The organism is Paraburkholderia sprentiae WSM5005 (assembly GCF_001865575.2).
In the GTDB taxonomy this organism is placed as follows: domain Bacteria; phylum Pseudomonadota; class Gammaproteobacteria; order Burkholderiales; family Burkholderiaceae; genus Paraburkholderia; species Paraburkholderia sprentiae.
In genome coordinates this window covers 517,030-632,372 of record NZ_CP017563.2, presented here as the reverse complement: position 1 = coordinate 632,372, position 115,343 = coordinate 517,030, and the positions used below count along the sequence as shown (strand labels likewise).

At 62.0% G+C, this 115,343-nt stretch carries 107 protein-coding genes and 1 pseudogene (2 of these 108 only partly in view); 75 read left to right on the top strand and 33 right to left on the bottom strand.

The window, feature by feature from the left end:
* The 6 genes from BJG93_RS31460 to BJG93_RS31435 form a co-directional block, all read left to right on the top strand.
* Positions 1–513, top strand: partial view of an AMP-binding protein gene (locus BJG93_RS31460; RefSeq protein WP_082194471.1) — the end only. The gene continues 1,422 nt to the left of window position 1, outside the view; the window shows 513 of its 1,935 coding nt (coding positions 1,423–1,935); its start codon lies beyond the left edge, outside the window; the stop codon is at positions 511–513.
* A gap of 3 nt (positions 514–516) precedes the next feature.
* Positions 517–1,728: an acyl-CoA dehydrogenase family protein gene (locus BJG93_RS31455; protein WP_027194375.1), complete on the top strand. Its 1,212-nt coding sequence runs from the start codon at positions 517–519 to the stop codon at positions 1,726–1,728.
* Positions 1,729–1,806: 78 nt separating this feature from the next.
* The gene (locus BJG93_RS31450) at positions 1,807–2,958 is read left to right on the top strand and encodes an acyl-CoA dehydrogenase family protein (protein ID WP_027194374.1); all 1,152 of its coding nucleotides are present in this window, start codon (positions 1,807–1,809) and stop codon (positions 2,956–2,958) included.
* On the top strand, positions 2,955–3,692 hold the full coding sequence (locus BJG93_RS31445; protein WP_027194373.1) for an enoyl-CoA hydratase: 738 nt from the start codon (positions 2,955–2,957) through the stop codon (positions 3,690–3,692). The genes BJG93_RS31450 and BJG93_RS31445 overlap by 4 nt, the downstream gene beginning before the upstream one ends.
* A gap of 90 nt (positions 3,693–3,782) precedes the next feature.
* Positions 3,783–3,938: an SDR family oxidoreductase gene (locus tag BJG93_RS31440; protein ID WP_238325720.1), complete on the top strand. Its 156-nt coding sequence runs from the start codon at positions 3,783–3,785 to the stop codon at positions 3,936–3,938.
* A gap of 21 nt (positions 3,939–3,959) precedes the next feature.
* Positions 3,960–4,973 (top strand): NAD(P)H-dependent flavin oxidoreductase, encoded by a 1,014-nt coding sequence (locus tag BJG93_RS31435; protein ID WP_027194372.1) that lies wholly within the window; start codon positions 3,960–3,962, stop codon positions 4,971–4,973.
* Here BJG93_RS31435 and BJG93_RS31430 read toward each other — a convergent pair.
* On the bottom strand, positions 4,965–5,900 hold the full coding sequence (locus tag BJG93_RS31430) for a FadR/GntR family transcriptional regulator (protein WP_027194371.1): 936 nt from the start codon (positions 5,898–5,900) through the stop codon (positions 4,965–4,967). The genes BJG93_RS31435 and BJG93_RS31430 overlap by 9 nt on opposite strands.
* Positions 5,901–6,170: 270 nt before the next feature.
* On the opposite strand from BJG93_RS31430, the gene BJG93_RS31425 reads away from it, so the two are divergent.
* Entirely contained in the window at positions 6,171–7,235 is a 1,065-nt protein-coding gene (locus BJG93_RS31425) for a hypothetical protein (RefSeq protein WP_231337623.1), read from the top strand.
* Positions 7,236–7,303: 68 nt separating this feature from the next.
* Here the strand turns inward: BJG93_RS31425 and BJG93_RS31420 are convergent, their stop codons facing one another.
* The 5 genes from BJG93_RS31420 to BJG93_RS31400 are packed head-to-tail and all read right to left on the bottom strand — an operon-like array spanning position 7,304 to position 11,872.
* Entirely contained in the window at positions 7,304–8,080 is a 777-nt protein-coding gene (locus BJG93_RS31420) for an enoyl-CoA hydratase-related protein (RefSeq protein ID WP_027194369.1), read from the bottom strand.
* A gap of 43 nt (positions 8,081–8,123) precedes the next feature.
* The gene (locus BJG93_RS31415; RefSeq protein WP_027194368.1) at positions 8,124–8,888 is read right to left on the bottom strand and encodes a glucose 1-dehydrogenase; all 765 of its coding nucleotides are present in this window, start codon (positions 8,886–8,888) and stop codon (positions 8,124–8,126) included.
* 38 nt (positions 8,889–8,926) lie between these two features.
* Positions 8,927–10,180 carry a CaiB/BaiF CoA transferase family protein gene (locus BJG93_RS31410; RefSeq protein ID WP_027194367.1) on the bottom strand — a complete coding sequence of 418 codons (1,254 nt, stop codon included), beginning with the start codon at positions 10,178–10,180 and terminating at the stop codon, positions 8,927–8,929.
* A 2-nt stretch (positions 10,181–10,182) separates the two neighbouring features.
* Positions 10,183–10,659, bottom strand: coding sequence for a MaoC family dehydratase (locus BJG93_RS31405; RefSeq protein WP_027194366.1), 477 nt, complete (start codon positions 10,657–10,659; stop codon positions 10,183–10,185).
* A 49-nt stretch (positions 10,660–10,708) separates the two neighbouring features.
* Positions 10,709–11,872, bottom strand: coding sequence for an acyl-CoA dehydrogenase family protein (locus BJG93_RS31400; RefSeq protein ID WP_027194365.1), 1,164 nt, complete (start codon positions 11,870–11,872; stop codon positions 10,709–10,711).
* 346 nt (positions 11,873–12,218) lie between these two features.
* Between BJG93_RS31400 and BJG93_RS31395 the strand changes: the two genes are divergently transcribed.
* The 15 genes from BJG93_RS31395 (at position 12,219) to BJG93_RS31325 (ending at position 27,370) form a co-directional block, all read left to right on the top strand.
* Entirely contained in the window at positions 12,219–12,584 is a 366-nt protein-coding gene (locus tag BJG93_RS31395) for a Zn-ribbon domain-containing OB-fold protein (protein WP_027194364.1), read from the top strand.
* 59 nt (positions 12,585–12,643) lie between these two features.
* The gene (locus BJG93_RS31390; protein WP_027194363.1) at positions 12,644–13,795 is read left to right on the top strand and encodes a thiolase; all 1,152 of its coding nucleotides are present in this window, start codon (positions 12,644–12,646) and stop codon (positions 13,793–13,795) included.
* A gap of 32 nt (positions 13,796–13,827) precedes the next feature.
* On the top strand, positions 13,828–14,628 hold the full coding sequence (locus BJG93_RS31385) for an enoyl-CoA hydratase/isomerase family protein (protein ID WP_027194362.1): 801 nt from the start codon (positions 13,828–13,830) through the stop codon (positions 14,626–14,628).
* A gap of 11 nt (positions 14,629–14,639) precedes the next feature.
* Positions 14,640–15,446 carry an enoyl-CoA hydratase/isomerase family protein gene (locus BJG93_RS31380; protein ID WP_027194361.1) on the top strand — a complete coding sequence of 269 codons (807 nt, stop codon included), beginning with the start codon at positions 14,640–14,642 and terminating at the stop codon, positions 15,444–15,446.
* A 17-nt stretch (positions 15,447–15,463) separates the two neighbouring features.
* Positions 15,464–16,276, top strand: coding sequence for an enoyl-CoA hydratase/isomerase family protein (locus BJG93_RS31375; protein WP_027194360.1), 813 nt, complete (start codon positions 15,464–15,466; stop codon positions 16,274–16,276).
* A 44-nt stretch (positions 16,277–16,320) separates the two neighbouring features.
* The gene (locus tag BJG93_RS31370; protein ID WP_027194359.1) at positions 16,321–17,175 is read left to right on the top strand and encodes an SDR family oxidoreductase; all 855 of its coding nucleotides are present in this window, start codon (positions 16,321–16,323) and stop codon (positions 17,173–17,175) included.
* 3 nt (positions 17,176–17,178) lie between these two features.
* Complete coding sequence (locus BJG93_RS31365) at positions 17,179–18,321, top strand: CaiB/BaiF CoA transferase family protein (RefSeq protein WP_027194358.1); 1,143 nt, start codon at positions 17,179–17,181, stop codon at positions 18,319–18,321.
* A 43-nt stretch (positions 18,322–18,364) separates the two neighbouring features.
* Entirely contained in the window at positions 18,365–19,564 is a 1,200-nt protein-coding gene (locus BJG93_RS31360) for an acyl-CoA dehydrogenase family protein (RefSeq protein WP_027194357.1), read from the top strand.
* 31 nt (positions 19,565–19,595) lie between these two features.
* Positions 19,596–20,750 carry an acyl-CoA dehydrogenase family protein gene (locus BJG93_RS31355; protein WP_027194356.1) on the top strand — a complete coding sequence of 385 codons (1,155 nt, stop codon included), beginning with the start codon at positions 19,596–19,598 and terminating at the stop codon, positions 20,748–20,750.
* Between the two features lie 34 nt (positions 20,751–20,784).
* Complete coding sequence (locus tag BJG93_RS31350; protein ID WP_027194355.1) at positions 20,785–21,951, top strand: acyl-CoA dehydrogenase family protein; 1,167 nt, start codon at positions 20,785–20,787, stop codon at positions 21,949–21,951.
* 16 nt (positions 21,952–21,967) lie between these two features.
* The gene (locus BJG93_RS31345) at positions 21,968–22,774 is read left to right on the top strand and encodes an enoyl-CoA hydratase (protein WP_027194354.1); all 807 of its coding nucleotides are present in this window, start codon (positions 21,968–21,970) and stop codon (positions 22,772–22,774) included.
* A 19-nt stretch (positions 22,775–22,793) separates the two neighbouring features.
* Positions 22,794–23,663: a MaoC/PaaZ C-terminal domain-containing protein gene (locus tag BJG93_RS31340; protein ID WP_027194353.1), complete on the top strand. Its 870-nt coding sequence runs from the start codon at positions 22,794–22,796 to the stop codon at positions 23,661–23,663.
* Between the two features lie 54 nt (positions 23,664–23,717).
* Positions 23,718–24,926: an acyl-CoA dehydrogenase family protein gene (locus BJG93_RS31335; protein ID WP_027194352.1), complete on the top strand. Its 1,209-nt coding sequence runs from the start codon at positions 23,718–23,720 to the stop codon at positions 24,924–24,926.
* 9 nt (positions 24,927–24,935) lie between these two features.
* Positions 24,936–26,069, top strand: coding sequence for an acyl-CoA dehydrogenase family protein (locus BJG93_RS31330; protein ID WP_027194351.1), 1,134 nt, complete (start codon positions 24,936–24,938; stop codon positions 26,067–26,069).
* A 71-nt stretch (positions 26,070–26,140) separates the two neighbouring features.
* Positions 26,141–27,370, top strand: a complete 1,230-nt coding sequence (locus BJG93_RS31325) for a cytochrome P450 (RefSeq protein WP_034477421.1) — start codon at positions 26,141–26,143, stop codon at positions 27,368–27,370.
* Between the two features lie 83 nt (positions 27,371–27,453).
* Here BJG93_RS31325 and BJG93_RS31320 read toward each other — a convergent pair whose 3' ends face one another.
* On the bottom strand, positions 27,454–28,113 hold the full coding sequence (locus tag BJG93_RS31320; protein WP_027194349.1) for a TetR/AcrR family transcriptional regulator: 660 nt from the start codon (positions 28,111–28,113) through the stop codon (positions 27,454–27,456).
* A gap of 1,047 nt (positions 28,114–29,160) precedes the next feature.
* On the opposite strand from BJG93_RS31320, the gene BJG93_RS31315 reads away from it, so the two are divergent.
* The 4 genes from BJG93_RS31315 to BJG93_RS31300 all read left to right on the top strand — a co-directional run bounded on the left by BJG93_RS31315 (position 29,161) and on the right by BJG93_RS31300 (position 36,021).
* Complete coding sequence (locus BJG93_RS31315; protein WP_231337622.1) at positions 29,161–30,858, top strand: DUF1302 domain-containing protein; 1,698 nt, start codon at positions 29,161–29,163, stop codon at positions 30,856–30,858.
* Positions 30,859–30,872: 14 nt separating this feature from the next.
* Positions 30,873–32,222 carry a DUF1329 domain-containing protein gene (locus tag BJG93_RS31310; RefSeq protein ID WP_027194346.1) on the top strand — a complete coding sequence of 450 codons (1,350 nt, stop codon included), beginning with the start codon at positions 30,873–30,875 and terminating at the stop codon, positions 32,220–32,222.
* 241 nt (positions 32,223–32,463) lie between these two features.
* A complete protein-coding gene (locus tag BJG93_RS31305; RefSeq protein WP_027194345.1) occupies positions 32,464–33,528 on the top strand; it encodes a WD40/YVTN/BNR-like repeat-containing protein in 1,065 nt (354 codons plus the stop codon).
* 12 nt (positions 33,529–33,540) lie between these two features.
* Complete coding sequence (locus tag BJG93_RS31300; RefSeq protein ID WP_027194344.1) at positions 33,541–36,021, top strand: efflux RND transporter permease subunit; 2,481 nt, start codon at positions 33,541–33,543, stop codon at positions 36,019–36,021.
* A gap of 134 nt (positions 36,022–36,155) precedes the next feature.
* On the opposite strand, the gene BJG93_RS31295 is transcribed toward BJG93_RS31300, so the two are convergent.
* Complete coding sequence (locus tag BJG93_RS31295; protein WP_027194343.1) at positions 36,156–36,938, bottom strand: SDR family oxidoreductase; 783 nt, start codon at positions 36,936–36,938, stop codon at positions 36,156–36,158.
* A 17-nt stretch (positions 36,939–36,955) separates the two neighbouring features.
* Positions 36,956–37,981 (bottom strand): zinc-dependent alcohol dehydrogenase family protein, encoded by a 1,026-nt coding sequence (locus tag BJG93_RS31290; protein ID WP_027194342.1) that lies wholly within the window; start codon positions 37,979–37,981, stop codon positions 36,956–36,958.
* Between the two features lie 136 nt (positions 37,982–38,117).
* Here BJG93_RS31290 and BJG93_RS31285 point away from each other — a divergent pair, with 136 nt between their 5' ends.
* The 15 genes from BJG93_RS31285 to BJG93_RS31215 all read left to right on the top strand — a co-directional run bounded on the left by BJG93_RS31285 (position 38,118) and on the right by BJG93_RS31215 (position 53,333).
* On the top strand, positions 38,118–38,867 hold the full coding sequence (locus BJG93_RS31285; RefSeq protein ID WP_027194341.1) for an electron transfer flavoprotein subunit beta/FixA family protein: 750 nt from the start codon (positions 38,118–38,120) through the stop codon (positions 38,865–38,867).
* 2 nt (positions 38,868–38,869) lie between these two features.
* Entirely contained in the window at positions 38,870–39,802 is a 933-nt protein-coding gene (locus BJG93_RS31280; RefSeq protein WP_027194340.1) for an electron transfer flavoprotein subunit alpha/FixB family protein, read from the top strand.
* A 159-nt stretch (positions 39,803–39,961) separates the two neighbouring features.
* Complete coding sequence (locus BJG93_RS31275; protein ID WP_027194339.1) at positions 39,962–41,320, top strand: aromatic ring-hydroxylating oxygenase subunit alpha; 1,359 nt, start codon at positions 39,962–39,964, stop codon at positions 41,318–41,320.
* Complete coding sequence (locus BJG93_RS31270; RefSeq protein ID WP_027194338.1) at positions 41,320–43,029, top strand: FAD-binding protein; 1,710 nt, start codon at positions 41,320–41,322, stop codon at positions 43,027–43,029. Before BJG93_RS31275 ends, BJG93_RS31270 begins: the two co-directional genes overlap by 1 nt.
* A 16-nt stretch (positions 43,030–43,045) precedes the next feature.
* A complete protein-coding gene (locus BJG93_RS31265; RefSeq protein ID WP_027194337.1) occupies positions 43,046–44,032 on the top strand; it encodes a thiamine pyrophosphate-dependent dehydrogenase E1 component subunit alpha in 987 nt (328 codons plus the stop codon).
* On the top strand, positions 44,029–45,021 hold the full coding sequence (locus tag BJG93_RS31260; RefSeq protein ID WP_027194336.1) for an alpha-ketoacid dehydrogenase subunit beta: 993 nt from the start codon (positions 44,029–44,031) through the stop codon (positions 45,019–45,021). The genes BJG93_RS31265 and BJG93_RS31260 overlap by 4 nt, the downstream gene beginning before the upstream one ends.
* 43 nt (positions 45,022–45,064) lie before the next feature.
* Positions 45,065–45,295: a biotin/lipoyl-containing protein gene (locus tag BJG93_RS31255; protein ID WP_018425497.1), complete on the top strand. Its 231-nt coding sequence runs from the start codon at positions 45,065–45,067 to the stop codon at positions 45,293–45,295.
* 51 nt (positions 45,296–45,346) lie between these two features.
* Complete coding sequence (locus BJG93_RS31250; RefSeq protein ID WP_071336691.1) at positions 45,347–46,174, top strand: 2-oxo acid dehydrogenase subunit E2; 828 nt, start codon at positions 45,347–45,349, stop codon at positions 46,172–46,174.
* A 21-nt stretch (positions 46,175–46,195) separates the two neighbouring features.
* Positions 46,196–47,728, top strand: coding sequence for a class I adenylate-forming enzyme family protein (locus tag BJG93_RS31245; protein WP_027194335.1), 1,533 nt, complete (start codon positions 46,196–46,198; stop codon positions 47,726–47,728).
* Positions 47,729–47,760: 32 nt separating this feature from the next.
* Positions 47,761–48,654: a crotonase/enoyl-CoA hydratase family protein gene (locus BJG93_RS31240; protein WP_027194334.1), complete on the top strand. Its 894-nt coding sequence runs from the start codon at positions 47,761–47,763 to the stop codon at positions 48,652–48,654.
* 49 nt (positions 48,655–48,703) lie between these two features.
* Complete coding sequence (locus BJG93_RS31235; RefSeq protein ID WP_027194333.1) at positions 48,704–49,483, top strand: enoyl-CoA hydratase/isomerase family protein; 780 nt, start codon at positions 48,704–48,706, stop codon at positions 49,481–49,483.
* Between the two features lie 78 nt (positions 49,484–49,561).
* Positions 49,562–50,764 (top strand): acyl-CoA dehydrogenase family protein, encoded by a 1,203-nt coding sequence (locus BJG93_RS31230; RefSeq protein ID WP_027194332.1) that lies wholly within the window; start codon positions 49,562–49,564, stop codon positions 50,762–50,764.
* Positions 50,765–50,766: 2 nt separating this feature from the next.
* The gene (locus tag BJG93_RS31225) at positions 50,767–51,909 is read left to right on the top strand and encodes an acyl-CoA dehydrogenase family protein (protein ID WP_027194331.1); all 1,143 of its coding nucleotides are present in this window, start codon (positions 50,767–50,769) and stop codon (positions 51,907–51,909) included.
* 15 nt (positions 51,910–51,924) lie between these two features.
* Positions 51,925–52,758: an SDR family oxidoreductase gene (locus tag BJG93_RS31220; protein ID WP_027194330.1), complete on the top strand. Its 834-nt coding sequence runs from the start codon at positions 51,925–51,927 to the stop codon at positions 52,756–52,758.
* Positions 52,755–53,333, top strand: a complete 579-nt coding sequence (locus tag BJG93_RS31215; RefSeq protein WP_027194329.1) for a nuclear transport factor 2 family protein — start codon at positions 52,755–52,757, stop codon at positions 53,331–53,333. Before BJG93_RS31220 ends, BJG93_RS31215 begins: the two co-directional genes overlap by 4 nt.
* 28 nt (positions 53,334–53,361) lie before the next feature.
* Here BJG93_RS31215 and BJG93_RS31210 read toward each other — a convergent pair whose 3' ends face one another.
* The 4 genes from BJG93_RS31210 to BJG93_RS31195 form a co-directional block, all read right to left on the bottom strand.
* Entirely contained in the window at positions 53,362–54,138 is a 777-nt protein-coding gene (locus BJG93_RS31210; protein ID WP_027194328.1) for an SDR family oxidoreductase, read from the bottom strand.
* Between the two features lie 5 nt (positions 54,139–54,143).
* Positions 54,144–54,464: a 2Fe-2S iron-sulfur cluster-binding protein gene (locus BJG93_RS31205; protein ID WP_027194327.1), complete on the bottom strand. Its 321-nt coding sequence runs from the start codon at positions 54,462–54,464 to the stop codon at positions 54,144–54,146.
* 21 nt (positions 54,465–54,485) lie between these two features.
* Positions 54,486–55,748: an NAD(P)/FAD-dependent oxidoreductase gene (locus tag BJG93_RS31200; RefSeq protein ID WP_027194326.1), complete on the bottom strand. Its 1,263-nt coding sequence runs from the start codon at positions 55,746–55,748 to the stop codon at positions 54,486–54,488.
* 100 nt (positions 55,749–55,848) lie between these two features.
* Positions 55,849–56,718, bottom strand: a complete 870-nt coding sequence (locus BJG93_RS31195; RefSeq protein WP_231337621.1) for a TetR/AcrR family transcriptional regulator — start codon at positions 56,716–56,718, stop codon at positions 55,849–55,851.
* Between the two features lie 26 nt (positions 56,719–56,744).
* Between BJG93_RS31195 and BJG93_RS31190 the strand changes: the two genes are divergently transcribed.
* The 6 genes from BJG93_RS31190 to BJG93_RS31165 all read left to right on the top strand — a co-directional run bounded on the left by BJG93_RS31190 (position 56,745) and on the right by BJG93_RS31165 (position 63,352).
* Positions 56,745–57,989, top strand: a complete 1,245-nt coding sequence (locus BJG93_RS31190) for a cytochrome P450 (RefSeq protein ID WP_027194324.1) — start codon at positions 56,745–56,747, stop codon at positions 57,987–57,989.
* 41 nt (positions 57,990–58,030) lie between these two features.
* On the top strand, positions 58,031–59,632 hold the full coding sequence (locus BJG93_RS31185) for a GMC family oxidoreductase (protein WP_027194323.1): 1,602 nt from the start codon (positions 58,031–58,033) through the stop codon (positions 59,630–59,632).
* Positions 59,629–60,399: an enoyl-CoA hydratase/isomerase family protein gene (locus BJG93_RS31180; RefSeq protein ID WP_027194322.1), complete on the top strand. Its 771-nt coding sequence runs from the start codon at positions 59,629–59,631 to the stop codon at positions 60,397–60,399. Before BJG93_RS31185 ends, BJG93_RS31180 begins: the two co-directional genes overlap by 4 nt.
* 37 nt (positions 60,400–60,436) lie before the next feature.
* Complete coding sequence (locus BJG93_RS31175; RefSeq protein WP_027194321.1) at positions 60,437–61,603, top strand: EstA family serine hydrolase; 1,167 nt, start codon at positions 60,437–60,439, stop codon at positions 61,601–61,603.
* An 8-nt stretch (positions 61,604–61,611) separates the two neighbouring features.
* Positions 61,612–62,469, top strand: coding sequence for an FAS1-like dehydratase domain-containing protein (locus tag BJG93_RS31170; protein ID WP_027194320.1), 858 nt, complete (start codon positions 61,612–61,614; stop codon positions 62,467–62,469).
* 61 nt (positions 62,470–62,530) lie between these two features.
* Positions 62,531–63,352, top strand: a complete 822-nt coding sequence (locus tag BJG93_RS31165) for an HpcH/HpaI aldolase/citrate lyase family protein (protein ID WP_027194319.1) — start codon at positions 62,531–62,533, stop codon at positions 63,350–63,352.
* Between the two features lie 80 nt (positions 63,353–63,432).
* Here the strand turns inward: BJG93_RS31165 and BJG93_RS31160 are convergent, their stop codons facing one another.
* Positions 63,433–64,338, bottom strand: a complete 906-nt coding sequence (locus BJG93_RS31160; RefSeq protein ID WP_027194318.1) for an SDR family NAD(P)-dependent oxidoreductase — start codon at positions 64,336–64,338, stop codon at positions 63,433–63,435.
* 154 nt (positions 64,339–64,492) lie between these two features.
* Between BJG93_RS31160 and BJG93_RS31155 the strand changes: the two genes are divergently transcribed.
* Positions 64,493–65,695 carry a cytochrome P450 gene (locus BJG93_RS31155; RefSeq protein ID WP_027194317.1) on the top strand — a complete coding sequence of 401 codons (1,203 nt, stop codon included), beginning with the start codon at positions 64,493–64,495 and terminating at the stop codon, positions 65,693–65,695.
* 33 nt (positions 65,696–65,728) lie between these two features.
* A complete protein-coding gene (locus tag BJG93_RS31150; protein ID WP_027194316.1) occupies positions 65,729–65,899 on the top strand; it encodes a rubredoxin in 171 nt (56 codons plus the stop codon).
* Between the two features lie 45 nt (positions 65,900–65,944).
* Here BJG93_RS31150 and BJG93_RS31145 read toward each other — a convergent pair whose 3' ends face one another.
* The 5 genes from BJG93_RS31145 to BJG93_RS31125 form a co-directional block, all read right to left on the bottom strand.
* Positions 65,945–67,141: an acetyl-CoA C-acetyltransferase gene (locus BJG93_RS31145; protein ID WP_027194315.1), complete on the bottom strand. Its 1,197-nt coding sequence runs from the start codon at positions 67,139–67,141 to the stop codon at positions 65,945–65,947.
* A 49-nt stretch (positions 67,142–67,190) separates the two neighbouring features.
* Positions 67,191–68,483, bottom strand: a complete 1,293-nt coding sequence (locus tag BJG93_RS31140; protein ID WP_027194314.1) for an acetyl-CoA hydrolase/transferase family protein — start codon at positions 68,481–68,483, stop codon at positions 67,191–67,193.
* A 14-nt stretch (positions 68,484–68,497) separates the two neighbouring features.
* Positions 68,498–69,685, bottom strand: a complete 1,188-nt coding sequence (locus tag BJG93_RS31135; RefSeq protein WP_027194313.1) for a CaiB/BaiF CoA transferase family protein — start codon at positions 69,683–69,685, stop codon at positions 68,498–68,500.
* Positions 69,682–70,668 (bottom strand): NAD(P)H-dependent flavin oxidoreductase, encoded by a 987-nt coding sequence (locus tag BJG93_RS31130; RefSeq protein ID WP_027194312.1) that lies wholly within the window; start codon positions 70,666–70,668, stop codon positions 69,682–69,684. Before BJG93_RS31130 ends, BJG93_RS31135 begins: the two co-directional genes overlap by 4 nt.
* 108 nt (positions 70,669–70,776) lie before the next feature.
* Positions 70,777–71,553 (bottom strand): enoyl-CoA hydratase, encoded by a 777-nt coding sequence (locus BJG93_RS31125; RefSeq protein ID WP_027194311.1) that lies wholly within the window; start codon positions 71,551–71,553, stop codon positions 70,777–70,779.
* 216 nt (positions 71,554–71,769) lie between these two features.
* Here BJG93_RS31125 and BJG93_RS31120 point away from each other — a divergent pair, with 216 nt between their 5' ends.
* The 5 genes from BJG93_RS31120 (at position 71,770) to BJG93_RS31100 (ending at position 76,910) form a co-directional block, all read left to right on the top strand.
* Positions 71,770–72,564, top strand: coding sequence for a crotonase/enoyl-CoA hydratase family protein (locus BJG93_RS31120; RefSeq protein WP_027194310.1), 795 nt, complete (start codon positions 71,770–71,772; stop codon positions 72,562–72,564).
* Positions 72,565–72,612: 48 nt separating this feature from the next.
* On the top strand, positions 72,613–73,854 hold the full coding sequence (locus BJG93_RS31115) for a CaiB/BaiF CoA transferase family protein (protein WP_027194309.1): 1,242 nt from the start codon (positions 72,613–72,615) through the stop codon (positions 73,852–73,854).
* A 119-nt stretch (positions 73,855–73,973) separates the two neighbouring features.
* Positions 73,974–75,116 (top strand): Re/Si-specific NAD(P)(+) transhydrogenase subunit alpha, encoded by a 1,143-nt coding sequence (locus BJG93_RS31110; RefSeq protein WP_071336692.1) that lies wholly within the window; start codon positions 73,974–73,976, stop codon positions 75,114–75,116.
* A gap of 12 nt (positions 75,117–75,128) precedes the next feature.
* On the top strand, positions 75,129–75,455 hold the full coding sequence (locus tag BJG93_RS31105) for an NAD(P) transhydrogenase subunit alpha (protein ID WP_071336693.1): 327 nt from the start codon (positions 75,129–75,131) through the stop codon (positions 75,453–75,455).
* On the top strand, positions 75,456–76,910 hold the full coding sequence (locus BJG93_RS31100) for an NAD(P)(+) transhydrogenase (Re/Si-specific) subunit beta (RefSeq protein ID WP_071336694.1): 1,455 nt from the start codon (positions 75,456–75,458) through the stop codon (positions 76,908–76,910).
* 604 nt (positions 76,911–77,514) lie between these two features.
* Here BJG93_RS31100 and BJG93_RS31095 read toward each other — a convergent pair.
* Positions 77,515–78,279: an SDR family NAD(P)-dependent oxidoreductase gene (locus BJG93_RS31095; RefSeq protein WP_027194306.1), complete on the bottom strand. Its 765-nt coding sequence runs from the start codon at positions 78,277–78,279 to the stop codon at positions 77,515–77,517.
* Positions 78,280–78,526: 247 nt separating this feature from the next.
* On the opposite strand from BJG93_RS31095, the gene BJG93_RS31090 reads away from it, so the two are divergent.
* Positions 78,527–79,321: an IclR family transcriptional regulator gene (locus tag BJG93_RS31090; RefSeq protein ID WP_027194305.1), complete on the top strand. Its 795-nt coding sequence runs from the start codon at positions 78,527–78,529 to the stop codon at positions 79,319–79,321.
* 114 nt (positions 79,322–79,435) lie between these two features.
* On the opposite strand, the gene BJG93_RS36600 is transcribed toward BJG93_RS31090, so the two are convergent.
* Positions 79,436–79,993, bottom strand: a complete 558-nt coding sequence (locus BJG93_RS36600; protein ID WP_407675362.1) for an MFS transporter — start codon at positions 79,991–79,993, stop codon at positions 79,436–79,438.
* Between the two features lie 36 nt (positions 79,994–80,029).
* A pseudogene (locus tag BJG93_RS36595) lies at positions 80,030–80,784 on the bottom strand (MFS transporter); the annotation flags it as partial.
* Positions 80,785–81,095: 311 nt separating this feature from the next.
* On the opposite strand from BJG93_RS36595, the gene BJG93_RS31075 reads away from it, so the two are divergent.
* The 3 genes from BJG93_RS31075 (at position 81,096) to BJG93_RS31065 (ending at position 83,981) form a co-directional block, all read left to right on the top strand.
* Positions 81,096–82,292, top strand: coding sequence for an amidohydrolase family protein (locus BJG93_RS31075; protein WP_027194304.1), 1,197 nt, complete (start codon positions 81,096–81,098; stop codon positions 82,290–82,292).
* Positions 82,293–82,426: 134 nt separating this feature from the next.
* Positions 82,427–83,221: an enoyl-CoA hydratase/isomerase family protein gene (locus BJG93_RS31070; RefSeq protein ID WP_027194303.1), complete on the top strand. Its 795-nt coding sequence runs from the start codon at positions 82,427–82,429 to the stop codon at positions 83,219–83,221.
* A gap of 64 nt (positions 83,222–83,285) precedes the next feature.
* Positions 83,286–83,981, top strand: coding sequence for an SDR family NAD(P)-dependent oxidoreductase (locus tag BJG93_RS31065; protein WP_027194302.1), 696 nt, complete (start codon positions 83,286–83,288; stop codon positions 83,979–83,981).
* A 62-nt stretch (positions 83,982–84,043) separates the two neighbouring features.
* Here BJG93_RS31065 and BJG93_RS31060 read toward each other — a convergent pair whose 3' ends face one another.
* Positions 84,044–85,195, bottom strand: coding sequence for an NADH:flavin oxidoreductase (locus tag BJG93_RS31060; RefSeq protein ID WP_154671689.1), 1,152 nt, complete (start codon positions 85,193–85,195; stop codon positions 84,044–84,046).
* Between the two features lie 108 nt (positions 85,196–85,303).
* Between BJG93_RS31060 and BJG93_RS31055 the strand changes: the two genes are divergently transcribed.
* The gene (locus BJG93_RS31055; RefSeq protein WP_027194300.1) at positions 85,304–85,768 is read left to right on the top strand and encodes a PaaI family thioesterase; all 465 of its coding nucleotides are present in this window, start codon (positions 85,304–85,306) and stop codon (positions 85,766–85,768) included.
* A 33-nt stretch (positions 85,769–85,801) separates the two neighbouring features.
* On the opposite strand, the gene BJG93_RS31050 is transcribed toward BJG93_RS31055, so the two are convergent.
* The 6 genes from BJG93_RS31050 to BJG93_RS31025 all read right to left on the bottom strand — a co-directional run bounded on the left by BJG93_RS31050 (position 85,802) and on the right by BJG93_RS31025 (position 92,317).
* Positions 85,802–86,500, bottom strand: a complete 699-nt coding sequence (locus BJG93_RS31050; protein WP_231337619.1) for a TetR/AcrR family transcriptional regulator — start codon at positions 86,498–86,500, stop codon at positions 85,802–85,804.
* A gap of 112 nt (positions 86,501–86,612) precedes the next feature.
* On the bottom strand, positions 86,613–87,977 hold the full coding sequence (locus BJG93_RS31045; RefSeq protein ID WP_027194298.1) for a hypothetical protein: 1,365 nt from the start codon (positions 87,975–87,977) through the stop codon (positions 86,613–86,615).
* 30 nt (positions 87,978–88,007) lie between these two features.
* Complete coding sequence (locus BJG93_RS31040; RefSeq protein ID WP_027194297.1) at positions 88,008–88,859, bottom strand: oxidoreductase; 852 nt, start codon at positions 88,857–88,859, stop codon at positions 88,008–88,010.
* Positions 88,860–88,896: 37 nt separating this feature from the next.
* The gene (locus BJG93_RS31035; RefSeq protein WP_027194296.1) at positions 88,897–90,282 is read right to left on the bottom strand and encodes a hypothetical protein; all 1,386 of its coding nucleotides are present in this window, start codon (positions 90,280–90,282) and stop codon (positions 88,897–88,899) included.
* Positions 90,282–91,742, bottom strand: a complete 1,461-nt coding sequence (locus tag BJG93_RS31030) for an acyl-CoA reductase (RefSeq protein WP_027194295.1) — start codon at positions 91,740–91,742, stop codon at positions 90,282–90,284. Before BJG93_RS31030 ends, BJG93_RS31035 begins: the two co-directional genes overlap by 1 nt.
* Before the next feature lie 77 nt (positions 91,743–91,819).
* The gene (locus BJG93_RS31025) at positions 91,820–92,317 is read right to left on the bottom strand and encodes a MarR family winged helix-turn-helix transcriptional regulator (protein WP_027194294.1); all 498 of its coding nucleotides are present in this window, start codon (positions 92,315–92,317) and stop codon (positions 91,820–91,822) included.
* A gap of 112 nt (positions 92,318–92,429) precedes the next feature.
* On the opposite strand from BJG93_RS31025, the gene BJG93_RS31020 reads away from it, so the two are divergent.
* From BJG93_RS31020 to BJG93_RS30960, 13 genes are all read left to right on the top strand, one after another.
* Positions 92,430–93,569 (top strand): ecdysteroid 22-kinase family protein, encoded by a 1,140-nt coding sequence (locus tag BJG93_RS31020; protein ID WP_231337618.1) that lies wholly within the window; start codon positions 92,430–92,432, stop codon positions 93,567–93,569.
* Positions 93,570–93,726: 157 nt separating this feature from the next.
* Entirely contained in the window at positions 93,727–94,545 is an 819-nt protein-coding gene (locus BJG93_RS31015) for an SDR family NAD(P)-dependent oxidoreductase (protein WP_027194292.1), read from the top strand.
* Between the two features lie 152 nt (positions 94,546–94,697).
* A complete protein-coding gene (locus BJG93_RS31010; RefSeq protein ID WP_027194291.1) occupies positions 94,698–95,507 on the top strand; it encodes a MarR family transcriptional regulator in 810 nt (269 codons plus the stop codon).
* 334 nt (positions 95,508–95,841) lie between these two features.
* A complete protein-coding gene (locus BJG93_RS31005) occupies positions 95,842–96,864 on the top strand; it encodes an alcohol dehydrogenase catalytic domain-containing protein (RefSeq protein WP_027194290.1) in 1,023 nt (340 codons plus the stop codon).
* Positions 96,831–98,018 carry a DUF1214 domain-containing protein gene (locus BJG93_RS31000; protein WP_231337617.1) on the top strand — a complete coding sequence of 396 codons (1,188 nt, stop codon included), beginning with the start codon at positions 96,831–96,833 and terminating at the stop codon, positions 98,016–98,018. The genes BJG93_RS31005 and BJG93_RS31000 overlap by 34 nt, the downstream gene beginning before the upstream one ends.
* A 28-nt stretch (positions 98,019–98,046) precedes the next feature.
* A complete protein-coding gene (locus BJG93_RS30995) occupies positions 98,047–99,216 on the top strand; it encodes a sulfotransferase family protein (RefSeq protein WP_027194288.1) in 1,170 nt (389 codons plus the stop codon).
* Positions 99,216–99,725, top strand: coding sequence for a VOC family protein (locus tag BJG93_RS30990; protein WP_034477395.1), 510 nt, complete (start codon positions 99,216–99,218; stop codon positions 99,723–99,725). The genes BJG93_RS30995 and BJG93_RS30990 overlap by 1 nt, the downstream gene beginning before the upstream one ends.
* The gene (locus BJG93_RS30985) at positions 99,722–100,495 is read left to right on the top strand and encodes a 3'(2'),5'-bisphosphate nucleotidase CysQ (protein WP_027194286.1); all 774 of its coding nucleotides are present in this window, start codon (positions 99,722–99,724) and stop codon (positions 100,493–100,495) included. The genes BJG93_RS30990 and BJG93_RS30985 overlap by 4 nt, the downstream gene beginning before the upstream one ends.
* A gap of 24 nt (positions 100,496–100,519) precedes the next feature.
* Positions 100,520–101,422 carry a sulfate adenylyltransferase subunit CysD gene (gene cysD, locus BJG93_RS30980; RefSeq protein WP_027194285.1) on the top strand — a complete coding sequence of 301 codons (903 nt, stop codon included), beginning with the start codon at positions 100,520–100,522 and terminating at the stop codon, positions 101,420–101,422.
* The gene (gene cysN / locus BJG93_RS30975; protein WP_027194284.1) at positions 101,422–103,347 is read left to right on the top strand and encodes a sulfate adenylyltransferase subunit CysN; all 1,926 of its coding nucleotides are present in this window, start codon (positions 101,422–101,424) and stop codon (positions 103,345–103,347) included. Before cysD ends, cysN begins: the two co-directional genes overlap by 1 nt.
* A 206-nt stretch (positions 103,348–103,553) precedes the next feature.
* Positions 103,554–105,224, top strand: a complete 1,671-nt coding sequence (locus BJG93_RS30970) for an electron transfer flavoprotein-ubiquinone oxidoreductase (protein ID WP_027194283.1) — start codon at positions 103,554–103,556, stop codon at positions 105,222–105,224.
* A 37-nt stretch (positions 105,225–105,261) separates the two neighbouring features.
* Complete coding sequence (gene panC, locus BJG93_RS30965; RefSeq protein WP_027194282.1) at positions 105,262–106,098, top strand: pantoate--beta-alanine ligase; 837 nt, start codon at positions 105,262–105,264, stop codon at positions 106,096–106,098.
* 154 nt (positions 106,099–106,252) lie between these two features.
* Positions 106,253–106,798 carry an SRPBCC family protein gene (locus BJG93_RS30960; RefSeq protein ID WP_027194281.1) on the top strand — a complete coding sequence of 182 codons (546 nt, stop codon included), beginning with the start codon at positions 106,253–106,255 and terminating at the stop codon, positions 106,796–106,798.
* Positions 106,799–106,903: 105 nt separating this feature from the next.
* Here BJG93_RS30960 and BJG93_RS30955 read toward each other — a convergent pair whose 3' ends face one another.
* Both BJG93_RS30955 and BJG93_RS36590 read right to left on the bottom strand, forming a co-directional pair.
* Entirely contained in the window at positions 106,904–108,262 is a 1,359-nt protein-coding gene (locus BJG93_RS30955) for a 2-hydroxycarboxylate transporter family protein (RefSeq protein ID WP_407675361.1), read from the bottom strand.
* A gap of 130 nt (positions 108,263–108,392) precedes the next feature.
* Entirely contained in the window at positions 108,393–108,533 is a 141-nt protein-coding gene (locus BJG93_RS36590) for a hypothetical protein (RefSeq protein WP_154671688.1), read from the bottom strand.
* A 772-nt stretch (positions 108,534–109,305) separates the two neighbouring features.
* Here BJG93_RS36590 and BJG93_RS30945 point away from each other — a divergent pair.
* From BJG93_RS30945 to BJG93_RS30935, 3 genes are all read left to right on the top strand, one after another.
* Entirely contained in the window at positions 109,306–110,319 is a 1,014-nt protein-coding gene (locus tag BJG93_RS30945; protein ID WP_027194279.1) for an ABC transporter substrate-binding protein, read from the top strand.
* Positions 110,320–110,639: 320 nt separating this feature from the next.
* Positions 110,640–111,767, top strand: a complete 1,128-nt coding sequence (locus tag BJG93_RS30940; RefSeq protein ID WP_027194278.1) for a porin — start codon at positions 110,640–110,642, stop codon at positions 111,765–111,767.
* A gap of 105 nt (positions 111,768–111,872) precedes the next feature.
* Entirely contained in the window at positions 111,873–113,498 is a 1,626-nt protein-coding gene (locus BJG93_RS30935) for a methyl-accepting chemotaxis protein (protein ID WP_027194277.1), read from the top strand.
* 324 nt (positions 113,499–113,822) lie between these two features.
* Here the strand turns inward: BJG93_RS30935 and BJG93_RS30930 are convergent, their stop codons facing one another.
* Entirely contained in the window at positions 113,823–115,067 is a 1,245-nt protein-coding gene (locus tag BJG93_RS30930) for a D-amino acid dehydrogenase (RefSeq protein WP_027194276.1), read from the bottom strand.
* Between the two features lie 30 nt (positions 115,068–115,097).
* Positions 115,098–115,343: the 3' end of an elongation factor G gene (gene fusA / locus BJG93_RS30925; RefSeq protein WP_027194275.1), read on the bottom strand. 1,809 nt of this gene lie beyond the right edge of the window; the window shows 246 of its 2,055 coding nt (coding positions 1,810–2,055); the start codon falls outside the window, past its right edge — the gene reads right to left on this strand; it ends in the stop codon at positions 115,098–115,100.

Genomic DNA, 115,343 nt, shown 5'->3' with positions numbered 1-115,343 from the left:
CGCATTGCGGAAAATTTCAAGCTGTCCTCGGGCACGTGGGTCAACGTCGCCGAGTTGCGACTGTCCGCGTTGAACGTGTTTGGCCCCTATGCGCGCGATATCGTGATTGCGGGGCACGACCGCGACTACCTGACCGCGCTCGTCTTCCCCGACATCGAAGCGTGCCGTGCGCTTTGCGACGACCTTCACGAGCCGATGCCGGACGTTGACCAGATCATCACCAGCCGCGGCGTGCGCGCGTTCTTCCAGGCCGGACTCGACCAGCTCGCCGCGCGTCCTGGCGGCAGCTCTACGCGCATTGCGCGCATCGTGCTCGAAAGCGAGCAGCCAACGCTTGACAACGGCGAATTGAGTGCAAAGAGCGCAATCAGCCAACGCAACGTGCTCGAGCGGCGGCGCGGTGTCGTGGATGAACTTTATTGCGTGCCGCCCACGCCGCGCACACTGGTCGGCAACGCTGGCGCAGCAGCCGATGCAGATCGAGTTGAACGTACACAAAACGCTGGAAGCTAAACCATGGATTTTCGCGTAGATCCCGCGGACATCGCGTTCCGTGAAGAAGTTCGGGCGTACCTGAACGAACATTTACCGGCGGAGCTGGCCTTTCGCGGGCAGCAGGGCTTTCTGGCAGGTAACGACGATTCGCAGCGCTGGGCTCGCATCCTGCACGACACGCGCGGCTGGTCAGTGCCGCATTGGCCGGTTGCCGACGGCGGCACGGGGTGGACCGCGATGCAGCGCTACATCTTCGAGGAAGAGTGCTATCTGGCAGGCGCACCGACACAGAATCAGGCGGGCGTGTCGCTCGTCGGACCCGTGATTTGCGAGTTCGGCAACGAAGAGCAGAAGTGGCGCTTTCTTCCCCCCATTCAGCGTGGCGAAGTGTTCTGGGTACAGGGTTTTTCCGAGCCGGGCTCGGGTTCCGATCTTGCGTCGCTACGTACGACGGCGGTTCGCGATGGCGACGACTACATCGTCAATGGACAGAAGATCTGGACCAGCTTCGGCGCCTACGGCCAATGGAACTTCGTGCTGGTCCGCACGGATAGCGAAGCGAAGCCGCAAAAGGGCATTTCTTTCCTGCTGCTCGACATGTCGTCGCCGGGCGTTACCGTACGGCCGATCGCGTCGCTCGATGGCTGCCATCACCTGGCGGAAGTCTTCTATGACAACGTGCGTGTGCCCGCTGAAAACCTGATCGGCGAGGTGAACAAGGGGTGGGGATACACGAAGTTTCTGCTCTTTAACGAGCGGGCGTTTCTTGGCGCTGAAGCGCCTGCGCTCAAGCGCTATCTGCGCAAGATCCGGCACTACGCTGCGCGCGAACGCGTGGCCGGCAAGCCATTGATCCAGGATCCGACGTTTGCGGCACGTTTCGCGCAGCATGAGCTGGAGGTTCGCGCGATTGACATGGCGGTGCAGAAGATCCTGCATCAAGGGATCGACGAGCGCAGCGGCGGGATGGCGATCGGCTCCATGCTCAAAGTGCGCGGATCGGAACTCCATCAGAAGCTCACGGAGATGCTGCTGGAGGTGATCGGCGATTACGGCGCCGTGTTCTATCCCGATCCGAATGAAGAGCGAGCGCTGCGCGAGGCCTCCTTCATCGGACCCGAGTACGCGCCGGGTCTGGCGGCAGAGGTCTTTTATCGGCGGGCTTGCTCGATCTATGGCGGGACGGCCGAAATTCAGCGAAACATCATCGCCAAAGCATTGTTCGATCTTTGACGCGGTATCGAGCTACGAACCGTCTGCGATCCCCGAGCCGTGGGATCGCATCAATTGCCGGAAGAAAGAGGGTGCAGCATGGACTTTGAGTTGAGCGACGAACAGCGCATGTTGCAGGAAAGCGCGCAACGCTTCTTGCAAAAGAGTTATACGTTCGAACATCGTCGCAACCTTGCTTCGCAGGGAGGGGGATTTTCGCGCGAGACGTGGCGGACATTCGGCGAAATGGGATGGCTCGGTGTCGCGGTGCCGGACGAATTGGGCGGGCTCGGTTTCTCGCCGGTCGAAACTGCCATCGTGGCCGAGCAGATCGGGCGCGCGCTGGTGCTGGAGCCATACGTGATGTGCGGTGTGTTTCCTGCGTCGCTTGTCGCGCGCTGCGGGCGAGAAGGGCAGCGCGAGACGATACTTGGTGAGATCGTTTCGGGTGAGACTGTCTATGCGGTCGCGCAAAGTGAGCGCGAGGCGCGGGGTCACGTGCATTACGTGACGGCCACCGCGACGATGACAGACCACGGGGCGTGGCGGCTGGACGGCTATAAGACGCTCGTGGTTGGAGCGACCGTTGCAGACCGTCTGCTCGTCGTCGCTCGCACGGCGGGTGCCGCCGATGCCAGGGAGGGCGTCGGGATTTTCGTCGTCGATCCGAAGCAGGCAGGCGTGACGCTGAAGACTTGCGCGTTGCTCGACGGCACACCATCTGCCGACTTGCTGCTCGATGGTGTGATCGTTGCGGGATCGAATGTTCTGGGTGAGGCTGGCCGAGCGTTCGAAGGACTGCAGGCCGCCGTCGACGAAGCGGTCGTTGCGATCTGTGCCGAACTGGTGGGCGATATAGAGAACGCTATCGAGCTCGCGTCGGACTACTTGAAGACGCGCAAACAATTCGGCGTGGCGATCGGCAGCTTCCAGGCGCTGCAACACCGGATGGCAGACATGGCGATCGAAGCGATGCAGGCGCGTGCAACCCTGCACCGCGCGTTGCTCGCGATCAGCGAGAACAGGGAAAACCGGAGCGTCGAAATCTCCGGCTGCAAGGCACAGACCACCCGTAGCGCGAAGTTCGTTACGCAACAGGGTATCCAGTTGCACGGTGGCTACGGCATCACGGATGAATACAAGGTGGGCCATCACTATCGCCGTCATCTGGTGCTCGACGCATTGTTCGGCAACGCGGACTACCACCTGAACCGCTACGCGCGCCAGATTCAGCACGAGGCATTGACATGACTGCGACAGCAACTGATCTGCTCGGCGTGCAGAGCGACGGAGCGGTTCTCACGTTGACACTGAACCGGCCCGAGGCCCGCAACGCACTGAACCTCGCATTGACCGACGCGCTGGTCGACGCGTTGCATCGTTTCGAAGCAGACGAAAGCTTGCGCGTCCTTATCGTGACGGGCGCCGATCCGGCCTTTTGCGCCGGGCTCGACCTGAATGACTTTTCCGCGCCCGATGCGCCCCGCGCGCGGGTCACGGCAATGATCGATATGTGGCCGCGCATCACCAAGCCGGTCATCGCGGCGGTCAATGGCGCTGCCGTTACCGGCGGCCTCGAACTTGCAATGGGGTGCGATTTCATCATCGCATCCGAGCGTGCGCGCTTTGCCGACACGCACACGAAAATCGGCGCGCTCGCGGGGGGCGGCATGACCGCGAGGTTGCCGTATATCGTGGGTGCGCGCTGGGCGAAGCAGATCAGCTTGACGAGCGATCCGTTTGACGCGGCCACGGCGTTGCGCATCGGCCTCGTGAACGAGGTGGTCAGCCACGATCAACTGATGCAGCGGGCAGCGTCACTGGCGAAGACGATTGCGAGCCGCCGGCTCGATCTGGTCGCGACGGTCAAGCGGGTGATCGATCAGGGTGCACTGGCTTCGCTGGAAGAGGCGTTGCGAATCGAGAAGGCGGCATTGGCGCAAGGAAAGCAAAGCGGCGGCATGGCGTGGCAGGCGGGGAAATAATCGAGCCCGATCCATCCCGGCGAACCTTTCATCGGCAAGGCTCCTTGTTGGTGGAGTAAGTATGCGCTCATCGCTTTTCGAGCCGAGGCGATGGTCGAATGGTACCGTGGTCGCAATCCATCACAGCGCTTTGGCGAGGTCGACGAGATCGCCGGGCTCGCCGTGATGCTCGCATCGCGTTCGGGCGGCTATATCAACGGCCAGACGATCGCGGTGGATGGCGGCCACACGATCTCGTTTCGCTGATTTTCACGAGGAAACCGCATCGTGCGCCCCCCAATGTTCAGGACGCGAATCACCGAGCTGCTCGGCATTCGCCACCCGATTCTTTGCGGCGGTCTCGGGCCGCGTGTGTCCGACGCAAGATATGTCGCGGCCGTCGTCAACGCGGGCGGCATGGGCTTCATCGTCGGCGCGGGCTTTCCCGATTCCGATGAATTCCGCAACGAGCTGCGCACCTGTCGTGAACTCACCGGTGCAAAGAATTTCGGCGTCAATCTCTACATATCGCGGCAAGCGGGCGGGGTGGAGCGAGTCAAGCACCAGATCCGCGTTCTGATCGAAGAGAACGTTGCCTGCGTGGAGACCGCCGGTGCGAGCCCCGAAGCGGTCGTGCCGTTGCTCAAGGAAGCGGGCATCAAGGTTTTGCACAAGGTGCCCGCTGTGCGCTATGCACATACGGCGGCGCGGATGGGCGTCGACGGTGTGATCGTCGTCGGCAATGAGTGTGGTGGCCATCCAGGCATCTACCAGATCGGTAGCATCGTGCAGGCCGCGCAGGCGCCGCGCGAAATCGGCTTGCCGGTCGTGATCGGCGGCGGCATCGGCATCGGGCGGCAGTTGGCGGGCGTGCTGGCGATGGGCGCCGACGCGGTCATCATGGGTACGCGCATGATGGTTGCCGAGGAGCTGTGGATTCATCCTGAAGTCAAGGCGAAGGTGGTGGCGGGCGACGGCAGCGAAAGCGTCGTGGTCAAGTCTGCGATTCGCGATCACCACCGCGTGCTGCGCAACGAGAGCGCCGAGGCGGTCATGGAACTGGATCGCGCGCAAGTGAGCGAGTTCGAGCAGTTCCGCCCTCATGTGACGGGCGCACTCGCGCACCAGGCTTACCTGACTGGCGACACGCGCAAGGGCATGATCGACTACGGCCACGCCGCGGTCTTTGCGGACGCAGTCCGAAAGGTCGAGACGATATTCGACGAGATGATCGACGACGCGGTGGCGGCGTCGAACCGGCTGAGTACGCTGATGACAGGCGCAGCGCGGCCGCTACGCTAGCCACGTCCAGATACCCGCGATGTAGTCGGCCATCTGCGCGCGGGCCCGCTCTCTATCGCGGGCAATGATCGCGCGCGCGATCTCGCGATGGTATTCCTTGATCCTCGCCACGACGCGGTCGCGGTCCGTTCGGTTTCGCCGATGAAACGTGGAATGCGCATCGGCAAGTTGCAGGACGATGCCGTCGAAGAGACGCAGTGCGGGATCGCCGCAAAGATCAGCGAGCAGGAAATGAAATCGCAGCCACTCTTCGGCGCCGGCACGGCCGTCGAGTCGCGCCTCGGCCTGAATCTGGTCGTGCACGCATCGCTCACCTTCATGGTCGAGCCGTTCGATCACGAGATCCAGGGCGGCCAGTTCGAGCGTGCGGCGCGTCGCGAGAATATCGCGCGGCGCGATGCCCGCATATTCCAGATAGACGCTGACTGCCTGCATCGTCGCGCTCAGGTCCGGCTGGGCGACGATCACGCCGCCTCCGGTGCCGCGCTGCACCCTCACGATGGAGTGGTGCTCGAGCAAGCGGATCGCTCCGCGCAATGCGGCGCGGCTTACTCCATGCACCTTCATCAATTCCTGCTCGGAGCCGAGCGGCAGTCCTGCCGGCCATCCCAGATCGATGACGTGCTTCAGTAGCGCCATGAAAAGCGTCTGCGCGCGTGTGATCGGTGCGCCGAGCGCATTGCGCTTGCGGCGCGACTCGGCAGTTGGGGGCAGCGCAGGCGTCATCGCGGCCAGCATCGAGAGCCACTGCTGGGGTGGAGCTTGGAAAGGATGTCTGGCCTCGCGCAGCTTTTCGCGGCGTTGCGCGGCGAACTGGCTGAAGAGGGCGACGTCGGCTGACGGGACGACCAGTGTCAGGCTCACCATGCCTTCGGCTTTCTTGCGCGTGCGATAAGCGGCGACACGTTCGGCAGACGACTTTGGCATGTCCGAGTTCAGTATTAGATGCGAACGTCGTTCAATATATCGCACACAAATCGTTACGTGTAACGAAGCTTTCGTGCGCGACGGCAGCGCGCGTTTGCCGACCGGAGAGAAAGCCGGTAAATCAAGACGTTAGCTCCTGTGCCCCTGTGCTGATCCCGCGCGGGGCGTGGTCGTGGCCAGACGCGCGAATCAACCGGTTTTCAGCCACGCGCGAGGCTACCTATAGTGAGCCGCTCCAACCACTTCACCATCGTGACAGGCGTAACGACCATGAGCGACACCAAACTATTCATGCCGCGCCGCGGCGACTTTGGCTGGCAGCCTCTTGTCAGCGCCTTCGAGCCCACCATCGAGGACATGCTGTCCAACCGCGCCTACTTCGGCATGCCGCCCGAGGCGCTCTACCTGTGGGGAACGCTGCGCGACGAGGATGGCGAGATCTATTGCCCGATGCGGCGGATTCCCGCTGGTCTGCAGACCGACGCGAAGGACACGCGGCGGCGTTTCTACCTGTGCACGACACTGGGCCACGACGACGGCATGCATATGCATCCGGTAGGCAAGGAATCGGTGCCGAACGATGGATTCGTAAGAACGCTCGAAGAGGGGCGCATCCACTGGCGAAGCGACCCGCAGGCGCGCGGCAATCGCTTTCACGTCACCTGGACGCCCGAGGATTGCAGCTGGTACGAAGAGAACGGCATGGATATCAAGGGCAAGCTCGTCAAGCCCGGCATGCACTGGTATCTGCCGGGCCGCGACGCGGGGATGTACTACGTCGCCAACATCTTCGAAATGGAAGGGACGATACTCGGAAAGAAGGTGCGCGGCATGATCGGCTTCGATCCGATCCATATGTACGAGGGCGGCGAGATCTACAAGACGAAAGATGCGCTGGTGCAGGAAAAGCTGGAACTCGTCTGGTACACGTGGGCGACGCGTTATAAGGACGGCAGCATCGACTTCGGGCACTTCACGCTCGGTCACGACATGTTCGGCTTCGCGATTCTCGGCAACGAGAAGGGTGAGGTGCGCTTTACCTATGACGTGACGGGCACCATCGATTTCGGCGCGAACGGGTATTGGCAGGAAGGCATCCGTTACTCGGCATTCGGCGACGAGTGGGAGTTCATGCCCGATCCGCGCGGGCGTCTGGTCGGTCTCGGGACGCTCAAGAATCCGCAGGTGGACGGCCGCTGGCGGCGCGTGGGCGATGCGCGCGAGCCTGACGTGTGGTTCGCATGGGGCGAAGCCGCCCCGGCGCATGGCAGCCGTCCCACGAACCGGCTCCCGGGGCTTGGCACGCGTGTCGGCGTGAACTTCCGCAAATACTGAACTTCGGCGCGCGTATGCGCAAAGGGCGACGCCGATGCTGAGCGTCGCCCCGCCGGCACTTGCGCCGGTCACTTCACGTACTTGCGAAACTCAGGCTTGCGCTTTTCGCGGAACGCATTGCCGCCTTCCTTCGATTCGTCCGTGTCGTAGTACATCGCGAGCGCCTGCATCGCGAAGGCGCCGATGCCGCGGATGTTCTCGGTATCGATATTGAATGAGCGCTTGGCGAGTGCAATAGCGGTGGGACTCATCTGCAGAATCTCGTCGCACCATTTCTTCGTTTCGGCGTCGAGTTGTTCCGCGGGCACCACGGCGTTGATGAGACCCCAGTCGAGCGCCTGTTTCGCGCTGTATTTGCGGCACAGGTACCAGATTTCCCGTGCGCGCTTCTCGCCGACGATGCGCGCGAGGTAGGCGGTGCCGAAGCCCGGATCGACCGACCCGACCTTCGGGCCCACCTGGCCGAAGACCGCGGTCTCGGCAGCGATGGCGAGATCGCAGAGCGTCACCAGCACGTTGCCGCCGCCGATTGCGTAGCCGTTCACGCGTGCGATCACCGGCTTCGGAATGTCGCGGATGATGCTTTGCAGTTCCTCGATCGGCAGACCGACGGTGCCGCGCCCGTTGTAACCGTCGCCGGACTGGTCGCCGCCGGTGCAGAACGCTTTGTCGCCGGCACCCGTGAGTACCACCACGCCGATATCCTTGTTCCATCCCGCGAGGCCGAAGGCCTTGATGAGCTCCTCGACGGTGTTGGCGCTGAATGCGTTGTAGACCTTCGGGCGATTGATGGTGATCGTCGCGATCCCATCCGCCTCCTGATAGCTAATGTCGTTGAATTCCATGTCGTATTCCAGTGTGGTGGGTTGATTGCGTTCGCGGCGCCGTTTATCCAACCATCGTCAGCCCGCCCGACACGCTGATGACCTGACCGCTGATGAACGCGGCGTCGTCACTCGCGAGGAAGGCAACCATGCCCGGGATGTCGCCAGGTTCGCCCATGCGGCCGAACGGCACGGCCTTCACGAGCGCCGCCTTGATGCGCTCGCCTTTCTCGCCCTGCGCGAGGTTGTCGAGAAGAGGTGTCGCCGTGGGACCGGGGCAAACGACGTTGACGGGAATCATCTGGCGGGCCATTTCGCGTGCCATCGTCTTCGTGAATGCGATGAGGCCGCCCTTGCAGAACGAGTACACCGCTTCCATCGACGAACCCACGCGTCCCGCATCCGACGAGATGTTGACGACGCGCCCGCGGCCACGTTCGGCCATCCGTCGCAACACGGCATGGTGCATGTTCAGCGGTCCGTACAGATTGATCGCCACCACCTTGTCCCAGAAGGGTTTCTCGGTTTGTAGAAAGAACGCGCCCATATCCCAGCCGGCGTTGTTCACGAGAACCTCGATCGGTCCCAGTTCTTCCTCGACTCTCGCCACCGCAGCGTGCACCCCTTCGTGATCCGTGATGTCGACCCGGTAGGCGCGCGCCTTGCCGCCCGCCGCTTCGATTTGCGCCGCGACATGTGCGGCGCCTTCTTCGTTCAGGTCGAACAGCGCGACGGTCGAACCTTCGTCGCCGAATCGTCTGCTAATGGCGCTCCCGATCCCACCTGCCGCGCCCGTGACGACGACGACCTTCTCCTTGAGCCCCTTCATTGATTCCCTCCGTAGTGTGCGAGGCGCTCTCGCGCCAGTTAATCTTTGCTCAGCGCTTCCGATACGGCTTCGCCCTTTCCTGTGGCCCGGGCGACGAGCGCGCTTGCTTCGTCTTCGCTGTAACCCGCTTCGAGCAGAACCTGGATGCTGTGCTCGCCGAGATTGGGCGGCAGATAGCGAACATTGCCGGGCGACTCGGAGAAGTGCACCGGTATCGAGGTCATGACCATGTCGCCTTCGGTTGGGTGCTCGAAGCGCTGGAAGAACCCGGTCTCCTTGATGTACGCGTCGTGCATCAGGTCTTTCAGGTCGCGAACGGGACCGTGCGGCACGTCCGCCGAGGCGAAGATCGCATTCCATTCCGCAGTCGTCTTGTTGCGGATGGCATCGCCGACGATGCGATACAGCTCGTTGATGTTGCGCATACGCTCGGCCATGTGGCGAAAGCGCGGGTCCTCGAGCAGATGGGCTGCATCGATCGCGCACAGCACGCGGCGCCATTGCTCGTTATTCACCGCGAGCAGGCAGATATGCCCGTCTTTTGTCGCGTAAGGCCGGCGGTGCGGCGAGAACATGCGCGGATAGCCGAGACCGGCTCCGTCATTGGAGCCCAACGCACCTTCCCAAAGATGCTCGAACAGATTGAATTGCAGCATCGTTTCGAACATCGGCACATGCACGAGCTGGCCGACACCGGTACGTTCGCGGTGATAGAGCGCCATGCCGATCGATGACGCCAGCACGTAGCCGCAGAACTTGTCGACGATCACGGTCGGGAAATACCGCGGCGAGCCGTCCGCGTCACGGTTCATCGCGGCAATGCCGGTTTCGCCCTGAATCACGTCGTCGAAAGCGGGGCGGTCCTTGTAGGGACCGTCGATTCGATAGCCGGCACCCGACGCATAGACGATGCGCGGGTTGCGTGCGCGCACGGTTTCATAGTCGATGCCGAGGCGCTCGGCGGCACTCGGGCGCATGCTGTGGACGATGACGTCGGCGGTCTCGACGAGCTTGAGCAGCGCTTCGCGGCATTCGGCCTGCTTGAGGTTCAGGACCACGCTGCGCTTGTTGCGGTTCATGATCGTATAGAACACGGCCATGTCCGGATTGCGGCCGGGACCGTTTTTGCGGTTCTGGTCGCCTTCGGGCGGTTCGATCTTGATGACGTCCGCGCCCATGTCGCCGAGCAGCTGCGTGGCGACCGGACCCAGCACGTTGATGGTCAGGTCGATCACGCGAACACCGGCTAACGGGCCGGTCGCCCGTTCGAGGGGTTGTTGGGGATTTTCCATGCTCAGGCCTTGTATTCCTTGCCTTTGACGAGCCTGAGCGGCGTGTACACCATCACTTCGGTGCCGTCCTGCTTGATCACGCGGTTACGGGTGCGCACCAGGCCAAGTCCCGGGCGCCCGTTGCTAGGCCGGCATTCGATCACTTCGCATGCCACGTGAATCGTGTCACCCACATAAGTCGGGCCTTTGATGTCGAGTTCCATGTTCAGAAACGCGAAGCCGACACCCTGCATGGTGGCCTGCGTGAGCAGCCCTTCCATGAGCGTAAACACCAGCGCGCCCGGCGCGACGCGCCCCTTGATGGCCGACTGCTCGCGAAGAAATTCGGTGTTGGTGAACAGGACTTCCAGCATGCCGGTCACCGAAACGAAATTCACGACGTCCGTTTCTGTCACCGTCCGGCCCACGGTCTTGAACTTGCGTCCGACTGGCAGGTCCTCCCAGTGAATTCCCAGACCAACCGTTTCGATGTCTTCCATTGCCTGTCCTCTGTCGTTGTCGGCTCGCTGGTTAGCTGAGCTGTCGTTGTCAGTTCTTCTTGATGCGGCCCAGCACGTTGTCCGCGACGATGTTGCGCTGGATCTGGTTGGTGCCTTCGATGATCTGCACCACCTTCGCGTCGCGGAAATAACGGTTGATCGGATACTCGTTGGAGATGCCCGCGGCGCCGAAAAGCTGTACGGCGTCGGTCGCGACTTTCATCGCGACATCCGATGCGAACATTTTCGCCATCGCCGCCATTGGGGCGAGTTCACGGCCGCTAACACCCGCATCGACGAGCGACGCCGTGCGATAGACGAGCTGGCGCGCGGCCTCGGTCTGGGTGACCATGTCAGCGATCATCCAGCGCACACCCTGAAAGTTGCTGATGTTCTGGCCGAATGCGACGCGCTCCTGAATGAATTTGACGGTGTGATCGATCGCGCCCTGCGCGATGCCAACCGCGCGCGCGGCCACGATGGGACGGCTCGTGTTGAGCGCCTCCATGGCCACCTTGAACCCCTGACCGCCTTCCGGCCCGAGACGGTCTTGCGCGCGGATGAAGGCGTCGTCGAAATAGAGGGGGCACGACGCCACGCCGCGCGCGCCCATCTTGTCTTCTTCGTTGCCGATCGTCAGACCCGGCGTGCGGCGATCGACGATGAAAAGATTGATGCCTAGAGCCTGTCCTTCCTCGTCGAGCGTCCTGGCGGCGACGAGAATGAAGTCGGCGATATGCGAATTCGTGCACCAGATCTTCGAGCCGTTGAGCACATAGCCGCCGTCCTTGCGGCGCGCTGTCGTGCGAATGCCCGAGACGTCCGAGCCGCTTTGAGCCTCGGTAATCGACAGCGCGCCGCGCAACTCACCGCTGGCGAGACCCGGCAGAAGGCGGGCCTTCTGCTCTTCGGTCCCGCCTTCGAGAATCGCGCCGAAGGGCGTCCATTGCACGACCAGCAGATAACCGGTGTTGTAGCAAACCCGCCCGAACTCCTCGACGGCGATGCAGGCCGACATCACGCTGCCGGCGCCGCCATACGCTTCAGGAAACGGCAACGTGAAAAGGCCAAGTTCCTTGAGCAATGCGTACATGTCGTGCGGATACTCGGCTGTACGATCGATCTGGTCTGCCCGCGGCGCCACGCGCTCCCTTGCGACGCGACGGATGAGATCGCGGATCTGAACCTGGTCGTCTGTTAGTTCGTATGTCACTTCGAAGCTCTCTTGCTAACGGTTTTTCTGGGTCGAGACCGGGATTCATCTCCGGAGTGGGGATGCGGTTTTATGAACAATGTTCGATAAATTAAACGAATGGCCTCCTGGTCGTCAAGCGCTGAAACCGGCGCCCGCGGGTTTGTCCGAGGTGCGTGACGAATTTGGTCGGGATGTAGTGTCAGCCTTGCGCGGCGGGGCGTGGCAGGGCTTTCCCGCCATTGACAGCGCACTCGCAGTGCGTTTAAGATTTGGAACAGTGTTCGGTTATTCGTTCCATTTTTGACCCGACAGAGCGGCTCAATCCGGCGCGAGCCCATGGCAAAACGATTTGGAGGAGCGGTGAATGGACTCTCTTTGTCCTGAAGTCGATTATCAGAAGTTCCTGGCCGAGGGCCGCTTGATGATCCAGCGTAGCCGCGGCAGCGGCCGTTATGTGTTCTACCCGCGGGTGGCTGAGCCGGTCACCGGGATGCGCGATCTCGAGTGGGTGGAAGCCTGCGGGAAGGGCACGGTTTATTCCACTACCGTGGTGCGGCAAAAATCGCCCACGCCAAGCTACAACGTCGCCGTGATCGATCTGGAAGAAGGTGTGCGCATGCTCAGTTGTGTGGAGGGCGTCGAGCCGGAGGCCGTGCGCATCGGCATGCCCGTGCAGGCGAAGATCGTGTACCGGGGGGAGGCGGCATTGCTTGTGTTCGAACCGGCCTGACGCCCGCTAACCCGCAGCCGGCCGTCACGAGCCGGTCACACCGATGAAAGGTAGATCGAATGGAATTCAACTTGCGCGGGCGTACCGCACTGGTGGCAGGCGCCACCTATGGGATGGGGGAAGCACCTGGCTTGTCGTCGCTGGACCTTGCCGCGCGTGCGTCCGTCGACGCGCTCGCTCAAGTGGGACTGACGCCTGGCGATGTAGACGGGCTTTTCGTGTGTACGCCGGACGACATGCTGTCGGGTCTGACATTTGCCGAATACCTCGGTATTAACCCGAAGTTAACGGACAACAACCGAAGCGGCGGATCGGCGTTTGAAATCTACGCGCACACCGCGGCCATGGCGTTGTGTACGGGACAGATCGACGTTGCGTTGATTGCATACGGGAGCAATCAGCGCAGCGCGGCGGGCAAGCTCGTGCAGTCGTCGCGTCCCTCGCCGTGGGAGAGCCCCTATAAGCCGATGAATCCGGTGTCCTCGTATGCGCTTGCGGCGGCGCGTCATATGCATCAGTACGGCACCAGGCGCGAGCATCTGGCCGAGGTGGCCGTCGCCGCGCGCAAGTGGGCGCAACTGAATCCGGATGCCTACATGCGCACGCCCATGTCGATCGAAGACGTGATGGGCGCGCGCCTCGTGTCGGACCCGCTTTCCGTGCGCGATTGCTGCCTGGTGACGGATGGCGCCGCAGCGATTGTCATGGTGCGCGCCGAGCGAGCGCGTGATCTCACCGATAAGCCGGTGTATCTGCTCGGCGCGGCATCGGCCACGTCGCACCGCGAAATAGCCAGCATGCCGGATCTCACGGTGACTGCCGCCGCGGAATCGGGCAGGCGTGCGTATGAAATGGCGGGCGTGAACGCGAACGATATCGACGTCGCGATGCTCTACGACGCCTTCACGATCAACACCATTCTGTTTCTCGAAGATCTCGGCTTTTGCCCTAAAGGCGAAGGCGGCCACTTCGTAGCGGACGGCGGCATCGCGCCGGGCGGCCGGCTTGCGGTCAATACGAACGGCGGCGGTTTGTCCTGCGTGCACCCCGGCATGTATGGGCTCTTCCTGATGGAAGAAGCCATGCGGCAACTGACGGGCCGCGCCGGTGAGCGCCAGATACCCGGTGCGAAGCTGGCGATCGCGCACGGCAACGGTGGCGTGCTCTCGAGTCAGGCTACGGTGATTCTCGGGACCCGGGAAACGCTCTAAAGCGCTAACTCTGATCGACAGGAGACGGACAGATGAGCGAAGAGACCGGCAACGATGCAGCAGAGATCGTACAGGTCCGGCAAGACGGCGCGATCGCGATCGTCACACTGAACTATCCGCAGCGGCGCAACGCGTTTTCGCTGAAGATGCGCGAGACGTTGTACGCGCGGCTCTATCGGCTGATGCATCACGAGGAAGCCTGCCGTGCGATCGTACTGACCGGCGCAGGCAATACGTTTTGCGCGGGTGGGGACATCTCGGAGATGCAGACGCGCAAGGTGCTCGAGTATCGACAGCGCAATGAACTGCCGCTCGATATTTTCAGACTGATGGTCGAGGGCCCGAAAGCGATCGTCGCCGCCGTCGAAGGGTTTGCGTTTGGCGCAGGTCTGTCGCTCGCTGCCGCTTGCGATTACGTCGTCACATCGTCGGCCGCGCGATACGCGAGCGCGTTCGTCAAGGTCGGACTGCTGCCCGATACGGGGCTCTATTGGTCGTTGTCGCAGCGCGTGGGCGGCGGCCTTGCACGCGAGCTCATGCTGAGTGCCCGAGAGTTCAACGGCGTCGAAGCGGGCGAGAGCGGTTTTGCCAATCAGGTCGTCGAGCCCGGCGAGGCGCTGAACGCGGCCTCGAAGGTGGCGCAACAGTACGCGGCACTGCCCTCGGTGGCCACCGCGCACCTGAAGGCCGCGCTCGCGACGGGCATCCGTACGCTCGACGACGCGATCGAAGCGGAAGTCAACCTGCAGCCCATCCTGCGCCGCAGCCGCGAACACCAGGAGGCCGTGAGCGCCTTCATGGAAAAGCGCAAGCCGGTGTTCGTGGCCGATTGAAGGAAGCCAACATGAGCGAAAAACCAACCGCAGAGAACGATGTGACGTCGCTGATCGAGGTGACCCGCGAGGGACCGGTCGCGATCGTGACGCTAAACAATCCGCGGCGCCGCAATGCGATGGGACGTCAGATGCGTCAGTTGTTGCGCGACACGATGCATCGGCTGATGGTCGACGATCCGGATTCGCGTGCAATCGTCGTCACCGGCGCGGGCGATCACTTTTGCGCCGGCGCCGACATCTCCGAGATGACGAAGCGCACGATCCTGCAAAGCCGCGAGATCCTGGCGGAGTCGTGCGTGGTGGTGCGTGAAATGCTGGCGGGACCCAAGCCCGTCGTGGCGGCCGTGGAAGGGGTCGCTTTCGGCGCCGGGCTGTCGCTCGCGGTCGCGACCGACTATGTCGTGGCTGCATCGAATGCACGCTTTTGCGCGGCGTTTCTGCGCGTTGGGCTGATTCCGGATACCGGCATTCTGTGGACGCTGCCGAAGCGCATCGGCATGGCTCGCGCGAGGGAAATGCTGTCGCTCGCCACCGAGATCGACGCAGACAAGGCCGGCATGATTCAGCTTGCTAATGAAGTCGTCGCACCGGGCACTGCGCGCGCAAAGGCAATTGAAGTGGCGCGCGGCCTCGCCGACTTGCCGCCGCTCGGCGTGGCGCTGCTGAAGGACGCGCTGACCCACGCCGCGACGACCATGGAAGGCGCGTTGCGAGCCGAGATCGACTATCAGCCCATCCTGCGTCAGTCGAAAGACCATCAGGCTGCCTGCAAGGCATTTATGGACAAGACCAAACCGGTTTTCACAGGCGAGTGAGCGTGGGGAGCAATGCGATGAGTATCGAGCGGAACGACGAGGTTGCGGGCGCCGACGAGATCGTGCAGGCACGCCGTCAAGGCGACGTGACCATCGTCACGATGAACTATCCGGAGCGCCGCAACGCGTTCTCCATGATGCGCCTTGCGCTGACCGAGGTCTTCCAGCGGCTCATGCACAACGATCCGCAAACGCGCGCCATCGTGCTGACCGGCGCGGGAGGCCATTTTTGCGCGGGCGGCGACCTGTCCGAAATGCACGCGACCACTCCGCAGTTGCTGGCGCTTCGTGAGCGCATCGCGGTGGGCGTGCGTCTGTTCAAGCTGATTTATACGGGCACCAAGCCGGTCGTCGCGGCGGTGGAGGGCACGTGCTACGGAGCGGGGCTCTCGCTGGCTGCTGCATGCGATGTGGTGGTGGGTGCCGATACCGCGAAGTACTCGTGTGCATTCGGCAAGGTCGGACTGCTTCCCGACACCGGAATGCTGTGGACACTGCCGCAAAGGGTCGGCGGCGGCAACGCGCGTGCGTTGATGCTGAAGGGCAATGTCATCGACGCAGCCATGGCGCGCCGCATCGGCCTGGTCAGTGAGGTGGTCGCAAGCGGCAGCGCGCTCGATGCGGCGATCGAGGCCGCGGCGCGCTTCGCGAACTATCCGCCGGTGACGCTGGCGCTGCTCAAGGCGAGCCTCGTCAACGCGGGCAATTCGATCGAAGACGCATGCCGCCTCGAAACCGACCTCAATCCGCTGACGCGTCAAACGAGCGATCACACCGAAGCGGTGAATGCCTTCATGGAAAAACGCAAGCCGGTTTTCACGGGCGCCTGACGCTGCCATTCTTCGTTGCAGTCTCTACGGGAAGTTCAACGCACATGTTTACGCCTGACCTGCTGAAGAACAAGAGAATCCTCATCACCGGCGGAGGCACTGGCCTTGGCAAGAGTATCGGCCGGCGCTACCTCGAACTGGGCGCCGACCTCGTCATCTGCGGTCGCCGCAAGGAAGTGCTGGACGCGACGGCCGACGAATTTCGCGGCGTCGTGCCGGGCGCGCGTGTCACGACGGTGCAGGCCGACGTGCGCAGCGCCGAGTCCGTCGAGTCGATGATGGAAACGATCTGGCGCGACGGTCCGCTCGACGTGTTGCTGAACAACGCCGCGGCCAACTTCATCGCGCGCACCGAAAGCCTGTCGGCGCGCGGGGTGGATGCGGTGCTCGACATCGTGTTGCACGGCAGCTTCTATTGCACCATCGCGGCGGGCAAGCGCTGGATCGAAGCGGGTCACCCGGGCAACGTGATCAGCACGGTATCCACGCCCACGATGACCGGCTCCGCCTTTACCGTGCCGTCCGCTGCCGCGAAGGCCGGTGTTCTCGCCATGACCCGCAGTCTTGCGGTCGAGTGGGGCCCGAAGGGCATTCGCCTGAATGCGGTGGCGCCCGGACTGTTCCCGACGCCGGGCGCATGGGAGCAGTTGTATCCGCCGGGCTCACAGGTCGAGCCGCAGGAGCGCTCGGTGCCGCTCAGACGCTTCGGCGATCACATGGAGCTCGCCAATCTCTATGCTTATCTGGCGTCTGACGGCTCCGGCTACATCACCGGCGACCTGATCGTGATCGACGGCGGCCGCTGGATGCAGGGGGTTGGCGGCCCGACTTTCCGCGCCATGCAGGACTGGACCGACGAGCAATGGGACGCGATGCGCGCCCACGCTCGCAAAGGTTGAATCATGGGTCCGCTTGCAGGAGTTCGAATCGTCGAACTAGCCGGCATCGGGCCGGGGCCCATGACGGCAATGCTGCTTGCCGATCTGGGTGCGACGGTGTTGCGCATCGAGCGTCGCCAGCCGGTCAAGCTCGGTATCGAGCGTCCGCTGCGCTACAACCTGTTGTTGCGCAACCGGAGGACGATTGCGCTCGACCTGAAAGACCCGGCGGCCGTCGAACTCGTGCTCACGCTGGTGGAGCGTGCCGATGCCCTGATAGAAGGTTTCCGACCCGGCGTCACCGAGCGACTCGGGCTGGGCCCGCAGCCCTGCCTCGAACGTAATCCGAAACTCGCTTACGGGCGCATCACGGGATGGGGCCAGCAAGGTCCGCTCGCGCAGTACGCCGGACATGACCTGAACTACATCGCGATCACCGGCGTCCTGAACGCGATTGGCCGGCGCGGCCAGCCACCGTCGATACCGCTGAATCTGATCGGCGACTATGCGGGCGGTTCGCTGTACCTTGCAATGGGGCTCCTCTCGGCGATCCTGCATGCGCGTAACGGCGGCGCGGGACAGATCGTGGATGCCGCGATCGTCGACGGCACGGCCAACCTTGCCACCACGTTCTTCGGCATGCAGGCTGCCGGCATCTGGTGTGACGGGCGCGGGACCAATATCACGGATTCGGGATCGCACTTCTACGACGTCTATGAATGCGCGGACGGCAAGTGGATCACGGTCGGTCCCATCGAGGACAAGTTTTATCTCGAACTCCTCCGCCTGCTCGACATCGACCCGCAAACGCTGGGTACGCAGCTCGACGCGAGCAACTGGCCCGCCGCGCGCGCACTGTTTGCGCTGAAGTTCAAGAGCCGCACGCGCGAGCAATGGAGCGCGTTGCTCGAGCACACGGACGCGTGCTTCGCACCGGTTCTGTCGTGGACCGAAGCACCCGGGCATGCGCATCTGAAGGCGCGCGGCACGTTCATCGAAGTGGACGGCATCGTGCAGCCCGCGCCGGCGCCGCGCTTTTCCGCCACCGTGCCCGCGAAGCCGACGGCGCCCGAGGCGCCCGCCGCGGCCACGATCGATGCGGCGCTCGCCGCATGGCTCGATCCGCGCCGCATCGGCGAATTGAAAGAAGCGGGAACGCTGGCCTGAGCCGCACCCGGCAGGCAACCCATCAAGACGAAACGAGACACGCATGGATCTGCGATATACCGACCACGAGCTGGCTTTCCGCAACGAGGTGAGAGCCTTCTTCAAGGAAGCGCTGCCGGCCGAGATTCGACGCAAGGCCACCTTGGGGCAGCGTTATTCGGCGGCCGACTTACGCCGCTGGCAACGCATTCTCTACGAGCGTGGCTGGGCCACGCCAGCGTGGGACAAGGCGTGGGGTGGGACGGGTTGGAGCGCGGTGCAGCAATACATCTTCAAGGAAGAGCTGCACATGGCCCCGGCGCCCGAGACGCTGTCATTCAACGTGAACATGATCGGTCCGGTTCTGATCGCGTTCGGCAGCGAAGAGCAGAAGCGCCATTTCCTTCCTCGCATCGCGAGCCTCGAATACTGGTTCTGCCAGGGATTCTCCGAGCCAGGCGCGGGTTCGGACCTGGCCGCGCTGCGGATCCAGGCGGTGCGCGACGCAGACCACTACGTGATCAACGGCCAGAAGCTCTGGACTTCGACGGCGCATCACGCGGACTGGATGTTCTGTCTGGTGCGCACGGATTCGAGCGGCAAGAAGCAGCAGGGCATCACGTACCTGCTGATCGACATGAAGACGCCGGGCCTGAGCGTGCGCCCGATCGTCACGATCGACGGCCACCACGAAACCAACGAGGTGTTCTTCGACAACGTGCGCGTGCCGGTTGCGAATCGCGTTGGCGAGGAAAACAAGGGTTGGGACTACGCGAAGTATCTGCTGGGCAACGAGCGCAGCGGGATTGCGCGCGTGGGCGTGTCGAAGATGCGCGTGCGTCACGCGAAAGATCTTGCCAGGCGCGTGCCCTGCGGCGACGGTGTGCTATGGGACGACCCGCGTTTTCGCGAACGCGTCGCGGCCGTCGAGGTGGAACTGAAGGCTTTGGAGATGACGCAGATGCGTGTGATCGCCGAGAGCAGCGCGCAGCAGAGCCACGTGCCCGACCCGAAGACTTCGATCCTGAAGATCAAGGGTTCGGAGCTCCAGCAACGCTCAGCTGAATTGCTCCTCGAGGTAGCAGGTCCGGACGCGTTACCGCTCGATGTCGACTTCCTGCGTGGGCTTGGCGATCCGGTTCGAGAACCCGAATGGGCACTCACGGTCGCGCCGAATCACTACTTCGCGCGTCACGTCTCGATTGTGGGCGGCTCCAACGAGATTCAGAAGAACATTCTCGCCAAGTCCGTACTCGGACTTTGAGCGGCGGGCGAACTGCGGAGAAGCATGGGATATGGACTTCGATTTTACCGATGAGCAACGCATGCTCAAGGACAGCGTCGAACGGCTCGTCAAAGACGAGTACGGGTTCGAGCAGCGCGCGAAGTATCTCGCTGAGCCGGACGGCTTTAGCCGCGAGCTTTGGGCGCGTTACGCCGACATGGGTCTGTTGGGCCTTTCGTTCGACGAGGCATACGGCGGCAGCAACTGCGGTCCTGTCGAAACGATGATCGTGATGGAGGCGTTGGGCCGCGCTCTCGCGGTCGAACCGTATCTCGCGACGGTCGTGCTGGGAGGCGGCCTCGTGCGGCTTGGCGGCAACGCGGCGCAACGCGCGGCGATTCTGCCGCGGATCGCGCAGGGCGGGCTGCAGATGGCGTTTGCGCACAGCGAGGTGCAGGCACGGTACGACCTCGCGGACGTGGCGACCACCGCACGGCGCGAAGGCGACGGCTGGGTGCTCGACGGCGCCAAGCGCGTTGTGCTCCACGGCGGCAGCGCCGATGTTCTGGTGGTGTCGGCGCGCGTGTCCGGCGGCAGGCGCGAGCGTGACGGCATCGCGCTGTTCGTGGTCAGGGCCGACGCGCAGGGCGTGACGCGTCACGCGTATCCGACGCAAGACCGGCTGCATGCGGCCGACGTCGAGTTCTCGCGGGTGCGCGTTCCAGATAGCGACGTGCTGGGCGTGGTGGGCGCTGCGTTGCCGCTGATCGAAACGGTCGCGGCGCACGCGATCGCGGCAGTGAGCGCGGAAGCCGTGGGCGCGATGGCCGCCGCGCACGAAGAAACCGTGGCGTACCTGAAGGTCCGCAAGCAGTTCGGGGTGCCGATCGGATCATTCCAGGCGCTCCAGCATCGTGCAGTCGACATGCTCGTCATGGTGGAGCAGGCCCGCAGCATGGCGCTCTTCGCGACCATGATGAGCGAGGAGCCGGACGCGGCGGAACGCGATCGCAGTATGTCGGCGGCAAAAGTGCAGATCGGACGCTCGGGCCGCTTCGTGGGCCAGCAAGGCGTGCAACTGCACGGCGGCATCGGAATGACTGAAGAGTGCAAGATCGGCCACTACCTGAGACGCCTGAGCGTGATCGACATCCAGTTCGGTTCGACCGAACATCATCTGACCCAGCTTGCCAATGCCGGCGGACTCATCGATGCGGCCGCGTGAGCCGCGCGTCCCGTCAAGTCAACGGAAACCATTCATGAGCCGAATTCCCGCACCCGATCAATATCAGGAACTGCGCGACGCGTTGCGTGACCTCTCGAAGGCGTACCCCGACGAGTACTGGCGCCGGATCGATCACGAGCGTGTGTACCCCGAGGCGTTCGTGGACGCGCTGACGAAGGCCGGCTGGATGGCGGCGCTGATCCCCCAGGAGTACGGCGGTTCAGGTCTCGGCCTGACCGAGGCGTCCGTGATCATGGAGGAGATCAACCGCAACGGCGGCAACGCCGGGTTCTGCCATGGCCAGATGTACAACATGAATACGCTGCTGCGTAACGGCTCGGAAGCGCAAAAGCGCACATACCTTCCCAGGATCGCGCGCGGCGAACTGCGCCTGCAGTCGATGGGCGTGACCGAGCCGACCACGGGAACGGACACCACGAAGCTGAAGACCACCGCCGTGAAGAAAGACGGCCGCTACGTGGTCAACGGCCAGAAGGTATGGATTTCGCGCGTGCAGCATTCGGACATGATGATCCTGCTCGCGCGCACCACGCCGTTGTCGGATGTGAAGAAAAAGTCGGACGGGCTGTCGTGCTTTCTCGTGGACCTGCATCAGGCGATCGGCAATGGCCTGACCGTGCGGCCGATTCCCAACATGGTCAATCACGAGACGAACGAACTGTTCTTCGACAACCTGGAGATTCCCGAAGAGAACCTGATTGGCGAAGAAGGCAAGGGCTTCAAGTACATCCTCGACGGACTCAACGCCGAGCGCGCGCTGATCTCGGCCGAGTGCATCGGCGACGGCTACTGGTTCGTCGAACGCGCATCGAAATACGCCAGCGAACGTGTCGTGTTCGACCGGCCTATCGGCATGAATCAGGGCATCCAGTTTCCGATTGCCGAGGCCTACATCGACGTGCGCGCGGCCGATCTGATGCGCTACAGGGCCTGCGAACTGTTCGACCATCATCAACCGTGCGGCGCCGAAGCGAACATGGCCAAGCATCTCGCGGCCACGGCTTCGTGGAAGGCCGCGAATGCCTGTCTGCAGACCCATGGCGGCTTCGGTTTCGCCTGCGAATACGATGTCGAACGCAAGTTCCGCGAGACTCGGCTCTATCAGGTGGCACCGATTTCGACGAATCTGATTCTGTCCTACGTCGCCGAGCACGTGCTCGACCTGCCGCGTTCATTCTGAGCTTTGGAGGGATCTGATGCGCTTCGAGACCATTCTGTACGACGTCAAGGACCGTATAGCGACAATCACGCTGAACCGTCCGGAACACATGAACACCTGGAACGATCAGGTGGCGACCGAGGTGTACGAGGCGATGCAAGCGGCGGGTTCGGATAACGGCGTGCGCGTCATCGTTTTCACCGGCGCGGGCAAGGCGTTTTGCGCGGGCGGCGACATTCACAGCTTCGGCGGCGACCCCGCCGCGCTGATGACGAAGTTGCCGCGACCGTTCGACATGCGCAAACGCGCCGACTGGCAGACGCGCTGCTCGTACTACCCGGCCATACCGAAGCCGGTGATCGCGATGCTCAACGGCGCGACCGTCGGCATCGGGCTGATTCACGCGCTCTTTTGCGACATCCGGTTTGCGTCGGAAGACGCGACCATCACGACGGCATTCGCGCGCCGCGGTTTGAGCGCGGAGTACGGCATGGCCTGGATACTCGCACGCCACGTGGGCCAGGCGCATGCGCTCGATCTGCTGCTATCGGGACGCAAGATCAAGGGGCGCGAAGCCGAACGGATGGGACTCGTGAATCGGGCCATTGCGGCGGACAAGCTGGTCGAGGAGACCTATGCCTATGCGCGCGACATGGCCGAGCACTGCTCGCCGCGCTCGATGCGCATCATGAAGGAGCAGGTCTGGGAGGTGCCGTTTCAGACGCCCCACGAAGCGGTGATGTACGCCGGATTGGACATGCCGATCGCCAACCAGTGCGACGACTACAAGGAAGGCATGGCGAGCTTCCTGGAGAAGCGCAAGCCCAATTTCACCGACTACTGAGCACATACGGGACTACCTCATGCTGAATTACGACGTCGTCAAGAACTGGCCTATCGAAGATGTCACGCAGACATACAGCGAGCGCGACGTGATGCTGTATTCGCTGGGTCTCGGACTGGGCGCAGATCCGCTGGACACCGAACAGCTGCGCTACGTCTACGAAAAGGATCTGCAGGCGATGCCGACTTGCGCGGCCGCGTTCGCGTGGCCGAAATCGTGGATGCGCGATCCGCGTACGGGCATCGACTACCTGAAGCTCGTGCACGGTGAGCAGGACGTTCGTTTCGTGCGGCCGATGCCGGTTGCAGCGACCATCGTCAGCAAGACGCGCGTAAGCCGCATTTCGGACAAAGGCGCAGGCAAGGGCGCGATCGTCGAGCTCAAGCGGGACATCATCGACGCCTCGACGGGCGAACCACTCGCCGAAGTGCGGCAGGTGTCCTTTCTGCGCGGCGACGGCGGGTTCAGTGCGGAGTCGGGCACGAGCGATGCGCCGCCCGAAGCGCTTCCGTCGGTGCCGGAGCGCGCACCGGATGCGGAATACGTCTTGTCGACCGGCGCCCATGCTGCGTTGATCTATCGCCTGTCGGGCGATGCCAACCCTTTGCACGCGGACCCGGAGGTGGCGTCGAAGGCCGGCTTCAGCCGGCCCATTCTTCACGGCCTTGCGACCTACGGTATGGCGGGTTATGCGGCGATCCGCACGTTCGCCGGCAACGATGCAGCGCGTCTGAAGCGACTCGCGTTGCGTCTGACTTCGCCGGTCTACCCCGGCGAAGCAGTGCGTTTTCAGTTCTGGCGGGACAGTGACACGCGCCTGCATCTGCGCGCGCGCGTCGACGCACGTGATGTGGCAGTGCTGAACAACGGTATCGTGGAAATCGCCTGAACCTGCGCCCGGCGACGCCAACGCGCTTTGCCGGGCCGCGACTGGAGCCTGACGATGGACCTGAAAGAGATTCCCGCCGACAAGGAATTTCGCGCCACCGTGCGCGAATTCGTCGCGACACATTTGCCCGACGACATTCGTGAACGGGTGCTGAACTTCCGCCATGTGCCGCGCGAAGACTACGTGCGCTGGCAACGCATTCTGGCTGGCAACGGATGGGGTGCGCCGGCGTGGCCGGCGCAGTTCGGCGGCGCCGCGTGGAACGCCGCGCAGCGCAACATTTTCGACGAGGAATGCTTCACTGCCGGCGCGCCGCGCCAGATGCCGTTCGGCCTTTCGATGGTTGGGCCCGTGATCCAGAAGTTCGGCACCGACGCGCAGCGCGAACGGTTCCTGCCGCGCATCGTCTCGATGGAGGACTGGTGGTGTCAGGGTTACTCCGAGCCGGGAGCGGGCTCCGATCTGGCGTCGCTCAAGACGCGCGCGGACCGCGTCGAGCGAGACGGCCAATCGTTCTACGTCGTCAACGGCCAGAAGATCTGGACCTCGTTCGCGCAATGGGCGAACTGGATTTTTTGCCTTGTCCGCACCGATGGCAGCGGCCGGCCACAGGAGGGCATCTCGTTCCTGCTGATCGACATGGCAACGCCTGGCATCACTGTCAGACCCATCCGCACGCTCGATGGCGGCCACGACGTCAACGAAGTGTTCTTCGACGACGTGGAAGTGCCGGTGAGCCATCTCGTCGGCGACGAGCATCGCGGTTGGTCGATCGCCAAGTACCTGCTCGGGCACGAGCGAACCAACATCGCCGGGCTTGGCAACTGCAAGCGCTTCATGCGGCGTCTGAAGGAGATTGCCAGCACCGAGCGCAAGCACGGCAAGCCGCTCATCGAGGACCTGCGCTTTCGCGATCGCATCGCCAGGGTGGAAATCGATTTGATCGCTCACGAATGGTCGCTGCTGCGCGTCGTTTCGGCCGAGACCGCGGGACGTCCTATCGGACCGGAAGCATCGGTGCTGAAGATCCGCGGCTCCGAGATTCAACAGGAATTGACGGAGCTGATCATGGAGTGCGCCGGCCCCTATGCGGTGCCCTTTGTGAGCGAAGCGCTGGAGGCCGACTGGCGCGGCGAAACCGCGAACGGCGAGCTGCTCAACGCGCTGGCCGCGCATTATCTGGACTGGCGCAAGATTTCGATCTACGGCGGTTCGACCGAAGTGCAGAAAAACATCATCGCCAAACAGGCGCTCGGCATCTGAGGACACGCCATGGACTTCACGCTGGTTGAAGAGCAACAGATGCTGGCCGACGTCGTCGGCCGTTTCGTCGACAAGGCGTACGACTTCGAGGCGAGGCGCCGTCTCGCCGCCACGCCCCAAGGCTGGTCGGCCGCGCACTGGACCACGCTCGCCGAGATGGGCGTGCTGGCACTGAACGTGCCGCAGGAGCAAGGCGGGCTTGGCACGGGCCCGATCGAGACCATGCTCGTGATGGAGGCCTTCGGCCGTGGACTCGTACTGGAGCCGTTCGTTTCGACGGCCGTGATCGGCGCGAAGCTGATCGGGCGCGCGGGACACGAGGCGCGCAAGGCCGAGTGGCTGGCTGGGATCGCGGACGGCAGCCTGAAGAGCGCGCTGGCGGCACTTGAACCCGGCGCGCGCTTCGATTTGTGGGATGTTGCGACGAGGGCCGAACCCACGCGTGACGGCTTCATCCTGAATGGACGGAAAGGCGTGGTACTGCATGGCGATAGCGCGGACCTTCTGCTGGTTTCGGCGCGTAGCGCAGGCGAGCAGACCGACAAGCACGGCATCACGCTGTTCGCCGTCGATGCGCGAACGCAAGGCGTGAGCGTCAAAGGGTTTCCGGCACTCGATGGTCAGCGTGTCGCCGAAGTGACGCTGGACGGCGTGCGCGTCGATGCACAGGCTGTCATCGGCGCCATCGATCAGGGCTATCCGTTGCTCGAGTGGACGGTCGATCAAGGCCTTTTCGCGCTGTGCGCGGAAGCGGTGGGCGCGATGTCGCGGCTGAGCGATCTGACCTTCGACTACCTGCGCACGCGAAAGCAGTTCGGTTCGCCGATCGGCAAATTCCAGGCGCTTCAGCATCGCGCCGCCGACATGCTGAGCGCCGTCGAACAGGCGAAATCGATCGTCTACTTTGCCGCGGCGAGACTTGGCGATGACGACGACCTCGAAGCCCATCGTGCTGTGACTGCCGCAAAGGCGCTGATTGGCCGCAGTGCACGCTTCGTGGCACAGCAAGCGGTGCAGCTGCACGGCGGGATGGGCATGACGGACGAACTGGCAGTGGGGTGGTACGTGAAGCGGCTCACCTGCATCGACATGACTTGGGGAAACACCGAACACCATATCGAGCAGTACAGCGCGTTCCTGTGAATGCAGTTAAGCAAACGTCAACAATGGTCCCGACCGCCCATACCGGTCGATTTGAAGAAAGGAGACAACTGATGTCAGTAGCTGGTCATGGCGTGACTCCGGAACTGGCGCCGGTTCCCGCACACGTATTGCCTGAACGTGTGTTTGACATCGATATCTACAATCCGCCGGGTGCCGAAGACGACTACCATCTGTCGCTCAAGCGATTGCACGCCGAAGGTATTCCCGACATTCTGTGGACACCGCGCAACGGCGGCCACTGGATCGCGACGCGCGGCGATGACATCTATCACATCCTCAAGGACTACGAGAATTTCTCGTCGAAGCAGCTCACGGTGCCGCTCGTCGAGCATCAACCGTTGCCGCCGATTTTCTTCGATCCTCCGCAGCACACGGCTTATCGTGCGCTGATCGCGCCTGCGTTCATGCCGCAGGCGATCGGCAAGCTCGAGGAGAAGGCGCGCGAAATGGCGATCGAACTGATCGACGGCTTTTATCCCAAGGGCGAGGTGGAATTCGTATCGGGCTTTGCGCAGCATTTGCCGATCGGCATTTTCATGAACATGGTCGCATTGCCCGCCGAGGATCGCGAGTACTTGCTCGGCCTCGCCGACAAGATGGTCCGCCCGGTCGATGCCAACGAGAAGCTCCAGGCGCTGGGTGCGATTTTCCAGTACCTGGGGGTGAAGGTCGCGGAACGCCGCGCGAACCCGGGCGACGACCTCATCAGCAAGATAGTCCATTCGAACATAGACGGGCGCTCGCTCACCGACGACGAAGTACGTGGGCTTTGCGGTCTCGTGCTGATTGGCGGCCTCGACACGGTTGCCTCGGCAATGGGCTTTATTGCGCGGTTCCTCGCCGGCAGTCCCGCCCACCGCAAGCAGCTCATCGACAACCCCGATCTGACGCAGAAGGCCGTGGACGAGCTTTTGCGACGTTTCCCGGTGGTCAATCAAGGGCGGCGTATCACACACGATTTCGAGTACAACGGCGTAGCCATGAAGGCGGGCGACATGATCATCATGCCGACCACGCTGCACGGTCTGGACGAGAGAAAGTTCGACGATCCGCTGAACGTCGATTTCACCCGGCCCACGCCGATCCATTCGACGTTCGGCAATGGTGCGCATCGTTGTCCCGGCTCGTTCCTTGCGCGCGTGGAGCTGAAGGTTTTCCTTCAGGAGTGGCTCAAGCGCATTCCGGATTTCCAGATCAAGCCGGGCGAGAAGGCGGGTGTCCACGGAGGCGTGAACGGCACGCTGTACCGGTTGCCGCTTGTCTGGCAGGTGGCCCGCTGAGGTTCGGTCAGGATGGCCTGTGTGAGCCGTTGCGACCGCCCCCGGTCTGCGCGCGACCCGGCGCAGGCACCTGCCTTCCGGTTCTATGGAGACGCGTTGCTCACCGCTCGCCACACCACCTTCATGGCGTGACGCAACGCGTCCGGATCAAGTGCGTTTGCGTCGGATCGGCGCAGAAAGACGACCAGACCTTGTAGATGCGAAAGGAGTAGCGCGCCGCGCAACGTGCATTCTTCCGAGGACAAGGTTGGATTGATCTGCGCGATCAGTTCTGCCAGAAGACCTTGAAAATCGGCGGTAGATTTCGCCATCAGGGCATGCAGAAACGGCTCATGTTCGGCGAGACTCCAGCATTCCAGCACGAAGGCGCTAACGCGATTTCCGCCGGTCGCCGTCAATACGGAGAACGCCTCGTCGACAATGACGTCCAGTCGCGCCCCCGGTGGCCGGAGTTTGTCTTCGGCGATCGTCCGGTAGTGCTCGAAATAGCGATCCGTGAATGCCTCGATCGTGGCTCGCAATAGTTCTTCGCGGGTGCTGAAGTAGTGCTGCAAGGTCCTCAGTCGAATTCCGGCGTCGCTGGCAATGCGGCGTTGAGTGAAACCAGCGTTCCCTTCAGATGCGAAGACCTCGATCGCCACTTCGATGATGGCGGGCACGCGTGTCGTTCGGTTGCCGCGCCGTTTGGGCGCGTCTGCGGCCGTGTTGTCGAGGTCTGCCGATGAGATGGTTAGATCTTTCATCCGTGGTGCTCTCCGGCTTTAATCTGATGTTAGTCAGATGACGAATAAACAGACGTCGGTCGACTAATTAACTTTTAGATGACGTTCCGTCCGTCGCTCGTCGCATCACTATCCTACCGGAACAAAGGGAGGGTTTGTCCATACCGGCATTTCCCCTGGTGTCGTCTGGCTTGATAATGGGTCGGCTGACTACTAGTATTTAGTCAACAGACTCATTGCGGCAAAGCCAGACCATTCTCGCTGCGTGGGAAGCTGGAGCCGGCAATGCGCAGGTATCGGGGTTGGCCGGTCAAGGTCGCCAATGTGCGGTCGTGGCTGGGATTGTCAGAGGCGCGCACAAGGCGGTTGAAGGAGCAGGACATGAAGCTTGGCGAAAGTACTTTGCGTTCGCTCATCGAGAAGTGGTTCGCGCCCACTGCGACCAACCCGGTGCATCTAACCCGGTTCACTTCACCAAACTCGGGACAGACGAGGTGCGTGCTTGCGCGATCGTGCGCCTCGGAAAGCTCCCTCGCCATATTCTTCTTTCGGCACGACGACGGCGCATGGCGCGTGTTCCCGCCTCCTCCCCGAAAACCAGAAATGCACTTCTACGCAGCGACGGGATAAGGATTCATCCGGTCACGATCCATGACCAGGTATACCGAAGGACTGCAAAGCAAATCGATCCGATCGCGCCAGCGTTTCGGCAGTTTCTGCGATTGGTCTTCCTTTCGCGTCTAAATAGGCGCTCTGCAAGTGTTTAGCACCGCTGCGACCGCGACCGTGCGCTGACCGCTTCCAGTCCATCACCCATCTCAGGCTCAGGTTTACCCCGAAGTTGAACGTCGTTCAAAAAAATGCCTCACGTAGGGGTGAGCGAGCGTTGACAGTCGAGTTTCGAGCGTTTATCTTTCCGAACAGCATTCGTATTCTGGTGGCTGTGAGATGTATCCGAGACGCGATGCTGACGAGGGTGGGAGGCCGGTTTCGCTTCATTGCAAGTCTGCGGCAGTCCAACGGCCTTGGCCTTTTCTGCGGCAGTTCGACAAAGACAAGAGGAGACGCATGAAACAGAAAAGTCTAAAGCCAAGTGCGATCAGCCTTGGCGTGCACGCGACCTGCATCGCTGCGGCGTGCGGGCTGTGGAGCGCGAACGCCAACGCCTTCCACTTCGATGTGCCGAACCCGGACATCGATATGGAATGGGACAACACGGTGCGCGCGGACTACGACATCCGGCTTCAGAATCCGGACCACTTCTACACGAACAGCCCGACCTACGACGAAGGCGATCTGTCGACGCCGAAGTTCAGCACGATCCAGTCGATGCTGAACCTCTACAGCGAATTCGATTTCAAGTACAAGGATACGTCCGGCTTCCGCATCAGCATGGACGCGTGGTACGACCCGACGTTCAAGAATCACAATACGAGTAACCCCGCATTTGCTCCGAACTACCCGAACAACGAGTACACCAGCTACATCAAGAAGTACTACCAGGGGCCGAGCGCCGAGCTGCGTGATGCGTTCGTGTTCAACACTTTTGACCTCGGTGGGCACTCTGTCAACGTCAAGCTCGGCCGGACGGCGCTCACCTGGGGGCAGTCGGCGTTTGCGACGCTGGGGGGCGCGAACTCGGTGGCGATCGGCCAGCAACCGCTCGACCTGATGAAACTGACGCAGAGCCCGAGTGCTTCGCTCAAGGAAATCGTGTTGCCGACGGCGCAGGCCAACGTGACGACGAATATTACCGACACGTTCTCCCTCGGGGCACAGTACACCTTCGAATGGAATCACGACCGTTTGCCTGAAGGCGGCACGTATTTCGGCGGTGCCGATCCTATCCTTTACGGCCCGCCGATCGCCAGCTACCAAAACATTCCGGGGCTGGGCACGTTCGCGATTCCGCGCATCGCGCCGACGAAAGGCCAGATCGGCGATATCGGCATCGACGGCAAGTGGCGCGTCGATTCAATCGCCACGACCTATGAATTCACGTACCGCCACTTCGCCATGAAGATGCCTTGGGCGGCGGTGCTGCTTCCGGGTGCGGGACCGGAACTCTTCCCAGGCACCAACCTGCCTGGCGTGACGGCAAAGTACGGCAACAACGTGAACCTGATCGGCGCTGGCTTCAACAGTGCGGTCGGCAAGGCGGCAGTGGCAGGCGAACTGTCGTATCGCTGGAACATGCCGCTTAACGCCGTCAATACGACGACCGTCAACGATGCGCCGACGGGGCGCACGCTGCACGGACTGCTGAACGTCACCCAGTCGTTCGGCAAGACGCCGTTGTGGGACAACATGTTCCTGCAGGCGGAATTCGCGTTCAACGAGCTGCTAAGCGTGCAATCGAATGCGCGGAACTTTGCCAACTCGAGCTACGACACCACCGGCCAATGTTCGGCATCGGGCAACTCCGCGTTCAACAACTGCTCGACGCGCTTCTGGGCCGGGATCGGCATTGGTGCGAGCCCGCAGTGGTATCAGGTATTCCCTGGGGTCGATCTGACGATGCCACTGTTCGTTAATCTGAATCTGAAGGGCTACTCGTCTGTCATTACGCCGGCGGCCGAAGCACAGGGGCAGAACACCTTCGTGGTCGGGCTCGATTTCACGATCTACAACAAGCATGAGGTGGACATCACCTACACCTACTACATGAATAAGAAGGGGTACTCGACGGCGGGCGCGGCGACGGCTCTCGGCGCACCCTACAGCGACAAGTCGTGGATCGGCATCACTTATCAGACAACGTTTTGATGACGGAGGCAGGTGTGAAAAGATTCCCAAAGCTTCTTAAGGCGCTGGCGATACTCGCCGCGGTTTGGGCCTCACCGTATACGCTGGCGATCGAGAGCGGGATCACGCCGTTCGGAGCGGAAATTGCCGGCAACAAGGACGGCACGATTCCGGCATACACGGGGGGCATCAAGGACTTTCCGAGCGGGTTCAAGGCCGACTCCGGAAAGTGGGCGGATCCGTTTGCTGGTGAAAAGCCCGTTCTGCAAATCACGGCTCAGAACTATCAGCAATACGCCGACAAGCTGAGCGCCGCGTCGATCGAGTTGTTCAAGCGCTATCCGACTTACCGGATGGACATTTACCCGACGCACCGCTCGGTCTCATATCCGGACTGGTACCTTCAGAACTCGGAAAAGAACGCGGAAACTGCCAAGCTCGAAAAAAACGGCCTTTATATCGATGGGGCGTTCGGCGGCAAGCCGTTTCCGGTGCCGAAAAACGGTCAGGAGGCGCTGTGGGACTGGGAAATACGCTACGTCGGAGCGGCGCAGAAAAACAACGTGAAGACGTGGCTCGTCGATTCGAGCGGCACGCCGATTCTTGCTGCGCAGTTCAAGAGTTCGCTGCAGTTTCCGTATTTCCAGCCGAAGTACGAAGCGGAGTTTCGCAAGAAGGGCCCCCTCGCGATCTGGTATCAGGTCTATAACGACTATGCGTCGCCGGCCCGCCTGATTGGCGACACGACGCTCTTCTGGTACTTCACGGATTCGGCCGATCACGATCAGCAATCGTGGGAATACAACCCAGGCCAACGCCGCGTGCGCGTGGCGCCCGATCTCGCCTACGACACGCCGAATCCCGGCTATTCCGGCGCGATCACGATGGACGACATCCAGCTGTTCTACGGCAAGATCGATCGCTGGAACGCGAAGCTGGTCGGCAAGAAGGAAATGTACATTCCGTACAACGACTACAAGCAGCAGTACGACACGCCGGCCAGCAAGATCCTCACGCCGCATTTCGTGAATCCCGATTATGTCCGGTGGGAACTACACCGCGTATGGGTCGTGGAGCTGACGCTCAAGCCGGGCGCGCGTCACATCTACAGCAAGAAGACGCTGTACTTCGACGAGGATGGCGGCGGAGGAATGATGGATGCCTACGACCAGTCCGGCAAGCTCTATCGCGCCGGCTTTGAGACCACGGTTCCCGCGTACGACTACAAGGTGCCGTATTCGCTCGGTAACTGGTTCTACGACTTCAACAGCGGCATTTATATCTTCGGCAGCCATCCGGCGGACTCGCCCGGGATTTTCTTCAACGTGAGCTTCCCGAATGACTACTTCACGCCGGAGCGTATGCAGTCCGCGGGTGTGCGCTAATTGCGCGCCGGGTTGAGGATGAGGTATTGAGTGATGCGTCCCGCCCGCCTTGCTTGGCGGGACGCATCACCAGCAGTGACGGGTTCGTGTCGTGCGCATCGAAAGTCGTGTTGCCGACCCGGGCACAAGAAAGGGCGCAACACGTGCCTGATGCCGGCTGTGGCATGGCGCATAGACAAGTTTCATAAAAAGCTCAGAACTGTTCGCGTGATCGATCGCCAGTTACTGTGAAGGAGACGCAATGCGCAATACCCTGTTTGGTTGGCTGGCACTCGTCGCGGCGGCATGCGCCGCGAGCGCGCCGGCCTATGCCGAATTCGCCGACCCGATGCACGCGCCCGCGGTCATCAACCCGCATGCCGCGCATGAACCGCTCATGGCGCTGGCGCAGGCCGGACAGCGCCTGGTCGCGGTAGGTCCGCGCGGTGCAATTCTCGTTTCGGACGACGGCGCCATGCACTGGCGCCAGGTCCCGGTGCCGGTGAGTTCCGATCTGGTGGCCGTTACGTTCAAGTCGGCCGCGCTGGGGTGGGCGGTCGGACACGACGGCGAGGTACTCCATACCACCGACGGCGGCAATACCTGGACGCGACAGCTCGACGGCCAGCAGGCGGCCAAACTGATGAGCGAGTACTACGCGAAGCAACCGGGCGACTCGCCGGACCTCAAGGCATCGCGCGAAGAGGCCGAGCGCTTCGAAGCAGACCACGGCGGCCGTCCGTTTCTCGACGTCTGGTTCGACGACGAGCGTTCCGGCTGGGTCATCGGTTCGTTCAACATCATTTTTCACACCGACGACGGTGGCAAGAGCTGGGTGCCCTGGTTCGATCGCGTGGACAATCCCAATGCGTTGAACCTGCATGCGATGCGGCGTATCAACGGCACGCTTTATATCGCGGGCGAACAGGGGCTGCTGCTCAAGCTCGATCCCGGCAAGCAGCGTTTCGTCGCGGTGCCTACGCCGTCGAAGGGCAGCTTGTTCGGTCTCGCTTCCACACGCAACGCGATGATCGTCTACGGGCTGCTCGGCAACGCGTATCGCTCCACTGACAGCGGCGCGACGTGGGACAAAATCACGCTGCCGACCGGCGCGAGCATTCTGGCTTCGGCTGAACTGCCCGACGGTCACCTGATTCTCGCGACCCAGGCGGGCGAGCTGCTCGAGAGCGTCGACCAGGGGGCAACGTTTCATGCACTCGGCGCGAGCCAGCCGGGCGGCATCTTCGCCATGGCGCTGCGTGGCGACACAGCGGTGCTGGCCGGCGCGGCCGGCCTGTCACGGATCGCATTGTCGAAGTCGCACTAAGGGAGAGCAGATATGACCGGCGGCAACAATGCCCAATTCGACAAGATGCCCGTGGTGGCAGATCTTGCCCAGTTCGATTCAGGTTCAGGCAACGCGCTAGAACGGTTGATCTTCAACCGCCGTCCCTGGCTCATCGTCATATGCGCGATCATCACGGCGGTGCTGGGATTCCAGGCGCTGCGACTCGATGTGAATGCGAGCTTCGAGAAGATGATTCCGCTCTCGCATCCGTACATCAAGAACTATCTGGCCAACAAGGCGGACCTCAAAGGGCTCGGCAATTCGCTGCGGATCGTCGTCGAGAATCCCTCGGGCGATATCTACGATCCAAAGTATCTCGCCGCACTGCGGCGCATCAACGATGCGTTGTTCCTGATTCCGGGCGTCGATCGCCCTGGCGTGAAGTCGATCTGGATGCCGATTGTCCGCTGGAATGTGGTCACCGAGCGCGGCTTTGCGGGCGGCCCGGTGATGCCGGACGGCTTCGACGCGTCCGCGCAGGCGATCGCACAGCTGCGCACGAACATCGCGCGCGCAAACATCGTGGGCAGCATCGTATCGAATGATCTGCATTCGAGCATGATCCAGTTGCCGCTGCTCGATCATTATGCCGATACCGGCAAACCGCTCGACTACGCAAAGCTTTCACACCAGATCGACGAGGTCATCAAGAACGAGGGGCACGGCGAGGTGCACGTGCACGTGGTGGGCTTCGCGAAGCTGATCGGCGATCTGATCGACGGTCTCAAGCTGGTGGCGATGTACTTCGGCGTGGCCGCGGCGATCGCCCTCGTCGTGATCTTCCTCTACACGCGCTGCTATCGCAGCACGCTGCTGGTAGTGGCTTGTTCGCTGATTGCGGTGGTCTGGCAGCTTGGCATCATTCGCACGCTCGGCTACGTGCTCGACCCGTATTCGGTGCTGGTGCCGTTCCTCGTTTTCGCCATCGGCGTCTCGCATGGCGCACAGAAGATGAATGGGATCACGCAGGACATCGGGCGCGGCACGCATCGCTATGTAGCGGCACGCTATACGTTCCGGCGGCTCTTTCTCGCCGGTCTCACGGCGCTGCTTGCGGACGTGGTTGGTTTCGCCGTGCTGATGGTCATCGACATTCCGGTGATCAAGGATCTGGCCTTTACGGCGAGCGTCGGCGTTGGCGTGCTGGTCTTCACGAATCTGCTGCTGCTGCCGGTACTGCTCTCGTATGTCGGCGTGAGTCCCTCGGCTGCACGGCGTAGCGTACGCGGCGAGCAGAACGACGCGCGCGGCACCTCGTCGGCGGGCGCGCTGTGGAATCTGCTCGACCGCTTCACTGAACGCCGCTGGGCCGTGGGTGCGATCGTTTGCGCGGGGGCACTCACGGTGCTCGGATGGTCGATCAGCCAGCATCTGCAGATTGGCGACCTCGATTCGGGCGCGCCGGAACTCAGGCCGGACTCGCGCTACAACCTCGACAACGCTTACACCAATGCGCATTTCGGTCTGTCGAGCGACCTGTTCGTCGTGGTCGGCAAATCGTCGCACGGCACGTGCGATGCGAACAACTTCCCACTCGTGCTCGAAGCCGACCGGCTAGAAACCGCACTGCGTGGCGTGCCGGGCGTGCAGACGACGACCTCGGTCGGCGGCCTCGCGCGCTGGGTAACGGCGGGCTTTTACGAGGGCTACCCGAAGTGGTACACGATCGACCGCGTGCCTTCGATCGTCAACAAGACGGTGTGGCAGATCCTGCTCGATCATCCTGATCTGCTGAGCCAAACTTGCGGCACGGCGCCCGTCATTGCGTATCTGACCGATCACAAAGCCGCGACGCTCTCGCGTGTGATGGACGCTGCGGAAGCATTCGTGAAAGCCCACAGCGACGCCGATCACCAGTTTCTGATGGTTGCCGGCTCGGCGGGCATCGATGCGGTGACGAACGTGGTCGTCGCGAAAGCGAACCGCACGATGCTGTTCATGGTGTATGCGGCGGTGATCTTGCTGTGCTTCATCACGTTCCGCAGCTGGCGCGCGGTCGTGGTGGCCGTCGTGCCGCTTGGGATCACTTCGGTGCTGTGCGAGGCGCTGATGGTCAAGCTCGGCATTGGCGTGAAGGTAGCGACGCTGCCCGTGATTGCATTGGGTGTGGGCATTGGCGTCGACTATGCGCTCTATCTGCTGAGCGTGCAGCTCGCGTATCAGCGTGCCGGGCAACCGCTGCGCGTAGCTTATCGTCATGCGGTGCAGTTCACGGGCAAGGTCGTGGCGCTGGTCGGCGTAACGCTGGCTGCCGGCGTCGTGACATGGGCGTTCTCTCCGATCAAGTTCCAGGCCGACATGGGCATCTTGCTCACGTTCATGTTCCTGTGGAACATGATCGGCGCGCTGATCCTCATTCCGGCGCTGTCGCATTTCCTGTTGCAAGGCATCTCGCGTAAGGCGGTGGCGAAGAGCGCCGCGGCCGGTCCCGCGAACGTCGAAGCCCGTAACGGCGAAGTGACGCTGCGGTAGTGATGCTGTCACGCGCGCCGCTTTGCGCGCGGTAGCGTCCGCGGTACGAAAGAACTGGCCTGCTATCTGCCGGGGTAGCGGGCCGTTCTCTCTTCGAGTCAATCGGCGCGTTAGGGCGAGCGCCTCTCGCTTTCCTACACGACGGACATCGAGAAGCTCAGGATCTCCGAGACCCCGCCGTCGACCATCAGCATTTGCCCGTTCATGTAGGAGCTAGCCTCCGAGGCGAGAAACACGGCGACGCCACCGAGTTCTTCGGGGTTTCCCCAGCGGCCAACCGAAATATGCGAGCGCACGATCTCCTTCATTTGTGGATTCGACGTGACGGGCTCGGCCATATCGGTGAGAAAGTAGCCGGGGCAGATGCCGTTGCAACGAATGCCGTGGCGGCCCAGCTCCGCGCCGAGCGATTTCGTGAGTCCCGCAACGGCGTGCTTGCTGGCCACATACGCCTGAAGCTTCTCGCGGCCGAGCACGGACACATAAGACCCGACATTGATGATGCGTCCGTGTCCGCGTTCGACCATGGGACGAGCCACTTGCTGCGCGAGCAGGTAGGCGGCCGTGACGTTGGTATTCATGGTTCGTTGCCACATGTCCAGGTTCGACTCGAGAAAATCGCTCCACTCGCACATGCCCGCGTTGTTGAGCAGTACGTCGATGCGTCCGTGGCGCGCCAGCACGTTGCGAACGCCGTTTCGGATTGCGTTCGGATCGGTGAGGTCGAACGGTTCGATATCGACGTCGCCGCCTGTTTTGCGAATCGATGCCGCGGCGGTTTCGAGGCTTGCGCGCGAACGCGCGCAGAGGATGACGGTTGCACCGGCTGACGCCAACGCGCACGCCATCGCAAATCCGAGACCGCGCGACGCGCCGGTGACGAGCGCAATCTGTCTGTCCAGTGAAAATAGTTTCATAGCCTGACTCCGGTGGATCATGCGAAGGCTGATGACTGGTGGCGAACGACGATCTTGCCGAAATGCTGCTGGCTTTCGAGGTGCCGAAGCGCGTCCGCTACATACGCAAAGTCATGAACGGAGTCGATGACGGGCCTGAGTTTGTGCAATGCGATCGCACGGTTCATCGCTTCGAAATCCTGACGGGAGCCGACGCGGATCGGCGCGATCGATAGTCCGCGCATGAAGAACCCTTCGCCGGCAGAAGGGGCGCCGGTCAGCAGCCCCACGACGCTGATGCGTCCGCCGTCCCGCGTGGCGGCAACCGACTTGCTGAATGTTTGCGCGCCGCCCACCTCGACGACCAGATCGACTCCACGGCCATCGGTGAGGCTCAGCACGGCGTCATCCCAATTCGGCGTGTCGCGGTAGTTGATCGTGGCGTCGGCACCGAGCTCGGTCAGGCGTTTGAGCTTGGTTTCGCTCGACGACGTGGCGATCACGCGCGCGCCGAAAAGGCGTGCCAGCTGTAGAGCGAAGATCGATACGCCGCCGGAGCCTTGCACGAGGACGGTTTGACCCGGCAGCAAGGCCGCATGCTGACACAGTGCATTCCATGCGGTGACGGCGGCGCAAGGCAGCGTTGCGGCTTCCTCGTCGGAAAGATGAGGCGGAACTGCAACCAGCTCCTGCTCGCTCAGTACGATTTTGTCGCGGAGCATACCTTCGACAATCGCGCCGCGGCCCAGGGTATCCGCGTGTTGCGGACGCGCGCCGCCGTGCCAGTCCTCCGCGAAATTGGCCATCACCCGGTCGCCGGGCCTGAAGCGCCGTACGCCTGGACCGACGGCAAGCACGACGCCCGCGCCGTCCGAGGCCGGAATGAAGTTGGGTGCCATCCAGTCGCGAAACGCACCCTTCATCAGCAGCAACTCCCGGAAATTCAGCGAACTGGCATTGACCTGCACCAGTACCTGATGAACGCCGGGCGGCGCCGGATCGGGTTCCTCGCATAACGCCAGGCCCGCAATGCCTTCGAAACGCTCGCATCGATAGAGCTTCATTTGTCGCCTCATGGTGTGGAACGAGAGCGTCGAATGGATTGCCGAGCGACGCTTTTCTCATTCTTCTCGTTGACAGCCGCAAAAAGATGAGTTCAGAATATGGAACATTGTTCAACAAAGTGTCCGGAGCGTCAAATTGAAGATATTGGTCGCGGTGAAGCGCGTGATCGACTACAACGTGAAACCTCGGGTGAAGTCAGACGGCTCGGGCGTCGATCTGGCCAACGTGAAAATGGCCATGAACCCGTTCGACGAGATCGCGGTGGAGGAGGCGGTGCGCCTGAAGGAAGCGGGCGTGGCGAGCGAAGTCGTCGTGGTATCGGCGGGGACCGCGCAATCCCAGGAGGTGCTGCGTACCGCGCTCGCCATGGGGGCGGATCGCGCCGTGCTAGTGGAGAGCGATGTGGATCTGCAGCCGCTCGCAGTCGCCAAGCTGCTGGCCGCCGTGGCCGCGCGGGAAACCCCGCAACTGGTGTTGCTCGGCAAGCAGGCCATCGACAACGACGCTGGCCAGACCGGGCAGAAGCTCGCCGCATTGCTCGGATGGCCGCAAGCGACATTCGCGTTCAAGACGGAAGTGGACGGACAACAACTACTCGTCACCCGTGAGATCGATGGCGGGCTCGAACGCATCGCGCTTGATCTGCCGGCGGTGGTCACGACGGATTTGCGTCTGAACAGTCCGCGCTATGTGACGCTGCCCAACATCATGAAAGCCAAGAAGAAACCTCTGGAGACGCTAAGCCCCGAGGCGCTGGGCGTTGACGTCGCGCCTCGACTGAAAGTTCTCGAAGTGACCGAGCCGCCGGCGCGCAAGGGCGGCGTGATGGTTCCGGATGTGGCAGCGCTGATTGAAAAGCTTCGAAACGAAGCGAAGGTGATCTGATCATGACTATTCTCGTTATCGCCGAACACGACAACGCAAGCCTCAAGCGCGCCACGCTCAACGCCGTCACCGCGGCGGGCGCAGCGGGTGGCGAGGTTCATGTGCTGGTGGCAGGCCACGGCGCGTCGGCCGTCGCGGAGCAAGCGGCGCGCGTCGCCGGGGTCGCCGAGGTACTCGTCGCGGATGCACCCGAATACGAGCACGGTTTGCCGGAAAATCTCGCGGCACTAGTCGTGTCGCTGGCCCCCGCTTACACACATGTGATCGCAGCGTCCACGGCCGTGGGTAAAAACTTCATGCCCCGTGTGGCCGCGCTGCTCGACAGCGCGCAGATTTCCGATGTGGTTGCCTTCAAGACACCCGATGTTTTCGTGCGCCCGATTTACGCCGGCAATGCACTCGCAACGGTGCAATCCTGCGACCCGATCAAGGTCGTCACGATTCGTCCGACCGCGTTCGATGCGGCACCTGCCGGCTCGGCCACCGCGCCATCACGCGCTGTTGCGTCGGCACCGGCTTTCGATAAGACCCGTTTTGTCGGGCAGGAACTCACGAAGTCGAGCCGGCCAGAGCTTGCCGCGGCGAACATCGTGGTGTCGGGCGGCCGCGGCATGCAGAACGGCGACAACTTCAGGCTGCTCGATGCGCTTGCGGACAAGCTGGGCGCGGCGGTCGGAGCGTCGCGCGCGGCGGTCGACGCGGGCTTTGTGCCGAACGACTATCAGGTCGGTCAGACCGGCAAGATCGTCGCGCCTCAGTTGTATATCGCCGTGGGCATATCGGGCGCCATTCAGCATCTCGCCGGCATGAAGGACTCGAAAGTCATCGTCGCGATCAACAAGGACGCCGAGGCGCCGATCTTTCAGGTCGCCGACTACGGTCTCACCGCCGATCTCTTCGAAGCGGTCCCGGCGTTGACCGCTGCGCTCGATTGACGTTCGCCCCGATTGACAGCAATCCGGGCGTCGGCCTAGCATCTGAACGCCGTTCATGTAAATTGAACCATAAGTTGCATATCGACCGCGAGCCGTGCGGTCGCCAGATAAAAAGCCGGAACCGGCGCCTACGCCGGCCACATCACGAAGGAGATATCAATGGGTAACAGAGGTCCCGATTCGGGTGAACACACTGTCCGCCTCGATTTTGTCCCGAAGGACAGTTACCTGTCGAAGCAATTTCTCGAGCGGGAGAACGCGCGCCTTTGGCCGCACGTGTGGCAGGTTGCCTGCCGGCTCGAAGAGATTCCCAACGTCGGCGACTACGTTACCTTCGACGTGGCTGGCGAGTCGATCATCGTGGTGCGAACGGCGGCCGATCAGATCAACGCTTTTTTCAATGTCTGCCAGCATCGTGGCCGTCGCTTGACCAACGGCTGCGGCAAGGCCGCGAAATTTCACTGCGCCTATCACGGCTGGCAGTGGAATCTGGATGGCAGCTTGGCGCGCGTGCTCGATCGCGACGACTGGGCCGGCTGCCCGGAAATGACCGACGGTGATCTTCGTCTGACCGATGTTCTGGTGGACACGTGGGGCGGTTTCGTTTTCATCAACATGGATCCGAACGCCGAGCCGCTTGCTAAATTTCTCGATCCGGTGCCGGAAATCACGAACTGCTTCGAGTTCGAAAAGATGCGCTACCGCTGGTACAAGTCGATTCGTCTGCCGTGCAACTGGAAGGTCGCGCTCGAGGCGTTCAACGAGGGTTATCACGTAGCGGCAACCCATCCTCAGCTGCTGGACGTCGCAGGCGACGACGTCACGCGAAGCTTCGCCTACGGTCGCCACGGCATGTTCGGCTATGCGACGGCCACCCGGATGATCGGCGCGCCTTCGCCGAGAACCGGCAAGCCGATGCCAGAGGACGTACGCCAGGGTCTCGTCAATTTTTTCCGTGTGATGGAAGAAACGCTGAAGGCGATCAATACCGCGCGCGACTACGAAGCGGCGAAACGGCTGATGACCGAGATGTCCCCGTCGGGTAACCAGTTCGAAGTCCTTGCAAAGGCGATGGATTTTCAGCGTGAAGCGGCCATCGCCGAGGGCGCAGGGTGGCCCGAGATCTCTTTCGAGCAACTGGGTCGCGCGGGAGCGGACTGGCACGTCTTCCCCAACCTCATATTTCTGCCGTATCCAGATGGCGCGCTGTTTTACCGCGCACGGCCGGACGGCGATAACCCCGATTCCTGCATCTATGACATCTGGTCCTTGCAGCGCTTCGCGCCGGGCGCGGAGCCGCCGCTAAAGCGCGAATTCTATTACGGCGTGGATGACTGGAAGGAGAACGCGCACGAGAACTTCGGCCTGATCCTGTGGCAGGACTTCCAGAACATGACCAACGTGCAGCAGGGCATGAAGTCGCGCGGCTTCAAGGGCTCGCGCACGAATCCGCTGCAGGAAACGTCGGTATCGAACTTCCATCGCGCGCTGCGCGATTTCATCGCGCGGGAGGAGTGATGTCGACGAGCTGGGACGCAACCTACGACTTCGTGGTGGTCGGCAGCGGCGGTGGTTCGATGTGTGCGGCGCTTGCTTGCAGATCGGTGGGCAAGGAAGCGCTCATCATCGAGAAGCAGGCGAAGGTCGGTGGCTCGACCGGATATTCGGGCGGCGTCTGGTGGCTCCCGAACAATCACGTGATGAAGCGCCACGGCGTCAGCGATTCGTATGAGCGCGCACGCCAGTACTTCGACGCCGCGGTAACGTATCAAGGCCCAGGTACCTCGAATGCGCGACGCGAGGCTTACTTGCGCACCGGGCCGAAGATGGCTGAGTTTCTCGAGCAGCAGGGGATGCAGTTCGTGTACGCGGACGGCTGGTCCGACTACTACGACACGCTGCCCGGCGGCGAGCCGCGTGGTCGTTCGCTGCTGGCAAAGCTTTTCGACGTGAAGGAACTGGGCGAGTGGGCGCCGCGTTTGTCGCGCTACAAGGGCCCGTCGATGCCTGCCAACTCGGACGAGTACCCGACACTGTTTCTGATGAAGCGGACATGGGGCGGCAAGCGCAAGGCGATGCAACTGGGTGGCCGCATGCTCTACCAGAAGATCACCGGCAAGGAACTCGTGGCCAACGGCGCGGCGATTCAGGGGCGCATGCTGCAGATGGCGCTACGCGCGAACGTGCCGATCTGGACGGACACGCCGGTGCGGGAGTTGATCGTTGAAGAAGGGCGCGTGGTCGGCATCGTCGCGGTGCGCAGCGGCCGCGAGTTGCGCGTGCGTGCTCGCGAAGGCGTCCTGCTCAATACCGGCGGCTTTTCACACAACGCGGAAATGCGCCGCAGGTACCAGCCGCAGCCGTCGTCCGCGGACTGGACCAATGCGAATCCGGGCGATACCGGTGAAATCCTGCAAGCCGCGATTGCGCTCGGCGGCGCAGTGGACTGCATGGAGGAAGCGTGGTGGGTCGTGACCTCGCTCGGTCCCAACGAGGAACTGCCCGAAGGTGCGCGCGCGCCGGATGGTTCGCCGCTGCCGTTCATGCATCACCTCGACCTCTCGCTGCCGTTTTCGATCATGGTCGATCAGGACGGCGAGCGCTTTTGCGACGAAGCGGGAGCGTACATGGAAATCGGTCAACGCATGTACCAGCGTCACAGGCAGACGGGTAAGGCCGTTCCCGCATGGGTCGTGATGGACAGCCGGCAGCGCAAGTATTACCCGTGGGGCACGGCGATGCCGGGCCAGATTCCGCAAAAGTGGCTCGACAGTGGCTACATGATCAAGGCAGACACGCTCGAAGAACTGGCCGCGAAATGCAGCATCGACCGTGCCGGGCTGCTCGAGACCGTCAAGCGCTTCAACGGCTTTTGCGAAACGGGCGTCGACGAAGATTACGGGCGCGGATCGCGCGCATTCGATCGCTGTCATGGGGACCCGACCATCAAACCGAACCCCAATCTCGGACCGATCGACGAAGGGCCGTTCTACGCCGTGCGCATGTATCCAGGGGATGTGGGCACCGCAGGCGGGCTCGTGACTGACGAGTTCGGACGTGTGCTGAAGGACGATGGTTCGCGAATTCCTGGGCTGTACGCCACCGGCAACTGCACGGCATCCGTGGTTGGCCGCTGCTATCCGGGCGCCGGCAGCAGCATCGGCGCATCGTTCGTGTTCGGTTACATCGCGGCGCTGCATGCGAGCGGCGCGCAAAAGATCTGGTGACACAGGAGAGTGACGAATGAATGCCTATCAGCCACCCAGCAGCGAAGTCCTGGTCGACATCTACCGGCGCATGGCGCTCATCAAGCAAAACGATGAGCGCTTTCGTGCCGTCATCAAGGCCGGCAAGCTGGTGATGCCGTACTACTCGCCGCGCGGCCAGGAAGTGATTCCGTCGGCGATGTCGGTGTGTCTCACCGACGACGACTACATCTGCACGATCTACCGCGGCGTGCACGACATGATCGCCAAAGGTGTGCCGCTCAAGGAACTCTGGGCTGAACTTGGAGGGCGAGTAACGGGCACGTGCAAAGGCAAGGGCGGCCCGATGCACGTCACGCATCCGGCTTCCGGCGTCATGGTGACGACCGGCATCGTCGGCAGTTCGATGCCGATCGCGAATGGGCTGGCGCTCGCCGCGCAGATTCGTGGTGAGTCACGCGTGGCCGTGGCTTACTTCGGTGACGGTGCGTCAAACATTGGTGCTTTCCACGAATCGCTGAACATGGCGTCCGTGTGGAAGTTGCCGGTGATTTTCGTCTGCCAGAACAACGGTTACGCCGAGCACACCAAATACGCTTACGGCACGTCCGTGCCGAACATCGCGCAGCGCGCCGTCGCATACCAGATGCCGGGCATCACGGTGGACGGCAACGATCCGATTCAGATGCACAAGGCGGCGCACGAAGCGGTCGAGCGCGCGCGCAACGGCGCCGGTCCGACGCTGATCGAAGCGAACACGTTCCGCTTTCAGGGGCACGTGTTCGGCGACCCGGACGCCTATATGGACAAGCATGAAAAGGCCGCCTGGCTCGCGAAGGATCCGGTGCCGCTGTTCCGTCAGTGGCTCATCGATGCGAAGCATGCGACCGAGGAGCAACTGGTTGCGATGGAGGCCGAACACGAGGCGCAGATCGACGCTGCGGTCGCATTCACGCTGTCGAGCGAATATCCGGATGTTGCGGAGCTTCGGCGCGACATCTTCAAGGACGAGGTGCTCGCATGAGCCAGCAGCCAACCAACATCAACACGATCCAGGCGGTCAACTTCGCGCTTGACGACGCGATGGCCGGCGACGCCAACGTCATCGTGCTGGGTGAAGACGTGGCCGACGGCCAGGAGGGCGGCATTGTCGGCGTAACGAAGGGACTGTCGTCGAAGTACGGCACATCGCGGGTGCGTTCGACGCCGATCTCGGAGCAGGCCATCATCGGTGCGGCAATCGGCGCGTCGATGGTCGGGATGCGTCCTGTGGCGGAAATCATGCTGATGAACTTCACGACCGTCGCGATGGACATGATCGTGAATCACGCCGCCAAGCTGCGCTTCATGTCGGGCGGACAGACCCATGTGCCGATCGTCATCCGCACCATGACGGGCGCGGGCTTCGGCACGGGCGGTCAGCACGCCGACTACCTCGAGGCCTGGTTTGCGCACGTTGCCGGCATCAAGGTCGTCACACCGTCGAATCCTGCCGATGCATATGGCCTGATGCTGTCCTGTATCCGCGATGACGACCCCTGCCTGTTCATCGAGAACATGCCGACCTACTGGAACCCGGGGAGTGCGCCGGAGCGCGGCGTGGCGATTCCGCTTGGCAAAGCCAACGTGATTCGCGCGGGTACCGACGTGACGGTGATCAGCTACAGCCGCCGCGTGCAGGAAGCCATGGCTGCTGCCGAAGTGCTGGCGAAAGAGGGTGTCGCCTGCGAAGTGATCGATTTGCGCACCGTCTCTCCTTTGGATACCGACACTATCCTGACTTCGGTTGCAAAAACAGGGCGCGCCGTTGTCGTGCACGAAGCCGTCAAGCCGTTCGGCGTGGGTGCGGAAATCGCATCCCGTATCTACGAAGCCCTCTTTCGGGAACTCAAGGCGCCAGTGCAGCGCGTGGGCGCGCAGTTCTGTCCCGTGCCGTTCTCCAAGCCGCTCGAAGACGCGTTCGTACCGGGCGTGGCCGAAATCGAATCGGCGGTTCGCGCGACGCTGAAATGACAAGCACGACCGCCCGGCATTCCATCATCAATCGAGCAAGATCATGACCACACAAGTTCTGTTGCCCAAACTGGGCTTTTCCATGAACGAAGGCACGCTAGCCGAATGGCTGGCGGACGATGGCGCAACCGTGAGCGAAGGGCAGATTCTCTACGCGCTCGAGAGCGACAAATCGATTCAGGAAGTCGAGTCGCCCGCGTCGGGCACGCTGCGCATCGTTGCCCAGGTTGGCGAAGTGTATCCGGTCGGCACGGTGCTCGCGGAAATCGTCTGATTGTGCACAGACCGTCACGCTATCCAACCATCGTTCCAAGAGGCATCCGCGATGAGTGTCGAATCCGTTACTACGCGAGCGCAGTCCAATCTGAATAGCGGACCCGGCGAGGCCGCAGTCCCCGCTTTCGGAGCGAATTTGCCGTCTTGGCCGCAGGTCGATTTCGCCGAATTCGGCGAGGTCGAAGTCAAGCCGGTGTCGCGCATCCAGAAGCTCACCGGCGCCTTCCTGTCGCGCAACTGGCTGACGATCCCGCATGTGACTCACCACGACGACGCTGATATCACGTCGCTCGAAAGCTATCGCAAGGCCCGCAACGACGCGAGTTCGGCGATCAAGCTGACGCCGCTGGTTTTCCTGATCAAAGCCGTGGTGCGGGCTTTGCAGGCGTTCCCGCAATTCAACGCGTCGCTCGACGGTGACGGCAAAAACATCGTTCTGAAGAAGTACTTCCACATCGGAGTTGCCGTGGACACGCGCTTCGGATTGCTCGTCCCGGTGCTGCGTGATTGTGACAAGAAGAGCGTCGAAGAAATCGCGGTGGAACTTGCAGTTATTTCGCAGAAGGCGCGCGAAAAGGGTCTATCGATGGCAGAGATGTCGGGCGGTTGCTTTTCGATCAGCTCGCTCGGCGGCTTTGGCGGTACCGGTTTTACTCCTATCGTCAATGCGCCGGAGGTGGCGATTCTCGGCGTGACCAAAACCCGGCTGGCGGCCGCGCCGGCGGATGACGGCGGCGTCAGTTGGCGCAAGATGCTGCCGCTGTCGCTCAGCTACGACCATCGGGTGATCAACGGCGCCGATGCGGCGCGCTTCACCGCATTCATTGGAACCGTGCTGGCCGATCCGCAAACGCTCGCCGGCGAACCGACGATCTGACAAAACAACGACGGGATTGAGATGAGAACCCTTGGCGAGATGATCGAGCGAAATGCTCGCTTGCATGCCGACCATACGGCGCTCGTGTACGCGCAACGGCGTCTGACGCACAGTCAGTTGGCGGAGCGTGCACGTCGCTTTTCGGGAGCGCTATATGAGCGTGGCCTGCGGCGCCAGGACCGGGTTGCGATCCTCGCGATGAATTGCGCGGAGTACTACGAGAGTTACCGTGCATGCGAGTGGGCCGGCTTCGTTCTGGCAACGGTCAATTTCAGGCTGGCCCCCGCCGAGACGCTTTATATCCTCAAGGACGCGGCGCCTAAAGCGCTCGTATTCGAGGCTCAGTATGCCGATGTCGTGAACGGACTGCGTTCGCAGCTGCCCGAAATCGAGCAGTACATCTGCATTGGCGACGCGCCGGAATGGGCCGTTTCATTCGAGGCGATGATGGAAGCCGGCCCAGTGGAAGGGCCGCCGATCCGTTCGAGACCGGAAGACTACGCGTACCTGATGTACACGAGCGGCACCACGGGGCGTCCCAAGGGTGTCGTGCGCACGCACCATGCGATGTGCGTCACTGCCGAAAGCTGCGCGCTCGTGACGGAGTTTTCGGGCAATACCCGTGTGCTACAGACGACGCCAGCGTTCCACGTCGGCGGCATTGGATTCGTTAATTCGGTGGCCTGGATGGGCGGCACGACGGTCGTACATCGCGCGTTCGAGCCGAAGCAGATGCTCGAGACTATCGCCGAAGAACGCATCACGTTCACGTTCATGGTTGCCGCGATGCTTCAGGCGGTCCTCCACGTGCCCGACCTGTCGAGCTATGACGTGTCGAGCATCGAAAACATCGTCACTGCGGCGGCGCCGGTGCCGCCGCCGCTGCTCTCGCGCGGCATTCAGGCGCTCGGCCCGGTGTTCTCGGTCCAATACGGCATGACCGAGAGCAACGCCTGCTGGCTACCCGCGCACGAGGTCAAGCCCCAGGGGTCGCCGGAACAGGTACGGCGCCTCGCATCGGTGGGTCGCCCGTGCCCCGGCATCGACCTGCGCATCGTCGACGACCACGGCAACGATCTGCCGCAAGGTCAGACCGGCGAGGTATGGCTGCGCTCGCAGACGCAGTTGAGTGGCTACTGGAACAACAGCGTGGCGACGGTGGAAGCACTGCGCGACGGCTGGTACCGCTCGGGCGACATGGGCTACCAGGACAAGGACGGCTACATCTTCCTCGTCGACCGCAAGAAGGACATGATCATTTCCGGTGGCGAGAACATTTACAGCCGTGAAGTCGAAGATGCGCTGGTCCAGCATCGGGCAGTCATCGACGTGGCGGTGATCGGCGTGCCGCACGAAAAGTGGGGAGAGTGCGTGATGGCGATCGTCGTTTTGCGCCGTGGCGAGCAAGCGAATGAAGCCGAGTTGATCGAGTTCTGCCGCGGTCTGATCGCGAGCTACAAATGTCCGAAAGCCATTGCATTCGTCGACGAACTGCCAAGGCTGCCAACGGGCAAGATCAGCAAAGTGAGTCTGCGCAAGCAGTTTGCCCAGTGAACGGCAATCGCCTCTATTAGAGAGAATCGACCATGGCCAAATGGCTAAAGACTTCGGAGTGCGTGAAGTTTGAAGTCGCGCAACGCGTGGCGCGTATCACGCTGAGTCGTCCGGACAAGCGCAACGCCATCAACAATCCGCTTCTGCAGGAACTCAAGGCGGCGTTGCTCGAAGCCGACGACCTCAAATCGGTGAACGTGATCGTGCTGTCGGGCGCTGGCCGCGACTTCTGCGCGGGCTACGATCTCGTGACGACGTATTCGGATCGGGCCGCGGACGCCGCTGATCCGGGTGACTATCGTGGAACGATTGGCAGCTTCGACGACGACTGCTGGTCGATGGAGCGGCAGTCGGAGACGGTCAATCTGATGGCCGATATCCACAAGCCGATCATCGCGCAGGTGCATGGCAACTGTCTTGCGGGCGGCACGGATCTCGCGCTGGCGTGCGACATGGTGATCGCCGCCGACAATGCACGGATCGGTTTTCCCGCCACGCGCGCGAACGGCTCGCCGCCTGCGCATATGTGGTTCTATCACGTCGGCCCGCAGTGGGCGAAGCGCCTGCTGCTGTCCGGCGACTCGCTGACGGGCCGCGACGCCGCGAAAATCGGGCTCGTCATGGATGCGGTGCCGGCAGAGCAGCTCGAAGCGGAGGTGGCCGAGTTGGCACGCCGTCTGTCGTTTGTCGATGCGGATCTGCTGGCGGCCAACAAGCGCATCGTCAACATCGGGCTGGAGCTGGCCGGTTCGCGCACGCTTCAGCGGCTCGCGGTGGAAAACGACTCACGGGCTCATCAAAGTCAGGGGCCGCGCCGCGCGCAGTTCAAGGCGGACATGGAAGCGGTTGGCCTGAAGGAAGCGCTCAAGCGCCGCGACGAGCCGTTCGGCGACGGGATGATCCACCTGCACGCTCGCGGCAGCTGACCAGACCGTCGAACCGACGGACCCAACTCCAAACGAAGAGCCGAACATCATGGATGTTGAACTCACATTGAACGGGGCGGTTGCGACGCTGTGTCTGAACCGCCCCGAGAAGCTCAACGCGCTGACGCCGGAAATGCTTGATCTGATGCTCGGCCACCTCGATCGCATCGAAAGGGATCCGGAGATTCGCGCGGTGATACTCACCGGCGCAGGCCGCGCATTTTGCGCCGGTGCCGACATCAAGGGCAGCGGCGCCGCGCCACCGCAGATGAGCGTCGCGCACGCGCGCGCATCGATGGCGGCGTATCAGAACATCGCGCTTCGGTTCTACAACCTGAACAAGCCAATGGTCGCGGCGGTACGCGGCGTTGCCGTGGGCATTGCGTGGAGCTTTGCGCTGTGCGCGGATCAGCTCATCGTTTCCGACACCGCCCAGTTCATTCCCGCCTTCCTGATGCGCGCCACCTTACCTGAAGGCGGCATGGTGCATCTGCTTGCGCGTCATTGCGGCGAGTTCCGCGCCAAGGAGATCATGTATCTGAATCGCCGGCTGAGCGGCAAGGAAGCACTCGGTATGGGTCTTGCCAGTCATCTCGTCGAAGACGCCGACCTGGAGACGGCTGCCGGCAAGCTGGCTGGCGAACTGGCCGCTGGCCCGACTTTTTCGCTTGGGTTGACCAAGCAGTTGTTCAGGTTGAACACCGCCAGCATGGAAGAGTTCCTTGCGCAGGAACTCAACGCGGTGGCGCTCGCGGTGAACTCGGAGGACGCGGCGGAGGGCCGGCTCGCAGCGAGAGAAAAGCGCGCACCCGCTTTCAGGGGCCGCTAGGCGGCGCACTCGCGCAAGCGTGGCGCAGCGGCGCGACAGAGCAGACCAACGAGGGCGAAAGAGCTTCAGGAGTCAGGCATGCATTTCGGCTATAGCGAGGAAGACGAATCGTTTCGTCAGGCAGTCAGAAAGTTTTTCGATGAGCAGGCGCCGGCCGACATTTCGCGCCGCTGGCGGGTTGGCGTGCATCCGCCGGCGCGCGACGATATCCGCAGATGGCAGCGCATTCTGTACGAGCGCGGCTGGGGTGCGCCCCATTGGCCGGTCGAACATGGCGGCACCGGCTGGAGCGCGCTTCGCAAGCATATCTTCATGGAAGAGCTGTACAACGCCGATGCGATGGACTATGGGTGGCAATCGACGCAGATGGTGGCGCCCGTCATCATCGCGTTCGGCTCGGACTGGCAGAAGAAGCGTTTTCTCGGACCTATTCTGCGTGGCGACGAGTTCTGGTGCCAGGGCTTTTCGGAACCGAACGCGGGCTCGGATCTGGCTGGACTGAAGACCACGGCCGTGCTCGACGGTGACGAGTACGTGATCAACGGCCAGAAGATCTGGACCAGCGACGCAACGATTGCCGATTGGGGATTCTTCCTCGTCAAGACCGATGCGACCGTCAAGCCGCAACGCGGCATCTCCTTCCTGCTGGTCAAAATGGACACGCCGGGCATCACGGTGCGTCCGATCGTTTCGATCGAGGGCGGCCGGGGCCTGAATGAAGTGTTCCTCGAGAACGTGCGCGTGCCGAAGTCGCATCTCGTGGGCGAGGCCGGCATGGGATGGACCTATGCGAAGTACCTGCTCGAGAAGGAGCGCACGGCGAGCGCGTTCCTGTACTTCAACAAACGCGAGCTGCGACGCGCGAAAGACATTGCTGCGCAGGAGAGGGTGGACGGCCTGCCGCTCATCGACACACCCGGGTTCGCGCGCAAGGTCGCCGAGGTCGAAGCGGACCTGTTGGCGCTCGAATGGTCGGTGCTGCGCATCCTTGCGCAAGAGAAGAGCGAGCGCAACCTCGATGCGGTCGTCTCCGCGCTGAAGATCAGCGGGTCGGAGATGCAACAGCGTGTGACGCAACTGCAAATGGACGCACTGGGTCCCCGCGTATTGCGCTTCGACGACCACGGCGCGCCGCATGATGATCTGTCGATCGACGAAAACTGGCCGGACTACACCGGCGGCCGCACGTCGGGCTATCTGATCGCGCGCGCATCCACGATCTATGGCGGCGCGCGCGAAGTGCAGAAGAACATCATCGCCAAGCTGGCATTCGGACTCTAGCCATGGACTTCAACCTCTCAGAAGAGCAATTGATGCTGAAGGACGGTGCAGAACGCTACGTTCAGCAGGAGTATGGATTCGAGGCACGCACGCGCATCGCGGCGGGGCAAGAGGGCTTCAGTCGCGAACATTGGCGCGCATACGCAGAACTTGGCTGGCTCGGGCTGACCATGCCGGAAGACGTCGGCGGAATCGGGTGCTCGTTCGTTGAAACGGCGATCGTCATGGAGGCGCTCGGCCGCGGTATGGTGCTCGAGCCGGTCGTGCAGACGGCGCTGCTGTGCGCCACGATCATCGAACGAGGCGATGCGCCGCGCCAGCGTGAGACGCTGCTGCCCGCCGTCATCGACGGCAAGCTCCTGCTGTCGCTCGCGGACAGCGAAGCGGGCAGCCGATACAAGCTGGGATGCCACGCACGAACGCACGCGCTCAAGACAGCCTCGGGTTATCTGATCGGCGGCGCGAAGACGTTGGTGATCGCCGGCGCGTCGGCAGACCAGCTGCTCGTGACCGCGCGAGTGGAAGGTGCATCGCAAGGCGTAGGTGTTTTTCTTGTCGATCGCCGGGCCGCGGGCGTGACGTGCCGGTCGTACCGCTTACTCGATGGATCGCGTGCCGCGGATGTCGACCTGCACAACGTCGAGCTCAGTGAAGATGCATTGATCGTCGGACCGGAACGCGCGCTGGAGGTGCTCACGCAAGCCACGGAACTCGCCAGTCTCGCGAGCGTGGCCGAGAGCCTCGGCATGATGGAAGCCGTGATGGCGATGACCTCGGCGTACCTCAAGGGACGCTCGCAGTTCGGCCAACCTATCGGCAAGTTCCAGGCGTTGCAGCATCGCATGGCCGAGATGTTCGTCGCCACGCAGGAGGCGCGCTCGATGCTGTACTGCGGGATCGCGCACCTGAACGGCCCGGCGGCCGAACGCAGCCGCGTCATCTCGGCGGCCAAAGCCGTTGCGGCGCGCGCCAATCGCTTCGTTTGCGCGCAGGGCATCCAGTTGCACGGTGGCATGGGGCTCACCGAGGAATACCCAGTAGGGCACTACTTCCGCAAGATGACGATGATGGAGAAGATGTTCGGCGACATCGACTTTCATCTCGACCGCGTTGCGGCAGGCGGCCAGACACCGATAACGGCGTGAGACGGGGAGCAGACCATGCAACGTGTGAAGCAAAAGATCGCCATCGTGACCGGGGCCGCATCCGGGATCGGCGCTGCCTGTGCCGCGAGGCTCGCGCAGGAGGGCGCCTTGCTCGTCGTGGCGGACCTGAATTTCGAAGGCGCCCAGGAGCAGGTTCGCCGTATCAAGGATGCCGGCGGCGAGGCGGTTGCGGCGCGCGTCGATATCGGCGACGAAAGTTCGATCGGGGCATTGTTCGATCTGACGCTGAAGACCTGGGGTGGGCTCGATATCCTGCATAACAACGCCGCGGCCACATCCCTTTCCAGTACGGTCGATGCGGCGGTCGAGACAGTCGACGTCGCCGTCTGGGACGACACGATGCGCATCAATCTTCGCGGCACCATGCTGGCTTCGCGGTATGCGCTGCCGCTCATGCGCGCACGAGGCGGCGGTTCGATTATCAATACCTCTTCGGGTGCCGCTCAGGCGGGCGCGTTGGGGTACAGCGCGTACGGTGTCTGCAAGGCCGGTATCGAGGCGCTGACGCGCTACGTCGCCGCGCAGCACGGCAAGGAGGGGATACGCTGCAATGCGATTGCGCCGGGCCTGATCGTCACGCCGGTGACCCGAGCGTACTACGCGGGGGAGATCGGGGAGATGATGCTGAGCCACCATCTCACGCCTCGGCTCGGGCAGCCCGAAGACATTGCACACACGGTCGTGTATCTCGCTTCGGATGAGGCGGCGTTCGTCACAGGCCAGGTGTTCAATGTCGATGGGGGACTTCTTTCACATCAGCCCTACTATGCCGACGAGATCCGCGCGCGCCCGGCCGCCGTGGCCAATGCTTCGAAGGGACAGCCATGACGACGGATTCAGCGCTGCTCGCGCGTATCGAACGCATCGAGGCGCAGCTCGCCATCCAACAGCTGCCGGTCCGATACGCGCTCGCGGTCGATTCGCGGGATCTGGACGGCCTCGTGCAACTGTTTTCCGAAGACGTCGATTGCGGCCGATGGGGCGTCGGGCGCGCGGCGTTGAAGACGTTCTTCGGATCCGGGCATGTTCTGCGCGGCTTTTATCGCAGCATCCACCAGATCTGCGGCCACGTCGTCGATTTCGTCGATGCCGATAGTGCGACCGGAAGCGTGTATTGCCGCGCGGAGCACGAGGACAACGGAGCGTGGGTGGTGATGGCGATCTGCTACTTCGATCACTACGTGCGGCGCGACGGGCAGTGGTGCTTCGAGCGTCGCGACGAACAGCATTGGTATTCGACGGACTGGCTCGCTCGCCCCGGTGCGCCGCGCTTCCAGCACTGGCCCGGCAAATATGAAGGCGACCGGTATCAGCCGCGCCTTCCGCAAGGATTTCCGACCTGGGCGGCGTTCTGGAGCACGAGCGAACAGCACGCGATCGACGCGTTGACGAAGGTGCCGTAAGCGCGGTCTCGGGTTCGGCTCTTGCGTGTTACAGCGCCGCTTCCCCACGCAAGAGCACGTCGGCACCGCCATCGATGAACGGGATCTGGCCCACCATGTAGCCATTGGCGGGACTGGCGAGGAACGCAAGGAGCGGCACGATCTGTTCAGCGGTTGCATAGTCATGCACGGCCGTGGGTACGCCGGCGGCAAGCGCCTCGCGCCCCTGGGCCGTCTCCAGCAGCGGCGCGACCATCGGCGTCTTTACGATGCCCGGCGCGACGCCGTTGAGCAACACGCCCGCGTCGGCCCAGCCGGGCAGCACAGCCGTGCGCCGTATCCATTGCGTCAGCGCGCGCTTGGACGACGCATAGCTTTGCGCGCCGATCTTTGCCGCATGGTCGCGTGCGGCGGCTTCGTCGCTCTCGAGGCACAACGCGACGAGGCGCGCATCGACCGGATGAAGCGAGGCGAGCGATGAGATCACCACGACCCGTGGCTCGCTCGCGCGCTGCAGGAGCGGCAACAGGCGCGGCAGCAGATCGGTAACGCCGAAGTAATTCACCGCCACCAGCGTGTCGCCGGGCACAGGGGGCGACACGCCGGCGCACGCGACCACTGCATCGATCGACGGCGCGAGGCGCCGCACGCGCTCGACGAGCGCCGCGCGCTCCGCCGGGACAGTGAGGTCCGCGCAAATTTCCGCGTCGTGGAGATCGACGCCGATCACCCGTTCGCCGAGCGTTGTCAGATGCCGCGCCAGCGCCGCGCCCATGCCTGAGGCAGCGCCGGTGATCAGCGTCGTGCGGGAGGCCTGCGTGCCCATTGCGCTTACTCCGCCGAACCGGGCAGACGCACCACCAGCCCGTCCAGTTCCGGCGTCATGAAGATCTGGCATGTCAGACGGCTGTTTTCGCGCACGTCCATCGCGCAGCTGAGCATGTCGACTTCATAGGATTCGGCTGCCGGCATGTGGCTGCGCCAGGTGTCGTCGACGTACGCGTGACAGGTTGCGCAGCTGCAGCTGCCGCCGCAATCGCCGAGAATGCCCGGGATCTGATTGTTCACCGCCGTTTGCATGACTGAATCACCAACGTTGGCGCTGACGGCGGCCTCGCTGCCGTCCGGCTGGATGAATCGAATGAGCGGCATGGCTTGTGAACCTCTGAAAAATTAATTGGACTGCGGAAGCAGACTTTTCAACGGAATTGATTCGTTGGCGAGATCGGCAGCCCGGACCGGTATTTTTTCGGCAACGAACCGCTTGGCCAGCACGAAGTCGGGTACACGGCTGACCGTATCGGCTGCAAGCATGACGCCGCCCTTGAGATAAAACGCCGAGAAAGAGCGGGTATCGGGATCGCCGCGCAGGACGAACTCGTCGTAGCCGAGGGACAAGCCGACCATCTTGAGCTTCAGATCGTATTGGTCGGACCAGAACCATGGCACGCTGTTGTAGACCCGCTCCTTGCCGCACAGCGACGCAGCGGCGGTGCGGGCCTGCTCCAGCGCGTTAGGGACCGACTCGAGACGCAGGCGGCGGCCGAGGGAAGGGTTGGGGTGATTGGTGCAGTCCCCGACCGCGAAAATGTCCGGGTCCGATGTACGCGTGTGCTCGTCGACCATGATGCCGTTGTCGACGGCAAGGCCGGCCGCTTGCGCGAGTTCGGTGGCGGGCTCCAGTCCCACGCCGACGATGACGAGATCCGCCGCGACGCGCGTGCCGTCCGCGCAGCACACGGCGGCAATGGCGTCGCCGGATGCGTCCAGTTCGAAGCCACTCACGATCGCGTTGGTACGGATGTCGACTCCGGCTTCGCGGTGAACTTCCTCGTAGAACGTGGACAGCTCGGGAGCGGTGACGCGCGCGAGAACGCGCGGCAACGCTTCGAGCACGGTGACGTGCAAGCCGCGCTTCACGGCTACCGCAGCCACCTCCAGCCCGATATATCCACCGCCGATGATCACGAGGCGCGAGCCGGCATGAAACTGGTTTCGAATGCGCGCGACGTGGTCGAGCGTGCGCAGGTAGTGAAAATTCTGCAGCTTCTCGATCGCTTCGATACCCGGCAACGCGAGGCGCCGCGCGCGGCCGCCGGTGGCCAGAACGAGTTTCGTATAGCCGATTTCGCTGCCGTTGGACAGCGCGACCCGTTTCGCGTCACGGTCGATGCGCTGCGCGCGCGTGTTCGGGATGAACTCGACCCGCGCTTTGTCGTACGTCGACAGTGGTTTCAGGTAGAGCTGCTCGGCGGTCGATTCGCCCGACAGGAATGCTTTCGAGAGCGGCGGCCGTTGGTAGGGCAAATGCGGTTCTTCTCCGACCATCACGATGCGTCCCGTCCAGCCCTGTTCGCGGATCGCGGTCGCGCATTCTCCCGCTGCGTGACCCGCGCCGACGATCAGCGCGGTGTTCTCTGCATCTCCAGCTGTCATGAGGCTAACTCCATCTCGTACGGCCGCAGGCGTGCTGCGGCCAGAGCAGGTCTGAATAATGTTCTAAAGTGTGAACGACGGTCGCCGGGACTGTCAATGCTCATGAACCCCGTTGTGCCGAGGCGGAGCTGACCATCGCCTCGATGCCGCCCACCGCGAAACGAATCAGATAGGTGCGCATGCGCTCGATATGTGCTGTCGTGAGTGCCCTCGCTCCGGATCGCGCTTCCTGCGCGTAAAGCTCGTTGAGCACGAGATGAAACACGGACTCGACGAAGTGCTGCACCAGGTCGACGGTTTCCCGCGTGACGCGGGGCAGTGCGTTGGCGAAGGCGTCCCGGTAGCGCGCGGCCGCAGGCGCGTATTGGTCATAAAACGGCGCTGTGAGGTCGGGGCGCTCCAGAAGGCAGCCAATCTGGGTGAGCAGGCGCAGATAGTTTCGCCACCCCGGATCGCCGCTTTTCAGATGCGCGAACGCCGGGGCGGAAAGTGCGGTCACGATTGCCTCCACGTCCGGACGCTTGTCTTGCAGCGCTGCCAGTTCGGCCTCGAGCGATTCGATGACCTGCCGGCTGATCACCGCTGCGCGGCGGCCGATCGCCTGCTGAAACAGCGCGTCTTTGCTGCCGAAGTGGTACCGCGCGAGGCTCAATTCCATGCCACAGCTCTGCATGATGTCGCGAATCGACGTGCCGAAGTAGCCGTGCATCGCGAACAGCCGCTCGGCCGTATCGAGAATGCGCTCCGGCGTCGTGCTGCGCGCCGTGGCGCGCGGCTCGTTGATGGCAGTCGCCGGGCTGCTGGCGGCATGCGTGGTCCTGGACGGCATGGTTTCCCTTTCATCGCGGGGCGCGCGCCGGAAGGCGCGCGAGATCCCTGTCCGCGAATGATAGATCGATCTTGCACACTTGTGCAAAATAGAACATAGTTCACGTATTGGTACCTCGCGGAAACATAGAGGTGCCTGCAAACAAACGATTAATGGAGACAAGAACCATGGCCGGCGTGCTGCGACTCGAGGACTTCGACGATCCGAAGTTCAACCCCTTCTTCGAGGATTCACTCGCTTACGGCGCCGATGCGGACCCTTATCCGCGCATTGCCGAACTGCGCGAAAAGGCCGCGGTTCAGGAGGGTGACTACCGCGTGCTGATGGGCGGAGCGGCGGACCTGACGATGTCCGACGTCGCGCATTATTCCGTGTTCGGATACGACGAGGTCTCGAAGATACTTGGCGACCCGGCCACCTTCTCCAACAAGTCCTACGAGCGCAATCTCGGCATCAGCTTCGGGCGCAGCATCTCGACCATGGATGCGCCCGAGCACCCGCGCTACCGCCGCATCTTCCAGAAGGCCTTTTTGCCGAACACCGTCGCGGCATGGGGCGATACGCTGGTCGACCCGGTGGTGAGCGAGCTGATGTCGACATTCATGGATCGCGGACATGCGGATCTCGTCAGCGAGTTCACGCTTCACTACCCGTTCAACATCATCTATCGGCAGCTCGCGTTGCCGCCGGAAGACGTGAAGATCTTTCACAAGCTCGCCATCGCGCAGACGCTCGTTTCGATCGATGTCGAGCATGGCGTCGAGGCATCGACAAAGCTGGGCGCCTATTTCGCGCGGCTTGTCGACGAGCGCCGCAGTCATCCTGGCGACGATCTGGTGAGCTCGCTCGCCACGGCCGAGGTGGACGGTGAGCGGCTACCGGAAGAAGTCGTCATTTCGTTTCTTCGCCAGCTGGTGAATGCGGGCGGCGACACCACTTATCGCGCAACCAGCGTGCTGTTGCTCGCGTTGCTGCGCAATCCGGTGCAGCTCGAGGCGGTGCGTCAGGATCGTACGCTGGTCGCGCCGGCGATCGAGGAGGCTCTGCGCTGGGACGGGCCCGTGTTGATGCAGTCGCGCATGGCGACGCGTGATGTCACGCTCGGCGGTGTCGAGATTCCCGCGGGCGCATTTCTCGACGTGGTGGCGGGCAGCGCCAATCGCGACCCGAGCCGCTTCGCCGATCCGGACAAGTTCGACATCCATCGCAAGGCTGTTCACCGGCACTTCGCATTCGCCTATGGCCCGCACGTGTGCATCGGCCAGCACCTGGCGCGGGTAGAAATGACGCGCGCGCTCAACGCGATTCTCGACCGCCTGCCCAATCTTCGCCTCGATCCGGCGGCGCCGGCTCCACAGATCAACGGGATCATGATGCGCGTTCCGCATTCGATTCCCGTCATCTTCGGCTAACAAGGTGGCGCTGGTCTGCACGCACGGTGGAGAACGCATAGATGACCGAGTTTGACTTTATCGTGATTGGCGCGGGTGCGGCGGGTTGCGTGCTAGCCAATCGTCTTTCGGAGAGCGGGCACCATACCGTGCTACTCATCGAGGCAGGTCCGGAAGATCGCAATCCGTTGATCCGTATGCCTAAGGGCTTTGGAAAGCTGCTGGGCGATCCGGCTCATGCCTGGTTCATTCCGGTGCAGCCCGATCACGGCAACGGACAGCGCAACGAAATCTGGCTGCGCGGCAAGATGCTCGGCGGTTCCAGCAGCATCAACGGCATGGTGTATATGCGAGGTCATCCCGAGGACTACGACGGGTGGGCCGAACTGGGTGTCGAGGGCTGGAGCTGGCAGAACCTGGCGCCTTGCTTCAGGCGGATCGAAGATCACGCGCTCGGCGCCGACGAGCTGCGTGGCGAGGGCGGCCCGCTGAAAGTGTCACCGTACGCGCAGCGCAATCGTATCGGCGACGCCGTACTCGAGGCGTGCCGGTCGCTCGGCGTGCGGCGCGTGGAAGATATCAACAGGCTCGATCATGAGGGCGTGGCCTACCTGATCTATACGATACGCAACGGTCGTCGGCAAAGCTCGGCCGAAGCCTTCCTGAAGCCTGCGAGGACGCGCAAGAACCTCACGGTCGTGACCGGCACGCAAGCCACGCGAATCGTGTTCGACGGCACGCGCGCCGTCGGCGTGCAATGCGAAAGCTCGGGGCAGCAGATCGCCTACCGTGCGCGTCGCGAGGTCGTGCTCTCGGCGGGCGCGATCGAGTCGCCGCGGCTTTTGCAGCTGTCGGGCGTTGGCGATCCGGGCCATCTGCAGTCGCTTGGCATTCCTGTGGTGGCGGCGCGTCCAGGGGTCGGACGGAATATGCGCGAGCACTATCTATACATGCTGCAGGCCCGCCTGCGGCATTGGCGCGATTCGCAGAACCGCCAGTTCAGCGGCATGCGCTTATGGCGCAACGCGATGCAGTATCTGCTGTTCCGCCGTGGTGTGATGTCGCTCGGCTCGTACCAGGTGGGCGGCTTCGTCAAGACCGCGGCGGATGCGGTGCGCCCCGACGTTCAACTGATGATGGCACCGTACTCGATGGATTTCGGCGCGGCCGGTTACGCCTTCGAGTCGTTCCCAGGCATGCAGCTCTTCAGCTATCCGCTGCGTCCACGCAGCGAGGGGCACGTCAGGATCCAGTCCGCGGATCCCCGCGTGCCGCCCGAAGTCGTCGCGAACTACCTCGCCAATCCGTACGACCGGCAGATGGCCGTCAACGCATTCAGGCTGATGCGCAGGGTGCTGGCCGCGCAGCCGCTTGCCAGCCTGCTGGCAGGCGAGACCCGCCCGGGCCCCGCAGTCCAGGCCGATGACGAGATTCTCGACCTCTACCGGCGCGAAGGCCAATCCGGCTATCACGCTTGCGGCACCTGCAAGATGGGATCGGACGCGCTTGCGGTGCTCGATTCGCGGCTGCGCGTGCGCGGTGTCGAAGGCCTGCGCGTGATGGATCTCTCCATAACACCCACGATGATCTCCGGCAACACCAACGGCCCCATGATGGCGATGGCATGGCGCGCCGCGGGCCTGATCCTGGAGGACGCGCGATGAGCCGCCTTGAAGACTACCGCGGGCGTTTTACGAATATCGACTTCGAGCGACGCGACGGCATTTTGCAAGTACGCCTGCATACGGATGGCGGTCCACTGAAGTGGGGCGCGCTCGATCGCAGCATTCACAGTCAGCTCGGCGAGGCGTTCTACCAGATCGCACGCGACCTGGACAATCGCGTCGTTATCCTGACCGGCACCGGCGATTCGTTCTGCGACGCGATGAATTACGCCGAGTTGCCCACGGAGCCGCTTGCGCAAGGCTGGCCGCGCTTGCAGCGCGAGGGTCAGGACTTGCTCATGCAACTGCTGGACATCCCGGTTCCGGTCATCGGCGCGATCAACGGCCCGGCACATATCCATGCCGAGTTGCTGGTGCTGTCGGATATCGTGCTGGCCTCCAGTCGCGCCGAAATCTCGGACCAGGCGCACTTCGTTCACGGCGTCGTGCCGGCAGACGGCGTGCAGATCATCTGGCCCATGCTGCTTGGCCACAACCGCGCGCGCTATTTTCTTCTCAGCGGCGAGCGCATTACGGCGCAGCGCGCGTGGGAGCTTGGCGTCGTCGGCGAAGTCGTCGCGCACCCCGCGTTGCTCGAACGTGCATGGCAAATGGCGCACGAAGTCGCGGCGAAGCCGATCGACACGCTGCGATACACGCGCGCCGTCTTCACGCAGCCGTTCAAGCGCCGCATGCTCGACGAACTGGGCTACGGGCTCGCGCTCGAAGGGCTGGCCGGGATTGCCGCGCAGTCCGGCACGACCTAGCCCGTCAACGCGAATGTTCACGAATGGGAGAGACGATATGACCTTGCTAGTGCAAGCATCGACGGAGCGCAACGCGATCGTTCAGCAGGCGCTCGACCGCGCCACACGGGAAGGCGGTGAGATCGGCGTGCAGGTGGCGGCCTATCTGAACGGCAAGCTGATGATCGACGCATGGAGCGGCGTGGCCGATCCGTCCACCGGCCGTCTGGTCGACGGCGAAACGCTGTTCAATGTGTATTCGGTGACGAAGGCCGTTGCTGCAACCGCGTTGCATATCCTGGCCGACCGCGGGCTGATCGAATACGACGCGCCGGTGGTGCGCTACTGGCCCGAGTACGGTGCGCACGGCAAGCAGAAAACGACGGTGCGCGATGTGCTGACTCATCGCGCGTGTGTGCCGCACATGCCCGAAGGCGTCACGCCGGAGCTGATGTGTGACTGGCAGTGGATGACCGGCGCCATCGCCAACCTCGAGCCGCTTGCGGAGCCGGGGACGAAGACGCTGTACCTGTCGATGACGTTCGGCTGGATCGTCGGCGAGCTGGTGCGGCGCGCCGATCCGAAGAAGCGCTCGCTGGGCCGTTTTGTCCGGGAGGAGATTGCGATGCCGCTCGGCATCGACGATCTGTGGATCGGCATTCCCGACGCAGTCGAACCGCGCATCGCACGTCTCACCGATGCGATGGTGCCGGTTCCCGCGGAGTACCTGCCGCCGCTGTTCCTGCGCTCGATGCCGCAACAGGTCGCATTGGTGCCACACGTGTTCGAGCGGCCGGACGTGCGGCGCGCGGAAGTCGCCGGCGTTGGCGGGATCTTCAACGCGCGCAGTGAGGCGCGCTTCTGGGCAATGCTTGCATGCGGCGGCGAGCTGGACGGCGTGAGGATCCTTTCGAAGGAGCTCGTTGCTACGCTGAATACACCACGCGCCAATAGCGAAGAGCCCGACCCGGTGATGTTCGGCTTTCCGATTCCGATCACGATCGGTGGCTTCTGGTTCGGCGGCAATCATCCGCCGGTGACCGCGGCGCGTTCGCCGCGCGCTCTGTGCCATCCGGGGCAGGGCAATTCGATCGGTTGGGCCGATCTGGATAGCGGGCTCGCCGTCGCGATCTGCCATAACAAGCTGTTCAACCCGACCACGCCGGAAGAAGACCCGCTGCTTCCGATCGCCGCGGCGATTCGCGACGCACTGGATCTGGAGTGATTGGCACGATGCCGATGGATATCGAGTATTTGCAGCAATGGACCGGACGCACCGAGCAAGTGCAGGACCAGGTCACCGCCACGCCGATGGCGGCTCTTAGCGCCATGCTTGACCACGATGACGCGCTTTCAGCACGTGGCGATGACTTGCCGCCGTTGTGGCACTGGCTTTATTTCCTGCCGGTTCATCGCCAGTCGATCGTAGGGACGGACGGTCATCCGAAGCGCGGCGGCTTCCTGCCGCCGGTCGATTTACCTCGCCGCATGTGGGCGGGCGGTCAGCTCGAGTTTCTACGGCCCCTGAAAGCGGGTAGCGCGATCACGCGTCTTTCATGCATCGAGAGCGTGGCGCACAAGCAGGGGCGGACCGGCGATCTCGTGTTCGTGAAGGTCAAGCACGAGATCAGCGACGCTAATGGCCTTGCGATCGTCGAGCGCCAGGATATCGTGTATCGCGATCACCCGGCTGCCAGCGAAAAGCCGGCAGCATTACAGGCCGCGCCGATCGGCGCTCAATGGGCACGCGAGATCAATCCCGATCCGGTGCTGCTGTTTCGCTACTCAGCGCTGACGTTGAACGGTCATCGCATTCACTACGATCGGCCTTACGCGATCGGCGAAGAGGGATACGCGGGACTCGTCGTGCATGGTCCGCTGCTTGCCACGCTTCTGATGGACTCGCTCGGATCGGAGCTGCCGGGCGCGCGCGTCGGAGCGTTTTCGTTCCGCGCGATCAAACCGGTGGTGGACACCTCGCCTTTCTATGTTTGCGGAAAGCGAGACGAATCAGACCCAAACAAGGTGAGCTTGTGGATCGCCGGCAGCGACGGATCGTTGCGCATGGAAGCCACGGCTGTTGTGGTCTGATCGTCGAGCCGGTCCACAGGCGGGGTCGCCGTAGCCGGACCGGACGCTGAATGGGAGACTTATGCGGTCGTTTCTTTTTGTGCCGGGCAGCAAGCCGGAACGATTCGCCAAGGCGCTCGCGGCAGGCGCCGATGCGGTGATCGTGGACCTCGAGGACGCTGTTGCAGAGGCGGACAAAGCGTCGGCGCGTGCACACGTTGCCGACGCGATACGAACATTTTCGGCATCGCCGGTTCGCGTACTGTTGCGCATCAATGGCGCGGGTACACCGTGGTTCGAGGAGGACCTCTCACTCGCCGCGTTCGATGGTATCGATGGCGTCGTGTTGCCCAAGGCGGAGAATCCGGCTGCTTTGACCGCTGTCGCGGCGGCAACGGCGAAGCCCATATTGCCGCTCATCGAATCGGCCAAGGGCGTCTGGAACGCACTGGATGTGGCGCGCATGCCCGGCGTCGAGCGACTCCTATTCGGCTCGGTCGACTTCGAACTCGATCTGGATTGTGACGGTTCATGGGACGCGTTGCTGCTCGCGCGTTCGCGTATCGTGCTGGCCTCGCGTGTAGCGGGAATCCTGTTCCCGGTGGACGGCGTGACGGTGGCGATCGATGACCAACGGCAACTCGCGGAGGACTCGTCGAAAGCGCGATCGTTGGGCTTTGGCGGCAAACTGTGCATTCATCCGCGCCAGGTTGCAGCGGTCAATGCAGCGTTCAGCCCGAGCGCGGATGAAATAGCCAAGGCGCGGCGAATCGTCGACGCGTATGAGCGGGCAGAAGGCGGTGCGGTGTCGGTAGACGGACGGATGGTGGACTTGCCGGTATTGCTGAAAGCAAGGCGCATCGTTAGCTTGGCTGAAAGCGTGCGCGGTTCAGAGCAAGGGTAGGGTAAGTGGTGCGGCGGGTGTGAGCGCCGCGCCGCCCGCGCCGTCACCGCATCACGTGGCGCGGGCTGGCACGGTATCGCTTACACCGGATCCCAGGGCGTGAGCGCCATGGATGGCACGTTCGGGAAGAAGCTCGCTTCGAACGCCGGCATCACCTGCTCGGCAATCGCTTCGGGCGTCCAGCCGCCGTCGCGATGCAGCGAGCGGATCATGCGGATCTGATTGAAGAAGTAGATCTCGTTGGCGCGCACGCCGAAGATCTGACCCGAGACCTTGGCGGCCTGGTCGGACGCGAGGTAGACCGCGAGCGGCGCGATCTTGCGCGATTCCATGCGCTTGAGAATCTCGACGCGTGCTTTTTGCTCAGGCGTCTCCGAGGGGATCGAGGCCGTCATCGCGGTCCACGCCCACGGTGCGATGCAGTTCGAGCGCACATTGAATTTGGCCATGTCGAGCGCAATCGACTTCGACAGACCGACGACCCCCATTTTGGCGGCCGAGTAGTTGGCCTGTCCGATGTTGCCGATCAGACCCGAGGTGGAGGTCATATGAACGAAGCTGCCGCCGTTTTGTGCCTTGAAATGCGGAGCCGCCGCGCGTGCCACGAAAAACGACCCGTTCAGATGCACGTCGACTACGGCCTTCCACTCGTCGAGGCTCATGTTGAAGAACATGCGGTCACGCACGATGCCGGCGTTGTTGACCACACAGTCGATGCGGCCGAACGTGTCCAGCGCGGCCTGCACGATCTTCTGTGCGGAATCCCATTCAGCGACGCTATCCGTCGAGGCAAGCGCTTGCCCGCCGGCCTCCTTGATTTCTTCGACCACACGCTGTGCGGCGAACTGGCCGGTTTCGGCGTTGCGACCCAGATCGTTGACGATGACCTTTGCGCCGTTCGCCGCGAATTGCAACGCAAAATCGCGCCCGATGCCGGCACCCGCACCCGTTACCACTACCACCTTGTCTTTGACGAAATCGCTCACTCTTGTCTCCGTTCGATAGGCGTTGATGTAGAAAGGCTCTCGCTTCGGTATAATATCAAAACTGAACGACGTTGCATAATATGAACGCGAGCGCGTTGATGCAGAGCCTGGCGATTCATCCATTGAAAGACGACTAGATTAACGGAGACGCGAGATGAGCCCTACGAAAGACTGGACCGTGCCGGACCATGTTCCGCGAGAACTCGTGGTCGATTTCGACTATATGAATCCGCCAGGCGTGCAAGACGATGTTCATATCGCGTGGAAGACGCTGCACACCGGACCCGATATCGTCTGGTCTCCGTACCATGGCGGACACTGGATCGCGACGCGAGGAGAAGACATCGAGGCGATGCAGAAGGACCATACCCGCTTTTCGCATCGCAGCGTCAACATCCCGCCGCTCAACGAGACGCGGCTCGTGCCGCTCGAACTCGACCCGCCCGAACATACCGCGTACCGTAACCTGATCACGCCCGCTTTCCTGCCGCAAGCGATTGCCTCGCTGGAGAACGACGTGCGCAACCTCGCGATCGAGCTGATCGACACGCTCGCTGCGCGAGGAGAATGCGAGTTCGTCTCCGAGTTCTCGAAGATCCTGCCGATCGTGATTTTCCTGCGGCTGGCAGATCTGCCGTTGAGCGATCGCGAGCAATTGCTGGAATGGGCGGAATGGGCCGTGCGTGGCAACGTCGAAGAGCGCAACGAATCGCAGCACCGGCTCGTCGGCTATATCTCCACCTGGGTGGAAAAGCGTCAGGCAGAGGCGGGCGGCGATCTCGTCAGCCTTGTCGCCAACGCGCAGATCGAAGGCAAGCCGATCAGCCCCGAGCGCATGTTCGGGATGTTTATCGTCGTGCTGTTCGGCGGCCTCGATACCGTCGCATCGATGATGGGTTTCATCGCGCGCTTTCTCGCCGAGAATCCGGCGCACCGCAGGCAGTTGATTGAGAATCCCGATCTGATGATTTCGTCGGTCGACGAACTGATCCGGCGCTTTGGCGTGGCGAATACCGCGCGGCTCGTCACGCAGGATATGGAATACAAGGGCATCCAGTTCAGGAAAGGTGACCAGATCCAGCTGCCGAACTCCCTGTTCGGCCTCGACGACCGCAAGTTTAATGATCCGCTCGCCGTTGACCTGACGCGCAAGCCGGTGATTCATGCGGCTTTCGGCAACGGACCGCATCGCTGCCCCGGTTCGTTTCTCGCGCGCACGGAGATCAAGGTGTTCCTGCAGGAATGGCTCAAGCGCATTCCCGATTTCCGCATTCGCGAGGACGACAAGCCGCGCTGCGGTTCGGGCTCCGTCAACGGCATGCTTTATCTGCCGCTCGTCTGGGACGTAGCGCGCTGAAAGATCCTCACCCTCAACGACTCATCGACGATTATGAAAAAGTGGCAATGCATTTTTTGCGGTTTTTACTACGACGAAGCAACGGGACTCCCCGCGGAGGGCATCGCGCCGGGCACTCGCTGGGAAGACATCCCGGACGACTGGGCATGCCCCGAGTGCGGTGCGACCAAGGCCGACTTCGTGATGGTCGAAGTGGCGGCCTGAACGGTGAAGCGCACGGCCTTGCGCCGTGCGCTTCACCGCTCAGAGTCAGGCGCGCTCGAACACCGCGGCAATACCCTGGCCACCGCCGATGCACATGGTCTCGAGCGCATAACGTCCTTTCCGGCGCGTCAACTCGTGCACCAGCGTGGTCATGATGCGCACGCCCGTTGCACCGATCGGGTGGCCGAGCGATATGCCGGAGCCGTTCACGTTGAGCCGGTCGGTATCGTGCCAGTTCCAGCCTTTGAGGACTGCCAGCACCTGACACGCGAACGCTTCGTTCACTTCGACAAGATCCATCTGCTCGAGCGTCAGACCGATGCGCTTCATCAGCTTCTGCACGGCGGGCACGGGCCCGATGCCCATGCGCGATGGCTCGCATCCGGCTGCGGCCCAGCCGGTCAGCCAGGCCATCGGTTCGAGTCCGAGCGCTTCGAGGCGGTCTTCGGCGACGACGAGGCAAGCGGCCGCGGCATCGTTTTGCTGGCTGGAGTTGCCTGCGGTGACCGTGCCGCCCGGCATCAACGCGCGAAGCTTGCCGAGGCTTTCCATGCTGGCGTCGGCGCGGAATCCTTCGTCTTTGGAAAACAGCAGCGGCGCGCCTTTCTTCTGAGGCACGCTGACCGCCACGACCTCTTCGGCCATCTGGCCAGACTCCCATGCGGCGGCCGCGCGCTGATGGCTGCGCAGCGCGAACTCGTCGGCGGCCTCGCGGCTGATGCCATAGTCGGTGGCCAGATTTTCCGCGGTCTCGATCATGCCGGAGATCAAGCCGAAGCGCGATTCCGGCTGTGAGCGCTCGCGGCCTCGCGCGAGCCGGTCGTGAAACTGGACGGAGCCCGAACGAGCGCCCCAGCGCATGTCCGTGCTGTAGTACTCGATATTGCTCATGCTTTCGACGCCGCCGGCCAACACCACGTCGGCGGCGCCGGTTTGCACCATCATCGCGGCGGTGACGAGCGCCTGCAGGCCGCCGCCGCAACGCCGGTCAAGCTGCATGCCCGGCACCTCCACCGGCAGGCCCGCCTGCAGCGCTATCCAGCGGCCCACGCAAGGCGTTTCGCTGTTCGCATACGATTGCGCGAAGACGACGTCGTCGATGCGAGCGGGATCGAGTCCTGCACGCCGGATCGTTTCTTGCGCCACGAGTGCGCCGAGCTCTTCGACGCAAACGCCGCGCAGGCTACCGCCAAAGGTGCCGACGGGCGTTCGTACGGGGGAGACAATTGCCGCGCGTTTCATCGGACGTTTCCTTGCAAAGTTTGAAAGTTCTGATTCGGTGCGGTTGCCATCAGCCGACGAGCGTCGCGCTTGCCGAGCGATTGGAAGGCGGGACGCCCGCCATCTGATCCAGAGCGCCCCGATGATCCGGATGGGCGATTGCCAGCATGCGCTCACGCCTTTGCCGCAGCGTCAGGCCGCGCAAATCGGCCACGCCGTATTCGGTCACCACGATGGCGGCGTCGCTGCGTGGCGTGCTGACCGGTCCGTTCAACGACGCGACGATGCGAGTGGCGCCCTTGCCCGCGGTGGACGGCAAGGCGATGACAGGAAGGCCGCCGCGGGAGCGCCGCGCGCCGCGCAGGAAATCCAGCGCGCCGCCCACCGCGCCCACATACACGCCACCGGCAATCTCGGCGTTGATCTGGCCACTCAGATCGACCTCGACAGCCGAGTTGATGGCGACGAAGCGGTCGATGCTGGCGAGCACGTTCGGATCGTGCGTGTAGCGGGTCGAACGAAACTGCACGGCGTCGTTGCGATGTGCGAACTCGTGTATGCGGCGACCGCCCATCATCACGCCAGCAATGGTTTGGCCCGCGTCGATGGTCTTGCGCGCATTGTTGATCACGCCGCTTTCCATCAGATCGGCGACTTTGTCTCCGATCGTGCCGGAATGAATGCCAAGGTCTCGGCGATCGCCGAGGCAGGCGAGGATCGCTTCGGGAATCGCGCCGAGGCCGACTTGAAGGGTGGCGCCGTCTTCGATCAAACCGGCCGTGTGTCGTGCAATCGCCAGCTCGGTCGCGCTCGCGGCGCTGGGCGAACTGTCGGGCAGCGCGCGTGACGTCGGGACAATGAAGTCGATGTCGTTGTCGCGAAGATATCGCTCGCCGTAAGTCCAGGGAGCCTGTTGGTTGACTTCCGCAACGACCACGCGCGCGCGCTCGAGCGCAGGAATCAGATACTCGTGCGCGACGGACAAGCTGTAGCGGCCGTGCGCATCGGGTGGTGCCAGCTGCAGCAGCAGGACGTCGATCGAAAGCTGACCCGACTCCATCATCTCTGGCAACTGCGAATAATGGCAGGGCAGGATATCGAGCGCGCCAGCCTTGGCCAGTGCGCGGTTGGAGCCGGTCCCGCAGTAGGAAACGAAATCGATGCAGTCCGCGTGGTCGGGCCGGCACGTGTCGTAGTTGCCGGCGCCGAGAAAGACCCGGAACGCGCCGATGCCGTGCCGCTGCTGAAGCAGACTGCGCGTGAGCGGAACGGGCTCTGCGTTCGATTGGCCCCATGCGACGGTATCGCCGGGACGGATGATGGACGCGAAATCGACGGCGCCCGCCTCTAGCAGTAAAGGCATGATGTTTGTTTGCCTCAAGTGGCGGGTTGCGCAAGGGCCAGGGCTTCCTCGTGCTGCCCACGTACTGCGCCTGTCGCGACGAGTTCCGCAATCCGCGCTTCGCTGTAACCGATGCTCCGCAGCACGAGTTCTGTGTGCTCACCAAGGTGTGGAACATCGAGCGGTGGCGAGCCAGGCTCCAGGCGGAAGTGGATCGGGCTTGCAACGTGCTTGCGCCCGGACGGATCCATCTGGACCATTCCGCGCTCGTGCGCATGTGGATGGTCGAGCGCTTCGGCGAGCGAGAGCACCGGCGCCGCACTGATGTTCCGGCCTTCGAACCAGCGGAGCCACTCATCCAGCGTGCGAGTCAGGAAGGTTTGCGTCAGGAACGCCCGGACGCGTATCTGGCCTTCACCGGCCGGTCCGATCGCGTCGGCGACCAGCTCAGGACGGCCGAGCGGTGTAAGCAGGTTGGTTGCAAAGCTGTGTTCCCGGCCGCCAAGGCAGAGCCATTTCGAATCGGCGGTCTCATAGGTGTCGAGCAACGCGAGCCCGCCGTCGCCTTCCGTTTGCCCTCGCAATTGGCTGTCCGGCGCGTTGAGCAAGCGGCCGCTCAGATACGGCTGCGATGTGAGCGCCGCATCGAAAAGCGCGATGTCGATGTAGTCGCCGCGCCCCGTTTCCCGCGCGCGCAGCAGCGCCATCAACACGGCGGACAGCGCCGTCAGTGAACCGGCCAACGCAGCGAGCGACGGCCCGGTGGCAATTGGGATGCCATGGCCATCGCGCGGCAGCGTGCCGGCAAGCGATTGAACTGCCGGATCATGCGCGGGCAATTGAGAGAGCGGGCCGGTTTGGCCGAATGCGGTCATTGCGCAATAAACGACTCCCGGGTTCGTCCGGCTTATCGTGTCGTAGTCGATGCCACGGCGAGCGGCCACGCCCGGCCTCGACGATTCGATCACGACGTCGGCCTCGTTCATCAGCTTTAGCGCGACCTCGCGTCCGTCCGGATGCTTCAGATCGAGCGCGATGCTGCGCTTGCCGCGGTTGATAGCGGCGAAGAGCGCGCCGTCGGTGCCGGGTGCGCCGCGGGTGGGATCGCCGGTGAGCGGTTCGATCTTGATCACCTGCGCGCCGTGATCGGCGAGATTGGCGGCGAGGAATGGACCCGGCATGAATTGCGACAGGTCCACGACACGAAGGCCGGTCAGTTTCATGCCAGAGCAGCGCTGAAGCCGAGCTGGCGTTGCGCGATCGCGGCGGCTTCCTTCACGATGCGGCCGATCAATTCCGCACAGGTCGGCAGGTCGTGAATGAGGCCGGTCACGATACCGGCGGGGAAGGCGCCGCCTTCCACTTCTCCTGTCGCGAATGCGTCCATCCAGCGCTGAGCTCCGGTCAGCGCGTAGAGGTCGGAGCGCGTCACGTTGCCGGCGCGCTCGAGTTCGAGCGCGGCGAGGCTCACGCTGTTCTTGACCACCCGGCTCGAATCGCCGATCGAGCGCCCAACCAGCAGCGTATCGCGCTCGCTCGCTTCCAGCAGCCGTTGCTTGATCGCGGGGTGGACGGGGGACTCGTGCGTGAGCATGAATCGGGTTCCCATGTTGATGCCCTCCGCGCCGAGCGCGAGAGCCGCCATCAGCCCGCGGCCATCGGCAAAGCCGCCGGACGCGAGAATCGGGATCTTCAGCTTGTCGGCGGCGGCGGGAATCAGGATCAGTCCAGGGACGTCGTCTTCGCCAGGATGCCCCGCGCATTCGAACCCGTCGATGCTGACGGCGTCCGCGCCGAGCGATTCGGCCTTCACCGCGTGGCGAACCGTGACACATTTGTGCACGACCTTGACGCCGCGGGCCTTGAACTCGGCGATGTATTTCGCCGGATTGCTGCCCGCCGTCTCGACGACCTGGACGCCTTGCGACACGATCGCGCGCACATACGCGTCATAGTCGAGACCGACATTGGCGCCGAGAACGGTCAGGTTGACTCCAAAGGGCTTGTCCGTGAGCGAACGCACCCTGTCGATTTCGCGTGCGAGTGCGTCGGCGCTTGCATGGGTGTGCGCGGAGATGAAACCGAGACCGCCCGCATTGCCCACGGCCGCCGCCAGTTCGGCGCGCGCCACCCAACGCATGCCGCCTTGAATGATGGGATATTGAATGCCGAGTAATTCAGTAATGCGATTGACATACGGTTTCATCGCGCGCCTGTAGCCTGGATAGGTAGTAGGGGTGCCAGAGAAATGCGCGTGACGCGCGTCGCCTGGCGGGCTCGATTCGCCACGACAAGCGTGGCGTTCTTTCGCCATTCAACAATCGCGAAACTGAGGTTTGCGCTTTTCGACGAAGGCTGCCATGCCTTCCTTTCGATCTTCGGTGGCGAAGGTCGAATACGCCATACGCCGCTCGAACAAAATACCTTCTGCGAGGCTCGATTCGTAGGCGCGGTTGACACACTCTTTGGCCATCGCTACGACCGGTTGCGAGTATCGCGCGATCTCGTCACCCGTTTTCAGCGCTTCCTCGACGAGCGTGTCGACGGGCACGATGCGGCTCACGAGGCCGCACCGTTCGGCTTCAATGGCGTCCATCCTGCGGCCGGTGAGGATCATTTCCATCGCCTTTGATTTGCCGAGCGCGCGCGTCAGGCGCTGCGTGCCGCCGGCGCCGGGAATGGTCGCCAGCGTGATTTCGGGCAGGGCGAAGCGGGCGTTGTCGGCGGCGAGAATGAAGTCGCACATCATGGCGAGTTCGCAGCCTCCGCCTAACGCAAGACCCGCGACCGCGGCGATGACCGGCTTGCGGCAACGCGAGGTACGTTCCCAATTCGATGTGATGAACTGATTCTTGTAGACGTCCATGTACGTCCATTCGTTCATCATCTTGATGTCGGCTCCGGCGGCGAACGCTTTTTCGCTACCGGTCATCACGATGGCGCCGACGGCAGGGTCGGCTTCAAGGTCGTCGAGGGCCGCCGTCAGCTCGTCCATCAGCTGGTTGTTCAGTGCGTTGTAGGCTTGCGGACGGTTCATCCTGATCAAGCCGGTTTTCCCGTGCGTTTCGACGATGATCGTCTCGTAGGCCATGGTTCTTCCTTGAAGGAATGAGGGTGAACACCTAAACCCGGATGGGGTCCGCTCGCCCATTTGCGTGGCTGCGGTGCGCCGTTGCGCTATGTCACAGCGTATCGGTGCGTTGCCAATTTCCTGAACGACGTTTATGATTCTGAATGTGCGCCCCCGCTTTGTCAATTGAGCGCGAGGTCGGATTCGCTAACGGAAAACACCGCGAGGAGACACTGCATGACGACTCGTCACGAGGACGGACAGATACGCGTTGAGCAGCGCGGGAACCTGCTGTTGATGGGCATTGACCGGCCGGAAAAGCGCAATGGTTTCACGCCGAAAATGTTCAGCGAGCTTGCCATGGCTTACACGCGGCTCGAGAAGAGCAGCGATATTTTTTGTGGGCTGGTCTACGCCGAAGGCGATCACTTTACGGCTGGGCTCGACATGCCAAAGATCGCGCCGTTGCGCCGCGAAGGCAAACCGCTGCTTCCTGAAGGCGAGGTCGATCCGTTCAACTTGCGCGCGCCGCTGCGTACCAAGCCGGTCGTCGTTGCCCTGAAGGGAATCTGCTTCACGGTCGCGGTCGAATTGATGCTCGCATCCGAAGTGGCTGTTGCGGCCGACAACTGCCGTTTCTCCCAGCTTGAAGTCAAGCGGGGAATCATGGCAGGTTGTGGTGCGACGTTCCGCATGGTCCAGCGTGCCGGCTGGGGCAACGCAATGAAGGTACTGCTTACCGGTGACGAATTCACCGCAGACGAGGCGCGGCACATGAACTTCGTACAAGACGTCGTCCCTGCGGGGCAGGAGTTCGAGCGGGCGCTCGCGATCGCGGAACGAATCGCGGCGCAGGCACCGCTAGCCGTGCAGGCCACGATGCAAAACGCGCGTGTGTCACTGGGACAAGGCTGGCAGGATGCTTATACGACTATTCAGTCGACCCAGCAGTTTCTCTACAACACTGAAGACGCGAAGGAAGGCGTTCAGTCCTTCATCGAAAAACGTGCGGCGAAGTTCGTCGGACGCTGATGCACGGCTTCCGGCGCAGCCGGTGCGAATTCAAGGGGACCGTTTGTTATGACAAAAGGCGCATTGGCGGGTGTGCGCGTACTCGACCTGAGCCGTATTCTCGCGGGACCTTGGGGAGCGCAGATGCTGGCGGATCTCGGCGCGGAGGTCATCAAGGTCGAGCGTCCGGGCAAGGGCGACGATTCGCGGCAATTCGGCCCCCCGTTCCTGATGGATCGGGAGGGAAAGGTCACGCGCGAGTCGACGTTCTTTATCAGCGCGAATCGAGGCAAGAAGTCGATCACGTGCGATATTTCCACGTCCGAAGGTCAGGCGCTGATCCGCTCGTTGGCGGCGCACTGCGACGTGTTGCTCGAGAACTATAAGGTTGGCGATCTCAAGCGTTACGGGCTCGATTACGAGGGCCTCAAGCTAGTCAATCCGCGCCTGATCTACTGTTCGATAACCGGCTTCGGTCAGACCGGACCGTATAGCCCGCGCCCCGGTTACGACTCGATTTTTCAGGCGATGGGTGGCTTGATGAGCGTGACCGGAAATGGTGACGACATGCCGGGCGGCGGGCCAATGAAAACCGGGCCGAGTCTTGCCGATATTCTTTGTGGTCAGTACGCCGCGTCGGCGATCATCGCAGCGCTTTATCACCGCGACGCGGCGCAAGGCGGTACGGGGCAGGGGCAGTACATCGACCTGGCGTTGCTGGACGCGATGATTGCTGCCACCTCGCACTATGCAAGCCAGTATCTCGTTTCCGGCCAGATTCCCATCCGGCGCGGTACCGAGGGCAACGGTGGTATGCCGTCGCGCATGTTCCGCTGCGCCGATCGGGACGTCATGATCGTCGCGGGCAATAACGAACAATACGCGCGGATGTGTAACGTTCTTGGGCACCCCGAGCTCGCCAGCGATCCGCGATTTAGCGAGATTGCGCTGCGCGTGAAAAATCGTCGCGCGCTTGGCGAAGTGTTCGAGCCGCTGATTGCCGAATGGCAAAGCGATGAGCTGCTCGCGGCACTCGACGCCGCCGGGGTGCCGGCCGGACCGATCAACAATCTGGAGCAGGTGTTCGCAGATCCGCACGTGCAGGCACGCGCCATGTGCGTGGAAGCTGCGCATCCGCTCACGGATAAGGCGGTTCGGATGGTCGCCAATCCGGTCAAGATGTCGGGCACGCCGATCGATTCGTATGGCGCGCCACCGACGCTCGGACAACATACGGACGACGTGCTGCGTGATCTGCTGGGTATGTCGCAGTCGGACATCGATATCCTGCGCGAAAAGAAAGTTCTATAGAAAGCGTCAAAGCTGCGAAGCGTTAGACCTTCAGTTGAACCGGCCTGTGTGAATGATGGCCGCATCCCGCAGCGGCCTCGTGGGTAGCTTCGTATCACTTATGCAATCGGGGGTTCTTTATGCACATTGGCATACCCGCGGAAACGCGCGCGCATGAAACCCGCGTTGCCGCGACGCCCGAAACGGTCAGGAAGTACGTGGCGCAAGGCCACCGGGTCACGCTGCAGAGCGGCGCGGGCGCCGGCGCGAGCTTTCCCGATCACGCCTACGCGGATGTGGGCGCGGACATCGGCGATGCCGCCACCGCGTTCGGCGCCGAGCTCGTCCTCAAGGTCCAATCCCCCACCGATGCCGAACTGCCGCTGCTCAGGCGCGGCGCGACGCTCGTCGGCATGCTCGATCCATTCGACACCGACAATGCGGGCAAGCTCGCCGCGGCCGGCGTCACCGCGTTCGCGCTCGAAGCCGCGCCGCGCACGACGCGCGCGCAGAGCCTCGACGTGCTGTCGTCGCAGGCGAATATCGCCGGCTACAAGGCGGTGCTGCTCGCGGCGACGCTGTATCCCCGCTTCATGCCGATGCTGATGACCGCGGCCGGCACCGTGAAGGCCGCGCGCGTGCTGATTCTGGGCGCGGGCGTGGCCGGCCTGCAGGCGATCGCGACCGCGAAGCGCCTGGGCGCGGTGCTGGAGGCGTCCGACGTGCGCCCGGCCGTCAAGGAGCAGATCGAATCGCTCGGCGCGAAGTTTCTCGACGTGCCCTACGAAACCGACGAGGAGCGCGAGGCCGCGCAGGGCGTCGGCGGCTACGCGCGGCCGATGCCGCCGTCATGGCTCGCGCGCCAGTCGGCGCTGGTGCACGAGCGCGCGAAGCAGGCCGACGTGGTGATCTCGACCGCGCTGATTCCGGGCCGCGCGGCGCCGACGCTGCTGTCGGTCGACACCGTGCAGGCAATGAAACCCGGCTCCGTGATCGTCGACCTCGCGGCCGGCCGCGGCGCCGAGGTCGATGGCCGGCGCGGTGGCAACTGTCCGCTGACCGAGGCGGACCAGGTGGTGGTGCGCCATGGCGTGCAGATCGTCGGCTATACGAACCTCGCCGCGATGGTGCCGGCCGACGCGTCGTCGCTGTACACGCGCAACCTGCTCGACTTCCTGAAGCTGATCGTCACGAAGGAAGGCACGCTGCATATCGATCTCGCGGACGACATCGTCGCGGCCACGCTGCTGGCCCGCGACGGCCAGCTCACGCGCAACGCCTAGGAGGCAACGGCGATGGAAGTCATCAATCACACGGTGATCAATCTGATCATCTTCGTGCTGGCGATCTACGTCGGCTATCACGTGGTCTGGAACGTCACGCCCGCGCTGCATACGCCGCTGATGGCCGTGACCAACGCGATCTCGGCGATCGTGATCGTCGGGGCGATGCTCGCGGCGGGGCTGACGGTCGGCGGCGCGGGCAAGATCTTCGGCACGGTCGCGGTCGCGCTCGCGGCGGTCAACGTGTTCGGCGGCTTTCTCGTCACCCGGCGCATGCTGGAGATGTTCAGGAAGAAGGAACCGAAGAAGCTTCCGTCCGGCGGCAAGGAGGGTACCTAAATGAGCCTGAACGTCGTCACGCTGCTGTATCTGGTCGCGTCGGTCTGCTTCATCCAGGCGCTCAAGGGGCTGTCGAATCCGAAGACCGCGCGCGTCGGCAATACCTTCGGCATGGTCGGCATGGCGATCGCGATTCTGACCACCCTCGCGCTGATCTCGCGCCAGGCCGAGGTGCTCGGCTCCAATCTCGGCCTCGGTCTCGGCCTGCTGCTGTTCGGGCTCGTGATCGGCGGCGCGATCGGCGCGTTCGTCGCTGCGCGCGTCGAGATGACGAAGATGCCCGAACTGGTCGCGGCCATGCACTCGCTGATCGGTCTCGCGGCGGTGTGCATCGCGTATGCGGTGGTGTCGGAGCCGGCCGCGTTCGGCCTCGTCGATCCCGACGTGCCGATCGAGGGCTTCCTGCCGTACGGCAACCGCATCGAGCTGTTCATCGGCACGTTCGTCGGCGCGATCACGTTCTCGGGCTCGGTGATCGCGTTCGGCAAGCTGTCGGGCAAGTACCGGTTCCGCCTGTTTCAGGGCGCGCCGGTCGTCTACGGCGGCCAGCATCTGATCAACCTGATGCTCGCGCTCGCGATGTTCGGCTTCGGCATCCTGTTCTTCCTCACGCAGTCATGGCTGCCGTTCATCATCATGACGATCATCGCGTTCGTGCTCGGCGTGCTGATCATCATTCCGATCGGCGGCGCGGACATGCCGGTCGTCGTGTCGATGCTGAACTCGTACTCGGGCTGGGCGGCGGCGGGCATCGGCTTCTCGCTGAACAATCCGATGCTGATCATCGCCGGCTCGCTGGTCGGCTCATCCGGTGCGATCCTTTCGTACATCATGTGCCGCGCGATGAACCGCTCGTTCTTCAACGTGCTTCTCGGCGGCTTCGGCAACGAGCCGGGCGCGGCGGCCGCAGGTGGCGCGGCGGAGCAGCGTCCGGTGAAATCGGGTTCGGCCGACGACGCGTCGTTCATGCTCGGCAACGCCGAATCGGTGGTGATCGTGCCGGGCTACGGGCTGGCGGTGGCGCGCGCGCAGCATGCGCTCAAGGAGCTGACCGACAAGCTGGTCGAGAAGGGCATCGAGGTGAAGTACGCGATTCACCCGGTGGCCGGGCGCATGCCGGGGCACATGAACGTGCTGCTTGCCGAGGCCGAAGTGCCGTACGACATGGTGTTCGAAATGGACGACATCAACGGCGAGTTCGGTCAGGTCGACGTGGTGCTGGTGCTCGGTGCGAACGACGTGGTGAATCCGGCCGCGAAGAACGATCCGAAGTCGCCGATCGCCGGCATGCCGATCATCGAGGCGTACAAGGCGCGCACGGTGATCGTCAACAAGCGCTCGATGGCGGCGGGCTACGCCGGGCTCGACAACGACCTGTTCTACATGGACAAGACGATGATGGTGTTCGGCGATGCGAAGAAGGTGATCGAGGAGATGGTGAAAAGTTGCAGCTAAGGGGCGAGTCATGACGACCGAGAGAAGTAACAGCCGTATCGTAGGTACAGACCAGGCACGAGTCGGGTATATCGACTCGGGTGGGGACGCCCCGCATATCTCGCGTTCGCATCAAGGTTCGGACACGCCCGTGCGCGGCGGAAAGTCACCTCAGTGGGCGTGGGCGAACGGCCGCAGCGAATTCGACTGGATGGACGTGCACTTGCCCTTCTTCACGTCAGAATGGCTTTAAGCAATTTATTAACGGGCGCGATCGAGATCGCCGTCTCCGCGATCGGATCGTATCTGCCGGCACGTGTAGCGCCCGGCCGCCGGTCCAGCGTTGTCCGACATGCATCGATCCATCGTGGATTCCTGACAACGGCGAAAAAAAGCCTCGGCTCGGTGTCCCGCAGCCAAGGCCAAACTCCACACGCTCTCGCGAAGTGTGTGAGAGGAGAAACACCTGATCACTCTTCAACTTCGTGTTACGTGCCTGGCGCGAAGCTCACTGCGCGGATCGAGGCTCGCGATCATGCAACTATTGGCTGAATCGAGTTCTTTTGCGGCCTTTCGAAAATGCAACTGGCCGTTTCATATGCGGCACTGTGTTCAAAAAGCCGCACTAAAGCATTGACTGTCCGCCGTCCACACTGATAGTCTGCCCGGTTATGAAATTAGCGTCGTCACTACACAGAAATGCAACTGTTCGTCCAATATCACGCTGAGGATCGCCGAAGCGGCCAAGCGCAATTTCGGAGAGATAGCGAGTGCGTTCCTGGGGATTGGCTTCGAGGTAGGCTTCGGCGGCAGGCGTGAGCGCTGCTGGGCAAATGACGTTGACGGTAATGCCGTAGACGCCCCATTCGCGCGCGGCAACCCGCGAGAGCCCACGAATGCCCTCCTTGGTAGCGGCGTACGCGCCGAATCCTTTGAGGCCTTCAATGCCAGTGCGCGAGCCGAAGTTGATGATGGCACCGCGGCCCTGAGACTTCATCCGCGGCAATGCGGCCTGCATGAAATACAGCGTGCCATACAAGCCTGATTGGAGGGTGTTGCTCCAGTCATCGTCGGTGACAGACTCGAGCGGCACCCCGGGGTTGCTGCTTTGTGCGTTGTTGATGAGTGCGTCCACACGTCCGAATCGCTCGACCGCAAGCTCGACTGTCCGGACCGCGTCGGCACGATTGCGCGTATCACCGGGCACGACCAGCACTTGCGAACCGAGGGCGCTCAATTCCTCGGCAGCCCGTGTGAGCTTGGCCTCCGTGCGACCGGTCAGGACCAGACTCGCTCCCTCGGCGGCAAGCGCGAGGGCGATGCCGAGTCCAACGCCTTGCCCGCCTCCGGTCACGATGGCGACCTTTTCTGCCAGTTTTTTCGTGTACATGAGTGAATCCAGAAATGAAGGTTGATTTGCTGTTCGACGCGCGAGCGTACTGCGTAAAGGGTCCGAAAGCTGATGCTTCTGCATTCCAACTTCCTGAACGATGTTCGAATATATATCAAGCCGTGTGACGGAGCGCCCTGGCGTATTCCCGAATTCGGGTGGCGCGAAAGTGTGCCAAACCACGATCGATGTAAAAGTATGTGAATAGTTCCCGTATAATCGAAACAGTCAATTCATGGGGAAAATCATGTTGAAAGAGATCTCAGCGCCGGCGGACCGGGACGTCAGCGGGCCCCGCTCGCTGACCCGACTCCTCGGAATTTTCGATGTGCTGGCGAAGTCTCCGGACGGGATGTCGCTAGCAGAACTGAATGTCGCTCTCGAGTCACCAAAGAGCAGCCTGCTCAATCTGCTGAGACCTCTGGTGGCGGAAGGGTACTTGATGCACGACGCAGGCCGCTATCGCCTGGGGCCGTCGATCTTCCGGTTGTCGGCAGGAGTGATGGCTGCGTGGAATTTCTCGAAGATCCTCCACCCGTTCCTCGTGGATCTCTCGAAGAGCACCAAGGAAACTGTGTATGTCGGCGTCCTTGACGTCGAGCACAAAGAGATCACCTATGTCGATGTGATCGAAAGCGAGCAATCGGTGCGCTATTCAATGCACATTGGTTTGCGTCGCCCGCTCTATTGCACGGCTGCGGGCCGCGTTCTGCTGGCTCATGCACCGGACGCTTTCGTTGCCGACTACATGAAGACCGTCAAGTTCGAGCGCCGAACCCCGCAAACGATCGCAACGAAGAAGGCGTTGCGGGACGAACTCGACCGCATCGTCGAGAGCGGCCTGTCGGTGAGTCGCGGTGAACTGCTGCCCGATTCCGCCGGCGTGTCGTCGCCGATCTTCGGGCCGAATGGCAATGTCATCGCGGCAATGGCGATTGGTGCGCCACTCGAACGATTCGACCGCGAACGCCACCGGCTCGAAGCGAACATGATCAGAGTCGCCCAGCGAGCGTCTGCGTTGGGTCAAGCAGAAGAAGAGTGACTCGCGAGTCGGTCGAGGGCGCAGTGCAGCGCGTGCTTCACTGCGCCCTCCGTCATGGGGCGGCTTGAAAAGCGTTACATACCGCCACACGCAACGGATCGGTCGCAACGACAATCAGTGCTTACCACGCCTCGGCAGCATGGAAGCGATCAGCAGTCCGGCGATCGAACTGCAGGCGATGTAGACGAATACCGAGACATAGCCACTATCGGCGGGAAACGATGCACCGTCGTGTCCCGCCGTCGCGCCGCGCAGCAGCGCAAATACCGCCTGGGCGCCCACCGCGAAGAAACACGAGAAGAACACGTAGAGCATCCCTGTCGCCTCGCCTGTCTGATGTGCGGGCGTCGTCTCCACGATCTGGTTGTACAGCGCCGTGCTCGCGAAGGCGAGACCGAACGAGCACAGCACCGCACCTGGAACGAACAGCAGCAGGCTGCGATGAAGCACGATCAGCGAGGCCCACGCCACGGCCAGTATGAGCATGCCGATCAAGGCGGCGGGACGAGCCTTGTAGCGGGCCGCAACGCGACCGCTCCATGGACTCGCGACCAGCGCGACAATGTTGATGCTGAACATCAGTAATCCCGCTGCCGTGGCGCTCAGCCCGAATCCGGCGTGCGTGCCGGCAGGTTGCTGGGCGAGCAGCGAGAAGACCTGTCCCAGTTGCATCGCGCCTGCCGCGAGGAATGCCATGCATGCGTTGGCCAACACGACTTCGCGCGTCTTCAGCAGACGCACGTTGATGAGCGGATGCCGCGCCCCGCCTTGATGACGTGCCCAGAGTCCGAGCACGATCATCCCGCCCACGATCAAGCCCCATAGCCGTGGATCGCCGAGTCCCCACGTGCGGATTTGCTGCACGGCGAAGAGGATGGCGCAAAGTGCTGGAGCGAACGCGAGACCTCGAATGTAGTCGATCCGTACGCCGGGATTCGGTGGCGACGGCGGCGCCCACGCGCGTACCGCCGCGACGGCCACGACGCACAGCGCGACTTTGAACCAGAAGCCGCCCTGCCACGAATAGTGATCCACGACAACGCCCGCGCCGATGTAGATCAGCCCAGCCGACACCATTCCTGCCGCACTGATCAACCCTACCGCGGCAGGCAGCTTGGCGGGTGGCAGATTCTCACGAACCAGTCCGATGGAGAGCGGCGTGATGCCTGCCGCATGGATTGCATTGCACAGCCGGCGACGAGCATGCCGACATCGGTCGCGCATGCGGCCACGACTGCGCCCGCCGCAGCGACCGACATCACCACGAGCAGGATGCGGCGGTAGCCCAACAGGTCGCCGAGTCGTCCGCTCACCGCGGCAAAGACGGCCGAGCCGAGCCAGTATGCGGTGACGGTCCAACTCACGGAGTGCGACGCAGGAAAGGCCTTGTAGAGCGTGACCAGCACGGTGTAGATGACGGTGATGCCAGACGAGGCGGCTACCGCGGCAAGCAGGATCGCCATCGTGAACCCGCGCGGTGGACCCGCTACGGGTTGCGCTCGATGTGCGGGCTGCGAGAGCACTTCGGCTTGCATAAACGTCTCCGGGTTGCGCGTGTTCGTTTCGATTATACTTATATCAGAACATCGTTCGCATAGGTGTTTATATGAGAAGCCGATGCTGGCCGTAAAAAGGTGGCGAGGCGGCGATCCGATATCGAATCGATATCGACGGTTTCGAGTTCGATATGAAAGTTTTTTGGTCGCTGGCTTGACCCGATACTTCTCTCGAGAGCGCAGGTTCAGCAGCGCTCCCCACAATCAGGAGAGAGATGATGCAAACGTATGAAGGGAAGATCTACGACGCCGACACGCACTTCTATGAAGTCGAGGACGCATTCAACCGTCATTTGCCCGAGAAGTTCAAGAAGGACTGGTCTTTTACCAGCCGTGTCACGGCAGACGGCAACCGCTGCATGTATGTGGGCGACCGCAAGGTGGAAATCAGCGAGGGCTACACCTCGGCCGAGGGGCACGTTCCGCCGCCGGGCAAGCTGCATGAATGGCTGCGCGCGATGAAGGATGGCAAGGACAACGTCGATATGCGGGTTGCGCCGACGCCGGATATGTTCAACCGTGACGCGCGCCTGAAGAAGATGGACGAATTCGGTGTCGAGGCCTGCACGATGTACATCGGCGAAATGGTCGCGTGTATTTCCTATCTGAACGAGCCGGTTGCGGCAAATGCGGTGTTGCATGCGTATAACCAGTGGATGCTCGACGACTGGGGCTTCAGCTACAAGGACCGCATCTACACGACGCCGGTCGTCACGCTCGACGATCTCGATGCGGCTGTCGCCGAGGCCAAATGGCTGGTCGCGAACGGTGTGCGCGTCATCCTGATGCCGATGGGGCCGTTCAATGGGCGTGCACCGGCGGATCCGTACTTCGATCCGTTCTGGTCGATCCTCAACGAAGCGGGCGTACGCGTCACGTTCCATGTGTCGGAAGCGATCTACATGAAGGATCACATGGCGGTGTGGGGAGAGCCGGTGCAGCAGTCGCGCCAGCGTCAGACCGCCTTTGTCTGGATGCACGGCTACGGCGAGCGGCCGGTCATGGAAACGCTGTCGTCGTTCATCTTCTACAATTTCTTCGAGCGGTTTCCGCGGGTTAAGTTGTGCAGCGCGGAAAACGGTGCGGAATGGGTGCCTTCGCTGCTCGTCAAAATGGACAAGTGCCGGGGAATGGCGAAGAATGGCTACTGGCCTTGCGGTCAGCTGAAGAAACGACCGAGCCAGATCTTCAAGGAAAATGTCTTCGTGGTTGCATATCCGGAGGACGACATCGCTCAGATCATCGCTCAGACGGGATCGTCGGACTTCCTGTTGATGGGCTCCGACTATCCGCACGCGGAAGGCGTGCCTGAACCGAAGGACTTCGCGTCGGAAGCGTGCAACCGGCTCTCTGAAGAAGACACGCGCAAGATCATGTACGACAACGGCCGCCGGTTCATTCCGCTGCACGTGTAATCGGCCTTGCGCTGGATGCCGGGTGCGCCCTGAACGGCGCCATGCATTCGCGCGGCGGCGCGAATGCGGCACGCGTCGACGCTGGCAGACGGTCCTTCCGTTGCGCGCGATTTCTTCATTTGAACAGGTTAGTCATGAATATTTCGGACTATAAGGCCTTATTGCTCGAACGCGATGGCGGCGTCTTGACCGTTACGCTCAATCGCCCTGAAACGTTGAACGCGTTCGATGAGCAAATGGACATTGAGATGTCCCGGCTATTTCTCGATGTCGCCGAGGATGCCGAGACCCGTGTCGTGGTGTTGACGGGCGCAGGGCGGGCTTTTAGCGCGGGCGGCGATATCGAGCATATGCAGCATGTCATCGACAACCCCGCGCTGTTTCTCGAAGGCATGCAGCGTGCAAAGAGAATTGTTTTCTCGATGCTCGACTGTCCGAAGCCGGTCATCGCGAAGATCAACGGTCATGCAATTGGTCTGGGCGCGACGATCGCACTATTCTCGGATCTAAGCTATGCGGCCAATCACGCAAAGATTGGCGATCCGCACGTGAAAGTCGGCTTCGTCGCGGGCGATGGCGGCGCGGTGATCTGGCCGCAGCTCGTGGGCTATGCGAAGGCCAAGGAATACCTGTTGACGGGGGATCTCGTCACCGCAGAAGAGGCGGCACGACTGGGTCTCATCAATCATGCCGTGCCGGCCGACGAGCTGGATGCCGTTGTCGACGCGATGGCGAAGCGTCTCGCACACGGCGCTTCGCGCGCGATCCAGTGGACCAAGGCGTCGATCAACATCGGCCTGAAGCAACTTGCACATTCCATTCTCGACGCGTCGATTGCCTACGAGGCGTTGTCGAACCTAACGGAAGATCATCAAGAGGCGGTCAACGCGTTTCGCGAGAAACGTGAGCCGGTGTTCAACGGACGTTGAGCTTTTACAGCGTCCGGCGCAGGCGATACAGGCGGCGCCGGGCGCAGCGAGGGAGTGATTGCACATGCAACGGGTAGTGGCGATAACGGGTGGATTCGGCGCGCTTGGGCGCACGGTTGCGCGCGTGTTTGCGGACAACGGCTGGAAGGTCGCGCTGATCGACAAGGCGCGCGAGCCGGAAAACGAGAGTGCGGAGCAGCTGCACGCGTCGTGGTGGCGAGGAGGCGTCGAGCTAACTGATCTCGATGCGGCGCGCTCGGCGCTCTCGGCGGTCGTCGAGCAGCTTGGCAAGCTCGATGCGCTCGTCAATGTAGCGGGGGGCTTTCGCTGGGAAACATTGGCGGATGGCAGTCTCGACACGTGGGATCTGATGTACCGGACGAATGTGCGCACCGCGGCGACTGCGTCGAAAGCGGCACTCGACTATATTGCCGACAGCGCGGAGGGAGGACGCATCATCAATATTGGAGCTGGCGCTGCGCTGAAGGCGGGCGCGGGCATGGGAGCGTATGCGGCCTCGAAGTCGGGGGTGATGCGTTTGACCGAGGCGCTGGCCGAAGAACTCAAGGGCCGTTCCGTTACTGTCAACGCTATTTTGCCGGGCATCATCGATACGCCGCAGAACCGCAAGGATATGCCCGACGCCGACTTTTCCCGCTGGGTGCGGCCCGAAGAAATCGCCGACGTGATTCTATTTCTCGCGTCTGGCGCCGCGTCGGGCGTAACCGGCGCGTTGATTCCTGTCACCGGGCGTACGTAAGATCCCACGCCGGAAATTGCAGTCGACGCCCGGGTCGAGGGCGTCAACTGCAAAAACGCGTTTCAGGTAAGGTGTGCGAGCGAGTCGTTGCTGAACCCGAGGAACGGCTCGCCAAGCCGTGCGCGGCGCGCCCAGTTTGGATCATGCAGAAGCGAGCGTCCTACGCCAACGAGATCGAACTCGCTGCGTGCGAAACGATCCAGCAGGGGAGTGAGGTCGGGCTGCACCGATGTCTGGGCCCCCGACATAGAATCGTAGTAGCCCTTGTTAATGCCGATTCCGCCAACAGTCATCGAAAGTTTGCCAGTGACCTCCTTCACCCAGCCGGCGAGATTCATCTCTGAGCCCGGGAATTCCGCCCGGTTGAAATAGCGGGTGCTCGCCTCGAAGATGTCGACGCCAGCGTCCGCGAGCGGCGCGAGAATGCGCTCGAGCTCGTGCGGGTCGTTGGCGAGCCGCGCGCGGAAATCCTGCTGTTTCCACTGGGAGAAGCGGAACGTGATCGGCATCGTCGCGCCGATCGCTTCGCGGATCGCGCGGACAACTTCGGCGGCAAAGCGGCTGCGCGCTGCGAGATCCTTACCCCATTGATCCGTGCGTCGATTGGTTTCGGCCCACAGAAAAGCGTCGATCAGATAGCCATGAGCGCCGTGAATCGCGATGCCATCGAAGCCGGCGGCCTTCGCATAGCGCGCGCTTCGACTATAGGCTGCAATGACGTCCGCGATCTGCGCATCGGTCATCGGGCGAGTCGGCGGCAGGACCCGCTCCATGTAACCTGCGTCGAGCGATGTCGTTCGCCCTTCCGGTCCCCACAGTCCCGATGGGCGCAGTGGCGAAGCGGCCGGGAAGGGACCTGTATTCGCCTCTTTCATGGGTCCCATATGCCACAACTGAGGAAAGATGATTCCACCGCTAGCATGAACTTCGTCGGTCACGCGCCGCCACGCGGCAACTGATTCCTCGCCGGCGAGCACGGGAATCGAATTTTCTCCGAGCCCGGCTTCGCCGAGCGCCGCCGGATGATCGACACCGACGCCTTCTGTGATGATCAGGCCTGTCTCGCCCTGCGCACGCCGCTTGTAGTAGGCGGCGACGTCACTGCCTGGCAATCCGTTGGGCGAAAAGCCGCGCGTCATGGGTGACATGACGATACGGTTGCGCAGCGTGACCCCGCGCACGGCGAGGGGCGAAAAGAGCGAAGCGATATCCATGGGCATTCATATATTTGACTCACGTGCGAATAATGATACGCTATGTTCTGCCGATGAAAAAGCACTATTGGTGCCGTCTCGCACGCGGCGTTGAAGAGGAGGATTGCATTGGAGCAAGCATACTCACTGGCGCTAGACGCGCTTGGAGAGGGCGGCGCAGGGCTCATCCCAGAAGGCTTTGCATTGATGCCGGCGTTTGGTCCCTTCCATCAGATGTTCGGACCTACGTACTTTCGCAAGAGCGAGCGGGGACACGTGGTCGGCATGTACGTTCGGGAAGCGCATCGCAATCTCGGCCAGATGATGCACGGCGGCGCCGTTTGCATGCTGGCGGACACCGCCATTACGTGGGCGAGCAAGTATTCGCGTCAACCAGCAGTGAGGGTGTTGACGACGGGCTTGACGGTCAATTTCATCGCAAACGCAGAGCCGGGCGACTGGGTGGAAGCCCACGTCGACGTGCTGCGTTCGGGAAAGCGGGTGATTTTCTCGGACTGCCGGATCTGGGCGAATGCAAAATGCATCGCCCACGCCTCGGGGCAATTCCAGGTGATGGGTGAAATTGACAGCTAGTACGCCGACGCGGCCCGAATGGCCGCGCGAACGTTACGGCATCGACCGGGCTCGAACCTTATCAAGTGCCGCACGGTACCTCCACGCGGTCAACAGGAGCCGATGAATCCGCTCAGCCCGGCGTTTGCGTTCGGAACGAGTGGTCTGAACCGCAAGGTGCACTTCGGGCGCGCCAGTGACCAGTGTGAGAAGATCGCGCGCCGCGTTCGACGGATCGTCGATGGCGATCACACCGCTGACCGCGGCGGCTTCGAGAACACCGGTTAGCGGCTCCAGCATCGTCACGACGAACTGCAGAAACTGCTTGGCGACATCGGGAAAGCGAATCGCCTCGCTAATGACCATGCGTGACGTGTGCATGCTGTCCGGTATTGCCATGTGTTCGACGAGCGCATCGATAAGCGATGCCAGGTTCGTCGAAAAATCGCGGCCCGGTTGCAGGTGCTCCGAGATCTTGCCGCGCAGGTCGGCCATCCCGCGCCAGACGATGGAGCGAAAAAGCTCTTCTTTCGTGCCGAACTGGCGATAAACGGTCGTCTTGCTGACGCCAGCCAGCGATGCGATTTCCTCGACCCTGGCGGCGCCGAAACCTTCTCTGATGAACACGGACTTGGCGGCGTCGAGCAGTCGCTCACGCAACTGAACCGCATCGTCGTGGGTGGGCCGGCCAGCCGTTCGAGGTTTGTCCGCCGCGGCGAGCCGTGAGCCTGCGTCGCGAGCCTGAACTGACATAGGTTTGAACATCGGGGAATGTTTGATGACCGAATCAGGGCATCAGTATACTCATCAGCCCCAGGGGGCGCCAGTCATGGCACCCCTAGGCCCGCACCGCGCGCAGCAGCGCTCAAACGTTGATCATTCCACGTACATACGACTCCATCGTGCCTGCGCACGAGAGCTTGTCTTCACCCTCTTCCAGATCGGCGTAGCGACCGACTTGCCGGATCAGCGGCCCTTGCAGGCCATCGGTGTCGCCCGCCGGTGAAAAGTCGACCACGACCTTGTCGCCGGTGATGAAACCGCCCCAGTATCCTTCGGCCAGCAGGTCGAAAAACGCGAAGCGCCCCTCGACAACGCCTACGCCATCCGAAGGATTCAGTAGTTGCTCCCCAGCCTTGTCGAGGACAAACGGAACGATCCATGGGCAGATCGCGTAGCCTTGCGCAACTTCCGACCAGGGGCCGGTCCCGATCATCTCGGACATGCCATAACTGTTCTGTACATTCTCGGGACGAATACCATAGAAGCGGACGATCTGCTCCCGATAGTCGGCGGGGGCTGAAGTGCCCTTCAATCCGCCACCGGTCGTGATGACCGTATCCGGATGGCAGATTCCATCGGCAATGCCGCGCTGGCGGGCGCGCTCCACGAGCGTCCAGTGCAACGACCAGTTGCCTTGGACGAGCACGGGAACTTCGCGCTGCGCGGTTAGCTTGTCGAGAAACCGGTCGATCATCTTGCCGGTATGACGCTGGCGCGCTACCGCCTGCTCCTGAAACGCCGCGACTTCGCTCGGTTTCGCGGAGCCGTCGGCGATTGCGCGGCGCATGCGGCCCATCGAAATCGTTGCGGATGCGAGCACCGGTTCGTCGAACATCAGCGTGGTTTGCGCGCCGAGCCGTTGCGCTGCGCTCAGTACCGGTTCGATATGCCGATGCGCGCCGCCTGGCGGCATCATCAGGAAAACCGGGCGCTCGCCGACATCTCTTCGGATCATTGCGTTGCCGTACACGCCCAGCTTCACGCAAGACTCGGTGACATGGTCCTGATCGGCTTGCGTCTGACTGATGAAGCTGCACTTGCCGGATGTGCCGCTCGAGCTGAAAACATGGTGTCCCGCTACGCGCAGACGGTCCATCCATGCGTCGACATTGTCCACGCCGTCCAGATCGACTTCGGCCACCCGTTTGCTCGATAGTGTTTGCAGCCACGCCGAAAGATGCTTCCAGCGGCCATTGTCGATGAACGACTCGGGGTAGCTCTTGTAGATCTGATGGGCGAACAGCAGGGGCACCATATCTTCATGGCGGGCCACCTCGGCGACGCCGACATCGTCCGCTCTGCGGCGCAGTAGCCTGATTTGTTCGCGGCGTTCGGCGAAGCGCTCTTTCATGGCAGCGAGCTGAAGCTCGCGAAGGTGCTCGGGGTGATGGCGAAACGGGTCGCTTTCACCGCGCAGCATTGCGTAGAACGGGTCCAAAGCGGACATGTCGTCTCCAAGGCTATGAGTTGCCGGGCGTCAGTGGTCGAAGTTGGTGGAACTCGACACGTCGAGCCAGGCTTCGAGATCGTTTTGCACCGACGAAAGTTTCTTCCGAACGACGTCGACGGCGTCCGGACCTAGTGCCAGGCGCAGCGGCGGGGCGTCTGCGCAAACCGCGCGCACGATGGCGTCGGCAGCCTTTGCCGGATCGCCTGCTTGCGTGCCGTGGTAGCTGCTCATGTGCCGGCGCATCTTGCCCACGGTCTCCGTATAGATGGGTGATTCGACCTCGCTCCACTTCAGCGATCCGCCTGCGAAATTGGTGCGAAAACCACCCGGCTCGACCACCGTCACACGAATCCCGAACGGACGCAGCTCCCGAGCGAGCGATTCCGACAGCCCTTCGATCGCGTGCTTCGAAGCGCAATAGAAACTGCAGCCCGTGATGCCGATCACTCCGGCAACCGACGAGAAGTTCACGATATGACCGCGGCCGCGCTCGCGAAAATGAGGCAGTACCGTACGTATCACGTTGACCGTTCCAAACACGTTGGTATCGAACAGCTGACGGGCTTCCGCGTCGGAGACCTCTTCAAATGCGCCGAACAGACCGTAGCCCGCATTGTTGACGAGTACGTCGATCGGTCCCGCGCGTTCGATGGCCTGGCTGATGGCGCGAGGCACCGCCGCCGCGTCGGTCACGTCGAGCAGCACGCCGTGGGCGCGTTCGGGTGCGAGATTTTCGAACGGCGCGATCTGTGCGTCATTTCGAACGGTGCCGACCACTTTGTCGCCGCGTGCGAGCACCGCTTCCGCAAGTGAGCGGCCGAAGCCGGACGAGACGCCGGTAATGAACCACACGGCTGGGTTGGTCTGTTTTTCAGTCATTGTCGAATTGGCTTTCGGATGAGTAGGGAGCATCGATTTAGCCGGCGGCCCGGGCCTCGGTCATGTCGGCGATCTCTCCGCGGACGTAGGCGTCGATCGTTCCCGCGCAGGACAGCTTATCGTCGCCGCCGGGCAAGTCCTTGTAGCGCACCACGTCGCGAATGATCGGCGTGCGCACGCCGTCGATGCCGTGACCGAACTCCATGGTGACCTTGTCGCCGCTGATTACGCCGCCCCAGCGCCCGTCCGCGAGCAGGTCGATCATGGCGAGCCGTCCTTCGACAATGCCTTTCCCGTCCGCAGGATTAAGCAGTTGTTCGCCGGTCGAGTCGAGCACCAGCGGGACGAGCCAGGGCGGGACCGTCCACGCCTTCGCTTCGTGAAACCACGGGCAAAAGCCCGATACTTCACCCATGCCGTAGCCGTCGTTGAAGTTGGTCGCGTTGAAGTTGAAGAAGCGCTCGCACTGCTGCTGGAAGTCTTCTGGCAGGTTCGCACCTTTCTTGCCGCCGCCGATACTAATGATCGTGTCAGGATGAAAGTCGGCGTCGGGAATGCCACGCTGGCGCGCCGTGGCGACGATCTGATAGAGCATGCCCATCATGCCCATGATGAACATGGGCTCGTGACGCCGTTCCAGCAGTTGGTCGATGAACTGCCGGAAATCGGCTTGTACGCGTTCGCTGCGTTCTCGACTTTCGTTCTGGAGGGCTTCTATTTCACTGGGGCGCGCGGTGCCGTCCGCGATGGCCCGCCGCATGCGCGCCATGCGCGTGGTGTGCGCGGCGCTTTGCGGCACATCCGACATGTAATGAATATCGCCCGGCATCGCAATCGCTTCGGCGAATTTCGCCATGCGCTCAGTTCCGGTGTAAGAGCCGGAGGAGGGCGTCAGAAGAAACACCGGATACCGACGCGACGGATCGCGCATGCCGCTCGCCGCCCAGCGAATGCCTTGGGACAGGAGACGCCAGCCGAGTTCGCGGTCGGCTTCGCTCTGATAGATAAAGGACTGCTTGCCCGAGGTTCCGCTCGAGCTCATCACGTAGTGGCCGTTAGCGCGCAGCGCATTGATCCAGTCGTCGAGATCGGCAATCGTGCCGTAGTCGAGTCCGTCGATCTTGCGGGTTGTGAGCGTTTGAAGCCACGCGGTGAGGTGGCGCCATTTTCCCTGCTCGATGAACGAATCGGGATAGCTCTTGTAGACGGCGTCAGCAAAGAGCAATGGCACGGCGTCGCTCATGCTCTTCACTTCCGTCACGCCGGCTTCGCTGGCCCGCTTGTCGAGAATGCGAATCTGCTGCCGGCGCTGCGCGAAGCGTTCGCGCACGGCTTGCAGTTGCGCGGCATGGAGATTCTCCGGCGCGTTGCGGAAAGGGTCATGAAGATCGGTGAGTTGAAGCAGCGCGGAAAGGGCTTGCATTATTGCGTCTCCTCCGGATTCGGGCCCGATTCCTCCGAGACCCATTTCATGAATCGATGGATCGGGAACATGCCGTCATGCGGATAGCCGCCAACCCCGTCTGAAATAGACTCGCCCAGTGCCACCATACGTTGCACGCCAGCGCACGCGAGTGCGTCGCGCACCTCTGTGACCCGGTGCGGTGGATAGATGCCAACCGTTTGCGTGGCGACGGTTGCATAGCGCGCACCGTCGCGCAGGCTTGTCACCGGAACGACGTTGACGGTCTTGCAAATGGGATGAAAATCGACCATTTCTTCCGAGCGAATGACGAGCCCGGTGCCGTCGTATCCGCCGAATACCCGGTAGAGCGGCTCCATCTCGCGCAGCACATCGACCGCCTCGCGAATATCGCTGGGCACCTGCGGGCCCTGACCGTCGCCATAGCGAAAGTCCTGGCCGAGCGCGAGCGCCAGTTGTTCGGCATAGCGGTCGGCGTCGTCTTCGTCGCCTTCGATGAACTGATACCGGCTCGCATTGCACGCGTCCTGGTTGAATGACAGCACATCGGCTGCGCCGGCACGCGCGACGTCGCGCAGTACCTCGTCGGATGCAAACGCTTCACGGCCGATCAGCGAGATAGACACTTTCGGATCGAACGCGACCAGCTCGAGCCCGGGGCCAGCGTAGCGCATCACATGCCGGACCGCGCTGTCGCCGCCCCATACAACGATCTTGTCGAAGTACTGCGGACGATAAAGAATCGACTCGACGTTTTCGTCTCCGCCGCGCCAGTACGCGGCCGAAAACGACTGGGTAACGGGATGATCCGGGTCGATGTCGGCCATGGTGCGCAGAATTGCAGTGGCCGTGAAAAGATCGTTCGAAGGCAGCTTGAGCAGGTGGACGCCTTTGGTCAGCGCCGCGCGCATGACTGTCATGGCGGCCACCATCGGCGAGTTGCCTGCGAGGACATGGACGAGACGCGGCGCAAACGCGCGTAGACGACTCGGGCGCCCGCGCAGAGTGCGTGCCACCCAACCGTCGACGAGGCGCGCGTCGCCAAGACTCACGCGCAACTCATCCTCGATCACCCCGCGTGCGAAAAGATTGGGAATGTCGCGATAGCAGTTTTCGAGAATCCGTCGCCCCAGCGGACTCACCTTGATCATCGATTCGAGCGCCGTCTGCATGAGCGGATTGACGTCGAGATGCAAACGCGGCCCCAGCTCGACAAGAAAGTCGATGATCTTCGCGATCGGAGTATCGAAAGCGGGACCGGATTGAGCTCGCGGCCACACTAGGTCGTCAAGTTCGATCCTGGGGGTGCAGAAACCTTGCCCAAGATCACGCGACACATGGTTGATGGCGCTTCCGGTGACAGTGCGACCGCGGTACACGTGGGAAACCGGTAGCGGCGCGAGGTTCGGCTCCTGCGCCGGGTTCTCGCGTTGCCTTTCTTTTGTTTCGGGATGCTCCATAAAAGCTCCTTTTCAAATATCGATACGCGTTGACTTGGGACGCGGACGCTGGTCCATTCCGAGGTTGCTGTCGCTAGTCAGCTCAGATTGACGATCATCCGATCGAGTAAATGTTTGACGGTTTGGACTTCTTCGACCGTGAAGCCGCGAAGCTGCCGATTGCTTGCATCGACGATGTGCGGCAGGGTTCCGCGCAACAACTGGCAGCCGTTTGCAGTCAGTGTGAGCTCGACACAGCGTCGGTCGGAAGTGCTGCGAATTCGTTCGATCAATCCTCTTTTTTCAAGCGAATCGAGCTTGCGGGTCATGACGCTACTGTCAGCGAGAAGCACTCGGCACAAGGCGGTAGGTGTGCGAGCACGTCCGTCGAAGAGTGCTTTCAGGATTCCCCACTGTATTGCTGAAAGCTCGCTCGCAGCGAGCTTTGCGTCGATTTCCGCGCCAAGCAGAAGACGAACCAGATTCATCTTGAACGCGACGCTCTCTTCAGTACGGTATTCCTCTGGCGCAAGTCTCTGTGCCGGTTCCGCGCCAGCCGGTTCTCGCTCGAGCGTGACGGAGTCGGGTAGATTCATCGATTTCCTGCCAAAAAAGTAGCTGCATTTGCAATCAACTATATGCACGTCATTCCAAATATGCAACGATAGGCCAGGTGTGGTTTTCCCCATGTTGCGAGCGGGAGCAGGTATGAGCGACGATGCGCACGCGCCTTTTTGTTTGCAATCTTCGGGAGGAACCTTGTCTGAATCTGGTGTGATAAGTGACATGGCGTTGCCAGTCGTTGTCGAGGAAGTGACGGCACAGTGGCTAACCTCCGCGATCGCATTTCGCTTTCCCGGCGTCGAAGTGACTTCGTGCAGGCACGTCGATGTGTTGCCGGGTACGTCGACCAAGGTGCGTGTTGCTCTCGAGTACAACGACACGGGCCGTGCGATGGCGCTGCCGTCGCGCATGATCGTGAAGGGCGGTTTCGAAGATCACAGCCCCTCGATGACGGACATGTATCGCAACGAAATGCGTTTTTATCGCGACGTTCTACCGTTCATAAATATGAATGCGCCGCGGTGCTTTTTTGCGGGCACGGACCCTGACGCCTGGCAATCCGTCGTCGTGATGGAAGACCTGTGCGAGCGTCACGTTCGGTTTTGCCGTGCCCAGCAACCGCAGGGCTACGAACACGTCGCCCTGCGGTTGAGTGCGATGGCGCGCTATCACGCGCAAACATGGAACAGCCGGGAGTTCGACAACGGCGGTCGGCTCGAATGGGTCGGGGAGCGCTTTTCGGACTGGTCGCTGGAATATCAGAACCGGTATCTCGAACCGGACGTCTGGGCCCACTATACGTCGCTGCCGAGAGGGGCGGCAGTAAGCCGGTATTTGCACGATCGGGACTGGATGGTTGCAGCTCTCGCGCGCATTGCACGCGAACACAAGGGCAAACCGGTATGCCTTATTCACGGCGATACGCATCTTGGAAATTTGTACGTCGAAGCTGACGGCACGCCAGGTTTTTTCGACGCCCAGGTCAGTCGGGCGCCTTGGAGCCTGGAGGTCGCCTACCACATAGGTTGCGCACTCGATATCGAGGACCGCCGCTCATGGGAGCGGCCGCTGCTCGAACACTATCTTTCGCAACTGGCGATTTTCGGGGTTAAGGCGCCCGATTTCGACGAAGCGTGGCACGACTATCGACGCGATCTTGCGTACGGATACTTCATCTTTGCGATTAACGAAACCCGCTTCCAGACGGAAGCAGTGAACACGGCGTACGCGGCGCGTTTTGGCGCGGCATTGCTGGATCACGACGCGGAAGGCGAATCGACATGATCAAAGGCAATAATGCAACCACATGTTGCATTATTGCCTTTGCAAGACTAAGCTCGGCTATCGGCAGCCTCCTGGCGAGTTATGGATTGAACGTTCACGAGTACGTGCCCGCTCGAACGTTCAGGATGACAATCGACTTTCATCAACCGATTACAGCATGCCCGTTCCTGAAATTTTTCATCAACGTTTAAGCGGCAAGATCGCGATCGTGACCGGCGCAGGATCGCTCGGTCAGGGTTTTGGCACGGGCAAGGCAATCGCATGTCTCTTTGCGGCGGAGGGCGCGTCCGTCTGTCTCGTCGATCAACAATCCGAGCGGGCGGCCGAAACGCTCGCGCTGATCGCGGAGGCGGGCGGCACAGCATTCGTATCGACCGGCGATATCACTGACGGCGCCGTGTGTGCGCGCATCGTCGAAGAGACCGTTGAGCGGTATGGAGGTCTGGACATTCTCATCAACAACGTCGGTATCTCAGGCGCGCCGGGGCGATTGCAGGACATCGACGAAGCGGCCTGGGACCGCGTGATCGACGTCAATCTGAAAAGTGCGTTCTTGATGAGCCGAAGCGCGGTGCCGAAGATCGTGGCGCGCGGGGGCGGGGCCATCGTCAACATCAGTTCGGTCGCGGGCATCCGCAGCCACGGGTCGGCCGCGTACGGCTCGTCAAAGGCGGGAATGATCGGCTTTACGCGTGAACTCGCGGTAATGTATGGCCGCGATCGTGTTCGTGCGAACGCCATTGCTCCGGGGCATATCTTTACGCCAATGGTGGACAGTATGCTTGACGACAAGGCTCGCGAACGCCGTCGCAAGATCGCGCCGCTCTCGTTGGAGGGGGATGCATGGGACGTCGCGGCTGCCGCACTGTTCCTCGCCAGCGATGAATCGCGATTCGTTACTGGCGCGTGCTTACCCGTCGACGGCGGCGTGACGGAGGTTGCGGCGCTGGCGGCGTACGACCTGGTCCAGCAGTAGCCATCGTATCGGGGGCACCCGGGCAGGCAGAGCGCCAGTTATGCCGTGCTTTCCCGGCGCAATTTTCTGGTAACTTAGCGTGGCCGAATTTGACCCGCGTGACAGGAAACGGCACCTGTGTGGAAGCGAGGTCTCAACCGATCGATGATGGCATGAGTGCTCGCAAGGCCGCAGATTCGCTTTTTGCCGCGTTAGCGGACGCTTCCAGACGACAACTGTTGACTCTGCTGAGCGGGGGTGCGCAAAGCGCAGCCGCATTGGCGCGTGAACTGAACATGTCGCGGGCTGGTGTAATGGGTCACCTGAATGCGCTTGACGAGGCCGGCTGGATCGACGTCGCTTTCGATGACCATGGCGAGGCGTTCTATTCGACGCGTTCTCGGGCTCAAGCACAATTCCTGACGGAATGCGTAGCGTTACAGCAGCCAGCATGGCCCGAAGATCGCGATGCGCTGGACGAACAGGCCGCAGCCTGGGCGCGCGAGTGGCCAGCGGAAGATTCGAACGTTTATCTGATCGGGCAACGCCTTCTACGGCTATCGGCACACATCGACCGGGCGCTCAAGGAAGCCGCTGCGAGTCAGGGGCTGCTGGCGGCCGAACTGTTGCTATTGGACGCGCTTCTGGTTTCAGGGCCGCCTTACACCCAATCTCCGACACAACTTCAAAAACCGCTGGCAATGACGCTCGGCGGCATCACCAAGTGCGTGAGCAGACTTGAGCAGACGGGCTTGGTGGAGCGCATACCGGATCCGGCGGATGGGCGTGGAATTCTCGTGCGAATGAAACCACGGGCACGCAAACTTTTAAGGAACATTCTCCAGCAGGGGGCGTACGGAACCGACTGGGTAGCATCCAGTCATATGGCGCCCGAGCGGCGCGCGGCGCTGTCGATCTTGCTGCGGGAACTCCATCTCTTTGCAGACGCGGAGGCCGTACGTCGGAGTGACGAGCGCAGCTGACGCAGTTGCCTTGATCACCGCCTCGATAGCAACGCTTAGCTCATCGCCATCGCGGCTTGCAACAGCCGAAGACGCAAGACCAGCAACAGGCGAGCGTTCTCAGCTCGCTTCTCCTCCGCCTTTCTCTGCCTCCGGCGCATCCGGTCGCAATCGACAACTCGCACCCAACGATATCTTCGTCAGCTGACAGCTCAGCGGCAACGTATTGTTGCGCGAGCTTCTGGTGCCTCGCTTGGTACAAATACCTGGATTAACCGAGATACTTTCCCAGTAAAGTACATTCTCAGGTGCTTGATGATGAACAGCATGTTCACGCCAAACGGAGATCCGAGCGATGAAGGCCGCGTATTTCACGAGAGTAGGTTTGCCGCTGGAAGTTAGGCGTGTTGCCGATCCCACTCCGGCATCCGGAGAAGTTGTGCTGAAAATTCACCGTTGCGGTATTTGCGGATCGGATCTTCACATGACGAATGGACACGCACCGCATTTCACGCTTCCAGAAAACTCGACACTTGGCCACGAATTCGCTGGCGAGGTGGTTGCCGTCGGAAAGGGTGTCGAGAAGCTGAAGCTTGGCGATGCAGTGACCGCGCTGCCGTTTGTCGGATGCGGGCACTGCGCGATTTGTCTTTCCGGGAAGCCCAACTTTTGCGCGGATTTCCAGGGGGCCGCCGCCGGCTTCGCCCAGTATGCAGTCGTTGCCGAGCGTGTAACGACCGCGCTTCCGAAGACGCTGAGCATGGAAGATGGTGCACTGATCGAACCGATGGCAGTTGGCTTGCACGGCGTTGCGCTGGCAAAACTCGCGCCGGGTGCCAAAGTGCTCGTGATTGGCGCGGGTCCCGTCGGGCTTGCGGCGACGTTCTGGGCTCGCCGCCTTAGCGCCGGACGCATCGTCGTCACCGCTTCCTCACTGCGCCGCGAAGCGCTTGCGCTGCACATGGGTGCAGACGAGTTTGTCGTTCCGCACGAGGGGCAGGATCTGGCGGCGCTGGCGGGGGATGCTCTTAAGGGTCCACCAGACGTCGTTTTCGAATGCGCGGGGCAAAAGGATCTGATTGCGAAGGCGATTCACTGCGTCAAGCCGCAGGGCGACGTCGTAGTGCTCGGCTTCTGCACGGTGCCAGATCAATTTATCCCCGCGGTAGCGGTATGGAAAGAAGTGCGAATCCAGTTCGCTGTCACCTACAGCATGCAAGAGTTTACGCATGTCGCTAACGTGTTCGACGCGGGTTGTGTCGAACCGCGCGCGATGATCACGGATCGCGTCTCTCTCGACGCGTTACCCGAGGTTTTCGAGGGTCTGCGTGATCGCTCGACGCAATGCAAAGTCATGGTGAACCCATGGCTGAGCTGAAATCCTGGAGCGACTATCTCTGCCAGTTGGCAAACGCAGAAAGTCTACTCGGGTTGACTGAGACACCCAGCAACCCTCAAACACGCGCGCAGCTGTATCGGCAGTTGCAGATGAATCTTTCGCTTGCCTACTTCATCTACTTCCAATCCGATCCGCTTCATCCTGACTGGCTGCCCTTCCTTAACTCGGTCTTCATGCTGCAGCCTAATCCCGACGATACCTATTTCATCGCACCGTTGCGAGGTGACCTGCGATACCGGATAGTTGGAGAACGCGGCAGCGTGCATTTGCTGACGCTCGACATCGGCCGGGGGATCATGGGCACTACCGATGAAACCCACCCGCCGCTTGGTCAATTCGACCTCGACGACGTAGAAATCGGCGACGACGGCAGCTTCGACATACTGTTGAGCGCGCAGCGTCCAGCTGGATACGACGGCAACTGGATCGAGCTCCATAGCGAGGCTGACTTCGCCATGCTGCGCCAGCGCTCTTATGCGTGGGGCGCGGAGCGGGACGCGCGGATCGCTATCGAGTGCCTCGATGCGCCGCTGTCGAAGCCGTCGATGGGCCACGAAGAGATCGCGAGGCGTACCGGCGAGTTGATGGACTACGCGGAGCGCTTGTCACGTCGCTGGCTCACGCATATGCAGCAACTGCGTACGCGAATCAATGTCAACGAGTTCGAGTTTTTCGCTTTCGGTGGGGGTCTCGCGAAGCAGGCGTACTGGCAGGCGATTTTCGATTTCGGTGATGACGAGGCGCTCATTCTCGACACCGCGTTGCCGCAGACTCGCCGCTACTGGAACGTGCAATTGAACGACACACTGTTCAACGCGCTTGACTATATCGATCACCAAAGCAGTCTCAATGGGCATCAGGCACACGTCGACGAAGACGGCCATTTTCGCGCGGTGATCGCTCATCGGGACCCGGGCGTCCTGAACTGGCTCGACCCATGCGGGGTCAATCGCGGGACTGCGATAGGCAGATGGTATGGGTGCAGCTCGGAGCCGGTTCCGACACTCAAGCGTGTGCCGCTCGCCGAGTTGCGCAGTCACTTACCGGCAGGAACTCGCTTCGTAGACGCAAGCGAGCGCGAAAGACTTTTGCGCGACAGACACATAGGTGCGCAGTTGAGACGCCGGTGGTAGGACAAAAACGGATTTCGGGAGACAACAGATGTCATTATCGAAACGATTCAGGGGTGCGGAGGACGAACTTCACGCGAGCGCGAGTGCGGCCACTGGCTTGAGCGATTTCGGTCCCAGCGCGGAGTATGGGACTGGCCTCACGCAACTTTTGCACGCGCTCGACGAAGACGGCCCACGCTTCGCGCCGGGGGGACGGGAATTTGCGTGGAACGCAATTGTCGGTGCTTTAGTCTCGCGCCTGACGCTGGTAGAGGGGCTGCGCAAGCATGCCGACGTCTTGTCGCGGACGCCGCGGCGCCCGCTCGTCATCACCGGCATACCGAGAACCGGTACGACCGCGCTGCACAAGCTGCTTTCGGTCGATCCACAATTTCAGGGATTGGAAAAATGGCTGACCGTCTTTCCACAGCCGCGGCCTGCGCGCGATACATGGACCAGTCATCCACAGTACCAGGCGACCGCAGCCGGGCTCGACGCCTTTTTCAGGTCAGCGCCAGAGATGCGCGCGGCACACAATATTGTGGCTGACGAGGTAGATGAATGCCTCGAAATACTCAAGCAGGGCTTTTGCAGCAATCTGTGGGGCTCATCGTTGCGCGTACCTCAATACGATCGCTGGTGGCGTCAACAGAGCGAGCTGCCTGCATATCGTTACCTGGCCCAGGCGATTAGTCTGATCGGTGCGCGCGACCCCGAAAAGACGTGGCTTCTGAAAAATCCCGGACACCTGATGCAGTTGCCCGCATTATTCGAGGTCTTTCCCGATGCATGCGTGGTCCAGACACATCGTGACCCAGTGGAGGCGCTGCCTTCGCTCGCGAGCGTGCTGGCGATGGCGCGTCGCATTTGCGAGAGCGAGCAGGTCGACAGGCACGAGATCGGCAGGCGCGAACTGGATAACTGGGCGCGTGCCAGCGAAGCAGCAATGGCGGCGCGCGCATGCTTGCCGAACAAGCAGTTCCTCGATATCAGACAAACCGATCTCCACGCCGATCCGATTGGCACAATGCGGCGCATATACGGTCACTTCGGCTTCACACTGACCGCCGAAACGGAGGAAGCGATGCGCCGACGCGTTAAGTACAGTCCTGAACGCGCCTATGGCGCGCATCAATATGCGCAGGACGAATTCGGCCTTGCACCGGCAGCGATCAGGGAGCGCTTCTCACGCTATATAACCACCTATGGACTGCACTGATGAAAACGCCGTCGCTTTCCCCGTTTTCCGGTTTTCTGCAGATTGCGTACGTCACAACCGATGTGGACGAGGCAATCGAGCGCTTTTGCAAGGAACAGAAAGTGCCGGCGTGGGCGCGCTTGCCGGGGATTGAAATAGAGTCGATCGCGGGGCGTCGCTGCAAGCTGAACATAGCGCTTGCGTTCGTCGGGTCGGTTCAGCTGGAACTGATCGAGCCGCTTTGCGGCGACGACCGCGTGTATCGTGATGCCCTGCCGCGAGACCGTTTCGCGATTCGCCATCATCACATCGCGCAGTTGATCGAGAGCGAAGCGGCTTTCGAAACACAGCGTGAGGACATGGCTGCGGCGGGCGTGCCGATCGTCATCGACGGCCAGTCGCGTGGCTACGCTCGGTACTTCTATTCGGATCACCGGGGAACGCTGGGACACTATATCGAGCATATCTGGTACACGCCTGCCGGCCTCGTCGCGATGGACCAGGTGCCTCGTAATGGAGTGGTCCAATGAACGCCGTCAGCACCGCGCTGTCGATCGACGATGACCACCGTCTCGCCGTGCACATCGCTACGGCGGCCGGCCGCGCATTGAACGCGATACGTGCGTCGGCAGTGCTAGCGGGCAAACCTTTGGGCGCGCTCGGCGATGCCACGGCGAACGAGCTGATTGCAGGCATTCTCGCTCGCTCCCGGCCGGAGGACGGTTTTCTCTCGGAAGAGTCGGCGCCGGATCCAAAGCGGCTAGCCCTCGATCGTGTATGGATCATCGACCCGCTCGATGGCACGCGCGAGTATGGCGAACGACTCGAGGGGCGTGAGGACTGGGCGGTGCATGTGGCACTGACAGTTGGCGGCGAACCTCGCGCTTGCGCTGTGGCGCTTCCGGCGCGTGGCGTAACATTCGGAACGTTATCGCCGCCTGAGTTGCCCCCAGCGCCCGAAGGGCGCCTGAAAATTCTCGTGAGCCGTTCCCGCGCCCCGAAACTGGCACTGATGGTGGCCCAGCGATTGAATGCCGAGCTTGTGCCCATGGGCTCGGCAGGCGCAAAGGCAATGGCCGTGCTGCGGGGCGAGGCTCATGCGTATCTGCATGCCGGCGGTCAATACGAATGGGACTCGTGCGCCCCGGTAGGCGTCGCACTCGCGGCTGGCCTTCACGCCAGCCGCATAGACCGCAGCCCGTGCCTCTATAACGGAGCAGACGTCTCGATGCCGGATTTGCTCATATGCCGACGCGAGATCGCCGAATCGATGCTGGCCGCCATCGCGGCCGCGCAGTGAATTTCCTTTGCAAAAGGATTTGCCATGCCCACGTTGACCCATCTGCGGCGACTTGAAGCCGAGAGCGTTCATATCATGCGAGAAGTCGTCGCTGAGGCACAACGCCCGGTGATGCTTTACTCGATCGGCAAGGACAGCGCCTGCATGCTCCATCTGGCAAAAAAGGCTTTTTACCCGGCGCCCCCGCCGTTTCCGCTCCTGCACGTGGATACCACCTGGAAGTTTCGCGACATGTACACGATGCGGGACCGGACGGCCCGCGAGAGCGGAATGGAGCTGATCGTGCATCAGAACCCGCTAGCGAAAGAACTGGGCATCAACCCGTTCGATCATGGCTCGCAGGTTCACACCGATATGTGGAAGACGCAAGGGCTGAAGCAAGCGCTCGACAAGTACGGCTTCGATGCCGCTTTCGGGGGCGCTCGCAGAGACGAAGAGAGATCGCGTGCAAAGGAGCGAATCTTTTCATTCCGCACGGCTACCCACCAGTGGGATCCGAAGAATCAGCGGCCCGAGCTGTGGCGTCTGTATAGCGCGCGAAAGAACAACGGCGAGTCGATTCGCGTGTTTCCCCTCTCTAACTGGACCGAACTGGACATCTGGCAGTACATCTACCTCGAGAATATCCCCATCGTGCCACTATATTTCGCGGCGAGGCGACCCGTGGTGAACCGGGATGGCATGCTAGTGATGGTGGATGATGACCGCATGCCACTTGGGCCTCTCGAGGAGGTGGAAGAGAAAATGGTGCGTTTTCGCACGCTGGGCTGCTATCCGCTTACCGGTGCGGTCGAGTCGAACGCTACGACATTGCCGCAAATCATTCAGGAAATGCTCCTGACGACGACCTCCGAGCGGCAGGGTCGCGTGATCGACCATGACGGCGCTGCATCCATGGAGAGGAAGAAACAGGAGGGCTACTTCTAATGGCACACGTCTCTGAGCTGATCGGAACTGATATTGAACGGTACCTGAAGCAGCACGAAAGAAAGAGCCTTCTGCGTTTCATCACATGCGGGAGCGTGGATGACGGAAAAAGCACGTTGATTGGCCGATTGCTTTACGAATCCAAGATGCTGTTCGATGACCAGCTTGCCGCGCTCGAAGCCGATTCGAGGAAGGTCGGTACACGCGGTGGCGAAATAGACTATGCGCTGCTGCTAGACGGTCTTGCCGCGGAGCGCGAACAGGGCATCACCATCGACGTCGCCTATCGGTTTTTCTCGACCGACCGCCGCAAGTTCATCGTTGCTGATACGCCAGGGCATGAGCAGTACACCCGCAACATGATAACGGGAGCGTCCACGGCCGATCTTGCCATCATTCTCGTCGATGCGCGCAAGGGCATTCTTCAGCAAACGCGACGGCACAGCTATCTCGTGTCGTTGATCGGCATTCGTAACGTCGTTCTCGCGGTGAATAAGATGGACCTGGTCGGGTATTCGCGCGAACGATTCAACGAGATTTCGCGCGAGTATGGCGAATTCGCCAGAAAGATCGGCATTCCAGCTGTAACGGCAATCCCCATTTCCGGTGTCAATGGCGACAATATTGTTGAAAGGAGCCCAAAGACGTCGTGGTACGACGGGCCGTCCTTGATGCATCACCTCGAGACCGTCGAGATCGACGAAGCGCATTTGCAGACGCAGCCGTTTCGTTTCCCTGTACAGTGGGTCAACCGCCCCAATCCTGATTTCCGCGGGTTTGCAGGAACGATTGCGTCCGGTGTGGTGCGTGTTGGGCAGCGTATACAGATTCAGCCATCAGGACGGGAAAGCACGGTCGCAAAAATCGTGACGGCCGATGGCGATCTTGACGAGGCCTTCGCGGAACAGTCCGTGACGCTTCTGCTCGCCGACGAAGTGGATGTCTCTCGTGGGGACCTGATTTCAACGGCCGATTCACCCGCTCCGGTTGCCGACCAGTTCGAAGCAACGCTCGTGTGGATGAGCGAGCAACCGATGCTTCGTGGGCGCAGTTACTTGCTGAAGATCGGCACTCGGACCGTCACGGCGACGATATTGCCGCTGAAATACAAGCTGAATGTCGATACGCTTGACCACGTGGCTAGTGAGACTCTCGCCTTGAACGAAATTGGCGTCGCGGAACTGGAGTTCGATCGCGCGATCGCTTTCGATCCATACGAACAGAACCACGAAACGGGCGGCTTCATCGTAATCGACCGTATCACCAACAGCACGGTCGGTGCCGGTATGCTGCGCTTCGCACTGCGCCGCGCGAACAATCTTCGCTGGCAGACGCTGGAAGTGGACAAACGCGCGCGGCGGGTGCTGAATGGGCACCAGAGCGGCGTTGTCTGGCTGACAGGACTTTCAGGTGCGGGTAAATCGACCATTGCCAATCTGCTCGAGAAGCGCTTGCATGCGATGGGCAAGCGAACTTATCTGCTCGACGGGGACAATGTTCGGCACGGATTGAACAAGGATCTGGGATTCACGGCCGAGGACCGGGTGGAAAATATCCGACGCATTGCCGAGGTGGCGAAATTGATGGCGGATGCGGGTGTGATCGTCATTACGGCGTTCATTTCGCCGTTTCGCGCGGAGCGCTCCCTCGCACGCGAACTCATGGAGAAGGGTGAATTCATCGAGGTGTTCATCGACACGCCACTAGAAGTGGCCGAGGAGCGCGATCCGAAAGGACTCTACAAGAAGGCACGTAGCGGCGAGTTGAAGAACTTCACAGGCATCGATTCGCCCTACGAGAAGCCGCAGAATCCCGAGATCCACATTAACACCATGACCGCTTCTCCCGAACTGGCTGTAGCGGTGATCTTCGAGAAACTCCAGACCGTGGGATTCCTTGACGTGTCGAGGGGAGCGCCACTTTGAGACGGCGCGGGGGTGCGCCTCGGCCGTCGATACGGTGCCATTGCTAGTCCACGTGCGTTCATATTGTTATACGACATTCATTTATATATACTCCCTGCTGTCGGCTACGGGAGATGCCGAGCGCAATTCCCGTGTTGACGGCGCCCGCGACGGGCGACAGTCCAACGCGTATGGCGACGTTTCGAGGCGTCAGGGAGGCAGTGGGGATGGCGGAAAGCAATCAGCAAGGTTACGGACCGCGCGAGTCGATGGAATACGACGTGGTAATCGTCGGCGGCGGTCCCGCAGGCCTGTCCGCGGCGATCCGCCTGAAGCAGCTGGCAGCCGAAAAAAACGTCGAGATCGGCGTCTGCGTGCTGGAAAAAGGCTCAGAGATTGGTGCGCATATCCTTTCCGGCGCTGTCATGGACCCGCGCGCACTCAACGAACTCATGCCCGACTGGAAGGAGCGGAATGCGCCGTTGAACGTGCCCGTGACCGAAGACAGATTCCTTTTCCTTTCGGAAACGCGTGCGAAGTCGGTGCCGAACTGGGCATTGCCGGAGAACTTCAAGAACCACGGCAACTACGTGATCAGCCTCGCGAACGTCACGCGCTGGCTGGGCCAGCAGGCCGAGGCGCTAGGCGTGGAGATCTTTCCGGGCTTTCCGGCCGCTGAAGTTCTCTACAACGAGGACGGTTCGGTCAAGGGCGTCGCCACCGGCAACGTGGGCATTGGCAAAGACGGCGAGCCCACCGGGAACTTCCAACTCGGGATGGAGCTGCACGCGAAGTACACGCTGTTCGGCGAAGGTTGCCGCGGTCACCTTGGCCGCCAGCTCAACGACAATTTCAAACTCGGCAACAACGCCGACCCGCAGGTCTACGGCATCGGCATCAAGGAGCTGTGGGAGATCGATCCTGCGAAACACCAGCCGGGTCTCGTGATCCACACGGCCGGCTGGCCGCTGAAGCCGGACACCTATGGCGGCTCATTTTTGTACCACATCGACAACAACCAGGTGATGGTGGGTTTTGTCGTTGGTCTGGCTTATCGGAACCCCTATCTTTCGCCGTTCGAGGAGTTCCAGCGCTACAAGACGCACCCGGAAATCCGCGGATTCCTCGAAGGCGGCAAGCGCGTGTCGTATGGTGCGCGCGCAATCACCGCCGGCGGCTTGATGTCATTGCCGAAGCTCGTATTCCCGGGCGGTGCGCTCGTCGGCGACGATGCGGGTTTCCTGAATGCCTCGCTTATCAAAGGCAGCCACGCGGCGATCAAGACCGGCATGCTGGCCGCGCATGCCGCGTTCGATGCGCTGCAGGCGGGCCGCCACCACGATGAACTGGCGGCCTACCCGGAAGCGTTCAAGCAGTCGTGGCTCTACAGGGAGCTGTACAAGGCGCGCAACTTCAAGCAGTGGATGAGCAAAGGCCTGTACCTCGGCTCGCTGATGGTGGGCATCGAGCAGAAGCTGCTCGGCGGCAATGTGCCGTGGACGCTGCGTCACCAGCATCGCGATCACGAAACGCTCAAGCCCGCGTCGCAGTGTCAGCCGATCGAGTATCCAAAGCCTGACGGCAAACTAACGTTCGATCGTCTGTCGTCCGTGTTCATTTCGAATACGAACCACGAGGAGAATCAGCCGGCGCACCTCACGCTCAGGGACACAAGTGTGCCAGTGAACGTGAATCTGCGAACTTATGCGGGCCCAGAATCCCGCTTCTGTCCAGCAGGCGTCTACGAGTATGTGAAGGACGATCAGCAAGAGGACCGTCTGCAAATCAATGCGCAGAATTGCGTGCACTGCAAGACCTGCGACATCAAGGACCCGACACAGAACATCGTGTGGGTCACGCCGGAAGGCGGCGGTGGGCCGAACTATCCAAACATGTGAGCGGGGTGATAGCCACGTCTCGGAGGTCAGTCTCGGAATGAAATTGATTCGGTCCATCGACGAATTGCGCGCGCAGTTGCGCGGGCAAAACCGTACCGCATTCGTGCCGACTATGGGCAATCTTCACGAAGGGCATTTGTCGCTTGTTCGGCTAGCCCGGCAGCATGGGGATCCAGTCGTCACGAGCATCTTCGTCAATCCCCTGCAGTTCGGGCCGGGGGAAGATTTCGAGCGTTATCCGCGCACGCTGGATGCGGACATCGAGAAACTCCAGAAAGAGAACGTCTATGTCGTCTTTGCCCCCACGGAACGCGATTTATACCCGCAGCCACAAGAGTATCGAGTGCAGCCGCCGGGAGGCATGGGCGACATGTTGGAAGGTGAATTCCGGCCCGGTTTTTTCCAGGGCGTGTGCACGGTGGTGATGAAGCTGATGGTGTGCGCGCAACCGCGTGTGGCCGTCTTTGGAAAGAAGGACTACCAGCAATTGATGATCGTTCGGGAGATGTGCAAGCAATTCGCGATGCCCACGGACGTTGTCGCGGGCGAAACCATTCGCGATTGCGACGGTCTTGCGTTGTCCTCTCGCAATCGTTTCCTGACACCCGAAGAGCGAGTCGAGGCGCCAATGTTGTATCGGCTGCTGAATCAGATCCGCGACAAGATCCTGAGCGGGGAGAAAGATATTCAGGGAATCGAACGACGCGCGTTCTCCAAATTGATCGACCGAGGTTGGCAGCCGGACTACATTTCGGTGCGCAAGCAGGCCGATTTGCGGTCCCCGACCGCGCAGGAGGTCGATGCTGGCAAGCTTGTTGTCGTCGCGGCTGCGCGCCTCGGAAACACGCGACTGATCGATAACCTGGAAGTTTGAGCGGTGCGCCGCGCTGGGCCGACGCGACCGATCAGGAATGAACACGTGCCGCAATACGGTAATATCGGCGCACGGAGCGCGCCGCGAACTGCGTCCGGCTTTCTTTAGCGGCACGGCCGTCCTGGTGTGCGGACGATACTTCCCAGAGTCGTAGATGAAATCGCCATTGAGATGGATCGTTGCGATCCTGGCAGCCTTTACGGTCATTGCTTTGCTTGGCCTGCGGTTGCCTGAGTTCGTCAACCTTACGACGAAGATTGTCACGGTGATCTCGATCAAGCGACCGGACGCGGTCGTTTTTGACTACGTGACGACACCGTCGCACTGGCCGGATTGGCACCCGTCGTCGCTATCGGTAAGCGGAGCGACCGATCACTCGTTAAGCGTTGGCGAACAAGTTACGGAAGAATTTCGCGTCGCGGGTCGTCGGGGGAGCGTCGTCTGGACGGCTGCGGTGCGGGACCGTCCGCGCAAATGGGTAATTGTCGGAACCATAGATGGCAAGTCCGCCGGCACAGTGACTTACACGCTGACGCCTGTAGCGTCCGGGACGCGATTCGAGCGTGAGTTCGTGTACCGCGCACCATCGCTTTGGTTTGCGGCGGTGAATGTCTTGTTCGTGCGTGCGCGAATCCAGCAAGAATCAGACGAGGCAGTCGCGCGGCTGAAGAAAACGTTGGAAACGGCCAACGGGCAATGACGCCCGACACTCGTCGTGGCCGTTGCCGCACCGACGCCTTCGGGGATTGCGAAAGTCGCCGCGATGCACGTGGTGCGGACATCGCGGGCCCAATGCTACAACGCATCAACCGATATGTGCGAGCACGATCAGCGTCACCGTGACGACGATCGCGCCGCCGATGCGCGTGGCGATCTGCGCGAAGGGCATCAGTTGCATGCGGTTCGCCGCCGTGAGGATCGCGACGTCGCCTGTTCCGCCCTGGCCGCTATGGCATGCATTCACGATCGCCGTATCGATAGGGTAGAGCTTGAGCCGGCGTGCAACCAGAAACCCGGTGCCCATCAGTGTCGCCACGGTCGCGACGATCGTCACGATATTGGCCACCGTGAACGCAGCGATCAGCTTGTCCCATGGCGTCATGGCGACGCCGATCGCGAACAGCAGCGGATACGTCACCGCGGTCGAAAAGAACTTATAGACGACGAATGCGCCCTCCTGCAACTGCGGCGAGACTGCGCGCGCCAGCTTGACCAGCACCGCGAGGAACAGCATGGCAACCGGCGCGGGCAGACCGAAGAGATTGCGGCACATCAAGCCGAGCAGGTACAGCGTGATCGCCGTGATGCCGGCCGCCGCGATATGCGTCACGTCGATATGACCGCGAATCTCCTCCTGGACAGGATCCATCTCGTCCGTCTCGCCGGGTTGCAGGCGTCCGTCGCCGGTGAGATGAGGAAAGCGCTTGCCGAGCATGTCGAGCGCGCCGGCGAGAACGATAGCGGTGAGGCTGCCGAGCATCACCGGTGGCAAGACTTGTGCAAACAGCTCGCCCTGCGGCAGATGCATGATTTCTGAATAGCCCACTGATAGCGGAATAGCGCCTTCACCGACACCCCCCGCCATGATCGGCACGACGATATACAGCAGCGTATGCCGCGCGCCGAGTCCGAATGCCGAACCGACTGCAATTCCGACGATGCATGCGGCCAGCGAGCCCAGCGCGAGCGGCACGAAGATCTTGAGAAAGCCCTTGATCAGCACGCGTCGGTCCATACTGAGAATACTGCCGACGATGATCGACGCGATGAACAGATAAAGGAAATTGCTCTGCTTCGTGAACTCGGTCGTGAGGCCGAGGATCGGCTTGGGCAACAGATGATAGTAAGTGAGCGCGGAAGGCACGAAGGTCGCACAGATCGCGGCCGCGCCGATATTGCGCAGAAGCGGCAGGCGCTTGCCCAACTCGGCGCAGGTAAAGCCGAAGAACGCCAGCACCGCGATCGCCATGGAAATTTCGCCCGGGATCTTGCCCGTCACCGCGAACCCCGTGATTAGCGCGAGCAGAATGAAATAAACCGGCAGAGGGATGATGCCGATTCTGTATTCCATCAGCTTCCACCAGCCTTCGGGCCAGAATCGGGTGACGCTTTCGGACCGCTGCGCGGGCGTCGCCGGTGAGTGATCCGGTGTTTGTGAGGTGATGGACAAAGCATGTCTCCTTGATGTGGCGCGCCGAGGCGTGTGCCGGTCTCGCGTTTCGATACAGTTACAGTGATATCCGATGGGTGAATGGCATCGGGACGACAAATTCCATGTGCGCCCCGAACCGCAGTCATCGACGTGCCACCGGCGGCAGCGGTTGATACGGCAGGTTGAGATGCGCCGCGAGATTAGCGAGCACTTGCAGCACCCGAAATTCCCGGCCGGAGATCAGTTCGTGCGGCGGCGCATCGCTGGATTTCGGACCGAACACCGACGCGTCGACGAGCCGTGGATCGAGGAAAGCGATCGACGCTGGCGGGACTTTCTGCCACCCGTGACCGATTGCTTCCCCAAGGGCCGCTGCACCTGCTTGTGGCCGATCTTCAGGTCCTGCTGTTGCGGCTCTGCAGGGCGGCGGAAAAAACCGCCGAAGCGTCCATCCGGCCGGTTGCGTCAGCAACGCTGAGCCACACCTGTCCGTCGCACCGCCCGCAAATGGCCAGCTTTCTGGCATGTGACGCGTCAGGACGAACTACGCATGCGCGGTATCCGCATGTTGCGCACGCGTAGGTGTAACGCACTTCACTGAGTGTTTCCATCAACCGTCTCCTGCCCCCGCTTCTCCCGCTTGACTCTGTCGCAATGGTAGGGGCAATTGGAATCGGCAACAGATTCATCGCATCTTTTGCCTTGCTTGCAGATGTCTGTCGCTCATGTTCCGGATCTCGTCCAGCACCGCGATCAATGATGAAATTTTAGAAGAGCGCAACCTTCTGAACGCTTTCAGCGAGTGCATGTTCCGATGGGGGTTTTCCATGAGGAAACCACTGCATTGGAAATGCAGCGTCATCCGGGGATCAGGCGATGACGAATCCTGCTGATGGCAACGCTGTCGCGCTTGCGCGAATAGTGAGGCGCTCTCATGGAAATCCCCTAAACGTAGGTCCTCGCCGTGTAAGCCGAGAGAAGGGTTTGCGCTTCGATAATCGCGCCATCGATGCAGACAGGTAGCATTTCGCCGCCGACAATAATGGAGACTATCGATGCAACCGAAGTCCAGTGCGTTTCGTCATGTCGCTGTTGCTTCCAGCCTGTTGTTCAGCCTTGCCTCGCAGCATGCGGCAGCCGCGGACAGCAGCAAGATTACGATCATGGTGGGCGGTATCACCAAGCTGATCTACCTGCCGGCTCGACTGACCGAACAGCTTGGGTACTTCAAGGACGAGGGGCTCGATGTCGAGTTGCTGTCGCAGCCTGCCGGCGTCGATGCTGAAAACGAACTACTGGCCGGTGCCGTTCAGGCCGTGGTCGGGTTCTACGACCATACGATCGATCTGCAAACCAAAGGCAAGGACGTCAAAGCAATCGTCGTATTCGGGCAAGTGCCGGGCGAGGTCGAAATGGTATCGACCAAGGCGGCCGAAACGGTTAAATCGATGGCGGACGTGAAGGGCAAGACGCTTGGTGTCACTGGCCTCGGCTCTTCAACAAGCTTCCTGACGCAATACCTTGCCGGACAGCACGGCATCCAGTCCACGGAATACACGATGCTGCCGGTGGGCGCTGACGCCAGCTTCATCGCGGCGATCAAACAAGGCCGCATCGACGCCGGCATGACGACCGAGCCGACTGTCTCGGCATTGCAGAAGTCCGGCGAAGCGAAAGTGCTCGTCGACATGCGCTCGGTCGAAGGCACGAAGGCGGCGTTGGGCGGCACCTATCCGGCGTCGAGTCTCTACGTGCAGGCTGCATGGGCCGATTCGCACAAGGTCGAAGCAACCAGGCTCGCGCATGCATTCGTTCGCACGATGCAATTCATCCACACGCATAGCGCAGAAGAAATCGCTGCGAAGATGCCCGACGACTATCAGAAAGACAAACCGCTCTACGTGAGCGCGCTGAAGGCATCGCTGCCGATGTACACAGCGGACGGCAAGATGCCGGCCGACGGTCCGGCTACCGTGCTCAAGGTGCTGTCGGCGTTCAATCCGTCGGTCAAGGGCAAGCACGTGGAGTTGGGCAAAACGTATACGAACGAGTTCGTCACCTCCAAATAAGTCGTGGGCGTCCCTGCGCTGTTGCGCAGCGGGCGCCGTCAGGGTCGTCGTGGCACGTCGTACCGTCCGTCATGGAAGCGTTTCAAGCGCAGCCAGGCTGACGCGTTGCCGCGAAGGACTCCGAATAGTTAGTGCGAACGTCAATGCGGATATCAGTAGAGTCACTGAGTTGTAGAAATGACACGGGAAAGGAGCGTGAAGGATTGGGGTCACTAGCATGACGAACATTCGCACCCCAAACCGGTTGCCGGGACCTTGAAACGGACGCAGTCGTGAGTAGGGAAAACACAATTTCAACGCAGTAGTCTGAGGAGACGATCTTGAAGAAAAAGTATCTTTCGCTGGCTGTCGCGGTCAGCGCACTGGGGGCAGGCGGCGCGCACGCGCAGTCGAGCGTGCAGCTTTACGGCCTGATGGACCTGAGCTTTCCGACTTATCGCACGCATGCTGATGCGAACGGCAATCACGTCATCGGCATGGGCAACGACGGCGAACCCTGGTTCAGCGGCAGCCGCTGGGGCATGCAGGGTGCAGAGGACATCGGCGGTGGTTCCAAGATCATCTTCCGGCTCGAGAGCGAATTCGTCGTGGCCAACGGCCAAATGGAAGATCCGGGTCAGATTTTCGACCGTGACGCATGGGTCGGTATTGAGAACGACACGTTCGGCAAGATTACGGCAGGCTTCCAGAACACCATTGCACGCGATGCAGCGGCGATCTACGGTGACCCGTATGGCAGCGCGAAGCTGAGGTACGAAGAGGGCGGCTGGACGAACTCGAACAACTTCAAGCAGATGATTTTCTACGCGGCCAGCGCGACCGGCACGCGTTATAACAACGGCGTCGCGTGGAAGAAGCTGTTCAGCAACGGCATCTTCGCGAGTGCGGGTTACGCGTTCGGCAACTCGACGAGTTTCGGCTCCAACGCCAACTATCAGGCTGCGCTGGGTTATAACGGCGGCCCGTTCAACGTGTCGGGCTTCTATAGCCACGTGAACCGCGAAGGCAACACGAACCAGTCGTTCTCGGTTGGCGGCAACTATACGTTCGGTATTCTGCGCGCCAATGCAGGGTACTTCCGCTACCTCGGAAATCAGGGCGCGCTGGGTCAACGTCAGGATAACGCGTGGACCGTGTCGCTCAAGCTGTCGCCGAAAGGTCCGCTCGATTACCAGCTCGGCTATCAGCAGATGCGTGTGAAGAATGCCGCGTACAACACCGACGGCGATATTCCGAACGCGAACATCGGTGCCTTCGATGCGGCTTCGGGCCTGCACAACGGCTACAAGGAAACCCTGTACTGGTCGGCGTTTTATCACCTGTCCAAGCGCACTGAACTGTATCTGGCCGGCGACTATATGAGACTGCATGGCGGCTATACGGTCGGCACCACCTTCGGTGCGACGAACCAGCTCGAACTGACCACGGGTGTGCGTACCCGATTCTGATCGGGAACACAGCCTCGCAGCGCATCCGTTTCAACGATGTTCTCCAGCTTGCGGCCGCGGACCTTTCCGCGGCCGCTTTTTATTTTCAGCAAGCGAGGCAGAGGCATGTTCAACAATACGACTATCAGAACCGCGCTCACGGTGATCATTGCCGGCTACACAGCCGCGTTGATGTCCGTCATCGCAATATCCGTCGCTGGTTTGAAGACCACCAACGCGGCGCTCGAAAAGATGTACAGCGAAGAGACGGTTGCGATGCGCCACCTCGCCGCGAGCGGTGAGGCACTGTTGAACGTGCGTGTCGATCTCGGCGCCTACGAAACGCTCGTGGCGCAGGGAAAGCCTACCGACGCGGTGCTCGCGCGCGTCCATGCCGGGCTTGCGGACAGCGATCGCGAACTGGCGGCCTATCTCGTGCAGCCTTCGTCGAACGACGAGGAGAAAGCGCTGACCGACACGCTGCGCGCCAAGCGCGAGCAGTTGATGAAACAGGTGCTGCTGCCCGAAGTCACGGCGCTCGATCAGAACGATTTCATCACGTTCCGGACGACGGAACGCCAGGCGCCCGAGGCGGTGTTCAGCGACTATAAGCGTGCGGAACTTGCGCTGCAGAACCTTCAGATGCAGCACGAGGCGACACGCTTCGAATCAGCTCAGCAGTATTTTCGTCTGCTGTGCTGGACGTTCGCTGCGATCGGGCTTGTCGCGCTGCTGCTTGGCCTGTTCACGCGCTTCATGGTGAAGGCATCGATCGTTGGGCCGATCAACGCGGTAATCCAGCACTTCGAACGCATTGCGGCAGGCGACCTCACGGGCAAGATCGCCGGCGTGCGCGCCAACGAAATGGGTCGCCTGATGGCCGCGCTTGCGCGCATGCAGGAGAGTCTCGTCGCCGCGGTCGGTCAGGTTCGTTTCGGCACGGCGGCAATCGCGCACGGCGTGCGCGAGATCGCGAGCGGCAATGCGGATCTGTCGACGCGCACCGAACAGCAGGCGGCGACCCTGCAGGAGACCGCCGCGAGCATGGAGCAATTGACGGCGACGGTCAGGCAGAACGCCGACAACGCGCGGCAGGCCAGCACGCTCGCCGAAAACGCGTCGCAAACCGCGGCGCGTGGCGGCGAAGTGGTCGATCAGGTCATCGACGTGATCGCAGAGATGTCGTTGGGGTCGAACAAGATCGTCGATATTATTGGTGCGATCGAAGGTATCGCTTTTCAGACCAACATACTCGCACTGAATGCGGCCGTGGAAGCAGCACGTGCTGGCGACGAGGGGCGTGGATTCGCCGTGGTGGCGGGTGAAGTGCGTGCTTTGGCGCAGCGCTCGGCGGCCGCGGCGAAAGAGATCAGGGAACTGATCGTCAGTTCGGTGGCGAAGGTCGAGAATGGATCCGAATTCGCGATTCGCGCCGGCGCGACCATGGCGGAGATCGTGAGTGCCGCGCGCAACGTGACGCGTATCGTGAGCGAAATCAGCGTGGCTTCCGAGGAACAGTCGCGGGGGATCGAGCAGATCAGCCGCGCGGTGACGCACATGGACAAGGCGACCCAGCAGAATGCCGCGCTGGTCGAGCAGGCCGCGACTGCTGCGGCGTCGCTGCAGGAGCAGGCGGGCGTGCTCGACCGCGCGGTCGCGGTGTTCCGGATGACCGAGCCGCTCGCTTCTGCCAGACTGAACACCGGGAAGGGGGCTGAGCCAGTTTCCACACTTTCGCACGTGTACGCATGACGGTGCGCACGACAATGGCAGCGCAACCCGTGCGGCATTGGCGAGTCCAACCGCACGGAGAGTGATGGGCGTGGAGGTGCAACATGGACACTCGATCGATACTGCGCGGGATTGTGACCGGTTTGCTGGCCGGGATCGTTCTTTTTGGCTGCAGTGGTTGCGACGCGCTGAGCGGACCGCCCGCGCCAGAATGGCCGGGGCCACATGCACCGTATCCCTTCCCCAACGATGTTCCGCACCGAACGCAGTGATGCCAGCCACGCACCGGGCACGTCATCGCGGAGATCTGAGTTGATACGGCATGCATCAAAGGACGCTTGTTCATCAGTCGCAAAGCAGCCCCACCGTCGGAATGGCAGGCGCTCGCCCCGCGATCAGATCGGCTGTGATTCGGGCCGAGCCGTGGGACATGGTCCAGCCGATATGACCATGACCGGTGTTCAGGTAGAGATTGCGATACTTATTGCGGCCCAAAAACGGCAGATTGGTTGGCGTCATCGGCCTGAGCCCGGCCCACATTTCGGCGCGATCGTAGTTGCCCCCGGCAGGGTAGAGCTCCCGCGTCACGCGCTTCATAAACGCGAAGTCAGACGGTTTGTGGCTCGTGTCGTAGCCGGCAAACTCCGCCGTCGCCGTGACCCGGATCCGGTCGCCGAAGCGCGAAATGGCGACGAGATTATGTTCGTCGACCGCCGCGACGGTGGGGGGCGACGGCTGGCCCTCTATCGGAATCGTGAGCGAGTATCCCTTGATCGGGTAGATCGGCAGATCGATGCCGATCTGCCGGCCAAGAACCGGACTGTACGAACCTAGTGCGAGCACATACGCGTCGCCTGTGACGAGGCCCCGATCGGTTCTGACGCCCACCACGTCCTGCCCCGCTGTTTCGAAGCCGCTGACGGCGGTGTCCGTCAAGAGCGTACCGCCGCGCGCGACGATCTTTTCCGCCAGGGCGCGGGTGAATTTTGCCGGGTCGCCGGTCTCGTCGGTCGGGCAGTAAATGGCGCCCGCTATGCCGTGTTTTGCCGAAGCCAAGGACGGATCGATCGCGACCACCTGATCGCGGCTGAGCACCTGGATGACCTGTCCATCGGACTCCAGCAATTTCATCTGTGCGACTCCGCGGTCCAGCGCTTCCTGCGTACGATGGAAGTACAGAATTCCGCGGTCGTTTCGATCGTATTCGATCGCCTCCCTGGCGATCACTTGCTGCAGCACGCGTTGCGAGTACGCGGCCAGCCGATGCTTGAGCAGCGTATTGCGGCGTGCCTTCTTCGATGTGCATTCCATCAGGAAGCGCCACGACCAGCTATAAAGCCTGGGGTCCGCAGAAAATTTGAAGCGTAACGCCTGATCCTTCAACACCAGCGATTTGAGCAGAATCATTGGCGCTTTGGGCGAGGACCACACGAAAGAATGCCCGGGCGCGATCATTCCCGCGTTACCCCAGCTCGTTTCCGCTGCGACCAAAGGCTGCCGCTCGACGATCACGACGTCGCAGCCATCGTTCTGTAACTGGTACGCGGTTGTCACACCGACAACCCCGCCGCCGAGCACGATCACTTTCATGTTGTCCTCAGATGCAAGGGGCGGGGGCCTTCACGACAGCGCGGTGTCGCTCCGGCGCTTATGCTGTGCCACCAGCGATTCCTGCGTGGCAGCGGGCACCGGCGCGTAGTGGCTCAGTTGAATACTGTAGCTGCCGTGTCCGCCGGCGATCGCGTTCAGGCGAGACTGATAATCGTTGAGTTCGGCAAGCGGCACCTGCCCCACAACGACCACGGCATCCGCGCCGACCGGGCGGGAGCCATGAACCTGGCCGCGTCTCGAAGACAGATCGCCGAT

Coding starts and splice junctions, on each gene's coding strand:
- BJG93_RS31455 (WP_027194375.1), top strand. CDS start 517: ATGGATTTTCGCGTAGATCCCGCGGACATCGCGTTCCGTGAAGAAGTT.
- BJG93_RS31450 (WP_027194374.1), top strand. CDS start 1,807: ATGGACTTTGAGTTGAGCGACGAACAGCGCATGTTGCAGGAAAGCGCG.
- BJG93_RS31445 (WP_027194373.1), top strand. CDS start 2,955: ATGACTGCGACAGCAACTGATCTGCTCGGCGTGCAGAGCGACGGAGCG.
- BJG93_RS31440 (WP_238325720.1), top strand. CDS start 3,783: ATGGTCGAATGGTACCGTGGTCGCAATCCATCACAGCGCTTTGGCGAG.
- BJG93_RS31430 (WP_027194371.1), bottom strand. CDS start 5,900: ATGCCAAAGTCGTCTGCCGAACGTGTCGCCGCTTATCGCACGCGCAAG.
- BJG93_RS31425 (WP_231337623.1), top strand. CDS start 6,171: ATGAGCGACACCAAACTATTCATGCCGCGCCGCGGCGACTTTGGCTGG.
- BJG93_RS31420 (WP_027194369.1), bottom strand. CDS start 8,080: ATGGAATTCAACGACATTAGCTATCAGGAGGCGGATGGGATCGCGACG.
- BJG93_RS31415 (WP_027194368.1), bottom strand. CDS start 8,888: ATGAAGGGGCTCAAGGAGAAGGTCGTCGTCGTCACGGGCGCGGCAGGT.
- BJG93_RS31410 (WP_027194367.1), bottom strand. CDS start 10,180: ATGGAAAATCCCCAACAACCCCTCGAACGGGCGACCGGCCCGTTAGCC.
- BJG93_RS31405 (WP_027194366.1), bottom strand. CDS start 10,659: ATGGAAGACATCGAAACGGTTGGTCTGGGAATTCACTGGGAGGACCTG.
- BJG93_RS31395 (WP_027194364.1), top strand. CDS start 12,219: ATGGACTCTCTTTGTCCTGAAGTCGATTATCAGAAGTTCCTGGCCGAG.
- BJG93_RS31390 (WP_027194363.1), top strand. CDS start 12,644: ATGGAATTCAACTTGCGCGGGCGTACCGCACTGGTGGCAGGCGCCACC.
- BJG93_RS31385 (WP_027194362.1), top strand. CDS start 13,828: ATGAGCGAAGAGACCGGCAACGATGCAGCAGAGATCGTACAGGTCCGG.
- BJG93_RS31380 (WP_027194361.1), top strand. CDS start 14,640: ATGAGCGAAAAACCAACCGCAGAGAACGATGTGACGTCGCTGATCGAG.
- BJG93_RS31375 (WP_027194360.1), top strand. CDS start 15,464: ATGAGTATCGAGCGGAACGACGAGGTTGCGGGCGCCGACGAGATCGTG.
- BJG93_RS31370 (WP_027194359.1), top strand. CDS start 16,321: ATGTTTACGCCTGACCTGCTGAAGAACAAGAGAATCCTCATCACCGGC.
- BJG93_RS31365 (WP_027194358.1), top strand. CDS start 17,179: ATGGGTCCGCTTGCAGGAGTTCGAATCGTCGAACTAGCCGGCATCGGG.
- BJG93_RS31360 (WP_027194357.1), top strand. CDS start 18,365: ATGGATCTGCGATATACCGACCACGAGCTGGCTTTCCGCAACGAGGTG.
- BJG93_RS31355 (WP_027194356.1), top strand. CDS start 19,596: ATGGACTTCGATTTTACCGATGAGCAACGCATGCTCAAGGACAGCGTC.
- BJG93_RS31350 (WP_027194355.1), top strand. CDS start 20,785: ATGAGCCGAATTCCCGCACCCGATCAATATCAGGAACTGCGCGACGCG.
- BJG93_RS31345 (WP_027194354.1), top strand. CDS start 21,968: ATGCGCTTCGAGACCATTCTGTACGACGTCAAGGACCGTATAGCGACA.
- BJG93_RS31340 (WP_027194353.1), top strand. CDS start 22,794: ATGCTGAATTACGACGTCGTCAAGAACTGGCCTATCGAAGATGTCACG.
- BJG93_RS31335 (WP_027194352.1), top strand. CDS start 23,718: ATGGACCTGAAAGAGATTCCCGCCGACAAGGAATTTCGCGCCACCGTG.
- BJG93_RS31330 (WP_027194351.1), top strand. CDS start 24,936: ATGGACTTCACGCTGGTTGAAGAGCAACAGATGCTGGCCGACGTCGTC.
- BJG93_RS31325 (WP_034477421.1), top strand. CDS start 26,141: ATGTCAGTAGCTGGTCATGGCGTGACTCCGGAACTGGCGCCGGTTCCC.
- BJG93_RS31320 (WP_027194349.1), bottom strand. CDS start 28,113: ATGAAAGATCTAACCATCTCATCGGCAGACCTCGACAACACGGCCGCA.
- BJG93_RS31315 (WP_231337622.1), top strand. CDS start 29,161: ATGAAACAGAAAAGTCTAAAGCCAAGTGCGATCAGCCTTGGCGTGCAC.
- BJG93_RS31305 (WP_027194345.1), top strand. CDS start 32,464: ATGCGCAATACCCTGTTTGGTTGGCTGGCACTCGTCGCGGCGGCATGC.
- BJG93_RS31300 (WP_027194344.1), top strand. CDS start 33,541: ATGACCGGCGGCAACAATGCCCAATTCGACAAGATGCCCGTGGTGGCA.
- BJG93_RS31295 (WP_027194343.1), bottom strand. CDS start 36,938: ATGAAACTATTTTCACTGGACAGACAGATTGCGCTCGTCACCGGCGCG.
- BJG93_RS31290 (WP_027194342.1), bottom strand. CDS start 37,981: ATGAAGCTCTATCGATGCGAGCGTTTCGAAGGCATTGCGGGCCTGGCG.
- BJG93_RS31280 (WP_027194340.1), top strand. CDS start 38,870: ATGACTATTCTCGTTATCGCCGAACACGACAACGCAAGCCTCAAGCGC.
- BJG93_RS31275 (WP_027194339.1), top strand. CDS start 39,962: ATGGGTAACAGAGGTCCCGATTCGGGTGAACACACTGTCCGCCTCGAT.
- BJG93_RS31270 (WP_027194338.1), top strand. CDS start 41,320: ATGTCGACGAGCTGGGACGCAACCTACGACTTCGTGGTGGTCGGCAGC.
- BJG93_RS31265 (WP_027194337.1), top strand. CDS start 43,046: ATGAATGCCTATCAGCCACCCAGCAGCGAAGTCCTGGTCGACATCTAC.
- BJG93_RS31260 (WP_027194336.1), top strand. CDS start 44,029: ATGAGCCAGCAGCCAACCAACATCAACACGATCCAGGCGGTCAACTTC.
- BJG93_RS31255 (WP_018425497.1), top strand. CDS start 45,065: ATGACCACACAAGTTCTGTTGCCCAAACTGGGCTTTTCCATGAACGAA.
- BJG93_RS31250 (WP_071336691.1), top strand. CDS start 45,347: ATGAGTGTCGAATCCGTTACTACGCGAGCGCAGTCCAATCTGAATAGC.
- BJG93_RS31245 (WP_027194335.1), top strand. CDS start 46,196: ATGAGAACCCTTGGCGAGATGATCGAGCGAAATGCTCGCTTGCATGCC.
- BJG93_RS31240 (WP_027194334.1), top strand. CDS start 47,761: ATGGCCAAATGGCTAAAGACTTCGGAGTGCGTGAAGTTTGAAGTCGCG.
- BJG93_RS31235 (WP_027194333.1), top strand. CDS start 48,704: ATGGATGTTGAACTCACATTGAACGGGGCGGTTGCGACGCTGTGTCTG.
- BJG93_RS31230 (WP_027194332.1), top strand. CDS start 49,562: ATGCATTTCGGCTATAGCGAGGAAGACGAATCGTTTCGTCAGGCAGTC.
- BJG93_RS31225 (WP_027194331.1), top strand. CDS start 50,767: ATGGACTTCAACCTCTCAGAAGAGCAATTGATGCTGAAGGACGGTGCA.
- BJG93_RS31220 (WP_027194330.1), top strand. CDS start 51,925: ATGCAACGTGTGAAGCAAAAGATCGCCATCGTGACCGGGGCCGCATCC.
- BJG93_RS31215 (WP_027194329.1), top strand. CDS start 52,755: ATGACGACGGATTCAGCGCTGCTCGCGCGTATCGAACGCATCGAGGCG.
- BJG93_RS31210 (WP_027194328.1), bottom strand. CDS start 54,138: ATGGGCACGCAGGCCTCCCGCACGACGCTGATCACCGGCGCTGCCTCA.
- BJG93_RS31205 (WP_027194327.1), bottom strand. CDS start 54,464: ATGCCGCTCATTCGATTCATCCAGCCGGACGGCAGCGAGGCCGCCGTC.
- BJG93_RS31200 (WP_027194326.1), bottom strand. CDS start 55,748: ATGACAGCTGGAGATGCAGAGAACACCGCGCTGATCGTCGGCGCGGGT.
- BJG93_RS31190 (WP_027194324.1), top strand. CDS start 56,745: ATGGCCGGCGTGCTGCGACTCGAGGACTTCGACGATCCGAAGTTCAAC.
- BJG93_RS31185 (WP_027194323.1), top strand. CDS start 58,031: ATGACCGAGTTTGACTTTATCGTGATTGGCGCGGGTGCGGCGGGTTGC.
- BJG93_RS31180 (WP_027194322.1), top strand. CDS start 59,629: ATGAGCCGCCTTGAAGACTACCGCGGGCGTTTTACGAATATCGACTTC.
- BJG93_RS31175 (WP_027194321.1), top strand. CDS start 60,437: ATGACCTTGCTAGTGCAAGCATCGACGGAGCGCAACGCGATCGTTCAG.
- BJG93_RS31170 (WP_027194320.1), top strand. CDS start 61,612: ATGCCGATGGATATCGAGTATTTGCAGCAATGGACCGGACGCACCGAG.
- BJG93_RS31165 (WP_027194319.1), top strand. CDS start 62,531: ATGCGGTCGTTTCTTTTTGTGCCGGGCAGCAAGCCGGAACGATTCGCC.
- BJG93_RS31155 (WP_027194317.1), top strand. CDS start 64,493: ATGAGCCCTACGAAAGACTGGACCGTGCCGGACCATGTTCCGCGAGAA.
- BJG93_RS31150 (WP_027194316.1), top strand. CDS start 65,729: ATGAAAAAGTGGCAATGCATTTTTTGCGGTTTTTACTACGACGAAGCA.
- BJG93_RS31145 (WP_027194315.1), bottom strand. CDS start 67,141: ATGAAACGCGCGGCAATTGTCTCCCCCGTACGAACGCCCGTCGGCACC.
- BJG93_RS31140 (WP_027194314.1), bottom strand. CDS start 68,483: ATGCCTTTACTGCTAGAGGCGGGCGCCGTCGATTTCGCGTCCATCATC.
- BJG93_RS31135 (WP_027194313.1), bottom strand. CDS start 69,685: ATGAAACTGACCGGCCTTCGTGTCGTGGACCTGTCGCAATTCATGCCG.
- BJG93_RS31130 (WP_027194312.1), bottom strand. CDS start 70,668: ATGAAACCGTATGTCAATCGCATTACTGAATTACTCGGCATTCAATAT.
- BJG93_RS31125 (WP_027194311.1), bottom strand. CDS start 71,553: ATGGCCTACGAGACGATCATCGTCGAAACGCACGGGAAAACCGGCTTG.
- BJG93_RS31120 (WP_027194310.1), top strand. CDS start 71,770: ATGACGACTCGTCACGAGGACGGACAGATACGCGTTGAGCAGCGCGGG.
- BJG93_RS31115 (WP_027194309.1), top strand. CDS start 72,613: ATGACAAAAGGCGCATTGGCGGGTGTGCGCGTACTCGACCTGAGCCGT.
- BJG93_RS31110 (WP_071336692.1), top strand. CDS start 73,974: ATGCACATTGGCATACCCGCGGAAACGCGCGCGCATGAAACCCGCGTT.
- BJG93_RS31105 (WP_071336693.1), top strand. CDS start 75,129: ATGGAAGTCATCAATCACACGGTGATCAATCTGATCATCTTCGTGCTG.
- BJG93_RS31100 (WP_071336694.1), top strand. CDS start 75,456: ATGAGCCTGAACGTCGTCACGCTGCTGTATCTGGTCGCGTCGGTCTGC.
- BJG93_RS31095 (WP_027194306.1), bottom strand. CDS start 78,279: ATGTACACGAAAAAACTGGCAGAAAAGGTCGCCATCGTGACCGGAGGC.
- BJG93_RS31090 (WP_027194305.1), top strand. CDS start 78,527: ATGTTGAAAGAGATCTCAGCGCCGGCGGACCGGGACGTCAGCGGGCCC.
- BJG93_RS36600 (WP_407675362.1), bottom strand. CDS start 79,993: ATGCAACTGGGACAGGTCTTCTCGCTGCTCGCCCAGCAACCTGCCGGC.
- BJG93_RS31075 (WP_027194304.1), top strand. CDS start 81,096: ATGCAAACGTATGAAGGGAAGATCTACGACGCCGACACGCACTTCTAT.
- BJG93_RS31070 (WP_027194303.1), top strand. CDS start 82,427: ATGAATATTTCGGACTATAAGGCCTTATTGCTCGAACGCGATGGCGGC.
- BJG93_RS31065 (WP_027194302.1), top strand. CDS start 83,286: ATGCAACGGGTAGTGGCGATAACGGGTGGATTCGGCGCGCTTGGGCGC.
- BJG93_RS31060 (WP_154671689.1), bottom strand. CDS start 85,195: ATGGATATCGCTTCGCTCTTTTCGCCCCTCGCCGTGCGCGGGGTCACG.
- BJG93_RS31050 (WP_231337619.1), bottom strand. CDS start 86,500: ATGTCAGTTCAGGCTCGCGACGCAGGCTCACGGCTCGCCGCGGCGGAC.
- BJG93_RS31045 (WP_027194298.1), bottom strand. CDS start 87,977: ATGTCCGCTTTGGACCCGTTCTACGCAATGCTGCGCGGTGAAAGCGAC.
- BJG93_RS31040 (WP_027194297.1), bottom strand. CDS start 88,859: ATGACTGAAAAACAGACCAACCCAGCCGTGTGGTTCATTACCGGCGTC.
- BJG93_RS31035 (WP_027194296.1), bottom strand. CDS start 90,282: ATGCAAGCCCTTTCCGCGCTGCTTCAACTCACCGATCTTCATGACCCT.
- BJG93_RS31030 (WP_027194295.1), bottom strand. CDS start 91,742: ATGGAGCATCCCGAAACAAAAGAAAGGCAACGCGAGAACCCGGCGCAG.
- BJG93_RS31025 (WP_027194294.1), bottom strand. CDS start 92,317: ATGAATCTACCCGACTCCGTCACGCTCGAGCGAGAACCGGCTGGCGCG.
- BJG93_RS31020 (WP_231337618.1), top strand. CDS start 92,430: ATGAGCGACGATGCGCACGCGCCTTTTTGTTTGCAATCTTCGGGAGGA.
- BJG93_RS31015 (WP_027194292.1), top strand. CDS start 93,727: ATGCCCGTTCCTGAAATTTTTCATCAACGTTTAAGCGGCAAGATCGCG.
- BJG93_RS31010 (WP_027194291.1), top strand. CDS start 94,698: ATGAGTGCTCGCAAGGCCGCAGATTCGCTTTTTGCCGCGTTAGCGGAC.
- BJG93_RS31005 (WP_027194290.1), top strand. CDS start 95,842: ATGAAGGCCGCGTATTTCACGAGAGTAGGTTTGCCGCTGGAAGTTAGG.
- BJG93_RS31000 (WP_231337617.1), top strand. CDS start 96,831: ATGCAAAGTCATGGTGAACCCATGGCTGAGCTGAAATCCTGGAGCGAC.
- BJG93_RS30995 (WP_027194288.1), top strand. CDS start 98,047: ATGTCATTATCGAAACGATTCAGGGGTGCGGAGGACGAACTTCACGCG.
- BJG93_RS30990 (WP_034477395.1), top strand. CDS start 99,216: ATGAAAACGCCGTCGCTTTCCCCGTTTTCCGGTTTTCTGCAGATTGCG.
- BJG93_RS30985 (WP_027194286.1), top strand. CDS start 99,722: ATGAACGCCGTCAGCACCGCGCTGTCGATCGACGATGACCACCGTCTC.
- cysD (WP_027194285.1), top strand. CDS start 100,520: ATGCCCACGTTGACCCATCTGCGGCGACTTGAAGCCGAGAGCGTTCAT.
- cysN (WP_027194284.1), top strand. CDS start 101,422: ATGGCACACGTCTCTGAGCTGATCGGAACTGATATTGAACGGTACCTG.
- BJG93_RS30970 (WP_027194283.1), top strand. CDS start 103,554: ATGGCGGAAAGCAATCAGCAAGGTTACGGACCGCGCGAGTCGATGGAA.
- panC (WP_027194282.1), top strand. CDS start 105,262: ATGAAATTGATTCGGTCCATCGACGAATTGCGCGCGCAGTTGCGCGGG.
- BJG93_RS30960 (WP_027194281.1), top strand. CDS start 106,253: ATGAAATCGCCATTGAGATGGATCGTTGCGATCCTGGCAGCCTTTACG.
- BJG93_RS30945 (WP_027194279.1), top strand. CDS start 109,306: ATGCAACCGAAGTCCAGTGCGTTTCGTCATGTCGCTGTTGCTTCCAGC.
- BJG93_RS30935 (WP_027194277.1), top strand. CDS start 111,873: ATGTTCAACAATACGACTATCAGAACCGCGCTCACGGTGATCATTGCC.
- BJG93_RS30930 (WP_027194276.1), bottom strand. CDS start 115,067: ATGAAAGTGATCGTGCTCGGCGGCGGGGTTGTCGGTGTGACAACCGCG.